The organism is Ruminococcus bromii, from assembly GCF_928721825.1.
Lineage (GTDB): Bacteria > Bacillota > Clostridia > Oscillospirales > Acutalibacteraceae > Ruminococcoides > Ruminococcoides bromii.
This window is the reverse complement of record NZ_CAKMVP010000003.1, coordinates 1-115,343: the sequence shown is the minus strand read 5'-3', so window position 1 is coordinate 115,343 and position 115,343 is coordinate 1. Positions and strand designations below refer to the sequence as shown.

Below are 115,343 nucleotides of genomic sequence, written 5' to 3'. Positions count from 1 at the left end.
TGACCCTCTGCTTGTAAGGCAGATGCTCTCCCAGCTGAGCTATGCTCCCACATTTTTATAATCGGAAAGCACTCCTGTTAAGAAGTGCTTTCCGTTTTGGAGGCGACACCCGGATTTGAACCGGGGCGTCAGAGTTTTGCAGACTCGTGCCTTACCACTTGGCTATGTCGCCGAACACTGAGCAATATCACTCAACAGGCATTATTTTATCACAGTAAAATCTATTTGTCAATACTGAATTTACATTTTAATAACAAAAATTAACGAAAAATTATCACATTGATATTTTATGCGTTAAAGCAAAAAAGTGACACAGCATTTTCTTTTTCAGTTTTGCACAAAACCCAAAGTCCTCAAAAAGACGGACTCTCTGAGGACTCGGGATTTTTGGGGTTATCATACTTTTTTCAAAAAAGAGAAGAAAACAATACAAGTACTATTCGCCCGACTTTTCAAATGCCGAGAGAATAAGCTTTACACCGTAAACTGCAAGGAGAACACCTATTATAAAGCCGATTGTTTGTGCGGCAAATACAAGGTGGAAAAATCCGTAGATACCGCCGATTATGACAAGTATACCGCAGAACAGCGGAATAAGCCATGCACCCGAAGATGCTGCGTTCTTAACCTTAAACGACATTGCAACGGACGAGATACCATCCACTACAAGCCAGCCTGAGAAAATGCAGAGAATGATAACATCAAACATAAGTCTTATGCCCGGCATAAACATAGCAAGAATTGAAATTACTGCCGCTGCAATGCCGACAACAAGACCGAGTGTTCCCATTATTGCTTCACTCTGTTCAGCCTTTGCCTTTTTGCGTTTTGCAAAGTAGTCAATCACGGAGCATATTCCCCATACTCCGAGAAGAATTGTCACTATCCAACCGGTATTAAGGAAGGTAAGTCCCGGATAGAACATACAATAAATCGCACCGATTATCGACAATATGCCGAAAATACAATTAAATACTTTCATAGTCACCTCATACTTTAGTTAGGGTTCAATAATATTGAAATACAGCGGGAATTCGGCAACGCTTGATGTAAGGGTTTTGATGATGTCACTGTTGCCCTCAACCTTTTCAATGCCGGCGTCCATAAGTTTCTGATTGTTCTGTGCAATGCCGAGAATACCTGCGCTCTTGGTTTTGATTGTTGCGTCAGCCTTATCGCTCCACTTTTCCTGTGAATAGATAAGCACACCGTGATTTATGCGAAGAAGATATTTTGCGTTTTTATCGGTCACTTCAAGATTGATTACAAGGTTCTGATCTTCAAGCTTCTTTTCGTCAAGACAGATTCCGAGATAATCCAACATTGTTTCGGTACTCATACCGAGAGCTGTTGCACCTGAACCTTCGGAATTCGGATAATTTTTTGTACCGTTACGAAGCTCATAAGCACCTGTAAGATAAGCGTTTCTCCATGCACCGCTTTCGGCCTGATAGCCGAGCTGTTCGAGTGCGTCTGCGCAAAGATAGCGGGCGTCTTTATTTTCGGGATCTGCATATACAAGTGTGTTTGTAATCTGTGCAACCCACTGATACTCTCCCTTGTCAAAGTCTTTTTTAGCCATTTCAAGAACCTTGTCTGTGTCGCCGAGATACTCTACAAGCTTCTTTGAATATTCTGTCGGTTCAAGCTCATCAAGATGTATCGGGTTTTCGTCATACCAACCCATATATTTCTGATAAACTGCTTTTACATTATGCTTGAGAGTTCCGTAATACTGGCGGGTGTACCAAACCTTGTTGAGTTCATCGGGGAGTTCAATCATGTTGGCAATTTCGGTTGATGTATAGCCCTGATTGATGTACATAAGTGTCTGTGAGAATATGTACTTATAGACAGAGGCTGTGTTTGCCATGTAGTCATTGATTACATCGTTGCCCCAATGAGGCCAGTTGTGCGCCTGGAAAACTACTTCGGCTTTGTCTCCGAAAAGCTCCTTTGCCTCCATAATGTACTGCGCCCACGCATTGCCGTCACGAACCTCTGCGCCACGGAGCGTATAGAGATTGTGCATTGTGCCGGAGCAGTTTTCTGCCATCCACAACGCCTTGTATTTTGGAATATAGGTATTCATCTCGGCAGGCGATTCTGTGTTGGGAGTAAGCTGGAACACCATTTCAACACCGTCAACCTTGATGGTTTCGGTAGCTTTCTTCACCTCATAAGACGGTGAAATGTATGTTGTTGTGCCGCTTGAAGGGGTAAGACCGATACCTACCGACAAACTGCCCTTACCGCCCTTATCAAGCAATGATCCGTACTGAAAGTTGGTTCTGCGTTTCATTGCGTTTCCTGCAAAAACATTTTCTTCCATAACAGCCTTTTCGTAGCCTTCGGGAACGATAATGAGCGTTTTGCCGGACTTAATCTGCTCGTCAAGCGGAAGTGATGAATCGGCAACATCCTTTTCGTCAATAAGTCCGCCGATACCGCCGTAGTGGTCAATGTGAGCGTGGCTTACAACAACAGCGGCAATATGCGCCTTGCCGAACTTTGATTCAAGAAGTTCAAGCGCCGCCTTTGCAGTTTCGGAGCTTGTTGTACAGTCAAAAACAATCCAGCCGTTGTCGCTCTTTACAAAGGTTACATTCGCAACATCATAACCTCTTACCTGATAAACACCGTCAACAACTTCAAAAAGTCCATAAAGCGAGTTAAGCTCCGTGTTTCTCCAAAGGCTCGGGTTTGCACTGTCGGGAGTTGACGAGTTTCTGATAAAATCATATGCCGACTGACTCCATGCAACAGTTCCGTTCTCGGTTTTGATTTCGAGTGTGTCAGGGGCAGTTATAAAGCCCTTTTTTGCAAATTCCTTTTCCTGTTCATCGGAAAAGTCAAGGGTCTTATACACCTGTGCGTTTTCGTCAGCCGTATATTTTGACGCGTCCTTTACATCGCTGTTGAATTTTGCGGATGTACTGCTGTCGCTCTGCTGACATCCGCAAAGTGCAGACGAGGCAATCAATGTTGCCGCCAAAGCAAGGCAAAGCCCTGTTTTCTTTTTGTTAATCATAGAATATTTCCTCCGTTTTTTAGCCGTTCATGATTTTTTGTTTAAGCTGAATTATAATAAATAATTGTCATTTAGTCCATACATTTGGCACAAAGTGAAAATTTTTGGCACGAAATGCAAATTAAAGTCACTATTTGCGATATTATGTGATACAATAAGAGTGATAATTATGCAGGAGGTACGGTATGAGGATTGCAATAGTTGATGATTGCGAAAATGAGCGAAATGAACTTTGCAAAAGACTTTCTCAAAGCTCATTTTCAAGGTCATATGATATTGGAATTTGCGGATACGGTAACGGAACGGATTTTCTGAATGAGGCAATGCAGAACAGATTTGACCTTGTTTTTATGGATATATATATGGAAAAGGAAAACGGAATTGATGCCGCCCAAAAGCTGAGAGAGTTTGACAGGGACTGTCTTCTTGTCTTTACCACCACATCAACCGACCATGCGCTTGATGGGTTTAGGGTTCGGGCATTGCATTATCTTGTAAAGCCGTACAGCGATGAAGAGCTTGATATGTTGCTTGACGAGATTTCGCAGAAAATTTCCGTTGAAGAAAAATACGTTGAAATTCCCTCCGCAAACGGCTCTTTGCGTGTAAAGCTTTGCGACATTTTGTATGCCGAGCATTTTAAGCACTGCATACATATTCATTGTACGGACAAATCCGAAAAGTCTGTGCGCAGTACATTTGCCGAATTTGTAAGGCTGTTTGATGACGGGGATAATTTCTTTGTGTGCAATCGAGGAATCATATTAAATCTTGAACACATCAGGGATATGAACGGCAATGAATTTGTTCTTGACAACGGTGAAAGAATCTCCATAAGTCGAAGTCTTGTAAAAAACGCAAAAAGCACCTTTGGCGAATATATTTTTGGCAGGAGGGATTTGCATTGACAAATGTTTTCTGTCCGATGATTGAACTCGGCGCAATAATACCGGGGACTGTTCTTGCATATTTCCCGATAAAAAAACATCTCAAGATATCAAGGCTCAGGCTGTTTCCAATATTGATTTCATCGCTTATATGCCTTTGCGCATTGTGCGGTTTTGTTTGTTACAGTCTTAAGCTTAAATCATTTGTGTTTGCAATACCGATAGTGCTTGCTCTTTCGGCAGCATACTGTTGTTCACTCAAAACATCCGTGTGGAAATCGGCGAGTGTGTTACTTGCTGTATGCGGAGTGTTTGCCTGCATTGCGAGCATTACACGGGCGGTTGATTCGATAACATTTCCGCAGAACACAACGCCGTGGTTTGAAATTAAATCGGCTGTGCTGTTCAATATTCTATGCTGGATGTTTGTAATTCTTGCATGGTATCCTGCAACACACGGTGTGAGTGAACTGCTCGATGATGAAAACATTGCCCAGACATGGTATGTATTCTGGATTTTACCGATAATATTCATCTTGCTCAACTTTTTTATAATTCCATGGAATCCTAACATTCTCCATACAGGAAGAATTATGCAGGGTTACATTGTTATCAGCGTATCACTTCTTGTGCTGTTGCTTATTTTCTATGCGCTGTTGTATTTTATAGCAAAAAGCCTGAACCGCAATAACAAGCTTGCTCAGGAAAATCAATTTTTAAATATGCAGAGGGCGCAGTATGACGCATTAAAAGGCGCTATTGAAGAAACCCGTCAGGCACGGCATGATATGCGACATCACTTTGCCGTACTTAATGCTCTTGCCGAGCAAAAGAACTGGGAAGAACTTGAAAAATACCTTTCGTCAGCGTCGCAGAATATTCCCGACACAGAGCTTGTACTCTGTAAAAACCACGCTGTTAATGCGATTATCGGGCATTATTATTCAAAATGCAAGGGCAACGGTATTCCGCTCAAACTTAAAATTGACATTCCCGAAAACTTGACAGTTTCGGAATCCGATATCTGCCTTGTAATCGCAAACTTGCTTGAAAATGCATTTGAGGCGAGCATGAAGCTTGACAGAAATAAACGGCGGATAAGTATGTATGCTCATCCTCATTCGGACAGCATTATTCTTGTTTCCGTGGAGAATGCTTTCAACGGCGATATTACCGAAAAAAACGGTATTTTCGGCTCATCAAAGCGAAACGGTGACGGAATCGGAACTCAGTCGGTATGCAGAATTGCCGAAAAAGACGGCGGTTATTGCAGATTTTCTCACGAAAACGGAATTTTTAAGGCGGATGTTATGTTACACAGTCAAAACTGAATTTAAACATTATTAAAGGGAAGAAACCATTTCGGCTTCTTCCCTATTTTTTTATTCCGTAATTTTATTTTCTTTTAGCGAATATTTTGTCACCGTGTTCCAATCTCGGCGGATTGAAATATCAGCGGTAAGGTTTGTGTTGTCATAAACAATCGACCATTGAGTATTGCTTGTTATGTCGTTCGGATTCGGTGCTTGAGATGCCGAAACAAGAGCCTCCCACGCTGTTTCTTTTGTATAGCTATTATTCTTTTCGAGAATATTGATCATCTTATCATACCGCTCTCTGCCGTGACCGTAAACTCCGTTTTTCTGATAAGGCTTTACAAAATTTTTGTACATCACAAAAAAGTTTGTAACGGCAGGCGATTTTGTAACAACAAGCTTTCGGTCATCGCTGTTGCAATCGTACTCAATAACACGACCGTCACCGCTTGCGTCGGTAACATAAAAGTGATAATCTCTTCCGCTTGAGGCGAACATATCGTATTTTTCAAAAAGTGTAACCGCCTCTTCGGTTGACGAAGCTCTGTCAAGTATAAGACGGATTGCAAGCGTTGTGGCGATAACGGGCTTTCCGCTTTGCTGACGGACGGGCTTGCTGTCAAGTGTGAGAACTGCAATTGACACGCCCTTTTCATTGATTCCGTCAAGGCTGATAAACGGTGAGAGCAAGGTTGCAAGCCTTGTTTCATCACTCAACTCGGGGTTGTTTGCACCTACATTATCAAGTGCCGCAAACGCAACCGACCTGTAGCCGTCCTTTGGCGAACAATATACAAGCATTGACGAGGTGTCGTTCTTAAAATCATAGTTTCGCCCCATCATTACGCTGTCGGGATTTTTCATTGTAAAGGCACTGCACCCGAAATTCGGCATTATAAGATTGACGGGATAATCGGGCAGAACCTCCTGCACAATTGCACCGAGAGCCGACTCATCATCAAAAATTCCTCTGTCAATGATTTTATCAATGCTGTAATCGTAGCATATATCCATTTTATAAAGGTTAAAATCGCTGTAATCGGTCAGCTTTTTAACAGAATCAAGCGTATGCTTTCTTGCGTCAATCATAATGTATTCTCCTTAAAACGGGGTGTTTTCAACGCAATAATAGCATAATATTTTTATTTTTTCAACAATTTTGAGTCAATTCGCAATAATTTTTTCATAAGAAAAATCGGAAAGACAGAATTTTTGATTTCTGTCCTTCCGACCTGTATTTTACATATTGAATTTTAAATTATTTGAGAAGATTATTGTCTGTAAAATAATCGATTCTCATAGAATGACGGACATCCTCAAGTGTTTTTGCGGCAGTTTCCTTTGCAACCTTACTGCCCTCTTTGAGAATATCGAGAACATCGGGAAGATGATTTTCCCATTCTTTTCTGCGTTCACGAATAGGACGAAGCTCCTCCTGCATAACATTGTTAAGGAATTTCTTAACCTTGACATCACCGAGTCCGCCACGCTGATAATGAGCCTTGAGTTCGTCAAGACAGCTGTAATCATTCCAAAATTCCGCAAAATACTCGTCACGGCAGAATGCGTCAAGATAGATAAACACGGGGTTGCCCTCAACCTTGCCGGGATCCTCAACACGAAGATGATTCGGGTCGGTAAACATTGACATAACCTTTTTCTTGATATCCTCGGGTTCTTCTGCAAGATAAATGCAGTTGCCGAGGGATTTGCTCATCTTTGCCTTGCCGTCAATACCGGGCAGTCGCAGACAAGCCTTGTTGCTCGGAAGAATAATCTGCGGTTCCGTAAGAGTTTCGCCGTAAACGGAATTGAACTTGTGAACAATCTCCTTGCATTGTTCAAGCATCGGAAGCTGATCCTCGCCGACAGGAACGGCAGTTGCACGGAATGCCGTGATATCAGCCGCCTGACTGATTGGATAACAGAAAAATCCCACAGGAATGCTTGCCTCAAAATTACGCATCTGAATTTCCGCCTTAACGGTGGGATTACGCTGAACACGAGACACGGTTACGAGGTTCATATAATAGAAAGTAAGCTCTGTAAGCTCGGGAATCATTGACTGAACAAAAATTGTTGACTTGTTCGGATCTATTCCGCAGGCAAGGTAGTCGAGCGCAACCTGCAAAATATTCTGTCTTACCTTTTCGGGATGCTCGGCATTGTCGGTAAGAGCCTGAGCGTCTGCAATCATAAGGTATATATCATCATATTCGCCCGAATTCTGGAGCTTTACTCACTCCTTGAGCGAACCTGCATAGTGACCGACATGAAGTCTGCCCGTAGGACGGTCACCTGTTAAAATTACTTTTTTCATAGGTTTCTCCTTTGTTTACCTTGATTCAAAGGCAAAATTCTTTTCTATGATTATATCACCATAAACAACAGCCGTCAACATTTGTAAAAAAGCTAAAAAGAAAAATATTCCATAATAATTCCCATATATTTTATGCTACAAAATTCGACAGAATGTTGCATAAGACACACGCAAAATTCATTTGACCGTTGAATTTTTTTAAATAAAAATATAATATTTTAAAAAAACGAGGGTAAAGAGTATGGAGTACAATTATCATAAAAATGCAGGACAGCTTGCATTCATAAAATTTGTAAAAGGTCTTGTGCATCTTCTTATTCGCCCTAAGGTTGAATGGAAGGACAAGAGCCTTAAAAAGAGCCTCAAGGGCAAGCCTGTTGTGTTTGTATGCAACCACACTCACCACTTTGACGGAGTTGTGATAAGCTCTGTACTCAGCAGATACAAGCCGTATATGCTTGTTAAAAAAAGCTGGTACGACAAAAGCGGAACAGGCTCGTTTATCCGAATTTGCCGCAGTATTCCCGTTGACTTTGACACCATGGACACAAACTGGTATGCACAAAGTGAGGGTGCGGTTGAAAACGGATATTCAATGCTTATCTTCCCCGAGGGCGGAATTGCAAGAGAGGGCAAAATGCTCCCGTTCAAGCCCGGTGCGGCATTGCTTGCGGCAAAAAAAGGTCTTGACATAATCCCGATTGCATCTTTGGGTGAGTATAAAATTCTTTTTGGAAAGAGGCAGAAAATTTTAATCGGCAATCCGATAAAATCCGAATGTCCCAAAAATGTTCGCTGCTCAAAATATGCAAAAGAAATTAGTGCCGAAGCCGAAAAGCAGGTCAAAAAGCTTTATCTTGAGCTTGAAGAAAAATACGGCAAAGGCAAGGTTTATTACAAAGAAGATTTTTCTTCGGAAAATTTATAATAAAATCAAAAAAATCAAAATTTTAAGTGAGGTAATTAAAATGAACAATGCTATTGCAGATCAGATTAAGGAAATGCTCGTAGAAAACCTTAGAATTCCCGAAAACATTCTTACATACGATTCAGAACTTTTCGGTGACGAAATCGGTCTTGACTCAATCGACTCAATCGAAATCGTTGCAGGCATCGACACACTTTTCGGTATTGATATGACAGGTGCAGACCGTGAGCACTTCCAATCAATCAGAGCACTTACAGAATATGTAGAAAGCAAGCAGGGTTAATATGGCTGACAAAAAGAGATGTGTTGTCACAGGACTCGGACTTATCTGCGGCGTCGGTGACAATGTAAAGGATTGCTGGGATGCCGTAACACTCGGTCACTCCGGCATTGATGAGGTTAAGTCGGTTGACACCTCAAACTGTTATGCACACAAGGGTGCAGAGGTTGACAAGGCATCGTCAGAGCTTTCTCCCGAAAACTATGACCGTTCTTCCCTTCTCTGTATTCATGCCGCAAACGAGGCTTTTGAAGATGCAAACATTGACGCATCCGAAAAGAACATCGGTGTTATTCTTGGCAGTTGTGTAGGCGGTGCGGCAAGCATTGACAAATATTACACAGATGAAATCAAGGGTGACGGCGGTAAAAAAGAAGATATTTTCAAAATGGGTGCTTCGGCAATTGCCAACAATGTTTCCGCTCATTTCGGACTTGAGGGCATTACCGCAAACATCGTCAACGCTTGTGCGGCAGGCACAATGAGCATCGGCTATGCCTGTGACCTTATCCGTGAGGGCAAGGGTGATGTGTTCATCGCAGGCGGTTCGGACAGCTTTTCTTCACTTGCATTCAGCGGTTTCCACGCTCTCCATGCGCTTGACGAAAACGCCTGTTCCCCGTTCAATCACAGCACAGGTATCACGCTCGGCGAGGGTTCGGGTATTCTTGTAATCGAAAGCTACGAACACGCTGTTGAACGAGGTGCAAAGATTTACTGTGAAATTCTCGGTTCGGGTGTAAGCAGTGACGCTTACCACATTACCGCTCCCCGTCCCGACGGTGAAGGTCAGATGAGTGCAATCAGAAGGGCTGTTGAAAGCTCTGCTCTTAGTTTTGACGATATCGACTACATAAACGCACACGGAACGGGTACTGCCAAAAATGACGAGGCTGAATTTCTTTCACTTCACACACTTTTTGACGGCAACAACCACCTTTCTGTCAGCTCAACAAAATCTATGACAGGTCATTGTCTCGGTGCGGCTGGCTCAATTGAGGCTGTATTTTCCGTAAAAGCAATAAAAGAAAACCTCGTTCCTCCTACAATCGGCTACTCCGATGAAGATTTGAAGGTGCTTTCCGAAAAGGCGGGCAACATTGACTTTATTCCGAATAAGAGCCATACAAAAGATGTTCACTATGCAATGTCAAACTCATTTGCATTCGGCGGCAACAACGCAAGCATCATTTTCTCGGACAACGAGCATGATATTCCCGACAACAGTAAAAATGAAAAAATTTACATTACGGGCATTTCAAAGCTTACAGGCACAAGGACTGACGAACACAGCCTTAACTGCAATCTTACCTCCGAAGATTATGACAAACACGGAATCAAGGTTGCATTTTACAGAAAGCTTGACCGTTTCAGCCAGCTCCAGCTTTTGAGCGGTATGGACGCACTTGCAGACGCTGACATTAAAATTGACAAGGACAACGAATATAAAACAGGTATTGTAATCGGCACGGCTGACGGCCCTATGACCGAAATTGTTGATTTCCAGAAAAAGGCAATCACAAGAGGTACCGAAAAGGGCAGTGCTTTTTCATTCCCGAATACGGTTTACAATGCCGCAGGCGGTTATCTGAGCATTTTCTCAGGTATCAAGGGCTACAACGCAACTGTTGCAAACGGCAATCAGGCAGGACTGCAGAGTATTTGCTATGCCGCTGATATTCTTGCAGACGGCAACGAAAGCGTTATGCTTGCCGCAGGTACCGATGAAAATACAAAGACAAACCTTGAACTCTATACAAAGGCCGAATTGCTTGAAAAACCGCTCGGTGAGGGCTCTGTAACTCTCGTTCTTGAAACAGAGGAAAGTGCAAACGGCAGAAATGCACGCAAGTATGCAGAAATTAAGGGTTATGCACAGGCTCACCGCCCTGTATCGTATGACAACTCAGAGGTTGACAGCAAGGCTGTTGTTGAGGTTATCGAAAAGGCTTGTGTGAATGCCGGCATTGAGGCAGACAATATCGACTTTGTATGCTGTGATGACAGGAAGATTATCAAGACGCTTATGCCATGCTATGATGTATCGCAGGAAATCGGCAATGCAAGAGCCGCAGCAAGCGCAATGACAGCGGCATATGCGGCTGAGCTTCTTTCTGACAGCGAAAAAAATTACGAATACGGACTTGCTCTTTCAATGGGTGCGGGCGGAACATACTCTGCCGTAATCCTGAAGAAAGCGTAAAAATCGGAGGTAAATATGAGCAAAACCGCTCTTGTAACAGGTTCATCAAGGGGCATTGGCAAGGCTTGCGCTTTAAAGCTTGCAGAGCTTGGATATGACATTGCCGTGAACTGCAATTCAAATTTAGAAATGGCTCAAAAGGCTGTTGACGAAATTACAGCACTCGGCAGAAAAGCCGTTGCCTACAAGGCAAACACGGCAGATATTGACGAAGTAAAGGATATGTTCCGCAGTATTCAGCAGGACTTCGGCGGAATTGATGTGCTTGTCAACAACGCAGGTGTGGTTGACGACGCTTACCTTTTGATGATTAAAGACGAGTCGCTTGAAAGAAGTCTTGACATTAATATCAAAGGATATTTCAATTGTGCAAGACAGGCATCGCTTAAAATGCTCCGCAAAAAGAGCGGAATCATCATCAACATTTCTTCCGTAAGCTCTGTTCTTGCAGTTGAAGGTCAGTCGGTTTACAGTGCAACAAAGGGTGCGGTAAACGCTATGACACACACGCTTGCAAAGGAACTTGCAAAGTACGGAATCAGAGTAAACGCAGTTGCACCCGGTTTTATCGAAACCGAAATGATGAACGGCATTCCCGAAGAATTGCAGAAAAAGTATCTTGAGGCTATTCCCGAAAAGAGATTCGGCACAGTTCAGGATGTCGCAAATGTAGTTGGACAGCTTTGCAGTGACGATTTTTCATATATGACAGGTCAGGTGCTTGTGCTTGACGGAGGACTCAGCTTATGATGAATCTGCTTGAAATTAATCAGAGAATAAAACAAAGACCACCCTTTCAGATGATTGAGAGGGTGACCGAGCTTGAGCCGAATGTTTCGGCAACAGGTATAAAAAATGTGTCGGTGAACGAGCCGTATTTTGCAGGCCATTTTCCCGACACACCGATTATGCCGGGAGTATTGCTCATTGAATCTGCGGCACAGCTTTGCAGTCTTGTATTTGCTCCCGAAAGCGTTGAGGAGGACAAGTTATATGTTCTTCTCAAGGTTAAGGATTTCAAAATGCTCCGCCCCGTTATTCCGGGTGACACGCTTATTATCAGCGTAAATGTTACAATGTCAACAAAGTCGGCATTTGAATTTGCGTGTGTCATCAAGGTTGACGGTGAAGTGAGGGCAAAAGGAAGTCTTTTGTTTACCACAATGGATAAAAATTCGGTTTACAAGCCGTCACAGGAGTGATTATGAAGGTTCTCGTATTAAACGGTAGTCCAAAGGGCGAAAAAAGCAATACTCTCAACATTACAAAAGCATTTCTTGACGGCTTTTCAGCAGATACGGAAGTTGAATATATCACAGTTAAAAAGGAAACAATCAAGCCGTGTATGGGTTGCTTTTCGTGTTGGAGCAGAACACCCGGCAAATGTGTTATAAAGGACGATATGCAGAAAATCTACGAAAAAATTAATTCTGCCGATATTATCATTGAGAGCTTTCCGCTCTACTTTTTCGGTATGCCGTCACAGATGAAAGCATTAACCGACAGATGTCTGCCGTATATGCTCCCCTATTCGGGAAATGTTGCCGAGGACAAAGAAGCCTCTTTCCATGAACTGCGTGATGAAACAATGCACGAAAAGAGGCTTTTGGTTATTACAACTTGCGGATATGTGAGCGCCGAACCGATGTATCCAGCACTTACAAAACAGCTTGATTTGATTTGCGGTAACGGCAATTACACAATGATAAAATGCCCCGAGGGCGAGCTTTTTATTGCAGAAAAAGCTGAAAGGCAGAGAAAGGCATACCTTGATTCAATCACGGAGGCAGGCAGGGAATTCTGCGAAAACCGCTGCCTTTGCGATGAAACAATGAAAAAAATTTCAAAGCCTATTCTCTCCCCCAAAGGATTCGAGGCTATTACTAAGGCTCATTGGAAAATGAGTTAATCAGCTTTTCGGGCGAACATATTCGGACAATGCTCCGAGAACGAACTCGTTGACAGCGTCTGCAAGCTTTTCGGAGCTTTCTGCACAGCCGTCATTGAACCAACGGACATAAACCGAGATGAATCCCGAAACGACAAATTCAACAAGGTATTTGAGTTTAGTTTCATTTTTAAAATTAAGCACAGGTCTTATTGAAACCTCGATAAATCTTTTCAAAAGCTCAACAGAGCGGCCCGAGCCGAACACCTCGGGAGAATTTTTCAGAATTTTATTTATCTGTTCTTTATTTTCAACAATAGAAAGGCCGATAAAATTCAGCTGATTTACAAGATTGTTGCCGTCACGGTCGGATTTTTTCGCATGGCTGATAACATCGTTGATCATATCGTAATTGATATCATCGACAACATCCTGAACCGTGTTGTAGTGACGGTAAAAGGTTTTGCGGTTAATCATCGCCTTTTCTGCAAGCTCAGTCACCGTGATTTTGGAAACATTTTTTTCGGCAAGCAAATCAATCAGCGAATTTTTTATATTGGTTCTTGTTTTTACAATGCGAAGGTCAGTCACATTAGCGTCCATACTATCACCCCATAAAACAGTTTGATTATAGCACCAAAAATTTTTTGAGTCAACGGAGGTCCTTATGACAGGTCTGATAATTGAAGGCGGAGCAAGGCGAGGAATTTTTACCGCCGGTATAACCGACTGTCTGCTTGAAAACAAAATACACTTTGACTATGTTGCAGGAGTTTCAGCGGGAGCTGAAGTCGCTCTTGATTTTACCGCAAAACAGGAAGGTCGTTCCCGCAGGGTTATTATGCCCCACAGAACAGGTGATTTTTCGGTTCTCGGTTTTCTTTCAATGGATCTTGACAATATGATTTACAGATTTCCTTATCAGGACTATCCGTTCGATTTTGATACATTTTTTGCGTCAGATACAAACTGCGAATTTGTGGCAACCGACTGCGTAACAGGCAAGGCAAAATATTTTTCCGAGAACAAAAGCGAACAGCGATTGCTTGACTCCGTAAGAGCGTCCTGCACAGTTCCTATTCTCTATCAGATAAGCGAATTTGAGGGCGGAAAGTATGTTGACGGCAGTATTGCCGACGCTGTTCCCTTTGACCGTGCGTTTGAACAGGGCTGTTCCCGTGTGCTTGTGCTTTTGACAAAGCCCGAAAATGAGCCTTGCACGGACTATCGCAAGTTTGAATTTTTAATCAACAAAAAATACAAGGACTATCCGAACCTCATCAACGCTCTTATGACGAGATTTGACCGCTATAATGAGCAATGCACAAGAATGAAACAGCTTGAGGAGGACGGCAGACTTATGGTACTCCGCCCGTCACACAAGTATGTAAAATCATTTGAAATGAACACGGATGTGCTTGACGAGGCATATAACGCCGGCAAAAATCTTGCAAAAGAAAGGCTTGCCGAAATTGAAGATTTCCTCAATGTTCTCGAAAAGACATAATCAAAACAACAAGTTACATTAATATATCTTCCCAAAAAGCAAGGTGCAATTTCGTGCCTTGCTTTCTTTTTATATGTAATTTCAACAAGTAAAAAGTGTTCAATATGTGACTTATTCCAATTAAATAACAATAGTATTGTATAATGTCAAAAAATATGGTATATTCAGCATATATTTTAAAACACGGAGATTTATATGAAGAAGCAACTAATGATTTTTGACTTTGTGTGTTTTGGAATCGGAGCAATTTTTTTGACTTTTGTCGCCATACTTCAAAATTGCGGTATAAACATTACCAATGGAAGTGTAATCGGAATTGTCATAACAGTGCTTTTGTTTATTCTGATATTACTTAGCACAGCTAATGTATTCGGTTTTGACTGTACCGTTTCAAACATAACTTTTTTAAGACCATTATTATTGATCATTGCGTTATACATCTTTTATTGTATGCCGTTTATGGGCTTTTTCGGGAAGTCGGGAAATGTGTGGAACAATATAATGATTGCATTCTTAGGTATTATGGCATCAAGATTTTTCTTTTATATTTCAAAATCAGCAATGGCTGAAAAAATGGTAAAATCATCCTTTGTTTACACTGAAGGTGCTGAAATGTTTTCAAAAGCAGAATTGTTCTTTAAATACTTTTCGTTTTTTATCGTTGTAATTACCGTAGCAATAATAATACTTAACATGACCACAAATGATATAGATATAACAAAAATATTTTTCTGACAAACACGGAGCAGAAATTAAAATCTGCTCCGTTAATTTTTTATTTCAAAAAACAATTCAATTGACAACCAAATCATTATGCAGTATGATTGTATTGACAGATAAACTTGGCTTTAGGTCAAGAGCTTTTAGAATGTTTCGGAGTGATTTTATGTACACAATCGGTCAGGTATCTCAGATGTGCGGTATTCCTGTTTCAACCCTGCGTTACTACGACAAAGAGGGACTTTTTCCGCATATGGAGAGGGTGTCGGGTATCCGCAGATTTTCCGACAGAGAGCTTGAAACACTCCGCATAATTGACTGTCTCAAAAAATCGGGACTTGAAATCAGGGAAATAAGAAAATTTATGCAATGGTGCGCCGAGGGCAGTTCGTCCTATCCGCAAAGGCGAGAGCTTTTTGAAAATCAGAAAAAAACCGTAGAAAAGGAAATTGAGCATCTTCAAAAGACGCTTGATATGCTCCGCTTTAAGTGCTGGTACTACGATACTGCCATTGCTGACGGCAACGAGGACAGAATCAATGAAATGCTCCCGAACAATCTTCCCGAGGATATTCAAAAGCTGTATGACCATGCCCACAGCGATGACGAAGATTAATTTTGATAATTTGTAAATTCACAGAATTTCGCTCTCCAAACGGAGGGCGTTTTATTTTGTGCTATTTTATTTTGTCCCGAAATATTTTATGTAGCTTTCAATGTTGCAGTTGATTTCTTCAAAAATTTTTCGCACCCCGTCAATTCTTAAATTTTCATGATAAACCTTTGCTCTGCCCTCTCTGTCAATTTCAATCAGCAAAATATTCTCACCGTCAACCTCAGCATAAACATTGCACGATAACTCCGGATATTTCACCTAACCACCTCGGTAATTTATATGAGGATACATTATGTAATTTAACTTGTAATCGCTTTTGCGATGTGTTATACTCGGGTTAGAAACTGAAAGAGGCAGAGTTATGGTAAGAGAAATTGTACATGATCCTATGTTTTTACAGAGAAAGTCGGAGGACGCAACACAGGCAGATTTGCAGACGGCACAGGATTTGCTTGACACACTCAGGGCAAATTTTGACCGTTGTGTGGGCATGGCAGCTAACATGATAGGCGTTGCAAAAAAGATAATCGCAGTCAATGACAACGGAAAATATCTTGTTATGTTCAATCCCGAAATCATTAGCAAATTCGGTGAATTTGAAACCGAGGAGGGCTGTCTTTCGCTTGACGGCGAACGCAAAACAGTTCGTTACAAAACGATAAAAGTAAAATATTTCAACGAAAATTTCAAGCAGATAAAACGCAGTTTTTCAGACTTTACCGCACAGATTATTCAACATGAAATTGACCATTGCAACGGGATTCTGATTTAAAGTTAATACAAATCCTTCTCTCCCCGACAGTCACACGGTACAATGTGTGGCTGTCGGGTTTTATTTTGCACATTTATTTTGTACAAAAGTTTTACTGTAATTTATTCATTGCAACTAATTTCACCGTCAATCTGAACCTTTTTTGGATTATTGTTTTGTAAAAATCGCACGAAATTGCATGGCAGATTATTTTGCAATTGCAGTTTGAATTATATTGTGCTATAATATTAATACAATAGAAACACACGAAAATTTTAATTAATCAAAAGGCGGTGAGATTATGAAAAGCAATAAAGCTCTCAAGTACACAGGAATTATACAAGGTGTACTCATTGCAACTCTGTTACTGCTTGCCATTTCGATTCAAGTGGTATTTATGTATAACACATACTATTGTGAAGATTATACTTTTGATTTTCTTAGAAATATGGGTATTGGTTATTGGGATTTACGGAATAATTCTTCAGCGTTTTTCCTCATAAATTCCATTGCGGAAACCATAGCTTATTTTTTAGGTTTGATGCGTCTTTATGTTCTTAAAATAATTTTTCAGATTATTGCCGCTGCAGCGTTAACCTTGCCTGTTATTTTAGGCTATCTGTCAATATTCCGCAAAAACATAGTTGCAAACGGATTGATTATTGCAGGATCAGCATTGACTTTGTTATCCGCATGTTGGAGTCTTTTCTCTACCCTATTTGAACTTGCCCGTGGATTTGGCGAATTTACTTTGGTTCAAGTAGTTTTAATAATTGTGATACTGATAAAAATAGGATTGATTGCCGTTTCAATACTGCGAATAAAACAGATTAAAAAATCAAATCAGTTACAGTAAATAACGAAGCGGTGATTTTATGAAAACAAATAAAATGCTTAAAGTTACAGGAATTATACAAGGTGTACTCATTGCAACTCTGTTACTGCTTGCCATTTGGATTCAAGTGACATTTTTGTATAACACATACTATTGTGAAGATTCTTCTTTTTGGGCAATCCACGGCGACTACCCGATCCTATTCATTTTCAACACTCTTTTTACAACCTTTGCATCTTTCTCAAGCTTGTCAGGAAATTATGTTTTATATGTTATTTTTGAAATTATGGATATTGCATCGTTGGTATTGCCCGTATATCTCGTTTACAAATCCATACGCAGTAAAAGCACGATGGCAAACGGATTGATTATTATATCATCTGCTGTTACTTTTATGATTATGGTTGCTTACGGAGCTTATACCCTTCTTGAAATAATTCGCGGTGCTGAAACATTCAATATTTACAGCATAATTTTCATCTTCATAATGTTGATAAAAGTTACTCTGTGCATTGTTTCACCGCTCAGAATAAGGGCAATTAACAACGCAGTCGAATAGTATTACATATAAACAAGACAGTTTACGGCTGTCTTGTTTTGTTATTTATTAAAAATCCTTCATTGTGTAACCCTTTCCCTACAAAATCTACGGGGATAGTTGCTGTGAACATTGACATATATTGCTGATTTAATATCCCAAATTTAATATTGCTAATTTGGAATTATAATGGTATAATTCGTGTAGATATTGCGGAGGTGTTGTCGTGAAAAAATTTGTATCGTTTTTGCTTGCTCTTATGATGATTTTCTGGAGCAGTACCCTTGCTTTTGCAACTAACAAAACAGACACACAAAATAGCTCCACCTCCGATGAATCGGACGGCGGTTCAATGCCTACGGATTTTGCGATAATTCTTCTGCTTATCGCTGGCGGTACGGCAGTCGCAAGCTTTAAACGCCACAGAAATGACCGTGACGATTACGATGAACCCGATGATGACACGGAAGAAGAAATTTGATTTTACATTATTAAAAACAACAAAGCCGACAGATTATGATTGCATCTGTCGGCTTGCTTAATTTTAATTAAATTATTGTTGAACCTCAAGAAGTTTTTTGTTCACTCTGTTTGTAACATCAAGATAATATGCAAGGTCAGCCGATGAAAGTTCGTCCTCATCAATTTTTGAAACCTTGTCCATATATGTGTTGTACTGACTCAAAAGTTCGGTATATTCGGAAAGCATTGTTACATCATTTGCATCATAGCTTTTCATAAAGTCAACATACTTATTCATAAACTCTTCGTACTCGTCCATCATCTCTTTGAATGAGGGAGTAACAGTATCACTGTCCGACTTTTCTTCTTTTGAACTTTCCTTTTTAGAGCTTTCTTCTTTTTTGCTTTCCTGCTTTTTGGAACTCTGCTCTTTCTTTGAAGACTCTTTATTGCTTGACTCATCATCAGGTGCATAAACACTGACATTCATAGTATTGTCGTCTTCAAATATAAGCGTAACTTTGTAACCATCCCTGTTTTTGGCCATATAACCTGTGTCGTCCTCCAAACAATCAATGCTAAATCCCTTATCTTTACATTTGTTAATGTATTTTGAAAAATCGGACTTTGAAGTTTTTGCAATAACTGCCAAAAAGCTATCTGATGAATCCCACATAATCTCTCCTGTCTTAGAGATAGGAACAGGAATAAAACTTCCGAGGCCATCCGAAGGCCACTCAATAGTTCCATAGGTTGTGGGCTCTTTTTCTTCTGAGGTGTCAGAACTTTCGACAACACTGTTATCATTGTTCTTGCTTTCTCCGCAGCCTGACAATGACACAGACATAAGTATTGCAAGCGACATTGCCGCAGCGGCAAATAATTTTTTCTTTTTCATAGTTTTACTCTCCTTAAAATATTTATAATAAAAAACTAAATCAATAGGCAAACACTACAAACGGGATTATTAAAATTAAACCTACTAAGGTAAGAATTGTCGGAAGCGATTGTGTCGGGGATTTTATAACTCCCTTTCTGAACAAAACAGATGAGACAAAAAGAATAGTTTGCAATGCGGAAATTATTGCGTCAATTAAAAGTCTTGAAGAATATCTGAGTTGTGAAAATTCGCCCATTGCAATTATTCCGCATATTATCGCACCGATTATTGCAACAACACCGAAGCCGCTTTTTCTGTACGCTTCGTCAGCTTTTTTCTTTTCGGCTTTGCGTTCTTTTTCGTCCTCTCTTTCCCACTTTTTATATTCCATTTCTTTGTAAGTATCATTTCTGATGCGTTCAACCTCAACTGCATCACCATAGACAATAACCTCACTTGAACCGCAGTACGGACAATGCAAAGTTTTATTACTGCTGTCGGCTGTCATCACACCGCCGCATTCCTTGCATTTCAGCTGAACTCGCTCGGTTTTGTCATTATTTGTAATCTTTGCACCGCAGTTTTTACAAAAAGAAGAACTGTCCTCAATTTTCTCGCCGCAATTACTACAAAACACAACATATCACCCTCAGTAATAATTTGTATTTATTATAGCATACTATCCTTTTAAAAGCAATACTATCTTTAATAATTTATTTATTTTTATCCTTTTAAAAGATAATATTTACTTGGTGATAAACAATGCTAAACCTTAAAGAAATAGGTAACAGAATTAAAAAATACAGAAAGCAAAAAGGGTTCACACAGGCACAGCTTGCGGAAATTATCGACATTTCAACAATTCATATGTCACACCTTGAAACAGGCTCTGTTGCAATGTCGCTTGAATGTATGATAAAAATATGCGACACACTTGAAATTTCGCCTGATGATTTGCTGATTGGTGAATTTGAACTTAACAATAACGCCACAATAAAACAGCTTGCAGAAATAACCAAAAATCTTTCTTCGGACGAAAACAAACTGCTGATAGATTTTGCACTTTTGCTTGAAAAAAACAAACCTAACAGAAATTAAAAAAGCCGACAGAACACATTGCTGTATCTGTCGGCTTATTATTATGCTTAAAAACTAATTCATATTATTGTTTAATTTGTTTGAAGAATTTATTATTTCTCTGATTTCATTTTCGGCTTGTCTGACTTCTTCTAAAAATGCTCTTGATGAAACACGCAACGCACCGTTGCCCAGAATTATCATCTGTTCGAGTGCGTCGGATGTTACGACACGCACCTTGTTGGTTTTGGCAAGCTTGTGAGAGGTTTTCTCAATAAACATATCGGCGGTTTCTGCCTCTTTGGTATATACAATGCTGATATTATTCACGGTTTCAACCTCTCTGTGTTCGCCCTTTACCTTGTACGCATCAAACACGAGAATAAGGTTACACTTGCTGTAGCCCTGATAGTTGCAGAGAATGTTTATCAGAGCGTGCCTTGCACCGTCAAGACTTCTTTCGGAAAGCTCTTTGAGGTGTTCCCACGCAAAAATAACATTGTAGCCGTCAACAAGCAGATACTCCGTGCCGTCATACACGGGGGATTTTTTATACTTTTCAGCCGCCTTGTCAATTGACGAAACCGCCTTGACATGACGCTTTTCGGGAGCGTGTTTTCTGCGTGTCACAGGGCCGTAGGTCTGTTCAAAAATCTGCATAAGCTCCTTGTCGAGAGCAAAAATATCGTCCTGAGTTTTGCACTTTGCAAAAGCGTTTTCGCTGTTTGTGCCGATTCCATCGTCTTTCGGAGCATCGAGAATACTCGGCAAATGCATATGCTCGCCGACCTCATTCCACGGCACATTGTAGCCTGCTCCGTGAGAACAGAACACAGAACCGCATGGATTGTCAACATCGGCATCGCAATCGTAGCCGATTTGTGCAATAACTTCATCACTGTTGTGACACGGCTCATAGCCTTTAAGACTGCACGAAAGTCTGCCTCTGCCGTGAGTGTACTGCATAACTTCTTTTGTATAGTTGCCCATTTCGGACACGGGTGCAGTACCTGTGAGAACGGAATTTTCTCCCTTGGCTTCCGGAGAATTGAAAGTACCGCTCATCCGCTGAATATCTGACATTGCCCGTCCCACATTTTCGTTAGGCACTTCAAGCGTAAAATCATAAACAGGCTCAAGCAGAATGCTCTTTGCACAACGCAGTCCCTGTCTTACGGCACGGTAGGTTGCCTGTCTGAAATCTCCGCCCTCGGTATGCTTTGCGTGAGCTTTTCCCGAAACAAGCGTGATTTCAATATCTGTAATCGGCGAGCCTGTCAGCACACCGAGATGTGTTTTTTCGCAGAGGTGAGTAAGAATCAACCTTTGCCAGTTGCGGTCGAGCAAGTCCTCTTTGCAACGGGAATTAATTGTAATTCCGCTGCCACGCTTTGCAGGTTTCAAAAGGAGGTGAACCTCTGCATAGTGTCTTAACGGCTCAAAATGACCGACACCCTCAACCGTGTTTTCGATAGTTTCTTTATAGATTATACTGCCTGTGCTGAACGATACATTCATACCGAAACGCTCTTTTATTATGCACTTCAGCACCTCAAGCTGAATTTCACCCATAAGTCGGATGTGGATTTCACCGAGTCTGCTGTTCCACACAACATTTAGCTGAGGGTCTTCGTTTTCAAGCGTTTTCAGCTTTGTGAGAGCCGTGTGGGCGTCTGTCCCGTCCTCTAACTCAACCTTATAAGTCAGAACAGGTTCGAGTACGGGAACTCCGGAATTTTTCTCAACACCCAAGCCGTCACCCGATGAAGTGAATGTTATTCCCGTAACCGCACAAACGGTTCCTGCAACAGCCTCCTCAACGGCTGTGAATTTCTCGCCCGAATAAATTCTTATTCTGTTTACCTTTTCGGCATTGGTATTTTTTTCGCTTTGGAGAATTTCACGCACTTTAAGACTTCCGCCGGTAATTTTCATAAATGTAAGGCGGTTGCCCTGATTGTCCTCTGCAATTTTATAGACCTTTGCACCGAACTCAGCACCGTAAGAGGGCATAACCGTGTATTCGTCAAGCAGATTCAAAAATGCCTTTACACCGTCAAGTTTGAGTGCCGAACCGAACATACAAGGAAAGATTTTGCGTTCCTTAATCGCATCTGTTATGTCAGACTTTTCAACGGCATCTGTTTCATAATATTTTTCAAGAATTTTTTCATCACATACGGCAACACTTTCACGAAAGCCGTCGGAGTTCGGATAGCTAAAATCAACGCAGTTTTCGTCAAGCCCTGTACGCAGCTGTGCCATAACGGAAAGCTTGTCCGCACCGTCAAGATCCATTTTGTTGACGAAGATAAAACACGGCACATTGTACTTTTTGAGCAGTTTCCAAAGTGTGCAGGTGTGACTCTGAACACCGTCAGTTCCGCTGATTACAAGAATTGCGTAGTCAAGCACCTGAAGTGTACGCTCTGCCTCTGCAGAAAAATCAACATGACCCGGGGTGTCAAGCAGAGTAAATTCCGTGTTGTTGTACTTCATAACCGCCTGTTTTGAAAAAATTGTGATTCCGCGGTCACGCTCAAGCGAAAAAGTGTCAAGAAACGAATCCCTGTGGTCAACCCGTCCAAGCCTTGTTATGCTGCCTGAGGAATACATAAGCGCCTCTGAAAGCGTAGTTTTTCCCGAATCGACATGAGCCAGAATACCGACTGCAATTTTTTTCATTTTATCACCACACCAGAAAATTCATACACTGTATTGTACCATACAGAAATTTTTTTGTAAATCAAAACAGACCGCCTGATTTATCGCAATCGAGCGGTCATATTTTTCTGCATATTTCTTTTAAAGAATTGTTTCCATACCGATTTTTTGAACCTTAAAACCGATACGCTCGTAAAATTTCATTGCATTATCATTGCCTGCCCACACATTGAGCGTAACATTATAGCAGCCGCTGTTCTTTGCAAAATCAATAACATAATTATACAGCTTTGTGCCGATATGCGTTCCCCTTGAATCCTCGTCTACGCACAAATCGTCAATGTACAGGGTTTTTATATCCGTGACCGATTTATTTTCAAGGTCTTGCTTAAAAATGCAGAAAGCATATCCTTTTACTTTTCCGTTAATTTCTGCAACAAAAATCGGCTTTTGCTCATCAACAATTATTCGCTCAAGCTCTTCATCGGTATATTTCTTCTCGCCGACTGTAAAAAGGTCGGGGCGGATATCGCTGTGAACCTTGTGAACCTCAAAAAGGAGCCTGTCAATCTGCGGTATGTCTGCAAATTTTGCCCGTCTTATTGTTACTTCACACATAATTTCATCTTCCAATCATATAAAAAGTACCTTATGCAATTTCGTTTTGCCGAAATCTTTAACATCTATTTTACCACATAAAAAAATCAATGTAAACAAAGTAAAAAGGCTTGCGGCAAAAATCGACCGCAAACCTTTTCGGAAGTAAGTATGAACGAAAGTAATTATCAGTTTTATGTGGTTATATAAGGTTCTTGTAAAGCTCTGCAATTTCTTCAACACTTGCAGAACAAATCTGTTGGTTTTATTGTACACTCATATACCTAAAATATCAAGGACTATTTTAACATTTTTGTGTCTTTCGCTGTCATTTGCATTAAAAACTTGTACTTTGCAAAAAGAATGGTATAATATAGTCAGAATAAAATTTACATAACCAAGGAGTTGACATATATGTATGAAGAAATTTATGCTCAGGCAAAACAGGCTTGTAATGAGCTTTGCGATGTTGCCAAGCTTAAAGAGGGCAGTATTGTTGTAATCGGCTGTTCTTCAAGCGAGGTTGCAGGCGGAACTATCGGACACAATTCAAGTCTTGAAACCGCTCAGGCTGTTTTCAAGGGTATTTACGAAGTGCTTTGTGAAAGAAAAATTTACCTTGCCGCACAATGCTGTGAACACCTCAACCGTGCAATAATCGTTGAGCGTGAGGCTGTTCCGAACGCTGAAATCGTGAATGTTGTTCCTCAGCCAAAGGCAGGCGGTTCGTTTGCCACAACTGCGTACAGAACCTTCAAAGATCCCGTTGCGCTTGAAGAAATCAAGGCTGACGCAGGTCTTGACATTGGCGGAACACTTATCGGTATGCACCTTAAAAGAGTTGCCGTGCCGGTAAGACTCGGTATTGACCGTATCGGACAGGCAATTCTGCTTGCGGCAAGAACCCGTCCTAAATTCATCGGCGGTTGCCGTGCCGTATATGATGACAGGCTTTAATTTAATACAACTTTTTACAAGCGTCAGTTTTACGGCTGCCGCTTGTTTTTTATGCTGTTTTTTTAAAATTTCAACATATTACCGCCCGTTCCATAAATTTGCGACATACAATATCAAAGAAAAGTTTGCATTTTTCACTAACTGTGGTATAATTTAATGAGATTATTTTTATCTGGAGGTACTATGAGCGGTATAATTGTTTCTGTTATTGTTCCCTTTCTTGAAAGCAATAACAAGTTAATAGATACTCTGTCTTCAATTTCCGACCAAAAAAATATTAGTCAGGATAATATTGAAGTGCTTATTGTTGACGCTACCGAAAATACTGCAAGCAAAGGTACAATTGCAAATATGCCGATGTGCAAGGTAATTCATGCGAAAGCGGTTGAATGCTTTGCCGATGCCTGCAACCTTGCCGCGTCAAAAGCAGTCGGCAGATATATTACCGTGTGTAATTGCGGCGACACATTCAGCAATAATTATTTTGAAGACTGTGTAAAGATATTTGACAAAAAAGCCGAAATTCCGTTCGTTGCAGGTCACAGATTTTGTGTGAACCCTGTTTTCAGAGAAAAGAAGGAATTCAGACTTAACAAAGGTCACATTGAATCTGGCATTGTCAGCCTTTTTGACAATCCCAACCTCATCAACCTTGAGCTTACGGGTACATTTTATAAAGCTGAAATTTTCAAATCTTACAAAATGAACAACAAGCTCAAATACGAAAGTGCCGACGATTTTGCACTCAGGATTCAGCTTGATTATCCCGAATATGTGTATCTTGATGAGATTGAATTTGACTACTTTATGCCTGTAAGCGACGATTTTATGTACTATGTTCCCACAAACTATAAGGATTGGTACACGGATTCGCTTAACAACTTTTTGAAGCCTCTCATAAATGACAGCAAGGACAAGAGCGGCAAGATTCCTGCATTTATCCAGTTCTATATTGTTTTCAACATTTCAACAAAGTTTCTTGCAAATATGAATAACCGTAACAAGCATAATATGAACGATGAGGAGCTTGCGGTATTCCTTGAAACGGCAAGAGAATGTTTCAATTTTGCAAATGACGGTTTTGTTCTCAACAAAGACAAATACCGTTCTCTCGGCTACAGTGAAGAAGCTGCCGAGATGTTCTATATGATAAAGCACAACTGTAGTTTTAAGAATATGCCATTTGAATATTCCGAGGGCAAAAAAGAGGTCTATCTCAACTGCAATAATGTTTTTGTTTCAAAGCTCACAGATCAAAGAGTCGGTATGCATGTTATGGACTACCGTAACGGCAGACTCGTTATTGACGGCTCGTTCAGACAGGTTTTTGATCTTGATGATTTTGAGCTTTATGTTCAGTTTAACGACAAAAGACAGATTCTTACAAACACGGATCGCTACTCCTTAACAAAATACTTCGGTATCAGTGCTTACAAAAAATTTACATTTCACCTTGAGCTTGAGCTTGACCCGGAAAATCCGCAGCAGACTGTGGCATTCTTTGCAAGATACAAGGATTCAATTATTCCGCTCAAGCTTTCATTCCTGCACCATTGGTCTAAGTTTACAATCAAGCCAAAGAACTCCTACTGGAGATTCAACAAGTATGTTGCCTATATTGACAATTCAAGCACAATTGTAATCTGCCACGCATCTGCTATGGATACATTCAAGAGAGAACTCAAATTCCTCCCCTATGTTTTCAAGGAGAGTAAACGCAGCTTCATTACAAGAATTCAGTATTGGCTTACAAGACCTTTCTTCAAGAACAAGAAAATTTGGCTCATGTACGATAAGCTGTACAAGGGCGGCGACAGCTGTGAGTATCTTTACAGATATTGTGCAAACAAAAAGGACGGCATTTCAAGATACTACATCATTGACAAGAACACCTCCGACTATAAGCGACTTAAGGCTGACGGACTCAAGCCTGTCAAGAACCGTTCTTTCAAACACAAAATGCTGTTCTTGAATACAGATATTGCGCTCATAACAAATTCAAATGTATTCCCGTTCAACGGCTACAGTATGGACCGTTCAAGATTCATCAGGGGCTTGTGCAACTTCCCGTCAATGTGCCTACAGCACGGACTTTCGGTTCAAAAGTGTGCAATGGCTCAGCAGAGAATTGTTGACAACACACAGATGTACTTCCTTGCGTCAAAGTATGAGTACAAAAACCTGAGCAATCATGTTTACAACTATCAGGATTTTGACATTCTCAAAATGACAGGCATCGGCAGATATGACGGACTTATCAATAACGATAAAAAGCAGATTCTCCTCTCGCCCACATGGCGTATGTACAACGCAATGCCTGTAACAACAAGTGAGGGCGAACAAAGAGCCTACAATCCCGAATTCAAGCACACAACCTACTACAAAATCTATAACGACCTTATCAACAATAAAAAGTTGATTGACACGGCAAAGCGTACAGGCTACAAGATTAAGTATGTTCTTCACCCGATTTTGAGTTCACAGGTCAACGATTTTATCCCCGACCCGTATGTTGAGGTTGTTTCATCGGTTGGTGATTTCAACTACGAAACAGCCTTTCAGGAATCAAGCCTTATGGTAACGGACTATTCGGGCGTTCAGTTTGACTTTGCTTATATGAAGAAACCGCTTGTATATTTTCATCCGTCACAGCTTCCCGCACACTATGATGACGGCGGATTCTTCTATGATACAATGGGATTCGGTGAAATCTGTACCGAAAGCGATCAGCTGGTTGACCTGCTCTGCGAATATATGGAAAACGGCTGTAAAATGAAACCTAAGTATGTTGAAAGAGTTGAAGATTTTTATCAGTTTGACGATCATAACAACTGTGAAAGAATTTACAACGAAATCATCAAGTATCAGCAACAGGTTAATAAAGACAAATTAAAATAACATTTAAGCGGTCGGCTTTTGAGTTGGCCGCTTTGTTTTGCTCTTATTCGTCAAAGACGATATATCTTTTTCATCTTTTGAACATATGTACAAATTTTGTATATATTGTTTAAAAAAGACTCGTTTTTCTTTTGAAATACTACACTGCATAAATTGTTACCGTAATCAAATTGTGATATAATTGATACTTGGATTAACATTGCGTATTTAGCAAAAATTGTTATAAAAGGCAAAATTCTGTCAGAAACCGACAGGTCAAAATGCCCTGTATTTCAGGATTTCCTTTTACGGAGGTTTAAAAAATGAGCAAGACCAAACGACAGTCCGGCATTGAATTGCTGAGAATTATTGTGATGATGCAGATAATTTTTCTGCACGCTTATCAGTACGGATTACTTCATAATGCTTCAAAGGCTGCAGGCGATATTGACGGTACATTGGTAACATTTGTATGGTCGTTCTGCAGAGCGCCTGTTGATGTGTTTATTATGATAAGCGGATATTTTATGATAACATCGCAGTTTGATATAAAAAAGACCATACGGCGCAGCGGAAAAATCTACGGTGCAATGATTTTTTACTCGATTGTGCTTTCGATAATTTTCTTCATAAGCGATCCGTCACTCATAAATATAAATTCCGTTATAAGTGCGTTCACTCCGCTAATGTCACGAACTTGGTATTTTCTGAGCAATTATTTGATTATTCTTCTGCTCAGCCCGTTCCTCAACAAAATGCTTGCGTCACTCTCAAAAAAACATTACCTCTACTTTATGGGAATTGTTTTTGTGGTAGTAAGCCTATGGTCAACGCTTGCGGAAATTGACGGAGTAAGTAACGTTATCAGCGTCAACAAAGTACTTGATCCTTATATGGGCAAGAGTCTTGGCGGATTCCTTTTGATGTACATAATCGGCGGTTATCTGAGGTTGTTTGTAAAGCAACAACCGCTTGAGAAAAGAAAACTTAATTTCAAATATCTCGGCATTTTCGCCGCTCTTTGTGTGTCGGACTTTGTGCTGGCTTCTGTTTTTCCGCAGTACAAGCCGGCATTCGGTATGTTCAACAACCCGCTTGTCCTCGCCGAATCGGCAATGCTGATTCTCTTTTTCAGAGATTTCAATTTCAGCTCAAAATTTGTCAATACAGTAGCCGGCACAACACTCGGTGTATACGCTATCCACGAAAATCCGTATGTTCGTGATTGTCTGTGGCATGTTGCAAACTTCAGCAATAAGCACCTCTATGACACCCTGATTTATATTCCGATTGTAATTATAACAGTCATTTTAATATTCGCAGGTTGCAGCATAATCGAGCTTTTAAGACTTAAACTCTTCGAATTTGTCGGCAATAAAATCAACGCCCGCAAAACGGTAACATCAGTCACCCCCAATCAAAAGGCGAAATAAAAAAGGCACAGAACAATGTTCTGCACCACGGACTTGCGTGCGCGCATAAAGCTTTGAATAATCCAGCCGAAAAAACGGCGGCAAATACGGTAAAATTGAAACAAGCCTGTCAAAAAACAGGCTTGCAACAACCGCCGGATGGGCAGTCAATAAATTTAATCAGTTCTTTTTTGGAACAAACATTTTTGCTATATCAGTCTTTTCTTTTTGAGAAGGCTGATTTTTTATTGCAGAATTTATTTTACAGATTCATTTCCGAAAGCTCTTTTGCGGTTGCGTCAACGAGCTTTTCACACTTTTTTGTGTTTTCGCCGATCATTCCGCCAACGCTGAAAAGCCCGCCTGTGATTGAATCCAATGCCGCATTTTTAGCTACATTGTCCATACCCGCCTGAGTGGACTTTTGAATTGAGAATTTCTGTGTTTCCTTGCCGAAACCACTTTTCATAATCCACACCTGATTTTGACTGTCAAGTGCGGGAAATGTTATTACGGTAGCCATTCCATGCTTTGTAAGCGAGGGAACTCCTGCCGAAAAATTCTTATCCTTAATTGCCTCATACAGGCTTTCAATCGAATAAGTATTCTTTGTTTTAATATTTTTTACTTTTACACCAAATGCCACAGTGAATACCTCTCAATCAGTTATTACCCCAAACATTGCCGTCCTTGTCCGTAAACTTGCCTGTGAGAACCATAATAAAGTCAACAAGCCAACCGATTCCGAATACACCGCAGGTCAAAAGCCAGATGATACCTGTTCCGATTTTGCCTGTCATAAATCTGTGAACACCGAGTTCACCGAGGAAAAATGTGATTAATACTGCCGCTGTTTTGCTCATTTGTAAGCACTCCTTTAAATTTTATTTGTGTAAGTACACTATACAGAATAAAAATTATAAATGCAACAATTTGGCAGCAAGGTCAGTTTTTCGGCAAAAAAGTCATAAAATCACAAAGGACATTGCCAAATGACAATGCCCTCTGCGAATGAGTTAAAATGAATAAACTTGTTATCTGTTTTGAATTGCAATTTTTCTGTATGTATCAAACTTAACCCACTTTGCAAAAAAGTCTGCATCGTTGATATTGTCAAGTTTTGAGTACTCGGAAAGGAACTGCTGAATTTTTTCGTTGCTGTCGGCGAGAACCTCAAAGCCTCTGCCGTTTACAACAGGAACACCGCCGTAGCTGTACTCCGATGTCAGAACGATATCGGTAATCTTGCGGTCACGAACCTTTACGGCAACGCTGTCACGAAGAACTATAATATCAAAGCTGTCGGGATACTTATAGCTTTCGCCCTCAACAGGGATTGTGTCCCCTTTTGTATAGGTTTCCTTAACAGGCTGATATTTGAGAACATTAAGGCTTGAAGTGTCGTAGAAAAACTCTTCAAAAATGTCACCTCTTGCCTCAAGTGAGCCGAGTACGAATGACGCCTTTTTTGCATCATCGGCTTTTTCTTCAACCGAATCAACAACACCGCAGGCTGATGTCATATTTGACACACGGTCAATCAAAATAAGCTCACCGAGTGTTTTATGCTTTGAGAAAAGGTCAACCGCAATCGGCTCCGCAAGCAGAATTGTGCAGACTGCGATTCCGTTCTTTGTGAGTGAATCGGCAGGAATATGCTCGCCTGTGTTCACATCAACAGCGTACTTGATTTCTGAAACGATACCCGAAATAGTCTTTGTGCCGAGCTTTACAAGGTAATCCTTGCCGGCTGTAAGCTGTTCGTCATCCATCCAGAGAATTGACGCTGTAAGCTCCTGATAAGACGCAAGATTTGTGTCCTTTGTAATTACACAACCACGGGATACATCAACTTCCTTGTCAAGTGTGATTGTAACGGGCTGTCCCTTGAAAGCAGTTTTAACATCCTTATCTGTCATAAGGATCTGCTTTATATGAGCCTTTTCATTGCTCTGGAGTGTTGCGATTTCATCGCCTACGCTGATACTGCCCGACTCAATCTGTCCCTGAAAGCCTCTGAATGTGTGGTCGGGACGGCAAACTCGCTGAACAGGAAGATAGAATCCTTCTTCCTCCTCCGAGGAATCAACATCAACAGTTTCGAGATACTGAAGGAGCGGAACACCGTTGTACCACGGAATGTTTTCGGACTTTACGGTAACATTGTCGCCCTCTGTTGCGGAAAGCGGAATGATGTAGATATCGTCAAGTAAAAGCTCGTTTTTTAGTTCTTCAATCTGCTTTACGATTTCGTCAAAGCGTGACTTGCTGTACTTTACCAAATCCATCTTATTAACGGCAAAGACAAAATGTCTTATACCCATAAGCTTACAGATTCTTGCGTGCCGTCTTGTCTGAACAAGAACGCCCTGTGATGCGTCAATGAGAATAACTGCGAGGTCTGCAAAAGATGCGCCTACAGCCATGTTTCTTGTATATTCCTCGTGACCTGGTGTGTCAGCAACGATAAAACTGCGGTTGTCGGTTGTGAAGTAGCGATAAGCAACATCAATTGTGATGCCCTGCTCACGCTCAGCCATAAGACCATCAAGCAAAAGCGAATAGTCGATGTCACCGCTGCGACTGCCGACCTTACTGTCAAGCTCAAGAGCCTTTTCCTGATCGGCATAAATAAGCTTTGCGTCATAAAGTATGTGACCTATGAGTGTTGATTTACCGTCATCAACACTGCCGCAGGTAATAAATTTAAGTAAACCTTTCATCAGAAGTAACCCTCCCTTTTTCTGCGTTCCATACTGCCCTGTGCCTCGTTGTCAATTACTCTGGAGGTACGCTCCGAAGAAACGGAGCTGAGGGTTTCGTCAATAATTTCATCAAGAGTTGTTGCAGTTGACTCTATGCCGCCTGTAAGAGGATAACAGCCGAGTGTTCTGAAACGAACCGATTTCAATTCGGGTACTTCGCCCTCTTTGAGCGGAAAACGATCGTCATCAACCATAATAATGTTGCCGTCACGGTAAACAACAGGTCTTTTTGCCGCAAAGTAAAGCGGAACGATGTCAATTTTTTCCCTTTGAATGTACTGCCATATATCCTTTTCTGTCCAGTTGGAAATCGGGAACACACGAATGCTTTCACCCTTATTGATTTTTGTGTTGTAAAGCTTCCACATCTCTGGGCGCTGGTTCTTAGGATCCCATGCCTGTGCTTTATTTCTGAAAGAGAAAATTCTTTCCTTGGCTCTTGACTTTTCTTCATCTCGTCTGCCGCCGCCAAATGCCGCAGTAAAGCCGTATTTGTTGAGAGCCTGTTTGAGAGCCTGTGTTTTCATAATATCTGTGTAAGCCGCACCGTGATCAAACGGGTTGATGCCTTTTTTAACACCTTCTTCATTGGTGTAAACGAGCATTTCAATTCCGAGCTTTTTTGCTGTGTCGTCACGGAATTTTATCATATCCTTGAACTTCCATGTTGTGTCAATGTGGAGGAACGGGAACGGCGGTTTTTCGGGATAAAACGCCTTCATTGCAAGGTGGAGCATAACCGAGCTGTCCTTGCCTATTGAGTAGAGCATAACAGGCTTTTCGCACTCTGCCGCAACTTCTCTGATTATGTATATAGCTTCTGCTTCAAGCTCATCTAAATGTGAAAGCTGACTCATACCTTATCTCCTTTTCACGGAAATACTTACAAAGTGTTTCCTTAGTATTTGTTTGATTCTTTTTGATTTATATCAATCTTAATGACCTCGCCATGCGGTTTTTCAATTAACCACGAGAGGATATCTCCGTTCTTTTCGGTGTGAACCTTACTGCCCATACCGCCGATATCAGAACCGAGGAAAAAGCTGATTGCATATGCGGGACATTCTTTTATGCAGGAGGTGCAGCCCCAGCAATCCTTGGGATATTTGATGTACGCTTTGCCGTTTTCGTCAGTCTTGATAAGACTTCCGGGGCAGACATTGCGACACTTTTTGCAGCCTATGCACTTGGACTTGTCAATTACTATGCTCATACTTTTCACCTCCCGTTACAAGGTCACGAATAATAATTTTTATCTCGCCGTTTTCAAGACGAGAATTAACATACTTGTTAAAGTTCCTGTCGTCCTTTTCGGGATAGTCAAGGTTTTCGGCAAAGCTGTGCCAGCGTGTTTCCTTTCTCGCTCTGAGGTGAGCAATTACGCTTTTGCAGACCGTAAGCCTTTCTTTAAGCTCGCAGATATACATTAGCTCCTGAAAATCTTCTGCATAGAGGTCATCTGTGAGCGTTTCAAGCTGTCTGATTTTGCAGTCGGCAATGTCAAGCTGTTTTTCGTTGAAACGGTAGTTTGTTTTTATACCGCCTGCGTAGCTGTCCATAACCGTCTGCATTGCCTCTTCAAGCTGTTCCGTGGTGTAGAGTGAATGGCGGTCTGTGAGATATTTCTCGGTTTCCCTGAGGTGATAATTTATATCTTCATCGCTGATTTTCCCAAAGCTTTCTTTGCTGTCAATATACTTAACTGCCGAAAGTCCTGCAATTTCACCCTCTGCAAGAGCACCCGTAACATACTTCTGCGGACAACCGCCTGCAACATCACCGCCTGCAAAAAGTCCTTCAATTGTGGTTGCACGGTCTGTGTCAACCCAGTAACCGCTTGCCGTGTGACCGCCTACGATATACGGCTCTGTTCCCTCAATTTCAACATTCTGCCGTGAAGGATTTCTTCCGCTTTCAATCCACTTGATTGTCTGCGAAGGTGCCATATTGAGATAGGCTTTTAAAAGTGATTCGTCCTGCTCGGCTGTGATTCCCTCTGTTCTGAGGTAGCAGGGGCCTCTGCCCTCCTGATTTTCATTTACCGTACCGTAAACTCTTTCGGAAGTTGTAAGTCCGTACTTTGTTTCATAAACCTCGCCGAGTGAATTTATCTGCTTTGCACCTACACCCTGTGCAAGTGTTCCCGTGGGAGCGATTGTGTCCTTGCATCTGAGTGCGATAAAACGCATTTCAAAGGTTGTCATCTCTGCACCGGCTCTGATTCCCATTGCGTAGCCTGCACCTGTATTAAAGGGCGGATACCACATCTTATGGCGGGAAAATCCGGGGTTGTTCGGCTTGTAAAGTCCTGCCGCACCGCCTGTGGCAATTATGACAGCCTTTGCTTCAATTGTGTAGAAAATTCCGCTTTCAATGCCGAATCCGAATGCACCGTTGATTTTGTTGTCCTTTACCGAGTAATCAAAAATATTGACACGGTTGAGAACCGTTACATTCTTTGCCTTTTCGACTGCGTCCGCAAGAATCGGCTTTATGTTTTCACCGTTGATTTTAAGGTTTCGGTTGCCTCGTGTAACATACTTTCCGTTCTCGTCCTTCAAAATTATAAGACCGAGCTTTTCAAGTCTGTCGGTTACTTCGTTGAGCTTTTCGGACATGGTAAGGAGCAAATCCTCTCTGACAATCCCGTCGGCGTCCTTTTTAGCGTAGTCAACATAGTCCTGCGGTTTTCTGCCCTCAACAATGTATGCGTTAAGAGCGTTTACACCTGCGGCAAGACAACCGCTTCTTTTGATGTGTGCTTTTTCACAGATAAGAACCTTTTTGTCCGAATTTTCGGAAATGGTCAGAGCCGCATAACAGCCTGCCGTTCCACCGCCTATAATGAGGACATCGGTGCTTATTTTTTCTGTTTTCATAGGATTTCACTCCCTTGCCGTTATTGTTTTTCGTCAAGATATTTTTCTGCCGAAATCACACAGTTTGCACCGTCCGACACGGCTGTAACAACCTGACGAAGTGCTTTTGTTCTGATGTCACCGCCTGCAAAAATACCGTCTGCGGAGGTTTTTCCGCTTTCATCGGCAATAATGTAACCGTCCTTGTCGGTTTTGACAAGATTTGCAAGAGGTTTTGTATCGGGAACACTTCCGACTGCAACGAAAACACCGTTGCAATCAAGCTGTTTTTCTTCTCCGTTTTGTAAAAGCGTGACCGAAGTCACCTTTGTATCTCCGTTAATTTCAGATACCGTTGCATTTGTAAGAGCTTCAATATTTTCCGTGGCAAACACCCTGTTCTGCAAGGCTCTGCCTGCTCTGAAGGAATCCCTTCTGTGAACGAGATAAACCTTTTTGCAGAATCTTGAAAGCAGAAGTGCGTCACCCAAAGCAGTGTCACCGCCGCCTGTTACCACGGTAATTTTATCCTTATAGAAAGCCGCATCACACACCGCACAATAAGAAACTCCGTTACCCGAAAATTCCTTTTCGCCTTTTACACCAAGCTTTCTGCGCTGTGTTCCTGCCGCATAGATTACGGTTTTTGTTTCAAGACTTTCACCGCCGTCAATGTTTACGGAGAAGCTACCGTTAACTCTTTCAACCTCGGTAACCTCTCCCTCAACAAATTCAGCACCGAGTTTTTCGGCGTGAGTTCTGAACTTTTCTCCGAGGTCAAAGCCCGTTTCACCGTAAAGTCCGGGGTAATTATCTACTCTCTCGCTCTCGGCAATCTGTCCCGTACCCATAAATTCTTTTTCAACCACAACCGCTTTAAGGTTTTCACGCTGTGCATAAATTGCGGCTGAAAGTCCTGCGGGACCGCTGCCGATAATCACGATGTCGTACATAATCTCCCTCCTTTACTCTATAACAAGCTCTTCCTTTTCTGCTGTATCTCCCGTAATTTTGAATGAATTGAGAACGGGATTTTCTCTGTCCATAAGTGAAAGAATCATATAGCTTGCCTTGCTGTCAAAGGCAAGTCTTTTGTCCTCTTCAGACGGTCTTGACGGCGATTCGGGATGTGAATGCCAGTTGCCGAGAGGAACAAATCCGTTCTTTCTCATATCTTTGATTGCCTCAAGCTGTTCCTTTGGATCAAGCGAAAAATGTTCGTTTGAGTGGTCGATATTTGTAAGGAGATAAACCCTTTTAATCTCCTTGTCACCGCCCTCAACCGTTCCTGCAATAAGACCGCAAGCCTCATCGGGAAGCTCCTTTACAGCGTGAGCAAGTATTTTTTCAAAGTCGCTTTTTGTAAGTTTTATCATAAATGAACACCGTCACATTCTGCCTGTTCGTAGTCGATAAGCTCTGTGATTGTCGGGTGGTCACCGCAGACTGCACAATTGTGTGTGTCACTCGGAAGTTTTACCTTGCGAAATTCCATTTTGAGTGCGTCATATGTAAGAAGATAGCCCGTGAGCAACTCGCCCTGACCGATGATGTACTTGATTGCTTCCATTGCCTGTAAGCTGCCGATTACACCACCCATTGCACCGATAACACCTGCCTGCTTACAGGTTGGAACTGCGTCCTTTGGCGGAGGGTTCTTGAATACACAACGGTAACAAGGGCCTTCACCCGGCACATAGGTCATAAGCTGACCTTTAAATCTGATAATTCCGGCGTGTGAGAAAGGCTTTTTAGCCATTACACAGGCATCGTTGATAAGGAACTTTGCCGGAAAGTTATCCGTACCGTCAATGATGAAGTCATACTCCTTTACAAGGTCAAGAATGTTTTCGCTTGTAACAAATGTGTGGTATGTCTTTACGGTAACATCGGGGTTGATAGCCTCCATTGTTTCCTTCGCCGACTCAACCTTCGGCTTGCCGATATCCTGTGTTGAGTGGATAATCTGTCTTTGAAGATTTGAGAGGTCAACCTCGTCTGCATCTGCAATTCCTATTGTTCCTACACCTGCGGCGGCAAGATACATTGCGGCAGGAGCACCGAGTCCGCCTGCACCGATAATGAGAACCTTTGCGTTAAGGAGCTTTTTCTGTCCCTTTGCGCCGACCTCTTTAAGAATAATGTGTCTTGAATATCTTTCAAGCTGTTCGTTTGAAAATGCCATTACTGACCGCCTCCCATAAAGTAAAGGAACTCTACAACATCGCCGTCCTTTAAGGTTGTTTCTTCAAATGTACCGCTCTTAACAAATTCGTCATTGATTGTAACGGTTACATACTCGGGTGTTTCAACATTCTCGTCAATAATGAGCTGTGCTACCGTAAGATTGTCTGCAACTTCCTTTTTGTTTCCTGCAACTGTGATTGTCATAACGATTACTCCTTAATAAGTTTTTCTGTCACTTCGATTATTTCTGATTTTTTGACCGCACCTCTGAGTCTTTCTTTCTCTTCACCGTTTTTGAAGAAAATGAGTGTGGGTGCCGCCTGTACCTCATATTCCGATGCAAGCTCGGAATCAAAATTAACATTTATCTTTGCAATTTTCAGCTTGCCCTCATACTCTTTTTCAAGCTCAAAGAGTACGGGTGAAAGTCTTTTGCAAGGGATACAGCTGTCGGAATAAAAATCCGCAAGCACGAGTGTATCGGCTGAAAGAACTTCGCTCTGAAAATTGTCTTTGCTTACTCTCTGCGGCATTTAATCACCAACCTTTTCAACAATCAGGTCATATGTGCCGTCCTCGTTGTCAATGAGCTTGAGAATTTTGTGTCCCTCTTCCTTGATACTTCTCGGAACATTCTGAACAGGCTCGCCGTCATTCATTTTGATTGAAAGGATCTGACCTTCGTCAAGTTCTTCAAGGGCAACCTTTGCCTTTACAAAAGTTGTCGGGCATACCACATCGGTAATATCTACTGTATCGTCAATTACAAAATCAGCCATTGTAAACCTCCAAAATTCTCTGTTCAAATTTTTCTCTGCCTACTCTGTCGATTGTAAACTTAAAGCGTTCGCTCGGCTTTGCGTTTTCTGCAAAGAAGTTAAGAGCGGCATCACAGATTTCCATAAGTTTTTCTTTATTTTCGATAAACGGAATAATTGTTTCACCCTTGTTGATTGAGTTGCCGAAAAGTCCGCCGAATGAAACAATGTAGCCGTGAATTGTGTCCCACGCATCTGTCGGGCAAGCCTTGAAGCATCTGCCGCAGTAGTTACACTTTGAATTGTCAACGGAAATTTTTCCGTCCTCAAGAGTGATTGCACCCTGACGGCAGGCCTTTACGCAGACTCCGCAGCCGATACAAGCGTCCTCTTTCCATGAAACCTTGATTCCGCCCTTGATACCGACATCGTTTTCCTCAGCTTTAAGGCAGTTGTTCTGACAGCCTGTTATGCCGAACTTGAACTTGTGCGGGAGTTCCTTTGCAAAATATCTGTCGTCAAGCTCCTTTGCAAGAGCGTATGTATCAATACAACCGCTGGGACAGATTGCCTCACCCTGACAGGCTGTAATTGTTCTTACTCTCGGACCGCAAACGCCCGGCTCAACATCGCCCTCGGCAAGTGCGTCCTTAACTGCCTCAACATCATCAAGCTTTACAAAAGGAATTTCAACACTTTGTCTTGATGTGAGGTGAACATAACCGTCACCGTAGTTTTCCGAAACCTCGGCAATTTTCGCAAGCTGTTTAGCTGTGAGGTTGCCGCCTACAACTCTGAGCCTGAGCGAAAAATTATTTTTCTGTTTTTGACGCATAAAGCCGCCCTTTTTAAGCGTAGCATAATCAACTGCCATTTCTCTTACTCCTCCGATTCATTCACATTTATACTGTCTACAGCCTGTTTGAAGTCAGACTTTAAATCCTCAATATCCTCAATGCCGACGCTGATTCTTATTGTATCATCAAACACGCCTGCGTTTCTTTTTTGTTCTTCTGTTCCGTGAGCGTAAATTGTGCTTGACGGATGAATTACAAGTGTTCTTGTGTCGCCTATGTTTGTTGCATTTGTTGCATACTTCAAATTGTTGATAAGCTTAAATGCTCTTTCTTTACTTCCTGCCCTGATTGTGAGGATTGCACCGCCTTTTCCCTTCAACAACTTTTGACAAAGGCTGTAATAAGGAGAAGCTTCAAGAGCCGGATAGTTGACTTCGATACCGTCTTGTGTTTCAAAGAACTTTGCAAGCTCAAGAGCGTTGTAACAAAGACGCTCCATACGAAGTCCGAGTGTTTCAAGTCCGACAGAGTTCATAAAAGCATTAAACGGTGCAAGACAACAGCCTATGTTTCGCCAGATACCGTTTCTCAGCTTTGCAACATATGCAAGCCGACCGAATTTTTTGTACTCTGCAATACCTTTGTATCTTTCCGTATTCCATTCAAAATTGCCGCTGTCAACGATTATTCCGCTGATTGAATTTCCGCCGCCGTTAATGTACTTTGACGAGGAATGAACAACGATGTCCGCACCGTGTTCAAACGGCTGAATAAGATACGGAGTTGCCGTTGTGCTGTCGATAATGAGGGGAACACCGTGTGAATGAACAAGCTCTGATACAGCGTCAAGATCGGCAATTTCAAGTCCGGGATTGCCGATAAGCTCGGCAAAGACTGCTTTTGTTTTTTCGTTTATGAGCGGTTCAATCTCCTCGGCTGTCACCTTGTTAACATATCGTGTAACAATTCCGAAAGGCTCAAGATCTCCAAACAAATCAATTGTTCCGCCAAAAAGACCTGCGCTTGCGATTACCTCGTCACCTGATTCAAGAATGTTCAGGAGTGCCATCGTAACGGCTGCCATACCTGACGAACACGCAACCGCACCGACACCGTTTTCAATGGAAGCAATTCTGTTCTCAAAAGATGTTACCGTGGGATTGCCTATTCGAGAGTAGGCGTAGCCGGGAGCTCTGTTGTTGAACACCTTTTCAAGCTGTTCGGCAGAGCTGTGCGAAAATGCACTGACCTGATAAATGGGAGTTAAGGTTGAGCCAAAAACCTTTTCACCGTTAAAACCCTTGTGAAGTAATGCGGTGTTAAACTCCATAATATCACCAACCCCTTAATTTCATACAATCAACCCTTTTGTGTAAGACCGTCATAAGAATTTGTCTGACGGCTTCGATTGATACAGGTAGATTATACTCCATTAATCATAGTATTTCAATAGGTTTAATAAGATTTTACCTCTTGCACAATTTTTCTTTAAAATTTGCCGTAATTCCATTATTTCCTACAATGCATATTTGTTTAGTAGGTATTGATTTTTAAATTAAAAACTGTTACCATTATTATATACTCTTTCAGCAAACAAAACGCACGGAAAGGAGATGCTAAAATTGAAGATTTCAACAAAGGTGGAATTCGGAATCATCGCTGTTATTGACATTGCGTCACACTCACTAAACGGCAATGCGGTAACAACTCCCGAAATTGCCAAACGGCAAAATATATCTAAAAAGTATCTTGAACAGATTCTCTCATCACTCAGCTCGGCAGGACTTGTGCGAGGTCAAAAGGGTTCAAACGGCGGTTATGTTATTACAAAAGGCCTTAAAGAGATTACATTCAAGGACATCATAAACGCACTTGACGCAAATGTTCTGAGCAATGTTTATTTTAACACTCGGGGCGATGATGATGTTATGATAAGACTTATCGACAACAGTCTTTGGTCGAAGATGTCGTCATATCTTCAGGAATATGCCGAAAGCATTACACTTGCACAGCTTTGCGATGAGTATATCAAAAACAATGAAATTGAACACAACATTCCGATGTACTACATCTGATAGATTACAAACAAAAAGCCACCGATTTTTATGTCGGTGGCTTTTCTTGTTTTTATCGGATTTTATTTAAAGCTTTCAATAACCTGACAGGTTTTTTCAATGTCATCATCCGTGTGCGCAAATGAAACAAACATCGCCTCAAACTGTGACGGTGCGGCATAGATTCCGTTTTCAAGCAGACGATTGTAATACTCGGCATATCTCTTTGTGTCAGCTGTGGTTGCCGTGTCATAATCAACAACCTTTTTGTCGGTAAAAAATGCCGTCATAATCGAACCCACACGGTTCACATTAAGTCCTGCGTTCTTCATTGCATTTTCAATCTTTGCAGACTTGCGTTCAAGCTCGGGATATATCGAATCTTTATTTTTTTCAAGAATTTTAAGCGTTGCAATGCCTGCACTTACCGCTACCGGATTTCCCGAAAGTGTGCCTGCCTGATAAACAGAACCGAGAGGAGCAACACACTCCATAATCTCTTTTCGCCCTCCGTAAACCGCAAGCGGCATTCCGCCGCCGACAATTTTTCCGAGGGTTGTAAGGTCGGGTTTTACTCCGTAAAGCTTTTGAGCACCGCCGAGCGAAAGTCTGAAGCCTGTGATTACTTCATCAAAAATAAGAAGTGAACCATGCTTTTCAGTGATTTCACGCAGGAATTTTAAAAATCCTTTTTTGGGCGGAACAACACCCATATTTGCGGCACAAGGCTCAACGATTACACAGGCAATTTCATCACCGCAGTTATCAAAAAGCTGTTGCACGGATTCTTCATCATTATACTTTGCAAGGAGAGTTGTGTCTGTGTAGCCTTTCGGCACACCTGCGCTGTTCGGAATTGAGTTTGTCAGAAGTCCCGAACCGCCCTTTACAAGCAGGCCGTCAGAATGGCCGTGGTAACAGCCCTCGAATTTTACGATTTTATCCCTTTTTGTAAAGCCTCTTGCGACACGGATTGCGCTCATAACCGCCTCTGTGCCTGAATTTACAAGTCGGAGCATTTCAATTGACGGCATATTTTCGCGGATAAGCTCGGCAAGTTCAATTTCTCCGCTGTGGCACGCACCGAATGTAAGTCCGTTCTGACAGGCAGAAGTCACGGCTTTGATAACATCGGGCTGTTTGTGACCGAGGATATTCGGTCCCCATGAGCAGATATAGTCGATAAACTCGTTTCCGTCAACATCATAAATTTTTGAACCCTCTGCACGGTCGATAAAAAGCGGATTTCTTCCGACCGAACGACACGCACGGACAGGACTGTTCACACCGCCGGGCATAAAGTCAAGCGCCTGTGCGTATAGCTTTTCGCTTTGAGTTGTATTCATAAAAGCACTTCCCTATTTGTAAAATTCGTCAATCCATTTTGCAACATCAAGTGCGTGGTATGTGATTATGATATCCGCACCCGCCCTCTTGATTGCAATCATATTTTCGCACACAATTTTCTTTTCGTCAATCCAGCCTTTTTCGGCAGCCGCCTTGACCATTGCATATTCACCGCTTACATTATAGGCAACAAGCGGAAGGTCAAAGCGTTCGCTTGCGGCTTTTACGATATCAAGATATGCAAGTGCAGGCTTGACCATAACCATATCCGCACCCTCGTCAATATCATCTGCAATTTCACGCAGAGCCTCTTTGCCGTTTGCGTAATCCATCTGATAGCTTTTTCTGTCGCCAAATTCGGGGGCAGATTCTGCGGCGTCACGGAACGGTGAATAGTAGCCTGAGGCAAATTTTGCACTGTATGACATAATCGGAGTGTTGATAAGTCCGTTTTCGTCAAGTGCGTTTCTGATTGCAGACACTCTGCCGTCCATCATATCCGAAGGAGCAATGATATCCGCACCTGCTTTTGCAAGGCTGACAGCCATTTTAGAGAGGAGCGGAAGTGTTTCGTCATTGAGAATTTCGTGACCGCAAACAACACCGCAATGACCGTGACTTGTGTATTCACAAAGACAGACATCGGCAATAATAAGGAGTGACGGATAATTTTTCTTTATGTATCTGATTGCGTTCTGAGTTACACCGTTATCGTCATAGGCTGATGTTGCAAGCTCGTCTTTATGCTTTGGAATTCCGAAAATAAGAAGTCCTGCAATGCCGCTGTTTTCAATTTCTTTAAGAATCTCATCTGCTCTGTCAAGCGAATATTGGTAGACATTCGGCATTGAATCAACAGGCTTTTTAATATTTTCAACCTCTGCAATGAAAATCGGGTAAATCAAATCGCCCTTGTCAACTCTTGTTTCACGAACAAGACTGCGAATCTGCTCGCCTGCTCTTAATCTTCTGAATCTTCTCATATATTTATCCTTCTTTCAAAGTTACTTCCTTGATTATAGTTTTCAAAATTCCGTCTGTGTCCTTCGTTTTTGCAATCCTGAACGAATTTACGCCGTGACTTTCAAGTGCCTCGGCGGTAATTTCACCTATGCAGACAACGGAAGTTCTGTCGGAAATAATTGCTCCGCCGTCAAAAAATGTGTTCACACCCGACGCACTCGCAAAAGTGATGAAGTCGGTATCAACAACGGAATTGTCCTGTTTTTTCTCAAGCTGAATGTCATAGGTTTTGACATCGTCAAAATCAATGTTGTTATCAGCCAAAATCCGAGTGAGTTCGGGCGAACCGTTTTCGGCGCGCAGAATCAATACTTTTTCGCCGCTTTTCACCGTTTTTGCAAGCAAAATTCCAAGTTCACGGGTTGTGTAGACATTCGGAATACAGTCGGCAAAAATTCCGTACTTTTCAAGTACAGCTGCTGTTCCCGAACCAATCACCGCAAACTTGACATTTGCAAAACTGCGGATATCCTTTTTCAGCTTACGCAGTCGGCTCATAAAAATTTCTGCACCGTTCATACTTGTAAGCACCACATAATCGTAGCCGTCAATACCGTTTATTGCATTGTCAAAAACTTCGTTGTCATGATATTCAATCACCTTTAAAAGGTCATGCCTTTTGACCTCCGCACCCGAAAGCGTGAGCATTTTGCCGAGCTTGTCAGAGAGCTTTCTCGTACCTGTAACAGTAACCGAAACATTTTTGAGCGGTCTTGTAATTGTGGGGGCAAAGTCAAATTTTGCGGTTTCGCCAACCACTATAACGGCAGGCGGAACAACCTCTGCTGATTTAACATTTTCGCAGATTGTCGAGAGAGTTCCCCTCACGGTCTGATTTTTTGCACAAGCGCCGTTTGACACAACTGCAACGGGAGTATCCTCCGATTTACCGTTACGAATGAGATTTTCCGCAATGTCGGGGAGGTTTCTCAATCCCATAAGAAAGACAAGCGTTCCGTCGGTTTCGGCACATTTCTTTATATTTTCGGGCAGGGTGTCCTGTGCCGTATGTCCCGTGATTATATGAACACTTCGGCTCAGATTTCTGTGTGTAACAGGGATTCCCGCAAGTTCGGGAACGGCAACCGAGGATGAAATTCCGGGTACAATATCAAACGGAATATCGGCACTTTTGAGAGCTTCAATTTCCTCTCCGCCTCTGCCGAACACGAACGGATCGCCGCCTTTAAGACGGACAACTGTTTTGCCCTCTCTCGCCTTTTCAACAAGGATTTCGTTAATATTTTCCTGCTTTTCGCTGTGTCTGCCCGAACGCTTCCCAACGCAGATTTTTTCAGCCGTTTCGGGTGCAAAACCGAGCAATGACACATCTATAAGGCTGTCGTAAACAAGCACATCGCAATGTCTGATATACTCCGCACCACGCATTGTTATCAGGTCAAAATCGCCGCATCCCGCACCGACAATATACACTCTTCCGTTACTCAATTTCGCTCACCAGCCTTTTTGCAAGTTTGATTCTGTTTGAAATTTCATCTGTTCCGCTGACTGTTTTTTTACAGTCGGCAGACAGAGAAAGCGTTATTCTGTCGTTTTCAACCTTTGAAATTGCACCGACGGGAGTTGAACAATCGGCATTGAGGCTGTGCAAAACCTGTCTTTCGGTTTCAAACGAAAGCATTGTATTTTTGTCGCTGATTTCAGCGAGCATTTTGGAAACCTCGCTGTTTTTTCTGCTTTCAATCGCAACTATTCCCTGACACGGTGCAGGGAGAAATTCATCGGTATCAAACGGAGTTACTGTGTAATCCTCACCGTTGCAAAGGTCAAGTCTTTCAAGTCCTGCCTTTGCAAGCACAAGAGCATCGTACTCACCGTTCAACAGCTTTTTAAGTCGGGTGTCAACATTGCCCCTTACATCCTTGAATTTTGCATTAGGATAGATTTTCTCCGCAAAAAGCTTTCGCCTTAAACTGCCTGTTCCGATGACAAAACCGTCCTTTGTTTCAAAATTGTTGCGTGTAACAAAAACATCGCCATAACTGCCCCTTGGCAACACGGCGGAAATTTCAAGTCCGTCTGCAATTTTTGTCGGCAAGTCCTTTGCACTGTGAACGGCAACATCTATTCCTCCGCTCAAAAGTGACATTTCAAGTTCCTTGATGAACACACCTTTTCCGCCCAAAGCTGCAAGCGGTTTGTCAAGGGTTTTGTCGCCTGTTGTCGAAATGTAAACCGTTTCAATTTCAACATTCGGAAAACGGTTTTTCAGCGTTTTTATTAACATTTCGGTTTGTGCAAGGGCAAGCCTGCTTTTTCTTGTTCCGATTTTTATCGTCATTGTTCGTATTCCTCAATCAAATTTTCAACAGTTTTTTCATCGGGTTCAAGTCCCGAAAGGCAAAGCGAAAGAAGCTGTTCAAAAATCTTCCTTCTGTCATCTTCCATTTCAACCTTCTCCTTAATTATCGGGCGATATTTCCACAAAACCTCGGTTGTGTTTTCGTTCATACTTTCAAGGATTCCCACAAAAAGCTCTTTAAGATATTTTGCGTAAATCGGACTTTTGCCCGATGTTGTAATTCCTGCCGTTATGCCGTTTTTGCTTGCAATTGCAGGAAAAATAAATCCGCATTTTTCCTTATCGTCAACTGTGTTGACAAGAATATTTTTCTCGTTGCAAAGCTGAAAAATTCTGCCGTTGAGCGTTTCATCATCGGTTGCGCTGATAACGCAAAACGCACCGTCAAGGTCGCTGTCACAAAATCTGCGGTCAATGATTTTCACATTCAAAGCCTTGATTTCATCGCAGATTTTCGGGGCAACAACGGTTATGTCCGGCGAAAACGGCATCAGCTTTTCAATCTTTCTGAGTGCAACCGTACCGCCGCCGACTACAAGTATTTTTTTGTTTTCAATGTCAATATAAAACGGGAAGTATGCCATTAGTTATTCTCTCCGCACTTTCTGTAGATTTCAAGAATTCTTGCAAATTCTTCTGCCGAAACATCGGATTTCAGCTTATAAATGAATTTTTCCGAAAAATCTGACGGCATTGCGTTTTTCACAGACTGCATACACGGCAAAAATTCGTGAAAGGCAAGGTCTTTTTTGAGAACTTCAATTTCCTCAAAAATTATTTCTTTTGCACTTTCAACGCTGTCGAGTTTGAGAGCATTGTTCTCGTTTGCAAGCTGTTTTATGCAGTCAATGTTAATGAGCCTTACTCCGCTTATTTTAGGAATATTTTCATCAATGTCGGGCGGTACGGCAAGGTCAATAAACAGCCTTGATTTTTCGGTTTTTATATTCTTTTTTAAATCATAATATGTAACCGTGTAATGCGGTCCGCTTGTGGCACTGATTACGCAGTCTGCAAAGTCAAACGCTTTGTATCTTTCGTCATAATCAATCACATTCGCACCCGTATTTTCAAAAACAGTTTCTGCTTTATGTTTTCGTGAAGTCACGGTAACGCTTATACCTTTGTGCGACAAGAGATTTTTCACAACGGTTGAGCCGACCTTGCCTGTTGCACCGATTACAAGAACATTCAGCTCACCGTCTTTGAATTTTGCCGCCTCGTTTGACGCAAGAGTTGCAACGGAAACCGATGTTTTTGAAATGGCGGTTTCGGTCTTGATTTTTTTTGCACAGGCAACAGCCGCCTGAACGCACATATTAAGCTCATAGGCAACCGTGCCGTTATCCTTTGCAAAGGCGTAGGCTCGCTTTAGCTGACCGAGTATTTCATCTTCACCGATAACCATTGATTCAATTCCGCCTGCCACCCTGAAAAGATGGAGCAAAGCCCTGTCACCGTAGAAAAGACAGATGTACTTTTTTAGTTCGTCAAAATCAATTCCCGAAAAATCCGAAAGAACGGTTTCAACCGTTTTCACAGATGATTCGTCACCGCAAAAATAAACCTCGGTTCTGTTGCAGGTGCAGAGAATCAAACACTCGCTGATATTTTCAAAATAATAAAGTTCGTCAAGAAATGTCTTTTTTTGCTCATCGGGAAAGGCAAGCTTCTTTCTCACAACCACATTTGAAGTTTTGTGACTTACGCTCAGGCAGTACATAAAAAATTCGCTCCGTTACAAATAAAATCCGACAGTAAAATACACTTTTAAAGTTATTTTATTACTGCCGACAGCTATTGTCAATTAAAGTTAGTCAGTTATTTTACCACTAAACCTATCTGTTTGGTATGTTTTGATTATACTACATTCACTGTTCCATGTCAATAAATTTCGGGTTTTGCTTGACAAAAACAGTGATTACAATATAAACTATACAAAGATACCTCCCGTCAGCAAACAACGGGAGTTTTATTCCTATGTAAATACTTATTGTACCGATAGGAATACTAAATGATTTGAATATGTATTAAGGAGCGTTTTTATGCTTAATCAGTTTTCAAGAACACAGCTTTTGATTGGCAAAGAAGCTATGGACAGGCTTTCAAAAACAAGAGTTGCAATTTTCGGAATCGGCGGTGTAGGCGGATACACGGCGGAGGCTCTTGCAAGGAGCGGAGTCGGCGAGCTTGACCTTATTGACGACGACAAGGTGTGCCTTACAAACATCAATCGCCAGATTTTTGCAACAAGAAAAACAGTAGGCAAATACAAGGTTGATGTTGCAGAGGAAAGACTCAAGGACATCAATCCCGACATAGTCATCAACAAACACCAGACCTTCTACACTCCCGAAACCTCGGAAAAATTCGACTTTTCAAAATACGACTATGTAGTTGACGCAATTGACACGGTAACAGGCAAAATTGAGCTTGTTATGCAAGCCGACAAAGCCAAGACGCCTATCATCTGTTCAATGGGAGCAGGCAACAAGCTTGATCCTACAGCATTTGAGGTTGCCGACATTTACAAAACCTCGGTCTGTCCTCTTGCAAGGGTTATGAGACACGAACTCAAAAAGAGAGGCATCAAAAAGCTGAAGGTTGTTTATTCAAAGGAAAAGCCTATCACACCCGTTGACGATATGGCAATCAGCTGTAAAACAAATTGCATATGCCCTCCCGGGACTGAAAGAAAATGCACCCAACGCAGACAGGTTCCCGGCAGCACCGCATTTGTTCCGTCGGTTGCAGGTCTTATCATAGCCGGCGAAGTTATCAAGGATTTGATTAAGTAAACTAATATAGTTGTCTTTTCATTTTAATTTGCTATTGTTAAAAATTGCAATTTATAGTATAATTATCCTAATAACTATTTAGAGGTTGCAAAATGAACAGATATATAATTATTGCAGGAGTTAACGGAACAGGAAAATCAAGTCTGCGTGGTGTTCTTGAAGGACAGGAAGTTTTGCTTGGTCATATAATTGATGCTGATGCTATTGCAAAAATAAACAATTACGATAACATAAAGGCGGGTAAAAAAGCAGTTGAAGAAATAAAATACTGTCTTGATAACAATATTTCTTTCACACAGGAAACCACTCTTTCAGGACACAGAACCGAGAAAACAATTCAGCAGGCACGAAAACAGGGCTACTATGTTATTATGTACTATGTAGGTCTTAACTCAAAAGAAGAAAGTCTTGCAAGAATTGAAAACAGGGTACGGAAAGGCGGTCATGATATTCCGAAAAATGATGTGTGCAGAAGATTTGATAACCGCTTCGATTCTTTAAAAAGAATTGTTCCGCTGTGTGATGAAGTAATTTTTTATGATAATGAAAACGGATTTATTAAAGTTGCCGAAATAAAAAACAACAAATTCAATTATTCAAACGGTTACAGACCTAAATGGATTACAGAATTTGAAAATAAACTGAAATTAGGCTAAGGAAAAGCAAAGCACCGGGAGAAATTGCCCTCGGTGCTTTGCTTGTTTTTATAGGATTTTTTACAGTTGATATCGTGATTAAACAGATTAGATGATAACCGATTCTTCCTGAAGTGATTTGTTACGGAGGATCTGAACCTCATCGCCTTTGGTAATGAAAAGCCGATAAAGAAATACATTGACCTTTTCTCCGACGGTAATCGGAGTTTCGTCAAGTCCTCTGTACGCATAAACCGTGCCTCCGTCACATTTTACGGCAATTTCGATATTGTCACCTCTGAATGAAGTCTTTATAACCTCGCCGACGGATACAGACGCTTTTTGTGCGGTTGTTTCGCTGAGCTTTGTCACCTTTACAAATTCGGGACGGATAACTGCACGGTCAACATTATCGACAACATCAAAGGTCTTGAACTTTGTATAATCGTCAAGCGTAGTAGTCTGACCGAAAAATGATGCAGAAAATGCTGTATCGGGATGCTGATAAATATCAATCGGCGAGCCTATCTGCTCAATTCTGCCCTTGTTTGTAATTATAATTTCATCGGCAACCTCAATAGCCTCGCTCTGATCGTGGGTTACAAATATACTTGTAACGCCGAGTCTTTCAATCATATCTTTAAGCCATGAGCGAAGCTCCTGCCTAACCTTTGCGTCAATTGCGGCAAATGGTTCGTCAAGCAGAAGAAGATTCGGGTTTGGCGCAAGCGCTCTTGCAAATGCAACACGCTGTTTTTGACCGCCCGAAAGCTGGCTTGGATAACGCTTTTCAAGACCTTCAAGACCGATAAGCTTTACAAGCTCGTTTACTCTTTCCTTGATAAATTTCTTGCTCTTTTTCTGAATTTTCAGACCGAAAGCAATGTTATCGAAAACTGTCATATATCTGAAAAGAGCGTAGTTTTGGAATACAAAGCCTATGCCTCTTTTGCTTGCGGGAATATCGTTGACAACCTTTCCGTCAATTACAATTTCGCCGCTGTCGGGATTTTCAAGTCCTGCAATCATACGAAGAATTGTTGTTTTGCCGCTGCCCGAAGGACCGAGAAGTCCGATAAGCTTACCCTTTTCAATACCAAAGTTTACATTGTCGGATGCCTTGTAGTCACCGAAAGTTTTATTTATATTTTTAAGCTCAACATACATTACGCATCCTTCTTTCCTTTGTATTCAACCACACTTCTGATAACCAAAATCGCAATCGCCATAAGCACAAGTATTGATGAAACTGCAAATGCGGGAACATACTTGAACTCATTGAACAAAATTTCAACAAGGAGAGGAAGTGTGTTTGTTTTTCCTCTTAAATGTCCCGAAATTACCGAAACTGCACCAAATTCACCCATTGCTCTTGCGGCACAGAGTACAACTCCGTAAAGGAATGCCCATTTTATGTGCGGAAATGTTATTTTTCTGAAAATTGTCGTGCCTTTTGCACCCATAAGTGCGGCGGCTTCTTCCTCATCCGTACCCTCGGATTCAAGCACGGGAATAAGCTCCCTTGAGATAAACGGGAATGTTACAAATACGGTTGCAAGGATAATTCCCGGAACGGCAAAGATAACCTTGATTCCAAGTTCGCTTAAAAGCGGATATATCGGGCTTTGTCTGCCGAATGTGAGTACAAATATAAGACCTGCGATTATGGGCGAAACCGTTACGGGGAGGTCGATGAGTGTTGTAAGAAGTTTTTTGCCCTTGAATCTGAACTTTGTAATTGACCAGGCGGCAAAAATTCCGAATACCGTATTGAACAGTACCGCAAACACGGTTGCCTCAACAGTAAGCACAATTGCCTTTACCGTGTAATCATCGCTGACAGCCTGCCAGAACACCTCTGCACCGCTTTTGAAAGCCTCGCAGATTACCGTAACCAAAGGAAGAACGAGCATTACGAATACAAATAAAAGTGCAATGCCTATGAGTATGTACTTTACAACCTTTGAACGCTTTGTTTCTTCGTACATTTTATCTTCCCCCTTTCAGAATTTTTGCATTTCTGTGCTGAACCATATTTACAAGGAACAGAATCAAAAAAGATGCGGCAAGCATTACAAGTGCGATTGCCGTTGCACTTTTGTAGTCATATTCCTGCAGCTCCGACATAATGATAAGCGGAGTGATTTCTGTTTCAAACGGCTTGTTGCCTGCAATGAAAACAACCGAACCGTACTCACCAAGACATCTTCCGAATGCAAGACCAAAGCCTGTGAGAACCGAGGGAAGAATTTCGGGAAGAATAATTTTTCTGAAAATTCTGAATCTGCCGGCACCCATAACTCCTGCCGCCTCTTCATAAACAGGATCAAGCTTTTCAAGAACAGGCTGAACTGCTCTTGTTACAAAAGGTATTCCCACAAATACAAGTGCAACCGTAATACCAACTCTTGTGTAGGCAATGCTTATGCCGAACTTTGCAAAAAATCCACCAATAAGACCTGTGTCGGCAGTCAGAGAAGTAAGTGCAATGCCTGCAACCGCTGTCGGAAGTGCAAACGGAAGTTCAATCATACCGTCAAGAATTCTTTTGCCCGGGAATTTGTAACGAACAAGCACCCACGCAAGAATTACACCCATAACGGCATTGATGAGAGATGCAATAAATGCAGTTATAAAGCTAACCTTGTAGCTTGCAAGCACTCTTTCACGGGTGATTGCCTCCCAAAATTCAGAGGGGCTCATCTGTGCCGTATAAATAACGAGAGCGGCAAGAGGAATCAGCACAACAAGGCTTAATAATGTAATTGTTACACCCAAAGAAAGACCGAAGCCCGGGATTACTCTTTTTGCTTTTTTTGACTTTTTTGCCTGAACCATTATCACACCTGTTTCCCCTGTAAAATATCATCCGACATCAGACAAAATTGCCTATAAACTGCCTGATATCATTTTTTAATCGGTTTTATTTTTTCTCGTAAATCTTATCGAAGATACCGCCGTCTGCAAAGTGCTTTTTCTGAGTCTCGTCCCAACCGCCGAAATCGTTGATTGTTACAAGATTAATGTTGAGGTCGAACACATCGGAGTATTCCTTCAAAATTTCCTTATTATAAGGGCGGTAATAGTTATCGCCTGCAATACGCTGAGCCTCATCGCTGTAAAGATAACTTAAATACTCTGTTGCAACCTTTCGAGTGCCTCTTTGGTCAACCACTTCGTCAACAACGGCAACAGACGGCTGTGCAAGAATGCTGACGCTCGGAGTAACGATTTCGTACTCATCGGGATTGTCCTTGATAGAAAGGTACGCCTCATTCTCCCAAGCAAGAAGAACATCGCCCTGTCCGTTTTCTACAAATGAAGTTGTAGCACCTCTTGCGCCTGAGTCAAGCACAAGCACATTTTGATAAAGCTTTTTAATGAAATCTTCAATTTTTGCCTCATCACCGTTATATTTCTTGTCTGCATATGCCCAAGCGGCAAGGTAGTTCCATCTTGCACCGCCCGAAGTTTTCGGGTTTGGAGTGATAACGCCCACACCGTCTTTTGCAACATCGTCCCAATCCCTGATATTTTTCGGATTACCTTTGCGAACAAGGAATACAATTGTTGATGTGTATGGTGAAGAGTCATTGTCAAACTCATTTACCCAACCGTCCTCAATCAGACCTGCGTCACGAATTGCATTTACATCATATTCAAGTGCGAGTGTTACAACATCCGCCTCAAGACCGTTTGCAACCTCAAGAGTCTGTTTGCCCGAACCGCCGTGTGACTGGGTAACTTCAACATCCTGTCCTGTTTCTTCTTTCCAATGCTTTGCGAAAATCTTATTATATGATTCATAAAGCTCTCGTGTAGGATCATATGAAACATTTGTTAATGTTACTTTTGAATCGTTTGTTGTATCTTTATTACCGCATCCTGTAAAGGCAACCGCTGACGCACCCAATACTGAAACTGCCAATACTGCCGATAATACTTTTGTTCTTAAATTTTTCATTTTGATTACCTCACTTTAAATTAATTTGATTTTAGATTCTGACAGGCAATTACATACAACAGTACGACTTGCCCCCAAATGAGGTACACATTCGTATTTTCTTCAGATTGTAAATGTTTTTCATAAGCGTCACCTTTTGGATTTTTGAGGTTATTTTGTTACCCTACAATTCCTATCAATTTACTATGTGTTTCTTTGAGAACTATTTTATACTGTACAGGGTGAAAAGTCAAGGTAAAATTTTCACACATCCAACACTTTAGCAAATTGCAACAATACACAAGCAATATTTTTCGCAAAAATAGTAATAAAATCGAAAAAACAGACATAAAATAACGGATAGGTATTTTCAAATGAAATATGCCTATCCTAAAAAAGAAATATTTTTTTGCGTAAATCTATTGACAAATCTATATAAAAAAGGTATAGTAGTATTAAATCAATAATGATTATTATTTTATTCAAAAATTAAATACACAAAGGCGTATTGATTATTTTAAATTTCAAAAATTAATTTAACGGAGGAAATATTATGGCTAAAACAACAAAGTATTCGGGAACACAGACAGAAAAGAACCTTGAGGCTGCTTTTGCAGGTGAATCGCAGGCTCGTAACAAATACACATATTTTGCATCTGTTGCCAAAAAGCAGGGCTTTGAGCAGATTGCAGACCTTTTCTTAAAAACGGCAGACAACGAGAAAGAACACGCAAAAATGTGGTTCAAGGAGCTTAACGGAATCGGCGACACAGCCGAAAATCTTCTTGCCGCTGCCGAGGGCGAAAACTACGAGTGGACAGATATGTACGAAGATTTCGCTAAAACTGCCGAGGAAGAAGGCTTTACAGAGCTTGCACACAAGTTCCGCCTTGTTGCCGCAATTGAAAAGCACCACGAAGAAAGATACCGTGCATTACTCCGCAATGTTGAAGCTGCAGAAGTTTTCAAAAGGAGCGAAATCAAGGTTTGGGAATGCCGTAACTGCGGTCACATTGTTGTAGGCAAAGAGGCTCCCGAGGTTTGCCCCGTCTGCAACCACCCACAGAGCTATTTTGAAATCCACGCAGAAAACTACTAATTCTGATTTAATCAAATATATAAAGGAAACTCCACCGCATTTCACGGTGGAGTTTTGTGTTTAGTATCAAATTAAATTCAAAAAAACTTACTCTTCTTCTGGATATTTCATACCCCAGCTTTTGCGGATGTCGGTCATGATTTTCATAACATCCTTTGTGTAGTCAAGGTGCATAAGAGCCGTGTCGCCCTCTATCGCCTTTTCCATATCTTCAACCTCATAAAGCAAAGCGTCCTTTGTCTGACCTGCCGAGATTGTTTCACAATGGCCGTCAGCCGTGTATGTAATCTTTGCCTCCATGCCTCTGGGATATTCAAAGATTTCAACATAACCCTTGTCAAACGAGATTGTGCCACGCTTTGGCTGTTTTGCGTGAAGCGAAAGAATGACAGTTGCCATTTCCTCCTCTTTATTCTTTAAAAGAATACTCGCTTGTTCGTCAACGCCTGTTTCGGCATATTTAACCTGCGACAACACATCGTTTGGGCATGAGCTCATAAACATACGAACAAACGAAAGTGCATACACGCCGATGTCAAGCATTGCACCGCCTGCAAGGTTGCGGTTGAAAAATCGGTTGTTCATATTGTACTCTTTGTAACTGCCGAAATTCATCTGAATAAGCCTAAGCTCGCCAAGGTCACCTGAATTTACCTTTTCAAGAAGTGCCTTGTAAATCGGCATATGGAAAATTGTCATTGCCTCTGCAAGCACAACATGGTTTTTCTCTGCAAGAGAGATTGCCTCGTCAAGTTCATCTGAATTAAGCGTTATCGACTTTTCGCACAAAACATGCTTTCCTGCCGCAAGAGCCTTGCGAAGATATTTTATATGCGTGTTGTGCGGTGTGGAAATGTAAATTATGTCAACATTTTCGTCTTTAAACAGCTCGTCAATATCGTTGTAAACCTTTTCAATACCGTACTTTTCGGCAAATGCAACCGCCTTTTCATGGGTACGGTTTGCAACGGAATAAAGTTTCTGTCCTCTGCTTTTGAGTGCGGTTGCAAGCTCATTTGCGATAACTCCGCAACCGAGTGTTGCCCAGTTGTAGTTTTTCATAAAAACACCTCCGTATATTTTTCGAGAAAAGTTTAACACACGGAAATGCGTCTGTCAACGGTATTAGATGGCTTTTCTCGTATCTGCCCCGTACTTTTTCATAATCTTGCGAAGTTCGTTATTTTCGCTTTTTGAAAGGCTAAAATACATAAATCCGTGCTTAACAGTTTCATCACCGTCACACGCAGGCATATATGTATTACAGCCTATTCTTATTGATGCCTTTTCGGAAAAACCGCAAGACGGTGAATCAAAATATGCGGATTTGCCCTCAAACATTTTCTTCACGGTTTCGGCATCTTCGGCAGACATCTTGGCGTCAACCTTGTCGCAGTACTCAACATCAAAATACACGGTAGGCTCACACGCATAGAAACTGATTTTCGGCACGGCAAATACTGCGGCGGCAACGCATAAAACAACTGCAACCACAATTACAGCAATCTTTTTCTTCATAACATTCACTCCTTTTCGCTTATCCCTTTAAACATATATTATATTAAGATTGTATCATTATAATTTAATCGGCATATACATCAATTTTAAAATCATTTATTTGTAGGTTAAAAAATTTTTCGTCAATGCTTACAAGAGAGCAATTTTACTTTTGTTGAAGAGGCACAAATTGCATACAAATTCAAAGCCTTGCTTATTGAGAAAAATCGGTCTGAAAATATGCAGAAAAGCAGTTTTTACCATATTATAAAGGCATAAAAAGAAGAATTTTGACGAGATAGTTATTGTAACTAAAATTGTGAGCAAAGTAAACTTTATGTTTATAAGGTATTTTGCTTGTTTATTTCAGGCAACAGGATTACAATAATTGTGGAAAATGGAAAAGAATGGTATTGTTTACAAAGATTATGTGATTGAAGAGGTTAGAAATTAATGGGAAAAGTCAAAAAAATGCCCTCACTTGCGTTTGCAAGTCTGTTTAAAAGAAACAAAGGTCAGAATACCGTAAAAGAAAAGCGACGGCGCTCACACCAGATAAATATGCTGGAAGGTCCGCTCGGAAAAAAAATTCTTCTTTTCACACTTCCGCTTGCAGGATCCAGTATTCTTCAACAGCTTTTCAACTCAACCGATGTTGCAGTGGTCGGCAGATTTTCAAGCAGTCAGGCACTTGCCGCAGTCGGAAGCAACGCTCCGCTCATCAATATGCTTGTGCTGTTATTCACGGGACTTTCGGTCGGCGCAAATGTTTTGATTGCACGATATATCGGTCAAAATGACCGTAAAAAGGTTTCGGAAGCTGTTCACACGGTAATAACACTTTCACTTATATGCGGATTTCTTCTTCTGATACTCGGTCAGGTTATTGCAGCACCGCTGTTAAGGCTGATGAACACACCGGATGATGTAATTGACCTTGCGGCAACATACCTGAGAATTTACTTTATGGGCATGCCGTTTGTAATGCTCTACAACTTTGGTTCGGCAATTTTGAGAAGTGTAGGCGACACAAGCCGTCCGCTCTACTGTCTTGTAATTTCAGGTATTGTAAATGTTCTTTTGAACCTCTTCTTTGTAATCGTCTGCGATATGAGCGTTGCAGGAGTCGGCATTGCAACAGTAATTGCCGACGGCATAAGCGCCGGACTTGTTATGATGTTCCTCATCAGAAACGAAGACGAGTCAATCAGAGTCAATCCAAAAAAACTTTCATTCAAGAAAGAACATCTCATTATGATTTTGAAAATCGGTGCTCCTGCAGGTATTCAGGGTATGGTTTTCTCAATTTCAAATGTATTCATTCAGACAGCCATAAACGGCTTCGGTTCACAGGCGGTTGCAGGCTCATCGGCTGAACTCAACTTTGAGTACATTACATTCTATATAGTAAGTGCGTTCAGCCAGGCAGCCGTTACATTCACAAGTCAGAACTACGGCGCACTTCAGTTTGACAGATGCAAAAAGGTGTTTAGGCTTTGTATGCTTTTCAGCTGTATTTTCACAGGCTGTGTGAGCGTTATATTCATGCTCGGAAGCGGATTTTTCATCACCTTCTTCACAACCGACCCCACCGTTATCAAGTACGCAATCATCAGAATGGCGATTGTTATGCTCCTTGAGCTTATGACAGGTTCATACGAAATCAGCGGCGGTGCGCTCAGAGGAATCGGACATTCACTCCTCCCTGCAATCCTCACAATCTTCGGTTCTGTTGTGTTCAGAATCATCTGGCTCTTCACGGTATTCAAGGCATACCATACCTACGATATGCTCCTTATGGTTTACCCCGTTTCATGGCTTATCACAGGCACATCCGTTTTGATTGCCTACTTCATCATCAGAAAAAGAGAATTCAAAAAGGTAAGCGCCGCTTTTGAAATTTAAAATCAAATAGGTTTTTATGGCTGACATCGGCATTGGTGTCAGCTGTTTTTGTTTAGAAGAGGCTCTAAAATTAAAAAAATAATAAAAAGCAATTATTTCGTACTTTTTGTGCGGAATAATTGTTTTTTTGCTGTGTTTTATGTTATAATCCAATTATAAACATACGGAGGTGCGACAATGACTAAACGGACTGTTGCCAACAATTTTTTATACTACATTTTTTGCGGATTCAGCGGTGCGGTTACTTCGCTGATAGTATGGCTGTTTCTAAAACTTATGGGCTTGGGAATCGGTCTTGTGTGGGATGCAATTCCGTCAAATTTTGATTTCAAATTTTATCCGATTATCGTCTGTACGGCGGGCGGACTTATTCTCGGAATATGGCAAAAGCTGACAAATGCCGTTCCCGATGAACTTGACGAGGTTATGAAAAAGGTAAAAAAAGATAAATTTTACCCGTATAACAAGGTGCTTTTGCTCTGCATTTCGGCACTTTTGCCCCTTGTTTTCGGCGGAAGTCTCGGTCCCGAGGCAGGCTTGACAGGCGTTATCGTCGGACTTTGCTACTGGGCAGGAAGTCATATGAAAGACGCTAAAAGTAAAATTCCCGAACTAATGCAAATCGGCATAAGCGCAACCCTGAGTGCGGTATTCTACGCACCGCTTTTCGGTCTTGCATCGGTCAATGAAGAAAGGCTTGACAGCGAAGAAAAGCCTACCGATATCCGTTCAACAAAGCTTATTTCAAACATCATTGCCGTACTTTTTGCGGCGGGAACTCTGTTTTTGCTTAACTCGATTTTCGGCGGAAGTATGGGACTTCCACGACTCGGGGGTTATAACATTACAAATTTTGAGCGTTTGTGGGGAATTCCCCTCGCACTTTTGGGCGCTGTATGCGGTTTTCTGTTTATCATATCTTCAAAGATTTTCGGAAAATTTTTCGCACTCATTCAGGGCAAACTCGGCATTATTATCAGCACAACTCTCGGCGGAATTATCCTCGGTGTTATGGGTACATACCTCCCCCTCACAATGTTTTCGGGCGAAGAAAGCATTACCGTTGTCAAGGAAAGCTTTGCCGAATTTGCACCGTGTATTCTTATTATCAGCGGTGTGCTTAAACTTGTTCTCACAAACATCTGCATAAAGTCGGGTTGGAAAGGCGGTCACTTCTTCCCCGTCATCTTCTGCGGAGTGAGCATTGGCTACGGTGTTGCTATGCTCGGCGGACTTGACACGGCATTCTGTGCGGCAGTCGTAACGGCAGGACTTCTCGGTGTCACAATGAAAAAACCGCTTGCCGTAACAATGCTCCTTTTGCTCTGCTTTGACGCAAGAGTTATTCCGTGGATTTTGCTCGCCGCATTCCTCGGAAGCATTATTCCGACTAAAATTTTCGGCAATAATAAAAAGAAAGCTAAGTAAGCATATAAAAAACCGCCTTTTTCAAGGCTGTTTAAAAACGCAACCGCAAGGGAACCCGTGGTTTCTTGAAGCAACTGTACTTTTCAGGTTAAAATCAAACTGTAATTTAACTTTGAAAGGTGAGTAAAACTTATGAACAAAAAGCCGAACTACTTAAAAAGGTACATTATCAGCTCATACGCTTTGATATGGTTTTTGATTATTTTTGTTGCAGGAACGGCAAGTATGATATTTCACGCACCGCCTGTTGTGATGTGGATTGTCCGAAATCTGCTTGCGTGGTCGCCTACAATTTTGCTTTTATTCGGCTGGAAATTTTTCAGACCAACCGAAAGCAGAATAACTTTCATCAAAAGATGTTTTTCGGAAAAAATTAAAATTTTCCCCTTACTGCTATCTTTCTTTTTGACTTTTGGCATAAGCATTTTATCATTGTTCATTTTTTCGATATTTGACGGAAAGCCGATGATGTCTTATATCAATTTCGGAACAACTGCGTTGCCGCTGAGCATATTTTTATCGTTCACCTCAGGACCTACAGGCGAAGAACTTGGGTGGCGAGGCTTTATGCGTGAAGAATTTAACAGCAGATACTCATTTGTAAAATCGTCAATTTGTCAGGGACTTGTTTGGTGTTTTTGGCACACACTTTTGTGGATAGTTGATTCAGAATTTACTGATTTGAGGGCTATTCCCTACATCATTTCAAACATTGTCGTTATCACATCAATCACCGTTCTGATGAACATTTTTCTTGAAAGGCACAACAATCTGATTTACTCTGTGCTTTTGCATTTTGGGTTTAACATAATTTATGTATTTCTCAATGCCGATATAATGTTCTTTGTGATACTGACAATCCTCTATTTAATCATTACTCCGCTTGCCGTGTTGTTCAGAAATAAGACTAAAATCCGCAACCAACGCTAACATTTCGGTTAAATTCAGTTGATAGACACGATCAAATTTTTAATGTAAAATTTGTAGGAAATTATTTTTTAATATGGTGAAAATTAGTTTTTCGCTTCAAAACAGTAAAAGAAAATAATATATACAACTTATTTTAGGAGGATAAATATGCTTACACATATTGGAACAGACACTATAGAAACAGAAAGATTGATACTCCGCAAATTTAAAATTTCAGACGACGAGGCTATGTTAAAATATTGGATTGCCGATGAAAAAATTCAATCTCTGTATTCCGAACCTGTTTACACCACAAAAGCAGAAGTTGATGAACTTCTCGAAAAATATATCAATTTGTATCAAAAAAATGATTACTACCGTTGGGCAATCATAGAAAAAAATTCAGGTGAATGTATAGGTCAGATAGCATATTTTCTTGTTGACAGCAAAAATAATTTTGCCGAAATAGAATATTGCATAGGCTCTGATTTTCAATGCAAAGGATATGCTACCGAAGCAACGAAAGCAATTATACAATATGGATTTGATAAAATTAATCTGCACAAGGTACAGATTTGTACAAAGACAATAAATAAACCTTCAAAGCGTGTTATAGAAAAATGCGGTTTTACATATGAAGGAACATTGCGTGATTACTTTTATATGGACGGAGAATATGTAGGTCGATTGTATTTTTCCATGTTAAAAAGTGAATTTGAATCAAAACAAAATTAAACAGGAACATTTATCTACACAAAAACCTCCCTGCAATCGAATTTTGCCTTGCAGGGAGGTTGTATTATTCTTATATGGAATTTTATTTTACTTGCGGATAATTATTGCTTTGCCGTTGCAATGGACCTTTCCGTTTGAAACTGTAACTGTTTCACCGCTGATTTCGTTTTTATAATCGCCGTCGGGAAGGTCAACTTTTACATCTGCCGACTTTGATTTAAGGCTGAAAATACCGACTTTTTTGCTCTTGTTGTTGTCACGCTCAAGAATTGCAATATCGTTTTCATCGTCTGCATCGGCCTTGAAATAATCGTCATCATCAAGAACGGTTTTCTTGATTGTATCGAGCTTTGCAAAAAGGTTGCTCAAATCAATGCCTGTGTTGCGTGGGAAAACATCCTTGTCAAAAAGGCTTGGAGTTTCGTCACAACCGAACTCCTGACCTGCATATATGAGGGTTGAACCCTTCAAGAAATACAGAAAAGCTGTGTAATTTTCAAGGTCGCTCCTGTTCTTTACATAATGGCAGATTCGTGGCTGATCGTGGTTTTCAAGGCAACGCATTTTATCGTAATTCTGCGGATAAATTGCCTCCTGATAATTGAACATATCCATATAATTTGAAAGTGTGGTTTCGCCCTTCAAATATTTGTCGAAAACCTCACGGATATCGTAGTCATATTCCATATCAAAAGCGTCAAAAAGCTCATAGTCGCTTGCGGCATAAATTCCGCTCTTGCGAGAGAAGACATTGAAAGAGCTGTGTACGCTTTCGGCAAGCCAAATGCAGTCGGGATTTACCTTTGCAACAGCCTCTCTCGCCTGTTTCCAAAATTCAACGGGAACGAATGATGCAACATCACAACGGAAGCCGTCAACAATCTTCGCCCACATAACGAGTGAATCAATCTGATACTGCCATAATTCTTTGTTAGAATAATCAAGATCGATTATGTCGCTCCAATCACCGACTTTGTTGCCAAAATTGCCGTCCGGCTTTCTGTAGAAAAATTCGGGATGTTCAACCGAAAGATTTGAATCGGGCGAAGTGTGGTTATAGACAACATCAATGATGCACTTCATGCCCTTTGCGTGAATTTTTTCAACAAGGCTCTTGAAATCGTCCATTGTGCCGTACTCGGGATTTGTTGTGCGATAGTCCTTGTTTGCATAAGGACAGCCGAGAGAGCCTTTTTTATTCTTGACGCCAATCGGATGAATCGGCATAAACCAAATGATGTCCGTGCCGAGTGACTTTATTCTGTCAAGATCCTCTGCAACGGCATTAAATGTGCCGTCATTTGTGTGGTTACGGACATAAATCGAATAAATAACCTTGTTCCTCAAGCTGATTTCAGTATTTTTTGCCATTTAAAACATCTCCTTATGTATTTTTCCACGGTCTGTTTTTACCGTTCCAACCTCGTTCTGCCCAGTAATTTTTATCGGCTTCATTCCAACCGCTTTTCTGAATCATTCTCATAATAAAGAAAAAGCCTTTTGTTTTTAACCCTGCCTTAACTTTGCCGTTATTTTTCTTTACCTTATTGGCAATTGAGGTAGTCTTTTTGTCAATTTTCTTTTTGAGTTCATCGGTGACGCCTGAATAATTTGTTGCACGAACATTGACACCGTAACGATAAGTTTTTGGAACGCCCCAAAAGAACATACTGTCGGCGATATCCTTGTTGGCAGATTTTGTACCCAAACCTGCGGCTGTCGAAATTACAACCGCCTGCTTTGTGAACATTTTCTGTTCGGGACGGTGAACCATCCAACGATAACCGTAATGATCAAGAAATGCTTTCATTGAGCCTGTGCAATGATAAACATACACGGGCGTTGTGAAGATGAGTACATCAGCCTCGTCCATAGCCTCGGTAATCTTTTTCAGTCGCTCATAATGCGGACAAAGTGTTTCGGATTTTAGGAAACACTGCGTACAACCTACGCAAAAATCGCCGAAATCTCTCGGAAGAAAAAATTCCGTAACCTCGCCGCCTAATTTATCGGCAACCTGCTTGCCAATATGATAGGTTGAGCCTTTATGGTTCTGACCGTTTATTACTGCAATTTTCATTTTATGTCACCAAATTCATCAATTTCAAGTCAATTTTAGCACAACAAAGCAATATTGTCCATATGATTTTTATGCCTTTTAAGAGCATTTTTATGCGGATTTTTTATTAAAAAAACAGCTCCCTGAAAGCAGGGAGCTGCAGTAAGTACAAATGAGTTTTCAAACAAATCAGAAGTCGATTTCTGTATCGTAGTAGCAAGCCTTGAGAAGTTTTTCCATTTCTTCCTGATTTGGCTGGCGTGGGTTAGAACCTGTGCAAGCATCGGCAATTGCGTTCTTGGCAACTTCGGGGAGCTTTTCGAGGAATTCTTTTTCGTCGATAATGCTCTCGTCAGCCTTAACACCGCCCGGGCCGTAGTTCTTAATGCCCTGCGGAATGTTGAGCTGATCGTTCATTGAACGGAGTTCAGCGATGAGTGCGTCAACAAGTTCTTCTGTTGTTTCGCCCTTGAGGTTGATGAACTTAGCAATCTTAGCATAACGCTCAGCTGCAACAGGATCTTTTGAGTTATACTTGATAACCTTAGGAAGATACATAGCGTTTGCACAGCCGTGAATAATGTGACCGCCTGTGAAAGCCGCACCTGTCTTGTGAGCCATTGAGTGAACGATACCGAGCAGAGCATTTGAGAATGCCATACCTGCAAGGCACTGTGCATCGTGCATTTTATCACGGCAAGCCATGTCGCCCTCATAAGACTTCTTGAGGTTGTCGTGAATCATCTCAATTGCATGGAGTGCAAGCGGATCTGTGTACTCACAGTTGAGAGTTGAAACATAAGCCTCAATTGCGTGAGTCATAGCGTCCATACCTGTGTGAGCAGTAAGTTTAGCCGGCATTGTTTCGGCAAGTGCAGGATCAACGATAGCAACATCAGGTGTGATATTAAAGTCAGCAAGCGGATATTTGATACCCTTTGCATAGTCTGTGATAACTGAGAAAGCCGTAACCTCTGTTGCAGTACCCGATGTTGACGGGATAGCACAGAATTTAGCCTTTGTACGAAGTGTCGGGAAACTGAACGGAGTAATGATTTCCTCAAAAGTTGTGTTGGGATACTCATAGAATACCCACATAGCCTTTGCGGCATCAATCGGAGAACCGCCGCCCATTGCAACAATCCAGTCGGGTTCAAATTCACGCATAACAGCGGCGCCCTTCATAACTGTTTCAACAGACGGGTCAGGCTCTACGCCCTCGATAAGCTTAACCTCCATACCTGCTTCTTTAAGATAGTCAACAGCCTTGTCAAGAAAACCGAAACGCTTCATTGAACCGCCGCCGACAACTACAACAGCCTTTTTGCCGGATAAATTTTTAAGACTTGAGAGAGCATCCTTGCCATGATAGAGATCTCTCGGTAAAGTAAATCTGTACATTATAATTACCTCCTGAAAGGATATTTTGTCAACTTCTCCTTGACTACCGTAATTATAACACCGAAGTTTTATAAAGTAAATACCTTTTTTGAAAATAATGTGTGTTTATTTTGTGAAATTTTCACTATAGTTCTTTATTGGAATTTATATTAAGAAATATGCTCAGTTACAGCCCGTAAATGTTGTCATCTCCCTTGGCATATTTCTTAACAGCCTCCATAAAAAGCTTTGCGGCAGGATTTGAAATATTCTTTTCCCATGCCATAACATAGGCTATGCTTGTGTCCGCATCATCAATAAGGTATGAATCGGTGTATTCGTCAGAAGTGTATGCGGCAACCGAGGTTGGTATGACAGACACGCCGATTCCCGATGACGATGACACATATATGGAAACAAGATCGTCAAATGAATTTTCAATTTTCGGGGTTATGTGAAATGTACGGAACAAATCCATAATTTCCATATACACAATCGGAGCAACAGATTCCGAAAGTACCAGAATACTTTCGTCAGCCAATTCGGAAAGCTTAATGCTTTTTCTTCCGCTGAATTTTGAATTTTTCGCTGTTACAACGGACAAAGTTTCATTATGTGTAATGATTGATTCAATACCTGAGCTTTCGGGAACCATATCTCTCGGCATAAAGCAGAAGTCGTATTCACCGCCTGTGATTGCAAGTGTGCGGTCAGCCTCGTCAAGCTGTCGCACATCAATCGTGATTCCCGGATATTTTTCCGCAAAGTCGGCAATACATTTTGTCGGGAACGAAAGCGAGGTAACATCACAGCCGAGCGTAATTTTACCCTGACCTCCGTCATGCATCTGCTTGATAACTGTTTTTGCTTTCTTTAAAGTTTCAACAATTTCAATCGCATAGGGCAAAAGCGCCTTGCCCTCGCTTGTTATGATAACATCACGGTGAGAGCGTGTAAAAAGCTGAACCCCAAACTCCTTTTCAAGGTCGCTTACATATCTGCTGACGGTTGACTGAGAAACATAGTTCCGCCTTGCCGCCTCTGAAAAATTGAGCGTCTGAGCCACAGTTATAAAGCAATTGAGCTGATTTATATCCATAATAACCTCCGTTTTGACAATTTCCCGCAGTATTTTGTCGGTTTTTTTCAATATTATGCAAAACTGTAAATTTAAGACTGCCAAATCGTCATTTTTGCATAATCAACGGTATTGAATAATTTTTCCATATTTGGTACAATTCAAGTATAGCATAATAATATGCAAAATGTAAATAACTTATTTTAAAACAAGGAGCTTAACGAATGAAGAAAATAGTTGTAACCGGTATGGGTGCGGTAACACCTGTCGGCATCGGTGTTGAAAACTACTGGAATAATATCACCGCAGGTGCATCGGGCATTGACACAATTAAGACTTTTGATCCGTCTGAACTCGCTGTTCAGATTGCCGGCGAAGTAAAGGACTTTAATCCGTCCGACTATCTTCCAAAGGATTTAATCAGAAAAACAGATCCATTTATGCAATACGCTTATATTGCGGCTGAAGAAGCCATGAAACAGAGCGGAATCAAGATTGAACCCGAAAGAACAGGTATTGTTATGGGTACTGCAATGGCAGGTATTGCAACAATCGCATATACTCAGGAGGCACTCACAGGCGCATCACACAAAAAGGTAGGTCCTCGTTTTATTCCAAAAATTCTCGGAAACATTGCCGCCGCAAATATCGCAATCGACTACAATATTCAGGGACCGAGCTTTACGGTAAGCACAGCTTGTTCGTCAGGCGGTGACGCAATCAACACAGCTTGTATGTGTATGCAGAGCGGCAAGGCTGATATTATGCTCGCAGTAGGAGCAGAGTCCGTTCTCTGTCCTCTTGTAATTTATTCGCTTGCCAACGCAAAAGCTCTTTCAAGAAGAAACGATTCGCCAAGCACTGCAAGCCGTCCGTTTGATGTTACCCGTGACGGTTTTGTAATAGGTGAAGGCGGCGGTGCGCTCGTTCTTGAAACAGAGGAACACGCTCTTGCAAGAGGTGCGAAGATTTATGCCGAAATCAGAGGTTGCGGCAACACAGATGACGCTTACCATGTAACTGCTCCGCATCCCGAAGGACGAGGTGCAATCGCTTGTATGAAACAGGCAATTGCAGAAGCAGGAATCAATCCTTCCGACATCGGCTACATCAATGCTCACGGTACTGCAACAAACAAGGGTGACACAGTTGAAACATCTTCAATCAAGAAGGTTTTCGGCAGCACTCTCCCCTATGTAAGCTCAACAAAGGGCGCAACAGGTCATATGATGGGCGCAGGCGGTATTACAGAAACAATTACCTGTGTCAAGGCTATTGAAACAGGCACAGTTCCGCCTACAATCAATCTCAACGAGGTTGATCCCGAATGTGCCGGCATTGACTTTGTTGCAAATACCGCAAAGAAAGCCGAAATCAACTTTGCCATGTCAAACGCATTCGGATTCGGCGGTCAGAACTCAAGTATTATCGTAGGCAAATACGGCAAATAATCTGCCGACAAAACAACATACAAGCAACACACATATGTGTGTATAAAATAATGTACACCCATACATAATAGGACAGGGGGATATTATGAATTTAACATATGATTCACAGATGTTCAGAGAAACATTTGAAAGTGAATTTACATGGCTTAACGGCTTTATGAGAAATGTAAGACGCTTTTCGGATAAACCCGCGGCAATTGACTCTCAAAGCGGCAGAATATGGAGCTACAAAGAGCTTAATGCCGATGCAAACAGATTTGCAAACGCTATGAAAAAAGACGGCGTCAAGAAAAACGACATCGTGTTTATGCAGCTTTACAACTCACCGCAGTTTTTGTTCGGCTACATTGCGCCGCAGAAACTCGGTGCAATCTCAAATCCCGCTAACTTTAACCTATCACCGGGCGAAACCGCAGAAATTATGGGACACAACAAGCCTGTTGTTTATGTTTATGATGCAGACATTATGCAAACAGCCGTACAGGCTCTTGAAATCTGCGAGCATAAGCCAAAATTGATTCTCTGCGTTAATAATTCCAAAAAGGAAGTAACTCTTCCCGAAGGACACATTTTCTTTGACGATTACATCAAGGACAGCAGTGACGAAAATCCGCCTGTTGACTATGCGCCGCATATTTATGACGAGGTTTTAAGACTTCAGACCTCGGGTACAACAGGCACTCCAAAGGGTGTTCCGCTTAACGCAATCAACGAAGTTCTTTCGGCTCACGATGTAATTATGCACTTTCCGCTCTCACCCGTTGACATTACGATGAATATGACGCCGTGGTTTCACCGTGGCGGTATTCATTCCGGCGGTCCCACACCTACTCTCTATGCAGGTGCGTGTCTTGTGATTATGAGAACATTCAACCCGAGGAGCTGTATGGACTTTATCGAAAGATACGGAATTACATTTATCACAGGTGTCCCGTCAACTCTTGAAATGCTTGCAGCCCGACAGGAAAAGCATCCGAAAGACCTTTCTTCGCTCAAGGGCATTGTTACAATGGGCAGTCCGCTTGAAAAAGCCGCTTGCATCCGCTATCAGGAGCTTCTCTCCCCCAACATTTTCAACGGCTACGGCACAACGGAATCTTTCTGGAATACATTTCTTCGTCCGTATGACCTTCCTGAAATGGCAGGTTCAGCAGGCAGATCATGCACAGATGATGAGGTAAGACTTGTAAATGTTTATGACGACAGAAAAGCAGAGCCCGATGACACAGTCCCCTGCGATAACAAAACAGAGGGAGAAATCATCATCAAATGTCCGAACAAAACTACCTACTGCTATGTAAATAACGAAAAGGCTACAAAAGACAAGTTCTACAAGGGTTGGATGTACACAGGCGACATCGGCACTTGGAACAGCGAGCAGTTTGTTACAGTTGCAGGCAGAAAAGATGATATGATTATCAGCAAGGGCGAAAATATTTATCCTGCAAGAATTGAGGAAATTCTCAACTCACACCCGAAGGTTCAGGAATGTATCGTAACAGGTGTTCCCGATTCAACAAGAGGCGAGTGCGTTGCGGCATATGTAATCAAGGCCGACGAAAGTCTTACGGTTGCCGAGCTTATCAATTTCTGCGACAGCTCACCGAATATTTCAAAATATCAGGCTCCGAGATATTACCGCTTTGTCAATGATCTTCCGCAAACCGCTACAGGCAAGAAACAGCATTTTGTAATAAAAAAACAGGCAGCAGAGGACCTTAAAAACGGTTTGTTGCTTAAAAAATAATTACGGATTTTCCGTATATATGTAATGGAGAAAATATGACCGAAAATTTATACAAATCAAAGGTTTCGTACTACGAAACAGACTGTATGAACATTGTTCATCACTCAAATTTTATCAGATATTTTGAAGATGCAAGAATTCAGTATATGCACGACATCGGTTGTGATGTTGCCGAAATGCAATCAAAAGGATTATATATTCCAAATGTTGACGCATATGCCCGTTACAAAAAGCCGCTTAAATTCGGCGATGAGTATTCCGTTGAAGTAAGCCTTGTATTTTTTACGGGTTCAAGAATGATTTTTGACTATAAAATCTTCAACAATAAAAACGGAGAACTTTCTGCAACAGGCAGAACAACACACTGTTTTGCAACTCCCGAGCTAAAACCGATAAGCATAAAGCATTCAAATCCCGATTATTACAACAGACTTCGTGACAATACTGTCAGCCCGGAAGATATTACAATAAGAAGATAAACAATTTTACAAGCAAAAAGTGCGTACCGAAATTCGGTACGCACTTTTTTGATATAGGAAAATAGGAAAATATCAGTCGTCAAAGTTGGGAGTCTGAATTGCATCGTAGCCTGTTTCTCCCGTACGGATTTTAACCGCCTGTTTAAGATAGTAGGTAAAAATTTTACCGTCACCCGGGTTGCCCGTAAAGGCTGTTTTTCTGATTGCCTCAATTGTTTTTTTCTCCCATTCTTCGGAAGAAACAACAATTTCAAACTTGATTTTCGGCAAAACCTGAACATCAACCTTCTGTCCTCTTACATACTCGGACATACCACGCTGAATTCCGCAGCCGACAACCTGATACGCTGTAATTCCGTTTACGCCGATATCCGTGAGAGCCTTTTTGACATCTACAAACATTTCTTCACGAACAACGGCCTCTATTTTTATAAGCTGAATATCGTTATTGTTTTCCATACTTTAAAACCTCCGTTAGTTGTCAAGACCGTTAAATGACGGATAAGCAGATTCACCGTGCTGTGAAACATCAAGTCCCATAAGCTCATCTCTGAGGTCAACCCTGATTTTGCCTGTAAGAAGTCTTGTGAAGCCGTAGCAGATGAGTGTTCCGACAACCGCAATTACAATTGTGATGCCGATACCTGCCGCCTGAGCACCGAACTGTGCAAACTCGCCGTACACAAGGCCGTTACCTGCACTGCTGTTGATTGCCGTGCATGAGAACACACCTGTGAGAAGTCCGCCCCAGATACCGCCTGTACCATGACAGCTGAATGCGTCAAGCGCATCGTCAAAGCCGAATTTTTTCTTGCCGTATGAAATCATAATATAGCAAACTGGGCTTGTTGTCAAACCGATAATAACTGCCGCCCACATCGGAACAAAGCCGGCACCGGGCGTGATACCTACAAGACCTGCAACCATACCCGTGCTTGCGCCGATAAGCGTAGGCTTTTTGTTCTTGACAACATCGCAGAGCATCCACGAGAGCATTGCGGCTGCGGCTGAAACACCTGTCGTCATAAATGCGTGAGCCGCAAGACCGTCGGCGGCAAGTGCAGAACCCGCATTAAAGCCGAACCAACCGAACATAAGGAGCGACGCACCGAGTACAACTGTCGGGATATTGTGAATTCTGTAAATTGAATGTTCATAATCGTGACGCTTGCCGAGGAGTATGCAGAGTACAAGTGCCGAAACACCCGAGCTGATATGTACAACATCGCCGCCTGCAAAGTCGAGAGCACCGATACCGTCTGCACCTAAAAGTCCTCCCTGTCCCCATACCATATGGGCGAGCGGATAATAAACTATAAGCGACCAGAAAATTGTGAAAACAAAAATTGACTTAAACTTCATTCTGCCTGCAACCGCACCCGTGATAAGAGCAGGAGTGATTACGGCAAACATCATCTGGAACGCTGAGAATACCATATTCGGAATTGACGCGTCATCCGTGTAGCCCTCCGTGAGCGAAACGCCCTCAAGACCGAGCCAGCGGAAATCACCGATAAAAGCATTTCCCGAAGGAGCGAACGAAAGCGAATAACCGAAAAGCACCCACATAACAATTCCTATGCCAATGATAAAAATTGAGGTCATCATTGTGTTTACAACATTTTTCTTTCGTACAAGACCGCCGTAGAACATTGCAAGACCCGGAGTCATTACAAATACGAAAGCCGCACAAAGCAGCACAAAGCCTATATTTCCTGAATCCATTTTTAACCTCCACATAAACCGTTTTTGCCGAAGCAAAAAAAATAAAGCTCACAATGTTTTTGTCCGATTTTGCAAGTTTTAAAAACTTTGTTGCAAAATCAGAAGAAACCAAAGTGAACTTCCTTGTCCTTTTTATATTCAGTTTTCCGAAAACTTCGTAAGGCCTTTGCCTTACTGTCTTGAATTATAAAGCCTCATCAACCGATTGTCAATACTTTTTTGAATATTTTTTAAAGTTTTTTGCTGTTTTTTAAATTACAGTTTACAATAACAGGTCAAAAGTCTATGCCGCGGCACAAATTTCATTTTTGCAAGTTTATTTAATTTTCTTGCAAATTATTTTTTTGATTACAGAATATTCTTTGTAGCGTTCGCCAATCGGTTTGGTTACAAAGCCAAACCGACTTAATATAAATTATTTGTTTAAGATAATTATGATATAAAAATACAATTGCGATTTATTCATTTCGTGTTTGCACACGAAATGATTGGCGAACACAGTTCGCCGCTACATTAAATTGTGCAAACAGCTACTATACTACGCTCGGGCATAATATGTTTTTTATATTGCAAACCATCTTCCCGACCGCAATTTTCCATTTTCAATTTTCAATTTTTCATTTAATGAACCTATCTACACGAATCAGGTACGGCGGCTCGCCGTACTGGCGGATAATATCGTCCCTACAAAATAAAAACTACGGTCAACATAGCCCTGTCAACCGTAGTTAAAATCAAGATATTTTATTTTGCAAAATCGGAAGCTCTGCTTTCACGGATGATATTAACCTTAATCTGTCCGGGATATTCAAGCTCTTCTTCGATTTTCTTGCAGATCTCTCTTGCAAGCGGAATCATACGCTCATCATTGACAATCTCAGGCTTAACCATAACTCTAACCTCACGGCCTGCCTGAATTGCAAAGGTACGCTCAACACCGTCAAAAGAAGAAGCAACCTCTTCAAGCTTCTGGAGTCGCTTAATGTAGTTTTCAACATTTTCTCTTCTTGCGCCCGGTCTTGCGGCTGAAATAGCGTCTGCCGCCTGTACAAGGCAGGCAACAATTGTTCTCGCCTCAACATCACCGTGGTGAGCGTGGATAGCGTGAATAACAGCGTCGCTTTCCTTATACTTTTTGGCAATGTCAACACCGATTTGAATATGTGTTCCCTCAACCTCATGGTCAATGGATTTACCGATATCATGCAAAAGACCTGCACGCTTGGCGATTGTAGGATCAAGACCAAGCTCGCTTGCCATCATACCTGCGAGATATGAAACCTCAAGAGAGTGATCAAGAACATTCTGACCGTAACTGGTACGGTAACGAAGTCTGCCGAGAAGCTTAACAATTTCGGGATGAACATTGTGCACACCCGCATCAAGCACAGCTCTCTCACCTGTACGCTTGATTTCGGATTCAACCTCTCGTCTTGCCTTTTCAACCATCTCCTCAATTCTTGCGGGATGGATTCTTCCGTCTGCAATGAGCTTTTCAAGTGCAATTCTTGCAACCTCTCTTCTGACAGGCTCAAAGCATGAAAGCGTGATGGCCTCGGGTGTATCGTCAATAATAAGATCAACACCCGTAAGAGTTTCAATGGTTCTGATGTTGCGGCCCTCACGACCGATGATTCTGCCCTTCATCTCATCGTTTGGAAGAGGAACAACCGAAATTGTTGCCTCCGAAACCTGTTCTGCGGCAAGTCGCTGAATTGCAAGCGAAATAATATTTCTTGCCTTGTCGTCTGCTTCCTCCTTGAGCTGTTCGGTGTATTCCATAATCTTAACCGACTTCTCGTGAGCAAGCTCATTTTCAAGCTGTGAAAGCAAATAGCTTTTAGCCTGTTCTGCCGTGTAGCCCGAAATTTTTTCAAGCATTTCAAACTGGCTCTTTTTCAAGGTTTCAACTTCTTCGAGTTTTGCATCAGCATCACGAAGCTTTTTGTTGACTTTTTCTTCCTTGCGTTCCATATTGTCGAGCTTTCTGTCAAGAGTTTCTTCCTTCTGCTGGATTCTTCTCTCCTGACGCTGAACTTCCTTGCGTCGGTCGGAAATTTCTTTTTCGCTCTCATTTCTGAAACGATGAACCTCGTCTTTACCCTCAAGGACTACTTCCTTTTTCCTTGCTTCGGCTGTTTTAATTGCATCAGCCACAATCTTCTTTGCCTCTTCCTCAGCACTACCGATTTCCTTTTCGGCAGTGTTTTTACGGATGGCAATTCCAAGGAAAACACCTGCACCCGCACCGACAACAATTGCGGCGATAATGCAGATAATACTTATCCATAACGGCAATTCGGACACCTCCTTAGTTTGATTTTTTCAAGTATTTCACAGTTCCCAATCAATTAGACTTTAAAGGTGCCGTTAAAAAGATATTCAATTTTCATTTTTATTTTCTAAATATTTTTTTACATATTTATATGCACAGTCAAAAAAACACCGTAATGACCGTTTTCAACATTTCAGGCAACTGAAACATTATAAAAATTATAAAAAATATCTATATATAACGGCTCTTTTAAAGAGTCTGATTAAAAAAGTTGCAAAAGCCAAAAACTGTACTTTTGCACTGTACTTTTGCCAAAATCCGCAACAGCGGATAATATAATTTTATAATAGAATCACCAAATTGTCAAGAATAAGCGAGGTATTTTTGCAGATAATTAGTTGTGGCAGGTGAAAAAATTACATTTCTTTGAACGGAGCGGCTCAAATTTGCCTTAAAAACGCAAAATCAGACCGTGTTTTTTACCGTATTTGTAAAAAACTCAAAAATTTTTCGTTAAATTTTTGTCAAGCTATTGAAGAAATGAAAAAAATGTAATATAATAGAAGCACCTTAGAATTTTAGGAGGAATTTTTTTATGTCAGTAAAAGTTGCAATTAACGGTTTCGGCCGTATCGGTCGTCTTGCTTTCAGACAGATGTTCGGTGCTGAGGGTTATGAAGTAGTAGCTATCAACGATCTTACAGATCCTGCTATGCTCGCAAACCTTCTTAAGTATGATACAGCACAGGGCGGCTACTGCGGTAAGATCGGTGAAAACCTTCACACTGTAGAAGCAGGCGAAGGCTCAATCATCGTTGACGGCAAAGAGATTACAATCTACGCTAAGCCAAACGCTGCTGAGCTTCCTTGGGGCGAGCTCGGTGTTGATGTAGTTCTCGAGTGCACAGGTTTCTATACATCAAAGGCTAAGAGCCAGGCTCACATTGATGCCGGCGCTAAGAAGGTTGTTATTTCTGCTCCTGCAGGCAACGACCTTAAGACAATCGTTTACAGCGTAAACGAAAAGACTCTTACAGCTGACGATACAATCATTTCAGCTGCTTCATGTACAACAAACTGCCTCGCTCCTATGGCTGACACACTTAACAAGTATGCAGAAATCCAGAGCGGTATCATGTCAACAATCCACGCTTACACAGGCGATCAGATGATTCTTGACGGTCCTCACAGAAAGGGCGACAAGAGAAGAGCAAGAGCAGGTGCTGCTAACATCGTTCCTAACTCAACAGGTGCTGCAAAGGCTATCGGTCTTGTAATTCCTGAGCTTAACGGCAAGCTCATCGGTTCTGCACAGCGTGTTCCTGTTCCTACAGGTTCAACAACAATTCTTACAGCTGTTGTTAAGGGTTCAGATGTAACAGTTGAAGGCATCAACGCTGCTATGAAGGCTGCTGCTTCTGAGTCATTCGGTTACAACGAAGATCCGATCGTTTCTTCAGATGTAATCGGTATGAAATTCGGTTCACTCTTCGATTCTACACAGACAATGGTATCAAAGATTGCTGATGATCTTTATGAGGTTCAGGTTGTTTCTTGGTACGACAACGAGAACTCATACACAAGCCAGATGGTAAGAACAATTAAGTACTTCGCTGAGCTTGGCTAATCTGAATTTACAGATTATTCTTTGGGCTGTCCAAAACGGACAGCCCTTTTTGTTTTGCTTTTGTAAAGAATTTCGGGTTTTTATTCTTTATTCGTAAAATTATGCTTTAAAATGTAACATTCAGTCGCAGTTTATAAAATATACACGAAAAATTAGTTTTAAATTTTTTGAATTTGCTTGAAATTGACATATATTTTTGGTATTATATAAGTGTGAGCAAATAATCAAAATCAGAAGGTATTTAACAAGGAGCAGTTCTTATGAATTACAGCTTTAACGAGGCAAGACCGGCACTTGAAGTTTTTCATACCGGAGATTCCGTGTACGCATACAATCTTTTGGGTGCACACCTCGTGAACTGGAACGGCAGAAACGGTTGTGTGTTCCGAGTATGGGCACCAACCGCAAGGAGCGTTTCGGTTGCAGGCGAATTTAATAATTGGGACAATAACGCAACCTATATGTACGACATCGGCTACGGTGTTTGGGAGGTGTTTGTCGAAGGGGTCGAGGAATTTTGCGCATACAAGTACTGTATTGAAAGCGAATACGGCGACAGGCTTATGAAAGCAGATCCGTATGCTTTTCATGCTCAAACCCGTCCCGGTCAGGCATCCCTTGTGTATGACATTGAAAATTATTCGTGGAATGACGGCGAATGGTTAAACAAACGCAAAGAAAACAACATTTCATCTTCACCGATGAATATTTATGAAATACACGCAGGCTCATGGAGAAAATATCCCGATGGCAACTTCTTTAATTATCAAAAGCTTGCCGATGAGCTTATCCCCTATCTCAAGGAGATGCACTACACTCATATTCAGCTTATGCCTATTATGGAATATCCGTATGACGGTAGCTGGGGCTATCAGGCAACAGGCTACTATGCCCCAACCTCAAGATTCGGCACGCCGTCCGACTTTATGACATTTGTTGACAGGCTTCACTGTGATGGTATCGGAGTAATTCTCGACTGGGTTCCGTCAAATTTTCCGACGGACGATTTCGGTCTTGCAAAATTTGACGGCTCTCCTCTCTATGAAAGCAATGACCCAAAAACGAGCAAGCGTGACTCGTGGGGAACCTGCCTTTTCAACTACGCAAGATTTGAGGTTACAAGTTTTCTTGTTTCATGCGCAATGTTTTGGCTTGACAAATACCACATTGACGGCTTGAGAATCGGCGCACTCTCCTCTATGCTCTACCTTGACTACGGTAAATCCGAGGGAGAATGGGAGCCGAACAAATTCGGCGGAAAAGAAAATCTTGACGCTGTTGATTTTGTAAAAAGACTCAACACGGCTGTCCATATGTACCACCCCGATGTTATGATGTTTGCCGAGGAAAACACCTCGTGGCCAAAGCTTACTCATAAAATAGAGGACGGCGGACTTGGATTTGATTTCAAGTGGAATATGGGTTGGATGAACGATATGCTTCACTATATGTCGCTCAATTCAATGTGGCGACCGTTCAACCACGACAGCCTTACTTTCAGCTTTTATTATGCTTTTTCAGAAAAATTTCTTCTGCCGATTTCACACGATGAGGTTTCTCACGGCAAAGGTGCGCTGATAAAGCAGATGCCCGGAAAGTACGATGAACAATTTGCAGGCGTAAGAGCGTTTATAACATATATGTACGCTCATCCCGGCAAAAAACTCGTGTTTATGGGAACTGAAATCGGTCAGTTTGACGAGTGGAATTTCAATGAGGCAATTCAATGGGATTTGCTTGAATTTGAAAAACATAAAAAGCTCAGAACATTTTTTAAGGAGCTCAACAAATTTTATCTTGACTGCAAGCCGCTCTATGAGCTTGATGCTGTCTGGAAAGGCTTTGACTGGATTCACCATGACGACTACACAAACAGCGTTATTGCATTCAAGCGCACCGACAAAAACGGTGATGAGATTGTTTCGGTATGCAACTTTCAGCCCATCAGGCGTGACGAATATTGCATCGGCGTTCCGAAATTCGGTCTTTATGACGAGGTTTTTAACTCTGATGAGGAGCGTTTCGGCGGCAGCGGTGTTGTAAACGGAAAGAACATTAAAACCGAGTCAATGAAAATTCACGGCTTTGATCAGGGACTTTCACTCACTCTTCCCCCACTCAGCGTAATCTATCTGAGGTGTACAAAAGAACTTGAACCCGATAAAGTTCAGAAATAAAATTGATATTTTCAGTCACAAGACTGTAATTATATTTAAGCTAAAAAAGATACTAAAATAAATATCGGAGGTATTTTAAGATGTTTCCAAAAAAGGAAGTAGTGGCTATGCTGCTTGCCGGCGGTCAAGGCTCTCGTCTTGGCGTGCTTACCCGAAAGCTTGCTAAGCCTGCCGTACCGTTTGGCGGCAAATATCGTATTATTGATTTCCCGTTATCTAACTGTGTAAATTCAGGCATTGACGCTGTGGGTATTCTTACGCAGTACCAGCCTCTTGTTCTTAACGAATACATAGGAAACGGACAGCCGTGGGATCTTGACAGTATGCACTCGGGTGTAAACTGTTTGAGTCCTTATCAGGCTGTTGACGGTGCAGACTGGTACTCAGGCACAGCCAACGCTATTTATCAAAATATCAACTACATTGAGCGTTATAATCCTGAATATGTGGTTATTCTTTCGGGCGACCATATTTACAAAATGGACTACAACAAGATGCTTGATTATCACAAGGAAAAGAATGCCGCTTGTACAATTGCGGTAATTGATGTTCCGCTTGAGGAAGCCTCAAGATTCGGCATTCTCAACACAAACGAGGACGGTTCAATCTACGAATTTGAGGAAAAGCCTGCTCATCCGAAAAGCACAAATGCGTCAATGGGCATCTATATTTTCAGCTGGAAGGAGCTTAGAAAGTATCTTACTGAGGATGAACTCAAAGAGGGTTCAAGCCATGATTTCGGCAAGGATGTCCTTCCTGCCATGCTTGACGCAGGCGAGCGTATGTTTGCCTATCCTTTTGAGGGCTATTGGAAGGATGTTGGAACAATCGACAGCCTTTGGGAGGCTAATATGGATCTTCTCGATCCAAAGGTTACTCTCGACCTCAAGGATATCTACTCAAGAAACCCGATGATGCCGCCGCACTATGTTTCAAACGAGGCGTCAATCCAAAATTCGCTCGTTGCCGACGGATGCAATGTTTACGGCAGCCTTGAGTTCTCAATTCTCTTTGCAGGTGTTACAATCGGTAAAAACGCAACAATCAACTCTTCAATCATTATGCCAGGTGCTGTAATTGAAGACGGCGCAGATGTTCAGTTTGCAATTATTGCAGAAAATACTGTTGTCGGCAAAAATGCAAAGGTCGGACAGAAACCTGAAGAAACGGAAAATCTTGACGATTGGGGAATTACTGTTGTCGGTGCAAATACCGTTATCAAAGAAAACACCGTTATCAAAGCAAAAACTATGATAGACAGCGACACGGAGGTGGACGGCAATGAGAAGTAACAATGTACTCGGTTTCATCTTTGCGGCAACACTTGACGACAAAATTCCGGAGCTTGCATCTTCAAGAACAACTGCAAGCATTCCGATCGGCGGTAAATACAGAATTATCGACTTTGACCTTTCGAATATGTCAAACTCAGGTATCAGCAATGTAGGCATTGTTGCAAAAAGCAACTTTCAGTCACTTATGGATCATGTAGGTTCAGGCAGTGCCTATGACCTTTCAAAGAGAAGAAGCAACCTTTCAATTCTTCCTCCGTATGACGGCAAGGCTTTTTCAAGCTTTGTTGAAACAATCTACAATATGCACGGATATATTGAGCATTGCCGTGAGGAATATGTTCTTATCTCGCAGGGTAATGTAATTACTAATATTGATTACACAGATGTTTTTGACTTCCACTCAAAGAAGAAGGCAGACATTACACTTATATATAAGAATCATGCAATTCCGCAGGGCTATGACAGACCGATTACCCTTGATGTAGATGATGACGGCAAGGTAAATCAGATTTTTGTAAAGCCCGGTGTTGTTGACAAAGAGGCATTCAACCACGCATACGGCTCTATTCTCATCAAGAAAGACCTTCTTATGAGTGAAATCAGAAACGCCATCAGCGTTAATCAGCTTGATGTAAAGCGACTTCTTCAGAGCAGTCTGGGCAAATACAGTATTTATGCTTATGAAAATAAGGGTTACTGTGCAACAATCAGCTCAATCAACGATTACTTTGAGTTCAATATGGATCTTATGAAAAAAGAAGTGAGGGATGAGCTTTTCAATCCGCAAAGACCTATCTATACAAAGGTAAGAGATGACGCTCCGTCACGCTACGGACTTACAAGCAATGTGAAAAATTCAATCATTGCACAGGGTTGTGTTATCAACGGTGAGGTTGAGAACTGCGTTATTTCAAAGGGTGTTTATGTCGGCGAAGGCGCAAAGCTTTCTAACTGTATTGTAATGCAGGACACAAAAATAGGTTGCAATACCAACCTTAACTATGTTATCATAGATAAGGATGTTACCATCAAGGACGGTCGTTCACTTATGGGATATGATTCGTACCCCATTTATATTGCTAAAAAATCCGTTGTATAAAGTTTGTTTAAACAAGGAGGTAATCTTACAATGAGAATTTTATACTGTGCTTCAGAGGCTAATCCGTTTTGCGGAAGCGGCGGACTTGCCGATGTAGCAGGAAGTCTTCCGCACACACTTTGCAGAAAAGGTCAGGATTGCAGAATTGTTGTTCCGCTTTACGGCACAATTCCGCAGGAACTTAAAAACTCCATGAACTTCATCACAAACTTTACCGTGCCGGTTGCATGGCGTCATCAGTATTGCGGTTTGTTCTGGGCAAGATGGAATGACTGTACATACTATTTTATTGATAACGAATATTATTTCAAGAGAGGCACTCTCTACGGTCATTATGACGACGCTGAAAGATTCGCTTTCTTCTCCCGTGCAATTCTTGAAATGCTCCCTTACATTGATTTCCATCCCGACATCATTCACTGCAATGACTGGCAGACAGCTCTTGTTCCTGTTTACTACTATCTGTTCTATTCACACAGACCATGGTACTATAACATTAAGAGTCTGTTCACAATCCACAATATCCAGTATCAGGGTGAATACGGCTGGGAAGTTAACACAGAGTGTGTCGGCATTCCTGCATCCGAAACAAAGATTCTTGAAATGAACGGCAAACTCAATATGATGAAGGGTGCTATCGAAACAGCTACCCGTGTTTCAACGGTTTCTCCAAGCTATGCGGCTGAAATTAGAGACCCGTGGTTCAGTTGGGGACTTCATGACGAACTCAATCTTCGTCATTACAAGCTTTGCGGTATCAAGAACGGTATTGACACAGAAAGCTACAATCCCGAAACAGACTATCAGCTTTATCGCAACTATTCAAAGGACGATATGAGCGGCAAGGGCGAATGTAAGCGTGCTTTGCAGGAGCGTTTGTGTCTTGAACAGCGCTGGGATGTTCCGCTGGTCGGTATGGTAACAAGACTTGTTGCACACAAGGGACTTGACCTTGTGAGAATGGGTCTTGAGGAGCTTATGAACACAGAAAATATGCAGTTTGTAATTCTCGGTTCAGGCGACAAGGAGTACGAGGACTACTTCAACTATATGCAGGCGAAGTATCCGGGCAGACTTTGCTTCTGTCACGGCTTTGTTCCCGAACTTGCAAGAAAAATTTACTCGGGTGCAGATATTTTCCTTATGCCGTCTGCTCAGGAGCCTTGCGGTCTTGCACAGATGATTGCACTCCGTTACGGCACAATTCCTGTTGTTCGTGAGGTTGGCGGTCTTAAAGACTCTGTTTTCGACAGTGCCGACAACTACGGTAACGGCTTTACATTCAAAAACTATGAATGTGCAGATATGCAGCTTGCCGTAAGAAGAGCATTGTGGGGCATTCAGGACGATCAGGGCTGGCATCAGCTTATGTGGCGTGCTATGATGAGCGATAACAGTTGGGATCGTTCGGCTCAGGACTACATCAATCTCTACAACGATACCCTCAAGTGGGCATAATCATATAATTTAAAATTTCGGTGTATAAAATAAAAGTCGGAAAGCAGATGTCAAATTTGCTTTCCGACTTTTGGTTTATTTGAAATAGCAATCTCGTAGGGGCGGATGATATACGCCACAATGCAAACAAAAAAGGTTGGAAACTACTGCGGGGAGCAGTCGATTTCCAACCTTAAAGTTTTGCATTAGTTTTTCATCAGGTTCTCTTTATTGCGTGCGGAACACGAATTTTACCTGCAAGCTTACCAAGAGCAAACACAAGAATAATCTCGGGAATGCACTTAACGGCAACACTGATGAATCTTGCTGTAAGATAAACTGTGTACGGTGTTGAACCGCCGCCGTAGAGTGTGTAAAGCCAAAAAGCCGTAAGGAATGTTTCAACGCAGAGCATATTTGTAAACCATGCAAGAACAACTCTGAGCGGAGTTACATTGTTCTTATAAAGAAACATACCGTAGATAAAACCTGTAATAAAGCCGTTGATTGTAAAGCCGGGAAAATATGCGCCTGTCGGGGCAATGATAAATGAAAGAATATCTCCCAAAGCACCGACAATTGCGGCAGGAATCGGTCCGAACATTACGCCTGTTACGGCTATGGGAAGGAACGCTGCGCTGAGCTTTACATTGTTTCCGAAAAACGGAAGTGTGCTGTTTGCAAAAAATCCGAGAACAATACGAAGTGCAAGCAGCATTGCAATTGCCGCAAGAGCGTAGATACTCTTCATTTCAAGCAAAGAGCTTTGAATTTTTTTGAGTTGTGACATATTTTTTACCTCCTGAATCTCTGTTGTTGCTTCAGGAAGAAAAAAGCGGACAGATTGCTCTGCCCGCTGAATTATATGTCCCAAAGTAACAGCGGGATGCGAAATCTGTACCGCAGGATAAACCTTTCGTTCTTGCGGCAACTCCCCGTCCGCAAAACACTTCACGCACAAATTTCTACTCTGTGATAGATGCCTTTCGACACCGTATGTTATTATACGCCTGAATTTGTTGTTTGTCAACCAAAAAATTAATTTCGGGTTTACTGAACCGTTGCTTTTTTCTTCTTTGTAAGAAGGGCATCGAGGCTGTTGATAAGTCTTGAAAGCGGCTTGTAGATTATGAAAACAACTACCGAAATGATGAGTCCCTTAATGATATTGAATGGACCTACGCAGTACAGGCAGAATGTAAATGTGCCGTCAATTGCAGGGAAAATTGCCTGTCCCATTTTGATAATTTCTGTAAGCGGCATAAATGACGAGTAGAGCGGAACAAGCACGAATGTGTTGAGAACCACACCGATTGCCGCCATTGCAACCGTACCTGTAAGCATTCCGACAATCGCACCGACTCTTGTTTTTTTGTACTTGTAGATGAAACCTGCCGGCAGAATAAACGAGCAGCCGATGAGAAAGTTTGCAAGCTCCCCTACTCCGCCTGTACTTGTGCCTTTAATAAGAAACTTAACGAGAATTTTTACAAATTCAATTACTGCACCGGCAATCGGACCCATGCTGAATGTTCCGACAAGAACGGGAACTTCGGAAAAATCGAACTCATAGAATGAAGGTGCGATGAATCCGAGAGGAAATTCAAAGAACATAAGAACTGCCGAAAGTGCCGCAAGCATTGCGGTTACGGCAAGCTTTGTTGTCTTTGCCGTGTTGTCTGAATTAATTGTTTTTGCTTTTGATTTTGTCATTACGACCACTCCTGAAAAATTATTTCGAGTTGTCGGGAAAAGAAAAATCCCGCTACAAATGTAACGGGATTGCGTACCAAAATAAAACAGACGAACCGCCTGTTCTGCCGCATCTTCTCGTATCCGGACTATAACCGTCGGTGTCTGAATTTCACAGACTCGGCAGGCTTTCACCTGTTCGTGGACTTTAACCACCGGTGGAGAATTTCACTCCGCCCCGAAGACAACTGTTGATTATATTATATGCCGATTTTCGGATTTGTCAATATCTCTTCAGGGTTTTGAGATATTTTTTCGTTTCATCGTCAATTCTGAAACTTTCAACGCATTTCCGAATCATTTTATTAAAGGTTGCGTTATCAAGCGAATTTGACTTTATGTACCGCATAGTCTGTTCTCTGCACTTTGCAAGTGCTGTTGCAACAAGCCATGCCCTTGCCATGCTCACATAATAATGCGGATTTTTCGCATTGTCACAACATTCAAGCACCGTGTCTATGTACTCATCTTCAAGATAATAGTCAAGCATCAGCACAAGACCTGCACGAATTATCCACGGATTGTCGCTTTTGGTGTATTCACAAACATGAGGGAAAAATTCTGATTTATACTTTTTGGTTTCTTTGAGATTTGCACAAAAGCCGTCACAAACCGCCCAGCTGTCTATACGCTGTACAAAATCATCGCTGTACATCGAAAATTCTTCATAGCTTTCGGTTTTGAGCAAACCGATTACAATACCACGTATTGTTTTTTCTTCATAAGAATTATCGGTTGTCTGCTCTAAAAAACTGCGTCCGTTGCCCTTAGAAATTTCCTTGCCGAGCTTTCGCATAACAGGCATTCTTACTCCGATAAAAAAGTCCTTGTCATTGTCGGGAATCAATGAGGAATGAAAGCTTCTGTACTTTTCATCGGCATATGAACGAAGTTCCTCTACAAAATCATCATAGTCATTTTTAGTCCAATTATCTCTTACAAGCTCCATAATGCACCGTTATTTTTGCTTATTCTTTCTTTTGCTGTCATAAATTTCACACGGTGAGTTCAAATCAAGATATGCAATATCGTGGTGTGGCACTCTGTCCTCAACCGGCGGAAGCTGCATATAATCACCGAAAACCATTCTGAGATACTCGTCATAGCCCGACATACACGGCATTTTTATGCCCTCAAATGTGACATAATCAACGCCCGAATAAATGTGTTTCGGATACTCAATTTTCATCCAATGAGGGCCCGAACAAAGCTCCGTTACACACTTGTTTTTATCAAGCCTGTACTTAATCATATGCTTTTCGGCAGTTCTCCAAATCTTTTCTCGGAGCTTTTTTCCTCTGAAAATTGAAAGCAAAGCCTTACTGCCTGCCCCCACAATTCCGCCGTGCTTTTCGGGAACAACCTGAGCCAAAAACAGCGAATAAAGCATTGTCCACACATACTGCATTTTGCGTGCAAAACGGCTGTCGGGACAAACATCAAGCGGAAATACATCAAGCACAAGTCCGTGCGGAATATCAACCTCGGTCTGATTTGTCTTGACCATAGTGTAATTTGTGTCGGTTACGGTCATAAAAATATTGCCCGTGAACATATCGCTGTCGGTTTTGAGAAGTCGAAATCTTCCGTCTGCGCCCTGTTCATGCCAAAGCTTGTACAGCTTTTCGTAGTCCTCTCGTGGCAGCATAACATCAACATCATCATCCCACGGAACAAATCCGCCGTTTCTGAGCGCACCGATTAACGCACCACCGATAAGATAGAATGTGAGATTGTTCTTTTCGCAAAAGTCCCTGAAATACACGAGCATATCAAGCTGTTTAAGCTGTAATTCACGCAAAAGTTCGGGGGTAAGTTCTACTTTTTCAGTCATAAGTATCTCCGTAAATATCAAATACGGGCGGAGATTATCCGCCCAAAAAATTATTTGTATGAATGACCGGGAAGTGTGTTTTCCCTGATTTTTCTTTTTACCTTTTCAATGTGTTCTTTCGCACCGCTGTTTTTGATTTTCTTCCGCCATGACGGAATCTGAATCAAACCAACAATTGTGCCTATTCCGTAGGCAACATGGAGCAACGGGAAAATGAACGGCAAAAACACAAACTGAGGCTGAACATTTTTCATTGTGCAACATCCGACAGCGTTTACAATATCAAACATTCCGTAGATTATCAAAAGAATGTACAAAAAAAGCGGAAGTCCGAGAAGTGCAAGCACGGAACAGCCGAGAAGTGCCATTACAAAAAGAAACGGTGCAAAGTGAAAGTATGAAAGACAACCGGGACATTCCGAGAGTGTAAGTCCTATCCACCGTCCGTTTGAATACTTCTGCCTTATCATTCCATGAAGGTCATTTCGTGAATGCTGATACGAAATAATATCGGGGCAACAGCACATCTTGTAGCCCGCCATTCTAATGCGGTAGTGAAATTCATTATCCTCGGTTCTGCCGAGATTTTCGTTAAAACCGCCGACCTTTGCAATAACCTCTCTGCGGTAAGCCGCATGAAAAAGGCTGTCAAGATATTCCTTTTGCGCAAGCGGCCGTCTGTATGACGCAACCGAACTGCCGAAGAGAGAATCCTCAGCCGCAAGCAAGGTGAGCTTCCAGCTTGAAACATTTGATGTAATGTTAGGTCTGCCGCCGCCTACTACATTTTCGCCCTGCTTTATGTTATAAACATTTCGTGAAACAAAGTTTCTCGGAATTCTTGCATGGGCATCAACTCTGATGATTATATCGCCCTTTGCGGTCATCAGAGCGGCATTCCATGAGGTTGCCTGATTACGCTTTACGCATTGAACAACAGATACATTCCAAAAGCCGTAGTCGGCATCTCTGAATTTTTCCATTTTTTCCTTAGTATCATCGGTTGACATACTGTCAACAAAAACCACTTCAATTTTATCGTGCGGATAATCCTGAAGTGCAATATCTCTGAAAAGTCCGCTGAGCGCGTTTGACTCGTTATAAGCTATCATACAAAGTGAAACTAACATATAATATCCTTGCTCCCTTCAAGCTCTAACAGCCATTTTGCAGACATTGCAGAGGCTGTCAGAAAATAAGGCACGGCATAAAGTGCAGGAACAACAAAAAAGCACAGAGCCGCCCACCCGATGAAACCGACAAACAGTTTTACGGTTGACATAAAATTCTTTATTGAGAATGCCATCATTCTCGGAAGATAAACCCCAAGAGGCAAATTTTCGTTAAAGCCGTAAGCCAAAAAGGTGTAATGGACAAATATAATATAGCAAACCACCGTGAATAAAGCACTGACAATCCATGCCGCAACGAGCAGAACCGCCATAACAGCCGTGAGTGACGGTGAGTTTTCAACTATCTGCGTTGAAACTGAGTTAAGGTAATTAAAAACATTAGCAAAACCGCTTATGATAAAAAACAATCCGAGCGAAATAACATCAAGAATAATTGATTTAAAAAATCTTTTCGGCTTTTTATAGTAGTAAAACACATCAAGCGGACTGCACTCTCTGCCCCTGACTACATTGCACACAGTTCTGTAGACTCCGTTGACAAGCGGTAAAATTACAACTACAAAGGCAAACAAAATAAGTCCGAAAACCGTCATAAGGATTCTCTGTGACTGACTCGGATTTTTTACGCCATACATTCCCGAAGCTGACATTGCAAGGCTGAAAGCGAACAGCCCTGTCAAAAATGCAAGCAGGGTCACCATAATTTGTGAAATAACTACCGACCGGTTTCCCTCAAGAACCGCTTTTGCCTGTTTTCTAACAGTTTTTTCAGTATTCATTAGCATTCCCTTTTCATCTGAATTTGTTCATAACAAAACGCATTATTCTCCGTCGGTAAACATTCTGTACATTGCCTCAAGGCAAATCTGAGCGTGTTTAAAAAAGTTCTCCTTATCCATACTTTCGTCTGCATTGTGCATACGAACATCGTCATTTTTGAAGGCAGGACCGAATGCAACACCGTGACCGCCGAGCATTCTTGCGTAAGTTCCGCCGCCTGTTGAATAAAGCTCAGCCTTTTCGCCTGTTACGCTTTCGTAAGCGTCCGAGAGCAGCTTTACAAGCTTGCTGTCCTTATCGGCATAAAGCGGTTCTTCGTGATTGAGAACAGTAACCTTGAGGTCGCTGATTTTTGCAACCTTTTTAAACTGTTTGAGAACTCTGTTTACGCTAACGGTAACGGGATAACGGATATCAAACACAGCCTTTGCGGTCTGTCCCTCAATATTCACGCTGCTGAGGTTTACGGTGAGCGAGCCCGAAACAGCGTCGCTCATTTTAAGACCGAGTGATCTGCCGTTTGTTTCCTTGTTGATTGCGTAGTCAATAAATGAACAGATTGAACCTGTTTCTCTTGTTGTGTAAACATTTGAGATAAGGTCAACAAGTGCCGCTGCGGCATTGTAGCCCTTGTCCGGTTCACACGCATGAGCCGCTTTGCCACGGCTGATTATCATAAGACCGTCAATAGTGTAATTAAATTCAAAATCACCGTCACTTGCGTCTGCAAGGCGCATGAGAGTCTGCTCGTCATAGTCTGACGAATCAAGCATTACATACGCTCTGTCGGGAACTGCATTAACTGCTCTGCCTGCATGGAACTGGCTGAGTGTTGTTGCATTATTTAAAAGTGTGCTGACTTCAAGCTGAAGAATACCCTTTTCGGCAAAACAGATGCCGTAGTCGCTGTCGGGAGTGAACGCCATGTCGGGAAGTGGATTTTTCTTGAAATAGTTTTCCATATCCTCCATACCCGTTTCTTCACCCGTGCCGTAAATAGCACGCAGAGTGTTCACGCCATTTACACCACTGTCCTTGATTGCTTTCAAACAATAGAGCGTAACAAGAGCCGCACCCTTGTCGTCTGCAATTCCTCTGCCGTAAAGTCTGCCGTCCTTTTCGGTAAGCGCATACGGCGGAACGCTCCAGCTGTTTCCCGCAGGAACAACATCAAGGTGAGTAAGCACACCGCAAAGCTTTCCGCTGTCACCAAGTGTAATGTGGCAACTCTTGTCGGTTGTTTTCTCCCCTGTCAGTCCGAAATTTTCTGCTCTTTTAAGAATAAAATTCAAGGCTTTGTCACACTCGTCATTCTTTTCGCCGTCAACCGATTCAAAGGAAAGGAGTGTGTCAAGATCCTTTAAAAGCTCGTCTTTATAGTCAAGTATTTTGTTTCCGAACATAATAAATACCTCCGTACTTATACGCTGATTATATCTGTATCAGTTTTTATTTTTTCTTTTTATTTTTTTAACCGTCAGGATAACTGCGCCGTACACCAAAAATGCACCGAGTGCGCAAAGGCTGATTTTTACACCTGTTGAAAATCCGGGGGTTTCGTATGTAAACACAATGTCGCACTTCTCACCCTTTGGAATCTTAACAGCCATAAAGCCGTAGTCAACCTTTTCAACATCAACAGCCTTACCGTTTACGGTTGCGGTAAAACCATCGCTGTAAGGAACGCTGAAAAACAGCAAATTGTCGTCACCCTTTGTATTGTCATACTCTGCCCTAAAACCGTTGTCAGTATATTCAAAAGACGAACAGCTGTTATATGCCCTCTGAGCGCAGACTTTTTTGTAGTCGGAATTATCATAGCTGAAGGTTTCCGTAATGCTGTCGTAGTATTCGGGATGCTTGCCGTACAACAGCTTGTATTTTTTGTCGCTGTATCCTGTAATCGAGGAATATTTTTTCATTAAATCGCGAGGAAGAATCATTGCATAGAGCAAAGCCTCTGATTTGTGAGCCGACGGAACAAAGTCAAACTCCTCTTCGGCAATAAATTTATCAAAGGTGTATCCCATTGGGATGTAACGCTCATTGCGGTAAATATCAAAACGGTTCTGCGTTCTCAGATACTTCCAACCCGGCATTCTTGTGTTGCCGTCCTCATCAATGAATGAATTTGTGCTTCCCGACTTGCCGTCGCCGCGGTAGTCAAAAAGATATTTGCAGCTCAAAAACGGGCGAAGTCCGTACACATCAAGGTCAGGTCTTGACGCAACATCTCTTGTGATTCCGAGTGCGTCATAAAACTGCATTATAGATGTTGAAACGGAACTTTGAAAGCAGTTTATGCTCTGAATCTGCCAGAACATTGCCGTATTGTCAACGCATTCATAAAAATCACTGCGGACATTGTCAATATCTGCAATTGTTATACCGTCACGCCTGTTTATGATATCTTCCTTAATAGTCTTTGTACTGCTGCTTGAGAAATAGCCCGTGGCAATTATAAAATATGAGGTAAAAAGCGAAACGCTGAGAATGCCGACTGTAAGCATAACAGTGAATCTCTTTTTGTTTCGTCTGAATTTTTTGATTATGAGAACGAACGCAAGCAGACTTAACAAAGCCATAAGAACATAAAGCCAATAGCGTTCAAATGTTGCCTGAGTGCCGACAACCGTATTTTGAATATCGCCGCTCTCCTCATCCGTATAGCTCACAGGCATAAGGCCTATCAGCAGAGTTGCGCCTACCGTAATTCCCGCCGACCAACGGATTGCCCTGTTCCAATCGGTTTTTCTGTTTTCAAATGCCTTGATTGTTGCAAGAACAAGCATAAGCACGCCCATATAGAACCATCTTGCGTAGTAAATTGAGCTGTTCATCATTTGGAACATACTGTTCAGAACAGGCACACACGCAAAGACCGCAAGCACCGCCAGAAGCTTTTTGAGCCAGCTTTTTCGGCAAACCTGAAAATATGCGATGACTCCTGTCATTCCGACAAGCGGAAGCCACGCGGCAACAGAAGCCCATTTGCAGTTTGAACCGGGCGTGAACACAGGGAAAGCAGGCATATCTGCAGGAAAAAATAAGCTTAAAATTATAAGCCAGTACTTTTGCGGCTGACTGTACACAAGCGAATCCCAACCGTTCGGAAGCTCCGAAAGTCTTGGGTTGCCCATAAGCCCAAGAACTGACGGCAACAATATAAATGCCGTTGCAACAAAACCTATTATAACCTCAAGTGCAAGCAAAAGAAAATTTTTAACTTTAAATTTGTAGGTTTTGGTAAGCGTAATCATAAGAAAATAGATGATTACGAACAGAACCTGTCCCACAAAGAAGTAATAGTTCACAACACAGGCGGAGAATACCGCAAGAGCAAACACCGTTCTTTTTCCGTCATAGATGAATGCGTCAAGTGCCGCAAGCAAGAGCGGAAACATTATCATCGGCTCGTGAAAATGGAAAAAGAACACATTGTAGATTGAAAATCCCGAAAATGCGTAAAGCAGTCCGCCTACAAGAGCGAAATTCCTGTCAGTCACATATCTTTTAAGATAAAGGTATGCAGAAAGTGACGCACAGCCGAATTTCAAAATCAGCAACGGTCCGATAAGATACGGCACTGCCTCGCTTGAAAACGGAATCGTCAGCCAAAAGAACGGACTGCCGAGAAGATAAAAGCTGAAGCTTGAGAGCATATCCGTTCCGAGGTCAACATTGTGCATCCAACCGAGATTGCCGCCGCGAACGGTATCGTGTACAAGCTGATAGAACGGAATTTCCTGAACATTGAAATCGCCGTAATAATAGAAAACACCGCCCCCCATTATGATAAACGGAAGAAAAAGTGCAGTTGCCGTTATAATTGATATAAGAAACACACGCAGACCAAAAAGTTTTTGTGTGGGATATTTTTGCAAAATTCTGCTCGGCATAAAATCCTCCACGGAGCAAAAAGCAGAAAAAATCTTATTTTTTCGATAATTTCTTTACTTTTAAATTATGAATAGTATAATCAATGATGTAAATGTCTTTCACCGTCATTTATTCAAAAGACACCTGCATAATAGATTTAAATCGGAGCAACGCTCTGCTTTGCTTACAAGGAGCAGAGGATACTCACACTCACACTACATTATAACATAGTACAATACAAATTGCACTAATTTTTAGCAAAAAACAGGAGAAACTACAGATGAATATTTCACATTTTTACGCAATGCTTTCAAGAATGCGGTACATCAACCGCTGGGGGCTTATGAACAACACAAGAAACGAGAATCTCAGTGAGCACAGTCTTGATGTTGCAGTGATTGCACATTGCCTTGTTTTGATTCACAACAAGCGTTTCGGCGGCAGTCTTAACGCCGAAAGAGCCGCATTGCTCGCACTTTTTCACGATGCAACCGAAATCATAACGGGCGATATGCCGACTCCCGTAAAATACTTTAATCCCGAAATCAAAAATGCCTACAAAGAAATTGAAGCGAATGCAGGCGACAGGCTTGTATCAATGCTCCCCGATGATTTTAAGGATGATATGGACGAAATCATCAAAATGAACGGTGCAGGCGACAGCGAACTTAAAAAATTTGTAAAAGCGGCGGACAAGTTTTCCGCACTCATAAAATGTATTGAAGAAATAAAAATGGGCAACAGCGAGTTTTCAAAGGCAAAAGAGGCAACCGAAAACTCAATTCACAATATGAATATGCCTGAAAACGAAGTGTTTGAAAAAGAGTTTCTGCCGTCCTTTTATTTGTCGCTTGATGAACAGGATTGATATAAACTGACAAAATTTTTAGCGTTATTCCGACAGAAATTTCACTAAAACTTCACTAAAAGACAGACTTTAATTCTAATTTAGCATTAAAAGAAATTCTCATATGGTATAATAAGCTATACTTATGTATTGTGTGCTTTTTACCCGATTGGAGGAGTAATATGCCAAATTACGAAAAAAACAGTCAGAAAAGCAATTTTGTTGACATAAGCTCAAACAAGCAGATCAAAAAATTATATAATAAAAAAGGCAGACTCAAAAGGATTCTTTGCCTTGTGTTTTCAATGATTTTTCTGATTTGCGGCGGCGGAATGCTTTACTACTATTCGTTCCTTGATACTCTCAACTTCAAGGATCTTGACGACACAAACACCAACAACACAGCAGCTACCAACTCATCGGTTGCACCGCTTGAGGGCGACACAACAAACCTTTCGCTTTCAGAGGGAGAGCTTCTGCAGAACTCCAAGGAGCTTAATGTTATGCTCTTTGGCGAAGACAATTCAAACGGCGATAAACACGGCAGAAGTGATACAATGATCATGATGACCATTGATAACAACCACAAAAAGCTTAAACTGACATCATTCCAGCGTGACACCTATGTTTATATTCCGGGTTACGGATATGACAAGCTCAACTCATCTTATAACTACGGCGGAGCAAAGCTTTCAATTCAGACAATTGAAGCAAACTTCGGCATCAAGGTTGACCGTTATGCGGTTGTTGACTTTGACAGCTTTAAGAAGATTATCGACACCCTCGGCGGTGTTGATATGGAAGTTACTCAGGACGAAATTGACTACATCAACTATCAGATGTACAAAAACAACCAGTCTGAAACAAGAACGACTATCACAGACGCACCTGGTACTGTTCATCTCAACGGTCAGGAGGCTCTTTGGTATGCTCGAAACAGAGGTCTTACAAAGGGCGAGGACGGCAACGAAATCGGTCTTGACGGTGACGACTGGGACAGAACCTCAAGACAGAGAAAGCTTCTTGAAACTCTGTTCACAAGTATGAAGAGTGCGGACCTCGGTCAGATTGTTTCAATTGTAAGCTCTGTCGGTCCTCTTGTAACAACAAACCTCAAGAAGGACGAAATCACAGCACTTGTTTCTCACGCTCTCACCTATCTTTCTTATGATGTTAAACAGTATTATGTTCCCGAAGAGGGTCTTTGGTACTACGATGATAAAACAAAAACATGGGACGGTAGAATCACATCAACAATTAAGATTTCAGACCTTGACGAACAGAGAAAGAAGTTTGCAAGCTTCGTTTTTGAAGAATTGTTCACAGGCGGCACTTCTTCAAAAGAAACAACTTCCGCATCAAATTAAATATGAAACAAAATGCAGACAGCCAATAATCGGCTGTCTGTTTTTTTTTACGGCTAACCGCCGGCAGCGTGTCGCTGCGCCCTGTTCGTGAAGACAGGTTAATTAAATGAAAAATTGAAAATGTAAAATGGAAAATTGCGGTCGTGAAGACAGTTTGTTTAAATACAAAACATATTATGCCCGAGCGTAGCATTGCGGTTTTCTGTACAAACCGAGTCGTAAGGGCGGATATTATCCGCCTGCCCTAACGGATTTTTTTGTTCAATAAATATGTTTTGATATGATGAAAATTCCGCTGCAATATAACAACCGCATTGCACATAAAACAAAAATGCATCAGAACCTTACTTGGAATCTGATGCATTTTATTTGTTTGATTATTATTCTATTTTGGTATAATAAATACTCAAAAACATCTGATAAAATTCTGCCTCGCTGACATTGAATTCTGCGTACTTTGACCCCATTTTAACCTGACCGGGAACAGACAGCATATCAATTCCGTTCATACCGCCAAGCACAGCCTGCTGAGCAAGATATGTTACCTTTGACGGATTAAGATTTGTACACGAATACGGAGCGGAAGCGTTGAACAAATCAAGCGGTGTGGTCAAATCCTTCTTTGTCTGCTGAATAACCGTATTCATAAAAGACTGAATATAAACCTTCTGCCTCTGCATACGCATATTGTTTGAATCAACCTTGCTTGTGTCACGGGTTCGCACAAAGCTTTCAGCCTGCTGTCCGACAAGGTGATAGCTTTGACCCTCAACAAAATCGCCGATAGTTTCGGGGGATACAACATCAACCCCGCCTATGCTGTCATTAAGCGCCGCTATACCGTCAAGGTCAAGCGAGAAGTATATGTTAATCGGAATGTTATAGAACAGCCTCTGAACTGAATTTACGGTATTTTCACAGCTTGATTCCTTACCGTCACCGTATGCATATGAAAGACAAATCTGCTGTTTTTCCGTTCCTGCATACGCACCGCCTGCGGAATACATTGTGACATCAACCATCGCATCTCTGGAAATGTTAAAAAGGGTGATTTTACCGTTTGAAGTGTCGATTGACACAAGCATCAGCACATCCGCCTGACCGCCGCTCGCCTTGACTTTGCTGTTGTTGTTCTCGTCAAGGTTACGCTTATCTATGCCCATACAAAGAACATTTGTCACCTTATCGTTAAACTTGTAGGTTTCGCCGTTGTAGATAACATACTTACCGTTCTCCTCGGTTTCAATGCCCTGTGGGGCGGTAACATGAATATCCGTATTAAACAGCTCGTTTCCGCCCTGATAAATCAAATACGCAACCGTGCCTACGGCAAGTATAACTAATCCAAGTAATGTACAGCCGATTGACAAAAGCACCTTTTTCCAGGTTTTCATCTTTCGATGCTTTGAATGGTGATGATGCGACTTTGATCTATGCTTTTTATAGTGATTTGTGGTGTTACTCTTCACGACAATGCTGTCGGAATCAACTCCGTACACATCTGTATATACTTTTTTCTTTTTCTTTATTAACTTGCTGTCCTTGAAAATATAACCTTCTATATCCAACCTTGAAGGATCGCTTACATGCTCCTTGCTGTTCTTTCCTCTTTTCGATTCAAGAATTTCCGGTGTATTCGGATCAAGCTTTGCGCCGTTAATATTTTCAGTTACAGTTTCGGTTGAACTTTCATTTTGTTGGCTCATCTTTTTTAAGCACTCCCTGAACAAGATACCTTCCGTCGCCGCTGTTCAAACATGTGCTTAATACAAGAATTTTATCATCGGTAGTAAGCTCCATATTTCTTTTGTTTACAGAAACAGAATGCGGATTTTCTATCATATCAAGATAATCCGAAAAAACTTTATCGTCTGAAAAATCAAATGAATTCATAATGTGGCGGTCATCATATTCAAATGCAGACACAATCTCATAGGTTAGTTTTCTGTCGGGTGTATAGACATAAATATACTTGTTCTTATTAAAAAAGTCAGTATCATAAAAGCGGTGAAGCGTTGCAAACATCGAGCCGTTCGCCATATTGTGTCCGTACAAAACCGTTACCCTGTCGGAATAATCACGCTTATTGCATATCTGCGAATAAATACTGCCCGAAAAACTGTAGTTCTTGTAAATATCATGGTCAAGGTACAGGTTATCGTCAAGATGGCTTTGCAAAACAGGATAATTGATATTTGTGTTGGGAATATAGACCCAAGAATAAATATCGCTGTTCTGCTGTTGAAGCGACTTGAAATCAATCGGGTTATCCGCCTTTTTCACATTGATTGACGGTGAAGTCACTTCTGTTGCAGATTCTGCGGCGGAAGTAGTTTCGTTTCCTATGTTTGACGCATATGAACCGGCAACATTTTCAAGACTTTTTCGCTCATTGCTTTCATTGAGATTTTTTATGACTATATAAGCCAGCGTGCCGATGATAACAGCGACAAGCAATATAATCAAAGCTATAAGAAATTTGTTCCTTTTTCTGCTCATATTAAAAACTCCTAATCGGTAATATTTTATCATTATAATGCTAAAAAGTCAATCAATCATCACTGTTTCGTATAATTTTATTACTATTTTAAACATATATTATCGCTGCGGAACAAGCAATTGACTGTTTACGCTCGGCTGTTTAATTAAAAAAAGAGGCTTCCTTTTGAGAAGCCTCCTGATTTTTTAATACAATTGGAATTACTTGCTCTTTACAAGCTTGAATACAGCTGCACTGCAAGCCGCAAGTGAAAGAACAAGAACAACATACGGAACAACATCGCTCGCGCCTGTCTTTGGTGAAGTTGTTGAATCATCTTTCTTTGCCGTAGCTGTAGCAACAGGACCTGTTGTGCCGCCGCTGCTTGCCTTACGGTAATAAGGAGTACAAACAAGGTCACCTGAAATAATAATATTCATATTAGCATCTGTATACTTGCTATCGGTTCTGAAAGGACCGCCCGAAATTTCCCAGTGGTCAAAAGCATAGCCGTCATATGGAAGCGGCTCAATAAATACATGCTGTTCGCCCTTTTCATCAATACCTGTTGTGAACTTATAATCACCGTCACCGCCCTCTGTCGGAATAATCTCTACCTTGTATTTAAATGTACTCGGCTGAGGACTTACTGCAGCAAATGCGGGAACTGCCGACAATAACATCATCATAACTGCAAATAACACAGCAATTGTCTTTTTCATCACATAATCCTCCTAATTTAACCCATTCTAACTTTGGGATATGATACTATTCAAAATTTATACCTAATTATAGCACATATTCATTTATTTGTAAAGTCTAAAGGAACAAAAATATTTTTTAAATACAACCAAAAATATGGGCTGTTTCTTGTTGAAAGTGCAAAAAACCCTGTTTTTTTATACAAAAAGCTATTGCATATAAGGTTGCGTAAATGTATAATAAGATGTAGTAATTTCAAATTACCGAAAGGAAAGCTATTATGAATATTTCATCAATACAGGAACAGATTCTCAGACTTAAAAAGGAAAAGGATGTCTGTATTCTTGCCCACAGCTATCAGGCGCATGAAATTCTTGAAATTGCAGATTACACAGGCGACAGCTACAAGCTGAGTGTTGACGCAAGCAAAGCCGAAAACAAGAACATTCTTATGTGCGGTGTAAGATTTATGGCTGAAACCTGCAAAATTCTTTCGCCTGAAAAAACCGTTTACCTTGCACAGCCTGTTGCCGGCTGCAGTATGGCAGACCAGATGGACAAACAGCTTATTTCTCAGGTTAAGAAAATGTATCCCGATTACACAGTTGTTGCATACATCAACACTACGGCAGAACTCAAAACTATTTGCGATGTATGCGTAACAAGCTCATCGGCTGTTAAAATAGTAAACAATCTTGACAATAAGAACATTCTCTTTATCCCTGACTGCAACCTCGGCGACTATGTTGCAAAACAGTGTCCCGACAAGAACATCAAGCTTCTCAACGGAGGTTGTCCGATTCATGCCTGCGTAAATGTTGAGGATGTTAAAAAGGCTAAGGAGCTTCATCCGAACGCACTCGTTCTTGTTCATCCCGAATGCACTCCCGAAGTTGTTGCTATGGCTGATTATGTCGGCTCAACATCGGGCATAATGAATTATGCAAAGAAATCCGATGCAAAGGAATTCATTATCGGTACAGAAATCAGCATTGCCGAACATTTGCAGTATGAATGTCCCGACAAGAATTTCTACGGTCTTACATTAAAGCTCATCTGCCCGAATATGAAATCAACAACACTTGTTGATGTTTACAACTGCCTTAACGGCAACGGCGGAGAGGAAATCAAGCTTGACGATCAGACTATCACAGACGCAAGAAAGTGCATTGACGAAATGATCAGACTCGGCTGATAAATTACTTATGAACGCAAATCTGTTCGGGAGGAATAAATGACTAACAAAGCATTGATTGCAATGAGCGGAGGAGTTGACAGCTCGGTTGCCGCATTTCTTACCAAGGATATGGGATATGACGCAACGGGCATTACCCTCAAGCTCTTTGATAACGAAGATATCGGTGAAAAGCGAGAAAAAACCTGTTGTTCTCTTGATGACATTGATGATGCAAGGAGAGTTTGCCTCAAGCTCGGCATTCCCTACTATGTCTATAACTTCAAGGACAGCTTTAAGGAAAATGTAATCGACCGCTTTATCAGAGCCTATGAAAACGGTACAACACCGAATCCCTGCATTGACTGCAACCGCTTTATCAAATTTGAAAAGCTCATTCGCCGTGCAGAAGAGCTTGACTTTGACTGCGTTGTCACGGGGCATTACTCAACAATTGAGTATGACAAGGGTGCAGACCGCTATTTGCTGAAAAAATCGGTTGACATCACAAAAGACCAAAGCTATGTGCTGTACTGTCTTACACAAAGACAGCTTGCAAAAACACTTCTTCCTCTTGGCACATATACAAAGGAAAAGGTGCGTGAAATTGCAAATGAGCTTGGTTTGATAAACGCACGAAAACACGACAGTCAGGACATTTGCTTTGTTCCCGACGGGGACTACGCAAAATTCATTGAACAGTACACGGGCAGAACTTATCCTAACGGTAATTTTGTTGATACCAACGGTCATATTCTTGGTGAACACAAGGGAATTATCCGTTACACCGTAGGTCAGCGAAAAGGTCTTGGACTTGCACTCCCCCACCCTATGTATGTTAAGGAAAAGAATCTTGACACCAACGAGGTTATTCTCTGCGATAACAACGAGCTTTTCTCAAAGGAGCTTTATGCAACGGACATAAACCTCATCACCTGTGACAAAATCGACAAACCGATTAAAGTCAAGGCGAGAGTTCGTTACAGCCAGCCCGAAAAGGATGCAATCGTTGAACAGATTGACGATAACACCCTGCACATTGTCTTTGACGAACCGCAAAGAGCAATCTCAAAAGGTCAGGCAGCAGTCCTCTATGACGGTGAATATGTAGTGGGCGGCGGAACGATTTTGTAAAAATTTATAAATATTCTCAATAAATATCAGTCGCAAGGCCGCCAATCGAGTCGATTGTAAAATCGGTTTGACCTTATACAAATTATTTATTCGTTGTTAGGCTGTTTTCTTGCAGCCTCTTTCTTTACGGTCGGCTTCAAATCCCTTCGGATTCTTGGCAAACCAAAACTAAAAGCACCCATGAAGGGTGTCATACTTTCTTCCGGCACAGCTTCTGCCCGAAGTACTTTGTACAGACCTAAACCTCTCACCTCGCCTGTTGCGTCCTGTGCATAGCTATACCTCCATAAACGCTCCTCCCTAAAAATGCCCCACAGTGGCATTTTCTTTACGGTCGGCTTCAAATCCCTTCGGATTCTTGGCAAACCAAAACTAAAAGCACCCATGAAGGGTGCTTTTAGTTTTGGCCTGCCCGAAGGGATTTGAACCCCCATTCTCCGGAATCGGAATCCGTTGCGTTATCCAATTGCGCCACGGGCAGATGTATGCGGCAGGATATTTTGCCTGCCGCTTTTTCTTTTTTAATTCGCTTAATCTTTTATCTGAAAATCAACCGCAAAACTGCTGTGCAACAGTATTTAGCTTATATTATGCGATTATTATACAATAATTTTTTACTTTAAGCAAGGGAAATTTGTCACTTCTCCCGACTGTAAGTCATTCTGCCATACTTTCGAGTTCTTCCCAGATTTCGTACTGCTCCTCCTGCTGTTTTTGCAAATCCTCGAGCCGTTTTGAAAGCTCCATAAGTTTTTCATAATCTGCGGCAACTTCCTCACTTGAGAGAAGTTCCTGCGTTTTGGCAATTTCTTCGTCAAGTCGCTCAATTTCAGCCTCTGCCTTTTTCAGCTTAGTCTGTCTTTTGCGTTCTTCGCTCTGCTTCTGCTTTTGTAAAAAATAATCATTCTGCGGCTTTTCTTTTTTATCTTTCTTATTCTCAGTCGGAACAGCATCCGATTTTTCGGCTGTTGTGCGTTCGAGATAATAATCGTAATTACCGAGATACTCCTTTACCCCATTATTTGTAAGGAGTAAAATTCTGTCGGCAATTTTATTTATAAAATAACGGTCATGGCTGACAATCAGCATTGTGCCGCTGTAGTCAAGCAAAGTTTTTTCAAGTTCTTCCCTTGACGATGCGTCAAGGTGGTTTGTCGGCTCATCTAGGAGCAAAAAGTTACTGCCCTTTAGCATCAGTTTCAATAGAGAAACTCTCGCCCTCTCGCCGCCGCTCATTTTTGAAAGCGGTTTAAACACCTCATCACCTTTGAACAGGAATGACGCAAGTGCACTTCTGACTTCGGTCTGCGTCATATTCGGAAAGGTGTCCCACACCTCATCAAGTGCGGTTTTTGACAGATCAAGATTCTGCTGCATCTGATCAAAGTAACCGATTTCAACATTTGCGCCGTAGTCATATTCTCCGCTGTTCATAGGAGTTTTGCCCGTTAAAATTCTGAACAGCGTTGTTTTACCGCAACCGTTGCCGCCGATGATGAACACTCTCTCGCCTTTTCTGATATGTATATCAACATTTTTGAAAAGCTGTTTGTCGTCAAAAGACTTGGCAAGATTTTTGCAGATTAAAACATCGTTACCGCTTTCACATCTCGGCTCAAAATGCATACGCATTGTTTCAAGCTCACTTTCGGGGGCAACAAGCTGATCTTTGATTCTGTCAGCCTCTTTCTGCTTACTTGCGGCTGTGATAAAGTTGTGAGCCTGTCCCCAGCGTTTTTGCTGTTCAACAATGCCCTCAATACGCTTTATCTCCTTTAAGTCGTGTTCGTATTTATTTTTGAGCGACTCATTCACCGATTCTTTTTTCTTGACAAATTCCGAATAAGAGCCGGTATAAACCATAGCGCGGTTGTGTTCAAGTTCAATCGTCTTATTGGTTACGTTATCAAGGAAATAACGGTCATGGCTGATGATAATCATTGCGCCCTTGAAATCTCTCAAAAAGCCTTCAAGCCATGCGATTGCGTCAATGTCAAGGTGGTTTGTCGGCTCGTCAAGGAGGAGCATATTGCTCTGCGACAGCAACAGCTTTGCAAGGCAGAGCTTTGAACGCTGACCGCCGCTTAAATTGCCGACAGGCATTGTAAAGTCATTTTCGGAAAATCCGAGTCCTAAAAGTGCGGAACGGGTTCTGCTTTTATAGGTCAGACCGCCTGCTCTTTCAAACTGTTCAATGAGCATTGTCTGCCTTTCAACAAGCTCGTCAAGGTTTCCCGACTTGTTGTCAATCTGATGTGCAAGTGCGGAAATTTCTGTTTCCATATCCGAAAGATAATCGAACACGGAAAGCAGCTCGTGATACACATCTGCCCTCGGATTGTTGCAGGCATGCTGTTCCATATATCCCGGACGGACATTTTTTGAAAAGGTAACAGTTCCCGAAACAGGGCTGATTTCTCCGTTGAGTATCTTGAAGAGAGTTGTTTTACCGACTCCGTTAGCTCCGATAAAGCCCACCTTATCTCTTTCTTCAACATCAAACGAAACATCTGTAAAAAGGTTTCGTTCGATAAAAGTCATTGTAAGATTTCTTACTGATAATGCCGGCAAAACATACACTCCCTTTCAAATTCGTTACCCACTATTGTACATTAAAATCGACAAAAGAGCAATACAAAATTGAAAATATGCCACAGGTTTACAAGGGCATAGGACACAATTCCGACCGTTAAAAGCATTTCAGCCGTTTTGCTCCTGCCGATTTCGGCAAGCTTGTAAATCAATGCACAACCCAGAACAAGCACAAGCGGCAAAATTCCCTTGATTAACAATGTCAGCCAGAAGTTCTCAAGCACAGGCTGCATAACGGGATTTGCTTCGACAAAATGTCCGCTGCCGATAAGTGCCTCTGTGCAAATCCAGTCAACAATGTTAAGAAAATAGAGTAAGCCGAGTTTGTAATAAAACGAACGGCTTTCGTGACCTTTTTCATTGACAATATTATTGACATCAGTTTCATTTGCCGATTTAAGATTAAACACAACGGTTTTTTCAAGTCCGGCTTTTTCTGTCATACACAACACCTCAACGGTATTTTTCCCGCAGAGAATGTTTATATTCACACAAAAAAAGAGCCTCCCTGAGGAAGCTCATAATGAAAACGAATTATTCAAAGTTAATGTCGCCCTCATATTTCTTTTTGAAAAGCTCAAATACCTTGTTAAGAGTATCTTCATCGTCAATGCTTACATACTCCTCTGTTTCTTCGTCAATCTGATTAATCTGAAGAATAACAACCTCGTCTGCATCTTCGTCATTTTCGATGAGAATAATGTACTCTGTACCCTCAAACTCGATTACATCAAGAAATTCAAATTCAACTTCCTGACCGTTTTCGTCTTCAAGAGTGATGAGCATACCCTGATCTTCTTCGTTCATAATCTCGTTTTTTGTATCTGCCATAGCGTATTCCTTTCCGAATGCGTTTAACGCCTCATAAAATAAATTAAGTTTAGTATAACCCAAAACATCGGCAAAATCAACACTTTATTGATATTTTACATTAAAAAGCAGAACCCAAAAACAGCTGCGATTACTCGCAGCTGTTTTTGGGTTTAGAAGTTTTGAAATCAACATGAAAACTGTAGATATTTAAGTTAGTGTTTTCAGAATTAACCTACTTTGGCGTTACCTGTGTCGCCGAACATATTAAGTCTGAAAAGCTTGCTCTCGTCGTTCTTGTTTTCGCAAATAATACTTGCTTCTGCAATCTTGCCGCCTTCGATAAGTCTTGTAAGACCGACAAGCTGGCAAAGCTTGCTGCGGAGATTGAGTCTGTCGCCTTCGCTTGTAACGAGATATACATTGCCCTCGCAGGTATCGAGCACGGCGAGGAATTTGGTTACATCAACATTGTGTAAACTAAGAATTGGTGTCATAAAATTTCCTCCATTCAATTCTTTAAAAATATAAAGTTTTGTTTTCGTGCGCCATTTACCATTTGGCAAAATCATGATCAATTTATCGACTATGTGATAATTCAATTTTACTCGAGTAAGGCTAATTGGAAATCAGCCGATAGTCAAGCGGACTATTTACTTGACAATTATTATTATAGTCAAAGATTCGGAAAAGTCAACAATTTCAGCAATTAAATTTTGTTCACAAATTCATTTCAATGTCAGTTATGCACAATTGACAGTTGCAAATTTTGTACAATATGCTTTGTATTTGCTTTTTAGGAAATATACTTTTAACGCAATCATAACATTTGATTGTATAAATTCAACAACTTGTTTCTTTTTCGGCATTATATAACTGCTGTTTTTTACAAACTTAATTTATCAGGCATATTGAGATTTTGCTCATTTTAAGTTATAATCTATCATATAAAGCCTGTTTTCAAAAGTAAGGACAGGGATTTCGTCCATTTAATATGTCGATAAAAGCAATCATACAAATAAGAAAGGAATCATAAAATGCTTAACGATTTTTACAAACAGTTCAAAAGCGGAACAGACATACGGGGAGTTGCAAGCGAGGGCGTTGAGGGACAAAGTGTAAACCTTACCGACGATGTTGTTGCCGATATGGCAGACGGCTTTGTGCTTTGGCTTTCTAAAAAGGTTTCAAAAAAGCCGAGCGAGCTTAAAATTTCCGTCGGCCGTGACAGCCGTATTTCGGGACCGCATATAATGAAAATCACAACCGAGCGTTTTAAGCGCTGCGGTGCAGAAGTTCTCTGCTGTCAGCTTGCATCAACTCCGTCAATGTTTATGACAACCGTTGACCTCGGATGTGACGGTGCTCTTCAAATTACCGCAAGTCACCACCCGTTCAACAGAAACGGTCTTAAATTTTTTACCCGTGAGGGCGGTCTTGAGGGCAGTGACATTGAAGAAATTCTTCTCTACGCACAAAACGGCGAACATCCCGAAGAAAGCAACGGCGGAAATATTACGGATGTTGACTATATGAGCGACTACGCAAAGGGACTTTGCGAAAAGATTAAAAAAGAAGTTAATGCAGAAGATTACGAGCATCCGCTCAAGGGCTTTAAGATTGTTGTTGACGCAGGCAACGGTGCAGGCGGATTTTATGCCGACAAGGTGCTTTCCGTTCTCGGAGCAGACACAACAGGCAGCCGTTATCTTGAACCTGACGGAATGTTCCCGAATCATGTGCCGAATCCCGAGGCTAAAGAGGCAATGGATTCAATCTGTGAGGCTGTCAGAGAATCGGGCGCAGACCTCGGCGTAATCTTTGATACGGATGTTGACCGTGGCGGTGCTGTTGACAGCAAGGGCAATGAAATCAACCGAAACAGACTTGTAGCCGTTGCGGCGGCAATTGCTCTTGAGGGCAATGACGGCGGTATGATTGTTACAGACTCAATCACATCAAGCGGTCTTAAACAGTTTATTGAAAATGACCTCGGCGGAAAGCATTACCGCTATCGCAGAGGCTATAAGAATGTTATCGACAAGGCTCTTGAGCTCAACGCTCAGGGCATCAACTGTCCGCTTGCAATTGAAACATCGGGTCATGCCGCAATGCGTGAAAACTACTTTCTTGATGACGGCGCGTATCTCTGCACAAAAATTATTATCAAGGCTGCTCAGATGAGAAAAGAGGGCAAGGAGCTTGACGAGCTTACCGCCTCACTCAAAGAACCGCTTGAAAGCACAGAAATCAGATACAAAATTCTTGAAAAAGATTTCAGAGCCTGCGGTGAAAAAATTATTGCCGACCTTACAAAGTATGCCGAGGAGCAGGACGGCTGGTGCGTTGCCGATGATAACCGTGAGGGCATCAGAGTTTCATTTGACAGGGATAACGGTGACGGCTGGTTCTTGCTCAGACTTTCGGTACACGATCCGATTATGCCTCTCAATGTTGAAAGTGACAGCGAGGGCGGTGTAAAAATCATCTGCGACAAGCTTGGTGAATTTTTAAAGACTACAACAGGTCTTGACCTCTGATATTGGGATATTTTGCGTTTTTATTGATTTTTATTGTCGCAACTACGGGTTGCAACCGAGAGTTGCGACAATGGAACCCGAAATGTATTGTTTTTTTGGGCAGGCAACCGATATAATTTTCTCACAAGGTAAAACCCTAAAGCAATATTTGAGGAGGAAATTTTATGAACATTGAAACTGCCAACAGACTTTTGCAGTACAGAAAAAAGATGAATCTAAGTCAGGAGGAGCTTGCCGCAAGAATAGGTGTAAGCCGTCAGGCTGTGTCAAAATGGGAGCGTGCAGAGGCATCGCCCGACACGGATAATCTTATTCTTCTTGCCGATATCTACGGTGTTTCGCTTGATGAATTGCTTAAAGGTGAAAAAGAAACCGAAAGCGAAACACAGTCGGAAGAACCCGAAAATAATGCCGACAGCGACACAACATACAAAAAATCAGACAAGGTTTCGTTCAAACACGGAATCCATGTTGACTCAAAGGACGGTGATTCTGTTCACCTTAATTTCAGGGACGGAATCCATGTTAAAGATAAAGACGGTACAAAGGTTGATGTCGGCTGGAACGGAATCCATGTTGAGGAAAACGGCAAAACAAAAGTCTATACAGACGAAAGCGGAAATGTTATGTATGATGAAAGCATTGAAGAGCATAAACATTCAAAGTCGCACCGCTTTTGGAAGCACTTTCCGTTTTGGTTGATTGCCGTTATCGGATTCCTCGTTTGGGGATTCAGCGGAGTATTGTTCGGTTGGGTACTCAGCTGGGTATGCTTTCTGACAATTCCTCTCTATTACACACTTGTTGATGCAATCTACAAACGCAAGCCGAGTCATTTTGCTTATCCCCTGCTTGTCGTTATTGTGTATATGTTTTTCGGATTTCTCGACATCTGCGGCGGTTGGTCATTTGGTTGGATTGCATTTTTAACAATTCCGATTTATTATGAAATCTGCAAGCTTTTCAAAAGCGAAAGAAAAAGTTCTGACGATTAAAACTGAATTAAATACATACAAAAACACGGCAGTTTTTTATCAACTGCCGTGTTTGATTTTGCTGTAAACTATGTCCTTGTATAAAGTGTAAACCATGTTGTTGACATAGTATTCGCCCATAGATTGTGCAAACAGATAATTGTACAAATAAAATTTTACGGAATCATGACTGTGTCTGTTGTGTCGAGCTGAGAAGTTCTCATTGCGGGCTTGCAGAGTTCAATCTGCCTGCCGTCTTTGATAAAGAGCGGAACTTCATTGAGAGCAACCTCAATATAATGAGTACCCTTGCTCATTTTTTCTGTTGTAACGCTTGTACCGCTGAGTTTTACAAAAGTCATGTTCTCGGGGAGATAAACATATCTTCCGCCTACATTCTGCTCATATACAGGGCAAATCATGCACTCGTCACCGAGCATAAGCTGTGTTTCACATTCACGGGCAATTTTATCATCGGGATAATCAAACGAGAGCGGTCTGAAAATCATATCATTTTCTTCGCTTGCCTTTTTGAATGTTCTGTAAAGGTACGGAATAAGTCTGTAACGAACCTCAACAATATCCTTGAAATCATCGCTGTTTTCAAAGCTGTAGCACTCCTGATTTCTTGTGCCGAGAGCGGCATGGTTACGCATAAGCGGAGTAAACACACCGAGTGCAAGGAAACGAAGAACAAGGTCACGGGTTGCGTTTTCGTTAAAGCCTCCGAGATCTGCACCGCAGTACAGAAAGCCACACATATTTGCCGACGGGAGCATTTTTAGGTCAAGAAGAATATGTGACCACCAAGAGTGGTTATCACCGAACCAGATACCGCTTGAACGGTGAGCGCCTACATATGACGCACGGGAGAACATAAGAATTTTTTCTTTGCCGAACTCCTCCGCAAAATATTCGCCGGCGGCCTTTGTCATATTAGCACCGTAAATATTGTGAACCTGATCATGGCAAACCTGTTTGCCGTCAACTGTGTGGTAAATGCTTGAATAATCCTCGGGACTGTTTGAAAGACCTGCGAATGTGTCCTTGAGTTCAAAGAATTTTGAAAGGTCAAGGTTCTGCCCTTTGAGAGAAGCCGCCTTGTCAAGTGCTTTGTTAAGTCCTTTTACCGAATAGAAAATTGCAGGCTCGTTCATATCGTTCCAGAAACCGTCAATTCCCATATCTGTGAGAATTTTATATTTTGAGCCGAACCACTTTCTTACATCCGGACGGAGAAAATCGGGAAAGCCAACGATACCGGGCCATACACCGCCCTCAAAATCCGTGCCATCCTCGTTTTTGCAGAAGTATCCGTTCTTTCTGCCATCTTCATAGATATCGTAGCCGTTCTCTTTTTTTACGCCTGCGTCAATAATCGGAATGAGGTGGATTCCTTCCTCCCTTTTCTTTGAAACATAGTCCTTGAAATTCGGAAATTTTTCATCATCAACAGTAAAGTCCTTGTAACGCTCCATATAGTCGATGTCGAGATATACGCAGTCAAGCGGAATCCCTGCCTTGTTGTAACCGTCAACAACAGCGTCAACAGCTTCGGCATTGTGATAGCTCCAACGGCTCTGCTGATAGCCGAATGCCCAGAACGGCGGAACATAGCTTGTGCCGATTGATTTTCTGAACTCTTTTACGATTTCAAGCGGCTTTGTGCCGTCAATGTAATATATATCAAAATCCGTGCCGTCAATTGTGATAACGGTTTTGTTTGCGGTTGTGTAGCCGATGTCCCAACGGATTTTTGACGGGAAGTCGATAAAAATGCCAAAAGTTTTTGAACCGCTGAGCATAAGAAAATTGTGAGCGGCATAGAGGGATGACTTTGTTTCGGTGTGGAACGGGTCATCACTGCAAAAGCTGTTATACACCCAACCACGCTTGTTGATTCCTCTCGGAGCTTCGCCGAGACCGTAGACGATGTCGCTGTCTGCCATATCAAATTCAAAGACAAAATTTCCGTTCTCAAACTTGCCGCCGAGCGGAAATTCCGCAATAGGCAGAGCGTTAAATTTTTCAACAACAGCCTGCGTATCAATCGGGTTGCCCGATGTAAACTTTTTAATCATTTAAGCACTTCCTTCTTATAAAAATTTTCCGATTTTTCAAAGCGTTCTGCAAAATCTTGCCGACACACACTTACAATTTTAGTATAACATTATTTTTGATTATTGCAATGTGAAATTTATTTTTGTATTATTTTATTTTTGTGCATTAAAAAAGCACCTTTGCGAATCTGTAAAGGTGCAAATTTTATTCTTTTACGCTTTATCAGTCAAAAATATCATTCTTGCTTTCAGACTTTCCGTCTTGGTAAATCTTGAGGTTTCCCGTATCATCACACACACCGAGAAAAACATCTTTGAGCCGTTTGCGGTTGTTGTCAAGCTGTTTTTTGAGCCATTCAAGATTATAGCCCGATTCGGCAAGATTTTTCTCGAGAATTTTTCCGTCCGTAATAACCACGGACTCGGGTCTGGTTTGGTGAACAATGATTTTTAAATCATCCGGAGTTGCAGGGCGCTTTTTGTCCTTTGGCAGAACCGACAAATCGCCGTTCTGTTCAAGAAAAACCGTTTCGACATCATCAAGGCTGAAATATCCCTTTTCACGCATTCGTGTAAGAAATTCGTTTATATCAATTTTTGCAACCGAAAAATTCTTTTTGTACAACTTTCCTCTGTCGAAAATCACAATAGACTTGCCTGTTAAAAATCTTCGTAACATTGTTGATTTTTGCGAAAGCCACGAACAAAGCATAACAATTATTACATAAACAATGAGTGCCGCAAGACACGCCCAAAAGTCTGACATTTCGGCTGTTGCCATCTCCGCTGCGATTGAACCGATTGTGATTCCGTTGATGTAGTCAAAAAGATTAAGGCTTGACATCTGCTTGTTGCCGATGAACTTTGACAGCAAGAACAATACTGTAATTGAAACGGGCGCCGTTATTAATGCACGCAAAAAGTCCATAATATCCCTCCGATAGGGTTATTATGGACTTTAAATTATTTTTTATTCCGCAAAATTACCAAGGCTTAACTGTGCCTGTGATTTCCGAAACGCTCATGATTCCGTTTTTGTCGAGCCATTCGTTCATACCGTCGGCAATCTTAATAGGCGCATACGGATCCGTAAAAAGGACTGTACCGATTTGAAGTGCAGTTGCGCCTGCCATCATCATCTCGATTGCATCCTGCCAGCTTGAGATACCGCCCATACCGATAATCGGAATTTTAACTGCGTTTGCAACCTGCCAAACCATTCTTACTGCAACAGGGAAAATTGCAGGGCCGCTCATTCCGCCTGTGTTGTTGCGGATAATCGGTCTGCGTGAGTTGATGTCGATACGCATACCTGTGAGCGTGTTAATCATTGAAATTGCGTCTGCACCGTTTGCCTCTGCCGACTGTGCGATTGATGCAATGTCGGTAACATTTGGGCTGAGCTTTACGATAAGCGGTTTTTTGCAATACTTTTTGACAGCCGCAGTAATTGCACCTACGGATTCACAGCTTGTTCCGAACTGCACTCCGCCGCTCTTGACATTCGGGCATGAGATGTTGAGCTCAATCATATCGACATCGGTTTCGCTGAGTTTTTCAGCCATTGCACAATAATCTTCGGGAGTGTTGCCGGCAATGTTTGCAATGATAACCGTATTCTGCTTTTTGAGCCACGGCAAATCCTCATTGATAAAAACATCAACACCGGGGTTTTGAAGTCCTACTGCATTCAAAATGCCGGAAGGAGTTTCGGCTACTCTCGGAACAGGATTGCCGTCACGGCGGGTAAGTGTGATACCCTTGCATGAAATACCGCCGAGCTTTTCAAGGGGATAAAGCTCTGAATATTCCATACCGAAACCGAATGTTCCCGATGCGGCAATGAGAGGATTGTTAAATTCCACTCCGCAAACTTTTACAGATAAATCAGCCATTGAAAACTACCTCCTCAGCATTAAATACGGGGCCGTTTTTGCAGACATGCTGCATAATTTCTTCACCGTTTTTTCTTACCTTTACTGCGCACACAAGGCATGCGCCCATTCCGCAAGCCATTCTCTCCTCAAGAGAAATCTGACACGGCTTACCTGCCTCTTTGCAAACATCGGCAATAGCCTTGAGCATCGGGGTAGGACCGCATGCACAAACCTCGTCAACCTCTGAGATTTTTTCTTTGAGAACATCTGTTACAAAGCCGTGGATTCCCGCACTTCCGTCATCTGTTGTCAGCACAAGTTCTGCACCGGCTTTCTTGAAATCATCCTGAAGAATAATAAGATCTTTGTTTCTGAAGCCTGTGATAACAAGCGGATTTTCACACTGCTTTGCTGTGTAGAGCATCGGAGGAACTCCTATACCGCCGCCGATAAGGCAATAACGCTTGCCCTTTTCAATCTTAAAGCCGTTGCCGAGAGGAGCGAGAATGTCAACACTTTCGCCCTTTTTCATCTCGGACATAATTTTTGTTCCCTCACCCTTTACCTGGTAAACAAGGCGGAGAACACCGTTTTCGCTGTCACAAACCGAAATAGGTCTGCGCAGAGTTTTTGAAGGCACATAAACATGGGCAAACTGTCCGCACTTTGCAAGCGGAGCAAGCTCGTCATTTTTTACCCTCATATCAAAAATGCCGTCTGCAATCTGTTCGTTTGACAAAAGTTCAAACTTCTGAACATCATACTTTTTCATAATATCATTCCTTTGGTTAGCTTTATTTATATAAAATCAATTTTCAATCGGAGTGTCCCTGCACTGCGGACAAAAGTGAACATCTCATCACATCGCCGTTAATCAACATATTCAAGTTCAGCAGTCAGCACACCTAACTCATCCTTGCGATAAACATAACAGCTTTCCGCAAGCCTTGGTGAATAACCGTTAATCTCATTAGCCTCTGAAATCCAGTTATAAAGATAACCGTCATTCATCATCCTGTCATACATATAATTGAAATCGGTGTTCTTATCAACAACAATGCTGAAATATTCATCCCCGTTTTTTGCAGCATTTGCAACAGCTCGGCTTACATCATCGGCATTATCAGGATCTGAAACAGTCGGGTACTTATAGTTAAAATAGTTGTACTTTTCAGCCGTACACTTTGGAACATAAAAATTACACCATGTAGCAACGCTCAAATAAGTTTGTGAATTAAGCTCGGAATACTTATATGACAGCTTATGATCCTTGAACATAAGGTCATCGGTTAGGTTAAAATAGTCGTTTTCCGCATAATTATTTTCGCCGTCGGTATCATTCCATGTAACATCAATTTGGTACCAATCGCCGCCGATTTTTACACCGTTCCATGCGTGATTGTCTGAATCGGCTGTTCCCGAAAGTAATACGCAGTCAATATTCGCCTTGTTGCACAAAAGCTGAAAGGCTCTTGCGTAACCCTCACACACGGCTTTACCGTCAACCAAGGCGCCGTAGGCATCGTTTTCATTGCCCTGAACATCATCGTTTTCAGCCGCTGCATCGTCATACTTGCAGTTATCAATTATATAGTTGTTAATGTATTCTTCTCTTTCAAAATCATTGCCCGAGGGCAAATTCTTCAAAACAGAAGCAACGGCAATATTGAATTTTTTCTTGGCGGCTATAAGCTTATCATTTTGAACAGTATAATCAAGCTTTACGCTTGTTGTGTCACCATACGGAACAAAAAGACTTGACCCCTTGAGCCAAAAAGTTTCGGGGTGGTCGTTTTTGTATGCCTCAACAGCCTGTGTAATCTGATAATCGGAAAGCGAGCCTGTTGTTGTAATGTTTGGTGCATACACGGTATCAACACTCTTTGCGATTCTCATATACAGTTCTTTTACATAATCATCGGTAAGCGTCTCGTAGGCATAATCGGTTTTTACATCTGCATAATCCTTGTCGTTTTCAACATCTTGTGCACTCGGAGTTGTAACGGATTTTTCTATGATAGAGCTTCTCTTTGGTTCACTGCTTTCGGAATCATCCGTCAACGAACATGAACAGCCGAAAAATGCAACCGCACAGGTTATTAAACAAACTAAGGCAGTTTTATATATTTTCAAAGAATCATCTCAATTTTATTTTAAACTATTTATTCCATATACGGAATACGGCAGCAGTCAAAACTGACTGTCGCCGTATGGATTTGTCATGTTCTATTTTACTTTATTTTCGCCTTGCAGTCAATGCAAATTTGAGCATTAAACTACTTTCCCGTAACATGGGTATCACCGAAAGCCTCGGCATAAACATTATTGTCGAGAATCATTCTTGAAACGGTAAAGAGGTTGTTGCATCTGTTATTGAGTTCGTCAATATCATCCTTGCCCTTTGCACCCTTGAAAGCGGTGTATTCGCCTGTTGACGCATTGTATTTTCCGCTCTGGGAAATCCAGCTTCTGTCGGCAAACACAACGAACGGTTCTTTGTTTCCGAAAACATCCGTACCTGCCAACATTCTGCTGTCATATTCAAGACCGAGCATATTTGAAAGCGTGGGCAGAATATCAAGGCTTGAACAGTATGTGTTAACCTTGACGGGCTTTTTCATTGAACCGCTCCACAACAGCCATGCATTTTTGTACTGTTCAAAGGTTGTGTCAACCTTGTGCCCCGCAAGTTCGGACACACCGTCAAATTCATCAAGCGAATACGGATAATGGTCGTCCGTAAGGCAAATAAGGGTGTTGTCAAGCCTGCCTGCTTTTTCAAGTCTTGCAAGAAGATATTCCATTGCCTTGTCAAGCTCAATGTTTGCGGCAAGATAGCCCTTGACCTCATCGCTGTATTTCAGGTCTTTTACAAGGTCTGCGTTGCGTTCGCTCATGGTGTTGTATGAATATCCGCCGTGACCGCTGACCGTCATATAATAAACGCTGAAGCTGTCGGAATTTATGTAATCGTCAACAGTTTTCTGCATCATCTTGAGGTCGGAATTCGGCCACACATTTTCACCGAGGTCAAGACCTTTTCCGATTGCAGAGTAGTCATAGCCGATATTTGTAAGGTACTTGTCCCTGTCATAGTAATCATAGGTGTGATTGTGGTAAGCGTTAACTGTTTTGCAACCGAGTTTTCTGCTCTGCTCACCGAGAGTGAACGGAAAACTTACATTATTTTCGGCTGACTTTGAAAAGCTCCACACACCGGATTTTGGAATCAAGCCTGTAAGATTTGCATATTCACCGTCAGTTGTGCTTACACCCCACGCAGGCGAATAGTAATTTTCAAATTGAAATCCCTCGTTATACATTTTACAGAGCGTCGGAGTCAGATCCTTGTCAATTGCATACTGCGAAAAGCTTTCGGCTGTAATGAAAATTATGTTGTAGCCCTTGAACATACCCGTGTATTCGTTGGTATAGCTCGGTTCTTCGCTGTCAAAATATTCATAAAGCGACTTTAACTCAGCATTATTTGTACTCTTTGCAAGCTTTGAAAAATCAGCACTCATAATCTGAGCTTTCTGCTCTGTTTTTGTAATTTCATCGGCAGTCGATTCTTTATTTTTCGGCTTGCTGTTTGTGCGTATATTCGCTTTGTAACCGAACATAAGGCGGCTGATGTCAAGCCTTTGCATTGTGTAAAGTCCGTAGCGTTCACACACGGCAACCTGTTGCAATTCACCGTAATAAAGATTGTAGTTGCTCTTTGTGTCGGAAGACTCGCGGTCTATGCCTACCGCAAGGACAGTTCCAATCTGAAAAACTACCGCAATCGAAAGCACAATCAGCTTACCTTTTAACTTTACCTTTGAAAAGTCAAACAGCTTTCCGCCGAAAATTATAAAGAAAGCAAGCGGAACAAAAAGTAAAATGACAAAAACAATTCTGCTTGTTATCGCAGTCATAATCATATCAATTGAATTGAATGCCTGCCCTGCACCGCCGTTTGTAACGCTGCTTACAACAACCATTGTGCCGAAAACATTATAGTATATCATCTGCACACCGTACCATATCGTCAGCACAGCCGTGAGTACGGTTGCAATCCCTCTGTTTACCCCTCTGCGTTTTGAAAAAGAACACAACAAAACAAGTACCGCCGAAAGCACGATTGTGAACAGGAATGTGAAAGTAAAACCGCCGAGCACATCAAACCCCGACGCAATTTTAAGGTCGGTTTCAAGCCATAAAACCAAGAGCGGAAAGTACGCAAAAAATGCGATTTTCTTTGCAAATCCGTGATTTCTCTTTGGCTTTCTGTAATAGTCAAAGTTTGAACTTCCGACTTTTACGGCAGGCTGTCCCACATAGTGATTTCTTCTTGAAGATCCGCTGTTTGTACCGTCTGAATATGTCATTTAATTCTCCTTTCTTTTTCAATGCAGTTATTAAGTAGATTATAAAGCGAAAACGCCGCCATTGCAATGACAAATTTCACCAAAATTCGCCCTATATGACACATTCGGACTTTTTATATATTGAAACAGTTGACCTTTTGTAGTATAATTATAGTTTGATGAGAGGCTTATGTGAAAAGCTATGCAAATTGCGGTTTTGAACAAGGCTTCTTAATTTATGTATTATTATGAAAAGGAAGATTTTTATGGCAAAGAAACAGTTTAAATCAGAGTCAAAAAGACTTCTCGACCTTATGATTAACTCAATTTATACTCACAAAGAAATTTTTCTTCGTGAGATTATTTCAAATGCAAGCGACGCTATCGACAAGCTTTGCTTCATTTCTCTTACCGATGACAAGGTCGGTCTTGACAGAGGCGATTTCAAAATCGTTTTAAAGCCCGACAAAGAAAGCCGTACTCTTACAATCACGGATAACGGTATCGGCATGAACAAGGATGACCTTGAAAACAACCTCGGCACAATCGCATCCTCAGGCTCACTCAAATTCAAGCAGAGCATGGAAGAAAAGCAGGACGACATTGACATTATCGGTCAGTTCGGTGTCGGTTTCTACTCGGCATTTATGGTTGCAAAGAAGATTACCGTAAACACAAAGAAATATGGTGAGGATACGGCATATTGCTGGCAGTCAAGCGGTGCAGACGGCTACACAATCAGCGAGATTGAAAAGGAAAATGCCGGCACAGAGATTATTCTTGAAATCAAGGATAACACAGACGATGAAAACTATGACGAATTCCTTGAGCAGTACAGAATACAGGGACTTGTCAAGAAGTATTCCGACTACATCCGCTACCCGATTGTTATGGATATGACAAAGAGCAGAGTTAAGGAAGAAACCAAGGACAGCGACAAGCCCGAATATGAGGATTACACGGAAACCGTAACACTCAACAGCATGATTCCTCTTTGGCAGAGAAGAAAGAAAGATGTTACTCAGGAAGAATACGACAAGTTCTACAGCGAAAAATTTATGGCTATGGACAAGCCGCTTAAAACTATCGTAACTTCTGTTGAGGGTGTTGTAACCTACAAGGCATTGCTCTTTATTCCGTCTGTTGCTCCTTATGACTACTACACAAAGGAATACAAAAAGGGACTTCAGCTTTATTCAAGCGGTGTGCTTATTATGGATAACTGCGAAGAGCTTTTGCCCGAGCACTTCCGTTTTGTAAAGGGTATTGTTGACAGCGCAGACCTTTCGCTCAACATTTCAAGAGAAATGCTCCAGCATGACCGTCACCTCATTACAATTGCTCAGAACATTGAAAAGAAGATTAAAAACGAGCTTACTTCAATGCTTCAGAATGACCGTGAGAATTACGAAAAATTCTTCACTGCATTCGGCAGACAGCTTAAATACGGTGTTGTTTCGGACTACGGTATGCACAAGGAAGAACTTCAGGACCTTATTATGTTCTATTCTTCAAGCGAGAAAAAGCTTGTTACGCTTTCGGAATATGTTGACAGAATGAAAGAAGACCAGAAGTTCATCTACTTTGCAACAGGCGAAAATGCCGCTGCAATCGACACACTTCCGCAGACAGAGCTTATCCGTTCAAAGGGTTACGAAATTCTTTACTGTACAGAGGAGATTGACGAGTTTACTCTACAGTCACTCATGACATATAAGGAAAAGAAATTCTGTTCGGCAATGAACGATGACCTCGGCATTGAAACCGAGGAAAATAAAGAGGATGAAGAAAACAAGGACGCACTTCTTACATTTGTTAAGGAAACACTCGGTGACAAGGTTGCAGAGGTTACCGCATCAAAGAAACTTGTTTCACATCCTGTTTGCCTTACGGCAAAGGGCGGCATTTCATTTGAAATGGAAAAGTATTTCAACTCAGTTCAGCCTGACGCAAATATGAAGGCTCAGCGTGTGCTTGAGCTTAACCTTTCTCACCCTGCCGTTAAGAAGATGGAAGAATTTATCAAGAGCGATGTTGACAGAGCAAAAAAGTATGCCGAAGTTCTCTACAGTCAGGCGCTTCTAATTGCAGGACTTCCGCTTGAAAATCCGTCCGAATACACAGACCTTGTCTGCTCAATTATGTAAATTTACCGATTTCCGCAATTCAGTAAGGGCGCTCATTGGGCGCCCGCAGGAGCATTGTACGCTCCTTTACATAAATCACACATACATTCTCACATTTCATGCCCGATTTCCGACCAAAACGGAAATCGGGTGTTTTGTTTTTGCAGAAAATTCCGCAAAATCTTTTGCAATAATATTGATATAATTTTTGCGTTGTGATACACTGATTTCAGTAAAAGTTTTTTCGGAGGCGGATTTGATGAAACATTACGATGAAAAGCAAATGCAGGAAAATATTCTCTATCTTGAGGCACTTTCGGAGCAGTATCCGAACATTCAGTCGGCGGCAGCAGAGATGATTAATCTTCACGCAATCCTTGATTTGCCGAAAGGTACCGAACATTTTCTTTCCGATATTCACGGTGAGCACGAGGCATTCAGACATATTCTCAACAACGCATCGGGTTCAATCAGAGAAAAGATTGACGACCTTTTTTCAAATACTCTCACCTCCGAACAGCGTGCCGAGCTTGCAACGCTGATTTATTATCCAAAGGAAAAACTCAGTGTTTACAAAAGCGAAATAACTGACATTGAAGAATGGTACAGATTAACACTCATAAGATTGCTTGCAATCTGCCGACACATTTCTTCCAAATACACACGAAGCAAGGTTCGTAAAACTCTGCCAAAGCATTATGCCTATATCATTGAGGAGCTTATGTTCGGTGATTCAGGCAAAAAAGACCGTGAAACCTACCACGAAAATATTCTGCACACAATTATTGAGGCAGGACAAGCCGATGTTTTCATACTCTCGCTTTGTGACACGATAAAAAGACTTATTGTTGACAAGCTCCACATTGTCGGCGATATTTTTGACAGAGGCGCAAGACCTGACATTGTGCTTGACGACCTTATGATGCACCACGGTGTTGACATTCAGTGGGGCAATCACGATATTCTTTGGATGGGTGCGGCATCGGGCAGTATGGCTTGCATTGCCGCTGCGCTTAACAACGCATTTTCATACGGCAATCTTGACACAATCGAGGTCGGCTACGGAATAAGTCTGCGTGACCTCTCGCTTTTTGCAAAGGATGTTTACGGCGGCGGAAATGTTGAACGCTTTATGCCGAAAGGTCCTTTTGCGGATTCGCCCTACACCTCAAACGATCCGTTGCTTGTTGCCGATATGCACAAGGCGATTGCCGTTATTCTCTTTAAGCTTGAAGGTCAGCTTGTCAGCCGCAATCCTAACTTTAATATGAGCGACAGGCGATTGCTTGACAAAA

The 115,343-nt window shown here is 41.7% G+C and carries 107 protein-coding genes, 3 tRNA genes, 1 pseudogene and 2 riboswitches (1 of these 113 running past the window's edge); of the genes and pseudogenes, 43 read left to right on the top strand and 68 right to left on the bottom strand.

Features of this window, described 5'->3' with window-relative positions; genetic code table 11:
- The 4 genes from QDI94_RS00830 to QDI94_RS00815 all read right to left on the bottom strand — a co-directional run.
- Positions 1-49 (bottom strand) — tRNA-Val (locus QDI94_RS00830) (it extends 27 nt beyond the left edge of the window).
- 48 nt (positions 50-97) lie between these two features.
- A tRNA-Cys gene (locus QDI94_RS00825) sits at positions 98-172 on the bottom strand.
- Positions 173-436: 264 nt separating this feature from the next.
- Complete coding sequence (locus QDI94_RS00820; protein ID WP_278475626.1) at positions 437-982, bottom strand: HdeD family acid-resistance protein; 546 nt, start codon at positions 980-982, stop codon at positions 437-439.
- 18 nt (positions 983-1,000) lie between these two features.
- On the bottom strand, positions 1,001-3,031 hold the full coding sequence (locus tag QDI94_RS00815; RefSeq protein ID WP_278475627.1) for an alkyl/aryl-sulfatase: 2,031 nt from the start codon (positions 3,029-3,031) through the stop codon (positions 1,001-1,003).
- A gap of 185 nt (positions 3,032-3,216) precedes the next feature.
- On the opposite strand from QDI94_RS00815, the gene QDI94_RS00810 reads away from it, so the two are divergent.
- Both QDI94_RS00810 and QDI94_RS00805 read left to right on the top strand, forming a co-directional pair.
- Positions 3,217-3,939 (top strand): LytR/AlgR family response regulator transcription factor, encoded by a 723-nt coding sequence (locus tag QDI94_RS00810; RefSeq protein ID WP_278475628.1) that lies wholly within the window; start codon positions 3,217-3,219, stop codon positions 3,937-3,939.
- Entirely contained in the window at positions 3,936-5,249 is a 1,314-nt protein-coding gene (locus QDI94_RS00805) for a sensor histidine kinase (RefSeq protein WP_278475629.1), read from the top strand. The genes QDI94_RS00810 and QDI94_RS00805 overlap by 4 nt, the downstream gene beginning before the upstream one ends.
- A gap of 51 nt (positions 5,250-5,300) precedes the next feature.
- Here QDI94_RS00805 and QDI94_RS00800 read toward each other — a convergent pair whose 3' ends face one another.
- Positions 5,301-6,323: a carcinine hydrolase/isopenicillin-N N-acyltransferase family protein gene (locus QDI94_RS00800; RefSeq protein WP_278866443.1), complete on the bottom strand. Its 1,023-nt coding sequence runs from the start codon at positions 6,321-6,323 to the stop codon at positions 5,301-5,303.
- Between the two features lie 169 nt (positions 6,324-6,492).
- Positions 6,493-7,554, bottom strand: a pseudogene (gene trpS / locus QDI94_RS00795) (tryptophan--tRNA ligase).
- Positions 7,555-7,795: 241 nt separating this feature from the next.
- On the opposite strand from trpS, the gene QDI94_RS00790 reads away from it, so the two are divergent.
- Genes QDI94_RS00790 through QDI94_RS00765 form a run of 6 tightly spaced genes read left to right on the top strand, consistent with a single transcriptional unit; the run spans position 7,796 to position 12,874 of the window.
- Positions 7,796-8,482, top strand: a complete 687-nt coding sequence (locus QDI94_RS00790) for a lysophospholipid acyltransferase family protein (protein WP_117881884.1) — start codon at positions 7,796-7,798, stop codon at positions 8,480-8,482.
- 40 nt (positions 8,483-8,522) lie between these two features.
- The gene (locus tag QDI94_RS00785) at positions 8,523-8,765 is read left to right on the top strand and encodes an acyl carrier protein (RefSeq protein ID WP_021883662.1); all 243 of its coding nucleotides are present in this window, start codon (positions 8,523-8,525) and stop codon (positions 8,763-8,765) included.
- Position 8,766: 1 nt separating this feature from the next.
- Positions 8,767-10,965: a beta-ketoacyl-[acyl-carrier-protein] synthase family protein gene (locus tag QDI94_RS00780; protein WP_278866440.1), complete on the top strand. Its 2,199-nt coding sequence runs from the start codon at positions 8,767-8,769 to the stop codon at positions 10,963-10,965.
- Positions 10,966-10,980: 15 nt separating this feature from the next.
- Positions 10,981-11,715 carry an SDR family NAD(P)-dependent oxidoreductase gene (locus QDI94_RS00775; RefSeq protein ID WP_117519843.1) on the top strand — a complete coding sequence of 245 codons (735 nt, stop codon included), beginning with the start codon at positions 10,981-10,983 and terminating at the stop codon, positions 11,713-11,715.
- Positions 11,712-12,167 (top strand): 3-hydroxyacyl-ACP dehydratase FabZ, encoded by a 456-nt coding sequence (gene fabZ / locus QDI94_RS00770; protein WP_278866437.1) that lies wholly within the window; start codon positions 11,712-11,714, stop codon positions 12,165-12,167. The genes QDI94_RS00775 and fabZ overlap by 4 nt, the downstream gene beginning before the upstream one ends.
- Before the next feature lie 2 nt (positions 12,168-12,169).
- Positions 12,170-12,874, top strand: coding sequence for a flavodoxin family protein (locus tag QDI94_RS00765; RefSeq protein ID WP_278866435.1), 705 nt, complete (start codon positions 12,170-12,172; stop codon positions 12,872-12,874).
- Here the strand turns inward: QDI94_RS00765 and QDI94_RS00760 are convergent, their stop codons facing one another.
- On the bottom strand, positions 12,875-13,456 hold the full coding sequence (locus tag QDI94_RS00760; protein WP_278866433.1) for a TetR/AcrR family transcriptional regulator: 582 nt from the start codon (positions 13,454-13,456) through the stop codon (positions 12,875-12,877).
- Positions 13,457-13,520: 64 nt separating this feature from the next.
- Between QDI94_RS00760 and QDI94_RS00755 the strand changes: the two genes are divergently transcribed.
- From QDI94_RS00755 to QDI94_RS00745, 3 genes are all read left to right on the top strand, one after another.
- Entirely contained in the window at positions 13,521-14,360 is an 840-nt protein-coding gene (locus QDI94_RS00755) for a patatin-like phospholipase family protein (RefSeq protein WP_278866432.1), read from the top strand.
- Positions 14,361-14,555: 195 nt separating this feature from the next.
- Positions 14,556-15,095 carry a hypothetical protein gene (locus tag QDI94_RS00750; RefSeq protein ID WP_278866431.1) on the top strand — a complete coding sequence of 180 codons (540 nt, stop codon included), beginning with the start codon at positions 14,556-14,558 and terminating at the stop codon, positions 15,093-15,095.
- 151 nt (positions 15,096-15,246) lie between these two features.
- Positions 15,247-15,696, top strand: a complete 450-nt coding sequence (locus QDI94_RS00745; protein WP_278868682.1) for a MerR family transcriptional regulator — start codon at positions 15,247-15,249, stop codon at positions 15,694-15,696.
- A gap of 66 nt (positions 15,697-15,762) precedes the next feature.
- On the opposite strand, the gene QDI94_RS00740 is transcribed toward QDI94_RS00745, so the two are convergent.
- On the bottom strand, positions 15,763-15,954 hold the full coding sequence (locus QDI94_RS00740) for a hypothetical protein (protein ID WP_278866429.1): 192 nt from the start codon (positions 15,952-15,954) through the stop codon (positions 15,763-15,765).
- A gap of 103 nt (positions 15,955-16,057) precedes the next feature.
- On the opposite strand from QDI94_RS00740, the gene QDI94_RS00735 reads away from it, so the two are divergent.
- The 4 genes from QDI94_RS00735 to QDI94_RS00720 all read left to right on the top strand — a co-directional run bounded on the left by QDI94_RS00735 (position 16,058) and on the right by QDI94_RS00720 (position 18,301).
- Entirely contained in the window at positions 16,058-16,468 is a 411-nt protein-coding gene (locus QDI94_RS00735; protein ID WP_101029407.1) for a peptide deformylase, read from the top strand.
- Positions 16,469-16,748: 280 nt separating this feature from the next.
- Positions 16,749-17,303 carry a hypothetical protein gene (locus tag QDI94_RS00730; protein ID WP_278866427.1) on the top strand — a complete coding sequence of 185 codons (555 nt, stop codon included), beginning with the start codon at positions 16,749-16,751 and terminating at the stop codon, positions 17,301-17,303.
- A gap of 19 nt (positions 17,304-17,322) precedes the next feature.
- Positions 17,323-17,841 (top strand): hypothetical protein, encoded by a 519-nt coding sequence (locus tag QDI94_RS00725; protein ID WP_278866425.1) that lies wholly within the window; start codon positions 17,323-17,325, stop codon positions 17,839-17,841.
- A gap of 205 nt (positions 17,842-18,046) precedes the next feature.
- Positions 18,047-18,301, top strand: coding sequence for a hypothetical protein (locus QDI94_RS00720; protein ID WP_278866424.1), 255 nt, complete (start codon positions 18,047-18,049; stop codon positions 18,299-18,301).
- A 72-nt stretch (positions 18,302-18,373) separates the two neighbouring features.
- Here QDI94_RS00720 and QDI94_RS00715 read toward each other — a convergent pair whose 3' ends face one another.
- Positions 18,374-19,180 carry a DUF6591 domain-containing protein gene (locus QDI94_RS00715; RefSeq protein WP_101029411.1) on the bottom strand — a complete coding sequence of 269 codons (807 nt, stop codon included), beginning with the start codon at positions 19,178-19,180 and terminating at the stop codon, positions 18,374-18,376.
- Positions 19,181-19,220: 40 nt separating this feature from the next.
- A complete protein-coding gene (locus QDI94_RS00710) occupies positions 19,221-19,799 on the bottom strand; it encodes a zinc ribbon domain-containing protein (protein WP_101029412.1) in 579 nt (192 codons plus the stop codon).
- A gap of 125 nt (positions 19,800-19,924) precedes the next feature.
- Between QDI94_RS00710 and QDI94_RS00705 the strand changes: the two genes are divergently transcribed.
- Positions 19,925-20,260, top strand: a complete 336-nt coding sequence (locus QDI94_RS00705; protein ID WP_278866422.1) for a helix-turn-helix domain-containing protein — start codon at positions 19,925-19,927, stop codon at positions 20,258-20,260.
- 54 nt (positions 20,261-20,314) lie between these two features.
- On the opposite strand, the gene QDI94_RS00700 is transcribed toward QDI94_RS00705, so the two are convergent.
- Both QDI94_RS00700 and QDI94_RS00695 read right to left on the bottom strand, forming a co-directional pair.
- Positions 20,315-22,924: a translation factor GTPase family protein gene (locus QDI94_RS00700; protein ID WP_278866421.1), complete on the bottom strand. Its 2,610-nt coding sequence runs from the start codon at positions 22,922-22,924 to the stop codon at positions 20,315-20,317.
- 120 nt (positions 22,925-23,044) lie between these two features.
- The gene (locus QDI94_RS00695; RefSeq protein ID WP_278866419.1) at positions 23,045-23,521 is read right to left on the bottom strand and encodes a GNAT family N-acetyltransferase; all 477 of its coding nucleotides are present in this window, start codon (positions 23,519-23,521) and stop codon (positions 23,045-23,047) included.
- A 393-nt stretch (positions 23,522-23,914) separates the two neighbouring features.
- Between QDI94_RS00695 and QDI94_RS00690 the strand changes: the two genes are divergently transcribed.
- From QDI94_RS00690 to QDI94_RS00680, 3 genes are all read left to right on the top strand, one after another.
- Complete coding sequence (locus QDI94_RS00690) at positions 23,915-24,457, top strand: TIGR01440 family protein (RefSeq protein ID WP_278866417.1); 543 nt, start codon at positions 23,915-23,917, stop codon at positions 24,455-24,457.
- A 183-nt stretch (positions 24,458-24,640) separates the two neighbouring features.
- Positions 24,641-27,355, top strand: coding sequence for a CDP-glycerol glycerophosphotransferase family protein (locus QDI94_RS00685; protein ID WP_278866415.1), 2,715 nt, complete (start codon positions 24,641-24,643; stop codon positions 27,353-27,355).
- A 302-nt stretch (positions 27,356-27,657) separates the two neighbouring features.
- Positions 27,658-28,767, top strand: coding sequence for an acyltransferase (locus tag QDI94_RS00680; protein WP_278866413.1), 1,110 nt, complete (start codon positions 27,658-27,660; stop codon positions 28,765-28,767).
- Positions 28,768-29,008: 241 nt separating this feature from the next.
- On the opposite strand, the gene QDI94_RS00675 is transcribed toward QDI94_RS00680, so the two are convergent.
- The 14 genes from QDI94_RS00675 to QDI94_RS00610 form a co-directional block, all read right to left on the bottom strand.
- Positions 29,009-29,392, bottom strand: a complete 384-nt coding sequence (locus tag QDI94_RS00675) for a hypothetical protein (protein WP_278418564.1) — start codon at positions 29,390-29,392, stop codon at positions 29,009-29,011.
- A gap of 16 nt (positions 29,393-29,408) precedes the next feature.
- Positions 29,409-29,609, bottom strand: coding sequence for a TM2 domain-containing protein (locus tag QDI94_RS00670; RefSeq protein ID WP_101029420.1), 201 nt, complete (start codon positions 29,607-29,609; stop codon positions 29,409-29,411).
- A 171-nt stretch (positions 29,610-29,780) separates the two neighbouring features.
- Positions 29,781-31,469, bottom strand: a complete 1,689-nt coding sequence (locus QDI94_RS00665) for a sulfate adenylyltransferase subunit 1 (RefSeq protein WP_278866411.1) — start codon at positions 31,467-31,469, stop codon at positions 29,781-29,783.
- The gene (gene cysD / locus QDI94_RS00660) at positions 31,469-32,368 is read right to left on the bottom strand and encodes a sulfate adenylyltransferase subunit CysD (RefSeq protein ID WP_015523494.1); all 900 of its coding nucleotides are present in this window, start codon (positions 32,366-32,368) and stop codon (positions 31,469-31,471) included. Before cysD ends, QDI94_RS00665 begins: the two co-directional genes overlap by 1 nt.
- A gap of 41 nt (positions 32,369-32,409) precedes the next feature.
- Positions 32,410-32,724 (bottom strand): 4Fe-4S dicluster domain-containing protein, encoded by a 315-nt coding sequence (locus QDI94_RS00655; RefSeq protein ID WP_021883710.1) that lies wholly within the window; start codon positions 32,722-32,724, stop codon positions 32,410-32,412.
- Entirely contained in the window at positions 32,708-34,390 is a 1,683-nt protein-coding gene (locus QDI94_RS00650; RefSeq protein ID WP_278866408.1) for an adenylyl-sulfate reductase subunit alpha, read from the bottom strand. The genes QDI94_RS00655 and QDI94_RS00650 overlap by 17 nt, the downstream gene beginning before the upstream one ends.
- A 20-nt stretch (positions 34,391-34,410) precedes the next feature.
- Entirely contained in the window at positions 34,411-35,322 is a 912-nt protein-coding gene (trxB, locus tag QDI94_RS00645; RefSeq protein WP_278866407.1) for a thioredoxin-disulfide reductase, read from the bottom strand.
- Positions 35,323-35,334: 12 nt separating this feature from the next.
- Positions 35,335-35,745 carry a M67 family metallopeptidase gene (locus tag QDI94_RS00640; RefSeq protein ID WP_117846862.1) on the bottom strand — a complete coding sequence of 137 codons (411 nt, stop codon included), beginning with the start codon at positions 35,743-35,745 and terminating at the stop codon, positions 35,335-35,337.
- Positions 35,742-36,554, bottom strand: a complete 813-nt coding sequence (gene thiF, locus QDI94_RS00635) for a thiazole biosynthesis adenylyltransferase ThiF (RefSeq protein WP_015523489.1) — start codon at positions 36,552-36,554, stop codon at positions 35,742-35,744. The genes QDI94_RS00640 and thiF overlap by 4 nt, the downstream gene beginning before the upstream one ends.
- Complete coding sequence (thiS, locus tag QDI94_RS00630; RefSeq protein WP_015523488.1) at positions 36,554-36,760, bottom strand: sulfur carrier protein ThiS; 207 nt, start codon at positions 36,758-36,760, stop codon at positions 36,554-36,556. The genes thiF and thiS overlap by 1 nt, the downstream gene beginning before the upstream one ends.
- Before the next feature lie 5 nt (positions 36,761-36,765).
- Complete coding sequence (gene trxA, locus QDI94_RS00625) at positions 36,766-37,089, bottom strand: thioredoxin (RefSeq protein WP_278866406.1); 324 nt, start codon at positions 37,087-37,089, stop codon at positions 36,766-36,768.
- A complete protein-coding gene (locus QDI94_RS00620) occupies positions 37,090-37,335 on the bottom strand; it encodes a sulfurtransferase TusA family protein (RefSeq protein ID WP_015523486.1) in 246 nt (81 codons plus the stop codon). It abuts the gene before it with no gap.
- Positions 37,328-38,188, bottom strand: coding sequence for a 4Fe-4S binding protein (locus QDI94_RS00615; RefSeq protein WP_101029430.1), 861 nt, complete (start codon positions 38,186-38,188; stop codon positions 37,328-37,330). The genes QDI94_RS00620 and QDI94_RS00615 overlap by 8 nt, the downstream gene beginning before the upstream one ends.
- A 5-nt stretch (positions 38,189-38,193) precedes the next feature.
- Entirely contained in the window at positions 38,194-39,441 is a 1,248-nt protein-coding gene (locus QDI94_RS00610) for an O-acetylhomoserine aminocarboxypropyltransferase/cysteine synthase family protein (RefSeq protein WP_278866405.1), read from the bottom strand.
- 292 nt (positions 39,442-39,733) lie between these two features.
- Here QDI94_RS00610 and QDI94_RS00605 point away from each other — a divergent pair, with 292 nt between their 5' ends.
- A complete protein-coding gene (locus QDI94_RS00605) occupies positions 39,734-40,186 on the top strand; it encodes an RrF2 family transcriptional regulator (protein WP_278866404.1) in 453 nt (150 codons plus the stop codon).
- 62 nt (positions 40,187-40,248) lie between these two features.
- On the opposite strand, the gene hemL is transcribed toward QDI94_RS00605, so the two are convergent.
- From hemL to hemA, 6 genes are read right to left on the bottom strand one after another with little or no spacing between them, the layout of a single operon-like run.
- Positions 40,249-41,511 (bottom strand): glutamate-1-semialdehyde 2,1-aminomutase, encoded by a 1,263-nt coding sequence (gene hemL, locus QDI94_RS00600; protein WP_278866403.1) that lies wholly within the window; start codon positions 41,509-41,511, stop codon positions 40,249-40,251.
- A gap of 12 nt (positions 41,512-41,523) precedes the next feature.
- A complete protein-coding gene (gene hemB / locus QDI94_RS00595) occupies positions 41,524-42,495 on the bottom strand; it encodes a porphobilinogen synthase (RefSeq protein ID WP_278866402.1) in 972 nt (323 codons plus the stop codon).
- A 4-nt stretch (positions 42,496-42,499) separates the two neighbouring features.
- Positions 42,500-43,984 (bottom strand): uroporphyrinogen-III C-methyltransferase, encoded by a 1,485-nt coding sequence (gene cobA / locus QDI94_RS00590; protein ID WP_278866401.1) that lies wholly within the window; start codon positions 43,982-43,984, stop codon positions 42,500-42,502.
- Positions 43,977-44,837: a hydroxymethylbilane synthase gene (gene hemC / locus QDI94_RS00585; protein ID WP_278866400.1), complete on the bottom strand. Its 861-nt coding sequence runs from the start codon at positions 44,835-44,837 to the stop codon at positions 43,977-43,979. The genes cobA and hemC overlap by 8 nt, the downstream gene beginning before the upstream one ends.
- Positions 44,834-45,442, bottom strand: a complete 609-nt coding sequence (locus QDI94_RS00580) for a precorrin-2 dehydrogenase/sirohydrochlorin ferrochelatase family protein (RefSeq protein ID WP_278866399.1) — start codon at positions 45,440-45,442, stop codon at positions 44,834-44,836. The genes hemC and QDI94_RS00580 overlap by 4 nt, the downstream gene beginning before the upstream one ends.
- Positions 45,442-46,581, bottom strand: coding sequence for a glutamyl-tRNA reductase (hemA, locus tag QDI94_RS00575; protein ID WP_278866398.1), 1,140 nt, complete (start codon positions 46,579-46,581; stop codon positions 45,442-45,444). The genes QDI94_RS00580 and hemA overlap by 1 nt, the downstream gene beginning before the upstream one ends.
- A 322-nt stretch (positions 46,582-46,903) precedes the next feature.
- Between hemA and QDI94_RS00570 the strand changes: the two genes are divergently transcribed.
- Positions 46,904-47,656: a tRNA threonylcarbamoyladenosine dehydratase gene (locus QDI94_RS00570; RefSeq protein ID WP_278866397.1), complete on the top strand. Its 753-nt coding sequence runs from the start codon at positions 46,904-46,906 to the stop codon at positions 47,654-47,656.
- Positions 47,657-47,748: 92 nt separating this feature from the next.
- Positions 47,749-48,312: a zeta toxin family protein gene (locus QDI94_RS00565; protein WP_278866396.1), complete on the top strand. Its 564-nt coding sequence runs from the start codon at positions 47,749-47,751 to the stop codon at positions 48,310-48,312.
- A gap of 87 nt (positions 48,313-48,399) precedes the next feature.
- Here QDI94_RS00565 and QDI94_RS00560 read toward each other — a convergent pair whose 3' ends face one another.
- From QDI94_RS00560 to QDI94_RS00545, 4 genes are all read right to left on the bottom strand, one after another.
- The gene (locus QDI94_RS00560; protein WP_278866394.1) at positions 48,400-49,458 is read right to left on the bottom strand and encodes a sulfate/molybdate ABC transporter ATP-binding protein; all 1,059 of its coding nucleotides are present in this window, start codon (positions 49,456-49,458) and stop codon (positions 48,400-48,402) included.
- Complete coding sequence (gene cysW, locus QDI94_RS00555; protein WP_278866392.1) at positions 49,458-50,279, bottom strand: sulfate ABC transporter permease subunit CysW; 822 nt, start codon at positions 50,277-50,279, stop codon at positions 49,458-49,460. The genes QDI94_RS00560 and cysW overlap by 1 nt, the downstream gene beginning before the upstream one ends.
- 1 nt (position 50,280) lies before the next feature.
- Positions 50,281-51,129: a sulfate ABC transporter permease subunit CysT gene (gene cysT, locus QDI94_RS00550; RefSeq protein ID WP_117522720.1), complete on the bottom strand. Its 849-nt coding sequence runs from the start codon at positions 51,127-51,129 to the stop codon at positions 50,281-50,283.
- Between the two features lie 85 nt (positions 51,130-51,214).
- The gene (locus QDI94_RS00545) at positions 51,215-52,255 is read right to left on the bottom strand and encodes a sulfate ABC transporter substrate-binding protein (RefSeq protein ID WP_278866391.1); all 1,041 of its coding nucleotides are present in this window, start codon (positions 52,253-52,255) and stop codon (positions 51,215-51,217) included.
- Between the two features lie 532 nt (positions 52,256-52,787).
- Between QDI94_RS00545 and rbr the strand changes: the two genes are divergently transcribed.
- Positions 52,788-53,333, top strand: a complete 546-nt coding sequence (gene rbr / locus QDI94_RS00540) for a rubrerythrin (RefSeq protein WP_278866390.1) — start codon at positions 52,788-52,790, stop codon at positions 53,331-53,333.
- 87 nt (positions 53,334-53,420) lie between these two features.
- Here rbr and QDI94_RS00535 read toward each other — a convergent pair whose 3' ends face one another.
- On the bottom strand, positions 53,421-54,395 hold the full coding sequence (locus tag QDI94_RS00535; RefSeq protein ID WP_278866389.1) for a Gfo/Idh/MocA family protein: 975 nt from the start codon (positions 54,393-54,395) through the stop codon (positions 53,421-53,423).
- 63 nt (positions 54,396-54,458) lie between these two features.
- Positions 54,459-54,851, bottom strand: a complete 393-nt coding sequence (locus QDI94_RS00530; protein ID WP_278419429.1) for a hypothetical protein — start codon at positions 54,849-54,851, stop codon at positions 54,459-54,461.
- A gap of 432 nt (positions 54,852-55,283) precedes the next feature.
- On the opposite strand from QDI94_RS00530, the gene QDI94_RS00525 reads away from it, so the two are divergent.
- The 4 genes from QDI94_RS00525 (at position 55,284) to QDI94_RS00510 (ending at position 59,807) form a co-directional block, all read left to right on the top strand.
- Entirely contained in the window at positions 55,284-56,735 is a 1,452-nt protein-coding gene (locus tag QDI94_RS00525) for an MATE family efflux transporter (protein ID WP_278866386.1), read from the top strand.
- A gap of 177 nt (positions 56,736-56,912) precedes the next feature.
- The gene (locus tag QDI94_RS00520; RefSeq protein ID WP_278866383.1) at positions 56,913-58,163 is read left to right on the top strand and encodes a chloride channel protein; all 1,251 of its coding nucleotides are present in this window, start codon (positions 56,913-56,915) and stop codon (positions 58,161-58,163) included.
- Between the two features lie 132 nt (positions 58,164-58,295).
- On the top strand, positions 58,296-59,093 hold the full coding sequence (locus QDI94_RS00515; RefSeq protein ID WP_278866382.1) for a CPBP family intramembrane glutamic endopeptidase: 798 nt from the start codon (positions 58,296-58,298) through the stop codon (positions 59,091-59,093).
- 147 nt (positions 59,094-59,240) lie between these two features.
- The gene (locus QDI94_RS00510; RefSeq protein WP_278866380.1) at positions 59,241-59,807 is read left to right on the top strand and encodes a GNAT family N-acetyltransferase; all 567 of its coding nucleotides are present in this window, start codon (positions 59,241-59,243) and stop codon (positions 59,805-59,807) included.
- 87 nt (positions 59,808-59,894) lie between these two features.
- Here QDI94_RS00510 and QDI94_RS00505 read toward each other — a convergent pair whose 3' ends face one another.
- The 4 genes from QDI94_RS00505 to QDI94_RS00490 all read right to left on the bottom strand — a co-directional run bounded on the left by QDI94_RS00505 (position 59,895) and on the right by QDI94_RS00490 (position 64,345).
- The gene (locus tag QDI94_RS00505; RefSeq protein WP_278866379.1) at positions 59,895-61,178 is read right to left on the bottom strand and encodes an alpha-amylase family glycosyl hydrolase; all 1,284 of its coding nucleotides are present in this window, start codon (positions 61,176-61,178) and stop codon (positions 59,895-59,897) included.
- Positions 61,179-61,191: 13 nt separating this feature from the next.
- Positions 61,192-61,887, bottom strand: a complete 696-nt coding sequence (locus QDI94_RS00500; RefSeq protein ID WP_278866378.1) for a flavodoxin family protein — start codon at positions 61,885-61,887, stop codon at positions 61,192-61,194.
- A 168-nt stretch (positions 61,888-62,055) separates the two neighbouring features.
- Positions 62,056-63,267: an iron-containing alcohol dehydrogenase gene (locus QDI94_RS00495; protein WP_101029450.1), complete on the bottom strand. Its 1,212-nt coding sequence runs from the start codon at positions 63,265-63,267 to the stop codon at positions 62,056-62,058.
- Positions 63,268-63,433: 166 nt separating this feature from the next.
- Positions 63,434-64,345, bottom strand: coding sequence for a LysR family transcriptional regulator (locus QDI94_RS00490; protein ID WP_101029451.1), 912 nt, complete (start codon positions 64,343-64,345; stop codon positions 63,434-63,436).
- Between the two features lie 203 nt (positions 64,346-64,548).
- Between QDI94_RS00490 and fabF the strand changes: the two genes are divergently transcribed.
- The 3 genes from fabF (at position 64,549) to QDI94_RS00475 (ending at position 68,001) form a co-directional block, all read left to right on the top strand.
- Entirely contained in the window at positions 64,549-65,775 is a 1,227-nt protein-coding gene (gene fabF / locus QDI94_RS00485) for a beta-ketoacyl-ACP synthase II (protein WP_117978915.1), read from the top strand.
- A gap of 85 nt (positions 65,776-65,860) precedes the next feature.
- Complete coding sequence (locus QDI94_RS00480; protein WP_278866374.1) at positions 65,861-67,522, top strand: class I adenylate-forming enzyme family protein; 1,662 nt, start codon at positions 65,861-65,863, stop codon at positions 67,520-67,522.
- Between the two features lie 35 nt (positions 67,523-67,557).
- A complete protein-coding gene (locus tag QDI94_RS00475) occupies positions 67,558-68,001 on the top strand; it encodes an acyl-CoA thioesterase (protein ID WP_278866372.1) in 444 nt (147 codons plus the stop codon).
- Positions 68,002-68,073: 72 nt separating this feature from the next.
- On the opposite strand, the gene QDI94_RS00470 is transcribed toward QDI94_RS00475, so the two are convergent.
- The 3 genes from QDI94_RS00470 to rny all read right to left on the bottom strand — a co-directional run bounded on the left by QDI94_RS00470 (position 68,074) and on the right by rny (position 72,033).
- Complete coding sequence (locus QDI94_RS00470; protein WP_101070607.1) at positions 68,074-68,460, bottom strand: P-II family nitrogen regulator; 387 nt, start codon at positions 68,458-68,460, stop codon at positions 68,074-68,076.
- Positions 68,461-68,475: 15 nt separating this feature from the next.
- Positions 68,476-69,726, bottom strand: coding sequence for an ammonium transporter (locus QDI94_RS00465; RefSeq protein ID WP_278866370.1), 1,251 nt, complete (start codon positions 69,724-69,726; stop codon positions 68,476-68,478).
- Positions 69,727-70,470: 744 nt separating this feature from the next.
- The gene (rny, locus tag QDI94_RS00460; protein WP_418547609.1) at positions 70,471-72,033 is read right to left on the bottom strand and encodes a ribonuclease Y; all 1,563 of its coding nucleotides are present in this window, start codon (positions 72,031-72,033) and stop codon (positions 70,471-70,473) included.
- A gap of 563 nt (positions 72,034-72,596) precedes the next feature.
- Between rny and gap the strand changes: the two genes are divergently transcribed.
- From gap to glgA, 5 genes are all read left to right on the top strand, one after another.
- On the top strand, positions 72,597-73,628 hold the full coding sequence (gene gap / locus QDI94_RS00455) for a type I glyceraldehyde-3-phosphate dehydrogenase (protein WP_021883744.1): 1,032 nt from the start codon (positions 72,597-72,599) through the stop codon (positions 73,626-73,628).
- 260 nt (positions 73,629-73,888) lie between these two features.
- Entirely contained in the window at positions 73,889-75,805 is a 1,917-nt protein-coding gene (glgB, locus tag QDI94_RS00450) for a 1,4-alpha-glucan branching protein GlgB (protein WP_278866369.1), read from the top strand.
- Positions 75,806-75,885: 80 nt separating this feature from the next.
- Positions 75,886-77,097 (top strand): glucose-1-phosphate adenylyltransferase, encoded by a 1,212-nt coding sequence (locus QDI94_RS00445; RefSeq protein WP_101029457.1) that lies wholly within the window; start codon positions 75,886-75,888, stop codon positions 77,095-77,097.
- Positions 77,087-78,199 carry a glucose-1-phosphate adenylyltransferase subunit GlgD gene (gene glgD, locus QDI94_RS00440; protein ID WP_101029458.1) on the top strand — a complete coding sequence of 371 codons (1,113 nt, stop codon included), beginning with the start codon at positions 77,087-77,089 and terminating at the stop codon, positions 78,197-78,199. Before QDI94_RS00445 ends, glgD begins: the two co-directional genes overlap by 11 nt.
- 30 nt (positions 78,200-78,229) lie before the next feature.
- Positions 78,230-79,657 (top strand): glycogen synthase GlgA, encoded by a 1,428-nt coding sequence (glgA, locus tag QDI94_RS00435; RefSeq protein WP_278866367.1) that lies wholly within the window; start codon positions 78,230-78,232, stop codon positions 79,655-79,657.
- A gap of 196 nt (positions 79,658-79,853) precedes the next feature.
- Here glgA and QDI94_RS00430 read toward each other — a convergent pair whose 3' ends face one another.
- From QDI94_RS00430 to QDI94_RS00395, 8 genes are all read right to left on the bottom strand, one after another.
- Positions 79,854-80,426, bottom strand: coding sequence for a folate family ECF transporter S component (locus QDI94_RS00430; protein WP_021883749.1), 573 nt, complete (start codon positions 80,424-80,426; stop codon positions 79,854-79,856).
- 87 nt (positions 80,427-80,513) lie between these two features.
- Positions 80,514-80,611: riboswitch (THF riboswitch) on the bottom strand.
- 75 nt (positions 80,612-80,686) lie between these two features.
- Positions 80,687-81,349, bottom strand: a complete 663-nt coding sequence (locus QDI94_RS00425) for an ECF transporter S component (RefSeq protein ID WP_015523450.1) — start codon at positions 81,347-81,349, stop codon at positions 80,687-80,689.
- Positions 81,350-81,456: 107 nt separating this feature from the next.
- Positions 81,457-81,578, bottom strand: a riboswitch (FMN riboswitch).
- Between the two features lie 33 nt (positions 81,579-81,611).
- Positions 81,612-82,337, bottom strand: a complete 726-nt coding sequence (locus QDI94_RS00420; protein ID WP_278866365.1) for a DNA alkylation repair protein — start codon at positions 82,335-82,337, stop codon at positions 81,612-81,614.
- A gap of 9 nt (positions 82,338-82,346) precedes the next feature.
- Positions 82,347-83,222: a LicD family protein gene (locus QDI94_RS00415; RefSeq protein WP_015523448.1), complete on the bottom strand. Its 876-nt coding sequence runs from the start codon at positions 83,220-83,222 to the stop codon at positions 82,347-82,349.
- Positions 83,223-83,272: 50 nt separating this feature from the next.
- A complete protein-coding gene (locus QDI94_RS00410; protein WP_101029464.1) occupies positions 83,273-84,352 on the bottom strand; it encodes a glycosyltransferase family 2 protein in 1,080 nt (359 codons plus the stop codon).
- Positions 84,346-85,134, bottom strand: coding sequence for a hypothetical protein (locus QDI94_RS00405; protein WP_278866364.1), 789 nt, complete (start codon positions 85,132-85,134; stop codon positions 84,346-84,348). Before QDI94_RS00405 ends, QDI94_RS00410 begins: the two co-directional genes overlap by 7 nt.
- A 42-nt stretch (positions 85,135-85,176) precedes the next feature.
- A complete protein-coding gene (locus tag QDI94_RS00400) occupies positions 85,177-86,538 on the bottom strand; it encodes a Sapep family Mn(2+)-dependent dipeptidase (RefSeq protein WP_278866363.1) in 1,362 nt (453 codons plus the stop codon).
- A gap of 39 nt (positions 86,539-86,577) precedes the next feature.
- Complete coding sequence (locus QDI94_RS00395; RefSeq protein ID WP_278866362.1) at positions 86,578-89,034, bottom strand: YfhO family protein; 2,457 nt, start codon at positions 89,032-89,034, stop codon at positions 86,578-86,580.
- A 260-nt stretch (positions 89,035-89,294) separates the two neighbouring features.
- Between QDI94_RS00395 and yfbR the strand changes: the two genes are divergently transcribed.
- Both yfbR and QDI94_RS00385 read left to right on the top strand, forming a co-directional pair.
- On the top strand, positions 89,295-89,882 hold the full coding sequence (yfbR, locus tag QDI94_RS00390) for a 5'-deoxynucleotidase (RefSeq protein WP_101029468.1): 588 nt from the start codon (positions 89,295-89,297) through the stop codon (positions 89,880-89,882).
- Between the two features lie 161 nt (positions 89,883-90,043).
- Complete coding sequence (locus QDI94_RS00385; RefSeq protein WP_278866361.1) at positions 90,044-91,228, top strand: LCP family protein; 1,185 nt, start codon at positions 90,044-90,046, stop codon at positions 91,226-91,228.
- A gap of 380 nt (positions 91,229-91,608) precedes the next feature.
- Here QDI94_RS00385 and QDI94_RS00380 read toward each other — a convergent pair whose 3' ends face one another.
- The 3 genes from QDI94_RS00380 to QDI94_RS00370 all read right to left on the bottom strand — a co-directional run bounded on the left by QDI94_RS00380 (position 91,609) and on the right by QDI94_RS00370 (position 94,429).
- Positions 91,609-92,934 carry an LCP family protein gene (locus QDI94_RS00380; RefSeq protein ID WP_278866360.1) on the bottom strand — a complete coding sequence of 442 codons (1,326 nt, stop codon included), beginning with the start codon at positions 92,932-92,934 and terminating at the stop codon, positions 91,609-91,611.
- Entirely contained in the window at positions 92,918-93,727 is an 810-nt protein-coding gene (srtB, locus tag QDI94_RS00375; RefSeq protein ID WP_278866359.1) for a class B sortase, read from the bottom strand. The genes QDI94_RS00380 and srtB overlap by 17 nt, the downstream gene beginning before the upstream one ends.
- A 201-nt stretch (positions 93,728-93,928) precedes the next feature.
- Complete coding sequence (locus QDI94_RS00370) at positions 93,929-94,429, bottom strand: hypothetical protein (protein WP_278866358.1); 501 nt, start codon at positions 94,427-94,429, stop codon at positions 93,929-93,931.
- Between the two features lie 260 nt (positions 94,430-94,689).
- Here QDI94_RS00370 and nadA point away from each other — a divergent pair, with 260 nt between their 5' ends.
- Both nadA and mnmA read left to right on the top strand, forming a co-directional pair.
- Positions 94,690-95,604, top strand: coding sequence for a quinolinate synthase NadA (gene nadA, locus QDI94_RS00365; RefSeq protein WP_278866356.1), 915 nt, complete (start codon positions 94,690-94,692; stop codon positions 95,602-95,604).
- A gap of 39 nt (positions 95,605-95,643) precedes the next feature.
- Positions 95,644-96,717 carry a tRNA 2-thiouridine(34) synthase MnmA gene (gene mnmA / locus QDI94_RS00360; protein WP_278866355.1) on the top strand — a complete coding sequence of 358 codons (1,074 nt, stop codon included), beginning with the start codon at positions 95,644-95,646 and terminating at the stop codon, positions 96,715-96,717.
- Between the two features lie 86 nt (positions 96,718-96,803).
- Here mnmA and QDI94_RS00355 read toward each other — a convergent pair whose 3' ends face one another.
- The 6 genes from QDI94_RS00355 to QDI94_RS00330 form a co-directional block, all read right to left on the bottom strand.
- Positions 96,804-97,061 (bottom strand): hypothetical protein, encoded by a 258-nt coding sequence (locus QDI94_RS00355; RefSeq protein ID WP_278866354.1) that lies wholly within the window; start codon positions 97,059-97,061, stop codon positions 96,804-96,806.
- Between the two features lie 60 nt (positions 97,062-97,121).
- Positions 97,122-97,198, bottom strand: a tRNA-Arg gene (locus QDI94_RS00350).
- Between the two features lie 176 nt (positions 97,199-97,374).
- Complete coding sequence (locus tag QDI94_RS00345; RefSeq protein ID WP_278866353.1) at positions 97,375-99,288, bottom strand: ABC-F family ATP-binding cassette domain-containing protein; 1,914 nt, start codon at positions 99,286-99,288, stop codon at positions 97,375-97,377.
- Between the two features lie 41 nt (positions 99,289-99,329).
- Positions 99,330-99,752: a DUF5658 family protein gene (locus tag QDI94_RS00340; RefSeq protein WP_278866352.1), complete on the bottom strand. Its 423-nt coding sequence runs from the start codon at positions 99,750-99,752 to the stop codon at positions 99,330-99,332.
- Positions 99,753-99,843: 91 nt separating this feature from the next.
- Positions 99,844-100,140 (bottom strand): DUF1292 domain-containing protein, encoded by a 297-nt coding sequence (locus QDI94_RS00335; RefSeq protein WP_101028887.1) that lies wholly within the window; start codon positions 100,138-100,140, stop codon positions 99,844-99,846.
- Positions 100,141-100,349: 209 nt separating this feature from the next.
- Positions 100,350-100,616, bottom strand: coding sequence for a hypothetical protein (locus QDI94_RS00330; protein WP_101028886.1), 267 nt, complete (start codon positions 100,614-100,616; stop codon positions 100,350-100,352).
- A 540-nt stretch (positions 100,617-101,156) separates the two neighbouring features.
- Between QDI94_RS00330 and QDI94_RS00325 the strand changes: the two genes are divergently transcribed.
- Positions 101,157-102,659 (top strand): phosphohexomutase domain-containing protein, encoded by a 1,503-nt coding sequence (locus tag QDI94_RS00325; protein WP_101070882.1) that lies wholly within the window; start codon positions 101,157-101,159, stop codon positions 102,657-102,659.
- 164 nt (positions 102,660-102,823) lie between these two features.
- Positions 102,824-103,654, top strand: coding sequence for a helix-turn-helix domain-containing protein (locus tag QDI94_RS00320; RefSeq protein ID WP_278475104.1), 831 nt, complete (start codon positions 102,824-102,826; stop codon positions 103,652-103,654).
- Positions 103,655-103,809: 155 nt separating this feature from the next.
- Here QDI94_RS00320 and QDI94_RS00315 read toward each other — a convergent pair whose 3' ends face one another.
- The 6 genes from QDI94_RS00315 to QDI94_RS00290 form a co-directional block, all read right to left on the bottom strand.
- Positions 103,810-105,714: a glycoside hydrolase family 31 protein gene (locus tag QDI94_RS00315; RefSeq protein ID WP_278866351.1), complete on the bottom strand. Its 1,905-nt coding sequence runs from the start codon at positions 105,712-105,714 to the stop codon at positions 103,810-103,812.
- 202 nt (positions 105,715-105,916) lie between these two features.
- Positions 105,917-106,621, bottom strand: coding sequence for a DUF421 domain-containing protein (locus tag QDI94_RS00310; RefSeq protein WP_117951094.1), 705 nt, complete (start codon positions 106,619-106,621; stop codon positions 105,917-105,919).
- 55 nt (positions 106,622-106,676) lie between these two features.
- Positions 106,677-107,588: a dihydroorotate dehydrogenase gene (locus tag QDI94_RS00305; protein ID WP_278475112.1), complete on the bottom strand. Its 912-nt coding sequence runs from the start codon at positions 107,586-107,588 to the stop codon at positions 106,677-106,679.
- Complete coding sequence (locus QDI94_RS00300) at positions 107,581-108,342, bottom strand: dihydroorotate dehydrogenase electron transfer subunit (protein ID WP_015522572.1); 762 nt, start codon at positions 108,340-108,342, stop codon at positions 107,581-107,583. Before QDI94_RS00300 ends, QDI94_RS00305 begins: the two co-directional genes overlap by 8 nt.
- A 98-nt stretch (positions 108,343-108,440) precedes the next feature.
- On the bottom strand, positions 108,441-109,703 hold the full coding sequence (locus tag QDI94_RS00295; RefSeq protein ID WP_278866349.1) for a transglutaminase domain-containing protein: 1,263 nt from the start codon (positions 109,701-109,703) through the stop codon (positions 108,441-108,443).
- 143 nt (positions 109,704-109,846) lie between these two features.
- The gene (locus QDI94_RS00290) at positions 109,847-111,943 is read right to left on the bottom strand and encodes an LTA synthase family protein (RefSeq protein ID WP_278866348.1); all 2,097 of its coding nucleotides are present in this window, start codon (positions 111,941-111,943) and stop codon (positions 109,847-109,849) included.
- A gap of 245 nt (positions 111,944-112,188) precedes the next feature.
- Here QDI94_RS00290 and htpG point away from each other — a divergent pair, with 245 nt between their 5' ends.
- Together htpG and QDI94_RS00280 are read left to right on the top strand one after the other, a co-directional pair.
- A complete protein-coding gene (gene htpG, locus QDI94_RS00285) occupies positions 112,189-114,069 on the top strand; it encodes a molecular chaperone HtpG (RefSeq protein ID WP_118101928.1) in 1,881 nt (626 codons plus the stop codon).
- A 238-nt stretch (positions 114,070-114,307) separates the two neighbouring features.
- Positions 114,308-115,343, top strand: a 1,036-nt coding sequence (locus QDI94_RS00280; protein WP_278866347.1) for a fructose-bisphosphatase class III, incomplete at its 3' end; no start/stop codon positions are given.

What these genes read in the sequence shown, in the direction of transcription:
- QDI94_RS00820 (WP_278475626.1), bottom strand. Translation starts at nt 982, where the DNA reads ATGAAAGTATTTAATTGTATTTTCGGCATATTGTCGATAATCGGTGCG.
- QDI94_RS00815 (WP_278475627.1), bottom strand. Translation starts at nt 3,031, where the DNA reads ATGATTAACAAAAAGAAAACAGGGCTTTGCCTTGCTTTGGCGGCAACA.
- QDI94_RS00810 (WP_278475628.1), top strand. Translation starts at nt 3,217, where the DNA reads ATGAGGATTGCAATAGTTGATGATTGCGAAAATGAGCGAAATGAACTT.
- QDI94_RS00800 (WP_278866443.1), bottom strand. Translation starts at nt 6,323, where the DNA reads ATGATTGACGCAAGAAAGCATACGCTTGATTCTGTTAAAAAGCTGACC.
- QDI94_RS00790 (WP_117881884.1), top strand. Translation starts at nt 7,796, where the DNA reads ATGGAGTACAATTATCATAAAAATGCAGGACAGCTTGCATTCATAAAA.
- QDI94_RS00785 (WP_021883662.1), top strand. Translation starts at nt 8,523, where the DNA reads ATGAACAATGCTATTGCAGATCAGATTAAGGAAATGCTCGTAGAAAAC.
- QDI94_RS00780 (WP_278866440.1), top strand. Translation starts at nt 8,767, where the DNA reads ATGGCTGACAAAAAGAGATGTGTTGTCACAGGACTCGGACTTATCTGC.
- QDI94_RS00775 (WP_117519843.1), top strand. Translation starts at nt 10,981, where the DNA reads ATGAGCAAAACCGCTCTTGTAACAGGTTCATCAAGGGGCATTGGCAAG.
- fabZ (WP_278866437.1), top strand. Translation starts at nt 11,712, where the DNA reads ATGATGAATCTGCTTGAAATTAATCAGAGAATAAAACAAAGACCACCC.
- QDI94_RS00765 (WP_278866435.1), top strand. Translation starts at nt 12,170, where the DNA reads ATGAAGGTTCTCGTATTAAACGGTAGTCCAAAGGGCGAAAAAAGCAAT.
- QDI94_RS00760 (WP_278866433.1), bottom strand. Translation starts at nt 13,456, where the DNA reads ATGGACGCTAATGTGACTGACCTTCGCATTGTAAAAACAAGAACCAAT.
- QDI94_RS00755 (WP_278866432.1), top strand. Translation starts at nt 13,521, where the DNA reads ATGACAGGTCTGATAATTGAAGGCGGAGCAAGGCGAGGAATTTTTACC.
- QDI94_RS00750 (WP_278866431.1), top strand. Translation starts at nt 14,556, where the DNA reads ATGAAGAAGCAACTAATGATTTTTGACTTTGTGTGTTTTGGAATCGGA.
- QDI94_RS00745 (WP_278868682.1), top strand. Translation starts at nt 15,247, where the DNA reads ATGTACACAATCGGTCAGGTATCTCAGATGTGCGGTATTCCTGTTTCA.
- QDI94_RS00735 (WP_101029407.1), top strand. Translation starts at nt 16,058, where the DNA reads ATGGTAAGAGAAATTGTACATGATCCTATGTTTTTACAGAGAAAGTCG.
- QDI94_RS00730 (WP_278866427.1), top strand. Translation starts at nt 16,749, where the DNA reads ATGAAAAGCAATAAAGCTCTCAAGTACACAGGAATTATACAAGGTGTA.
- QDI94_RS00725 (WP_278866425.1), top strand. Translation starts at nt 17,323, where the DNA reads ATGAAAACAAATAAAATGCTTAAAGTTACAGGAATTATACAAGGTGTA.
- QDI94_RS00715 (WP_101029411.1), bottom strand. Translation starts at nt 19,180, where the DNA reads ATGAAAAAGAAAAAATTATTTGCCGCTGCGGCAATGTCGCTTGCAATA.
- QDI94_RS00705 (WP_278866422.1), top strand. Translation starts at nt 19,925, where the DNA reads ATGCTAAACCTTAAAGAAATAGGTAACAGAATTAAAAAATACAGAAAG.
- QDI94_RS00700 (WP_278866421.1), bottom strand. Translation starts at nt 22,924, where the DNA reads ATGAAAAAAATTGCAGTCGGTATTCTGGCTCATGTCGATTCGGGAAAA.
- QDI94_RS00695 (WP_278866419.1), bottom strand. Translation starts at nt 23,521, where the DNA reads ATGTGTGAAGTAACAATAAGACGGGCAAAATTTGCAGACATACCGCAG.
- QDI94_RS00690 (WP_278866417.1), top strand. Translation starts at nt 23,915, where the DNA reads ATGTATGAAGAAATTTATGCTCAGGCAAAACAGGCTTGTAATGAGCTT.
- QDI94_RS00685 (WP_278866415.1), top strand. Translation starts at nt 24,641, where the DNA reads ATGAGCGGTATAATTGTTTCTGTTATTGTTCCCTTTCTTGAAAGCAAT.
- QDI94_RS00680 (WP_278866413.1), top strand. Translation starts at nt 27,658, where the DNA reads ATGAGCAAGACCAAACGACAGTCCGGCATTGAATTGCTGAGAATTATT.
- QDI94_RS00670 (WP_101029420.1), bottom strand. Translation starts at nt 29,609, where the DNA reads ATGAGCAAAACAGCGGCAGTATTAATCACATTTTTCCTCGGTGAACTC.
- QDI94_RS00665 (WP_278866411.1), bottom strand. Translation starts at nt 31,469, where the DNA reads ATGAAAGGTTTACTTAAATTTATTACCTGCGGCAGTGTTGATGACGGT.
- cysD (WP_015523494.1), bottom strand. Translation starts at nt 32,368, where the DNA reads ATGAGTCAGCTTTCACATTTAGATGAGCTTGAAGCAGAAGCTATATAC.
- QDI94_RS00655 (WP_021883710.1), bottom strand. Translation starts at nt 32,724, where the DNA reads ATGAGCATAGTAATTGACAAGTCCAAGTGCATAGGCTGCAAAAAGTGT.
- QDI94_RS00650 (WP_278866408.1), bottom strand. Translation starts at nt 34,390, where the DNA reads ATGAAAACAGAAAAAATAAGCACCGATGTCCTCATTATAGGCGGTGGA.
- trxB (WP_278866407.1), bottom strand. Translation starts at nt 35,322, where the DNA reads ATGTACGACATCGTGATTATCGGCAGCGGTCCCGCAGGACTTTCAGCC.
- QDI94_RS00640 (WP_117846862.1), bottom strand. Translation starts at nt 35,745, where the DNA reads ATGATAAAACTTACAAAAAGCGACTTTGAAAAAATACTTGCTCACGCT.
- thiF (WP_015523489.1), bottom strand. Translation starts at nt 36,554, where the DNA reads ATGGCATTTTCAAACGAACAGCTTGAAAGATATTCAAGACACATTATT.
- thiS (WP_015523488.1), bottom strand. Translation starts at nt 36,760, where the DNA reads ATGACAATCACAGTTGCAGGAAACAAAAAGGAAGTTGCAGACAATCTT.
- trxA (WP_278866406.1), bottom strand. Translation starts at nt 37,089, where the DNA reads ATGCCGCAGAGAGTAAGCAAAGACAATTTTCAGAGCGAAGTTCTTTCA.
- QDI94_RS00620 (WP_015523486.1), bottom strand. Translation starts at nt 37,335, where the DNA reads ATGGCTGATTTTGTAATTGACGATACAGTAGATATTACCGATGTGGTA.
- QDI94_RS00615 (WP_101029430.1), bottom strand. Translation starts at nt 38,188, where the DNA reads ATGGCAGTTGATTATGCTACGCTTAAAAAGGGCGGCTTTATGCGTCAA.
- QDI94_RS00610 (WP_278866405.1), bottom strand. Translation starts at nt 39,441, where the DNA reads ATGGAGTTTAACACCGCATTACTTCACAAGGGTTTTAACGGTGAAAAG.
- hemL (WP_278866403.1), bottom strand. Translation starts at nt 41,511, where the DNA reads ATGAATACAACTCAAAGCGAAAAGCTATACGCACAGGCGCTTGACTTT.
- hemB (WP_278866402.1), bottom strand. Translation starts at nt 42,495, where the DNA reads ATGAGAAGATTCAGAAGATTAAGAGCAGGCGAGCAGATTCGCAGTCTT.
- hemC (WP_278866400.1), bottom strand. Translation starts at nt 44,837, where the DNA reads ATGACGATAAAAATCGGAACAAGAAAAAGCAGGCTTGCCCTTGCACAA.
- QDI94_RS00580 (WP_278866399.1), bottom strand. Translation starts at nt 45,442, where the DNA reads ATGGCATACTTCCCGTTTTATATTGACATTGAAAACAAAAAAATACTT.
- hemA (WP_278866398.1), bottom strand. Translation starts at nt 46,581, where the DNA reads ATGTACTGCCTGAGCGTAAGTCACAAAACTTCAAATGTGGTTGTGAGA.
- QDI94_RS00570 (WP_278866397.1), top strand. Translation starts at nt 46,904, where the DNA reads ATGCTTAATCAGTTTTCAAGAACACAGCTTTTGATTGGCAAAGAAGCT.
- QDI94_RS00565 (WP_278866396.1), top strand. Translation starts at nt 47,749, where the DNA reads ATGAACAGATATATAATTATTGCAGGAGTTAACGGAACAGGAAAATCA.
- QDI94_RS00560 (WP_278866394.1), bottom strand. Translation starts at nt 49,458, where the DNA reads ATGTATGTTGAGCTTAAAAATATAAATAAAACTTTCGGTGACTACAAG.
- cysW (WP_278866392.1), bottom strand. Translation starts at nt 50,279, where the DNA reads ATGTACGAAGAAACAAAGCGTTCAAAGGTTGTAAAGTACATACTCATA.
- cysT (WP_117522720.1), bottom strand. Translation starts at nt 51,129, where the DNA reads ATGGTTCAGGCAAAAAAGTCAAAAAAAGCAAAAAGAGTAATCCCGGGC.
- QDI94_RS00545 (WP_278866391.1), bottom strand. Translation starts at nt 52,255, where the DNA reads ATGAAAAATTTAAGAACAAAAGTATTATCGGCAGTATTGGCAGTTTCA.
- rbr (WP_278866390.1), top strand. Translation starts at nt 52,788, where the DNA reads ATGGCTAAAACAACAAAGTATTCGGGAACACAGACAGAAAAGAACCTT.
- QDI94_RS00535 (WP_278866389.1), bottom strand. Translation starts at nt 54,395, where the DNA reads ATGAAAAACTACAACTGGGCAACACTCGGTTGCGGAGTTATCGCAAAT.
- QDI94_RS00530 (WP_278419429.1), bottom strand. Translation starts at nt 54,851, where the DNA reads ATGAAGAAAAAGATTGCTGTAATTGTGGTTGCAGTTGTTTTATGCGTT.
- QDI94_RS00525 (WP_278866386.1), top strand. Translation starts at nt 55,284, where the DNA reads ATGGGAAAAGTCAAAAAAATGCCCTCACTTGCGTTTGCAAGTCTGTTT.
- QDI94_RS00520 (WP_278866383.1), top strand. Translation starts at nt 56,913, where the DNA reads ATGACTAAACGGACTGTTGCCAACAATTTTTTATACTACATTTTTTGC.
- QDI94_RS00515 (WP_278866382.1), top strand. Translation starts at nt 58,296, where the DNA reads ATGAACAAAAAGCCGAACTACTTAAAAAGGTACATTATCAGCTCATAC.
- QDI94_RS00510 (WP_278866380.1), top strand. Translation starts at nt 59,241, where the DNA reads ATGCTTACACATATTGGAACAGACACTATAGAAACAGAAAGATTGATA.
- QDI94_RS00505 (WP_278866379.1), bottom strand. Translation starts at nt 61,178, where the DNA reads ATGGCAAAAAATACTGAAATCAGCTTGAGGAACAAGGTTATTTATTCG.
- QDI94_RS00500 (WP_278866378.1), bottom strand. Translation starts at nt 61,887, where the DNA reads ATGAAAATTGCAGTAATAAACGGTCAGAACCATAAAGGCTCAACCTAT.
- QDI94_RS00495 (WP_101029450.1), bottom strand. Translation starts at nt 63,267, where the DNA reads ATGTACAGATTTACTTTACCGAGAGATCTCTATCATGGCAAGGATGCT.
- QDI94_RS00490 (WP_101029451.1), bottom strand. Translation starts at nt 64,345, where the DNA reads ATGGATATAAATCAGCTCAATTGCTTTATAACTGTGGCTCAGACGCTC.
- fabF (WP_117978915.1), top strand. Translation starts at nt 64,549, where the DNA reads ATGAAGAAAATAGTTGTAACCGGTATGGGTGCGGTAACACCTGTCGGC.
- QDI94_RS00480 (WP_278866374.1), top strand. Translation starts at nt 65,861, where the DNA reads ATGAATTTAACATATGATTCACAGATGTTCAGAGAAACATTTGAAAGT.
- QDI94_RS00475 (WP_278866372.1), top strand. Translation starts at nt 67,558, where the DNA reads ATGACCGAAAATTTATACAAATCAAAGGTTTCGTACTACGAAACAGAC.
- QDI94_RS00470 (WP_101070607.1), bottom strand. Translation starts at nt 68,460, where the DNA reads ATGGAAAACAATAACGATATTCAGCTTATAAAAATAGAGGCCGTTGTT.
- QDI94_RS00465 (WP_278866370.1), bottom strand. Translation starts at nt 69,726, where the DNA reads ATGGATTCAGGAAATATAGGCTTTGTGCTGCTTTGTGCGGCTTTCGTA.
- gap (WP_021883744.1), top strand. Translation starts at nt 72,597, where the DNA reads ATGTCAGTAAAAGTTGCAATTAACGGTTTCGGCCGTATCGGTCGTCTT.
- glgB (WP_278866369.1), top strand. Translation starts at nt 73,889, where the DNA reads ATGAATTACAGCTTTAACGAGGCAAGACCGGCACTTGAAGTTTTTCAT.
- QDI94_RS00445 (WP_101029457.1), top strand. Translation starts at nt 75,886, where the DNA reads ATGTTTCCAAAAAAGGAAGTAGTGGCTATGCTGCTTGCCGGCGGTCAA.
- glgD (WP_101029458.1), top strand. Translation starts at nt 77,087, where the DNA reads ATGAGAAGTAACAATGTACTCGGTTTCATCTTTGCGGCAACACTTGAC.
- glgA (WP_278866367.1), top strand. Translation starts at nt 78,230, where the DNA reads ATGAGAATTTTATACTGTGCTTCAGAGGCTAATCCGTTTTGCGGAAGC.
- QDI94_RS00430 (WP_021883749.1), bottom strand. Translation starts at nt 80,426, where the DNA reads ATGTCACAACTCAAAAAAATTCAAAGCTCTTTGCTTGAAATGAAGAGT.
- QDI94_RS00425 (WP_015523450.1), bottom strand. Translation starts at nt 81,349, where the DNA reads ATGACAAAATCAAAAGCAAAAACAATTAATTCAGACAACACGGCAAAG.
- QDI94_RS00420 (WP_278866365.1), bottom strand. Translation starts at nt 82,337, where the DNA reads ATGGAGCTTGTAAGAGATAATTGGACTAAAAATGACTATGATGATTTT.
- QDI94_RS00415 (WP_015523448.1), bottom strand. Translation starts at nt 83,222, where the DNA reads ATGACTGAAAAAGTAGAACTTACCCCCGAACTTTTGCGTGAATTACAG.
- QDI94_RS00410 (WP_101029464.1), bottom strand. Translation starts at nt 84,352, where the DNA reads ATGTTAGTTTCACTTTGTATGATAGCTTATAACGAGTCAAACGCGCTC.
- QDI94_RS00405 (WP_278866364.1), bottom strand. Translation starts at nt 85,134, where the DNA reads ATGAATACTGAAAAAACTGTTAGAAAACAGGCAAAAGCGGTTCTTGAG.
- QDI94_RS00400 (WP_278866363.1), bottom strand. Translation starts at nt 86,538, where the DNA reads ATGTTCGGAAACAAAATACTTGACTATAAAGACGAGCTTTTAAAGGAT.
- QDI94_RS00395 (WP_278866362.1), bottom strand. Translation starts at nt 89,034, where the DNA reads ATGCCGAGCAGAATTTTGCAAAAATATCCCACACAAAAACTTTTTGGT.
- yfbR (WP_101029468.1), top strand. Translation starts at nt 89,295, where the DNA reads ATGAATATTTCACATTTTTACGCAATGCTTTCAAGAATGCGGTACATC.
- QDI94_RS00385 (WP_278866361.1), top strand. Translation starts at nt 90,044, where the DNA reads ATGCCAAATTACGAAAAAAACAGTCAGAAAAGCAATTTTGTTGACATA.
- QDI94_RS00380 (WP_278866360.1), bottom strand. Translation starts at nt 92,934, where the DNA reads ATGAGCCAACAAAATGAAAGTTCAACCGAAACTGTAACTGAAAATATT.
- srtB (WP_278866359.1), bottom strand. Translation starts at nt 93,727, where the DNA reads ATGAGCAGAAAAAGGAACAAATTTCTTATAGCTTTGATTATATTGCTT.
- QDI94_RS00370 (WP_278866358.1), bottom strand. Translation starts at nt 94,429, where the DNA reads ATGAAAAAGACAATTGCTGTGTTATTTGCAGTTATGATGATGTTATTG.
- nadA (WP_278866356.1), top strand. Translation starts at nt 94,690, where the DNA reads ATGAATATTTCATCAATACAGGAACAGATTCTCAGACTTAAAAAGGAA.
- mnmA (WP_278866355.1), top strand. Translation starts at nt 95,644, where the DNA reads ATGACTAACAAAGCATTGATTGCAATGAGCGGAGGAGTTGACAGCTCG.
- QDI94_RS00340 (WP_278866352.1), bottom strand. Translation starts at nt 99,752, where the DNA reads ATGACAGAAAAAGCCGGACTTGAAAAAACCGTTGTGTTTAATCTTAAA.
- QDI94_RS00335 (WP_101028887.1), bottom strand. Translation starts at nt 100,140, where the DNA reads ATGGCAGATACAAAAAACGAGATTATGAACGAAGAAGATCAGGGTATG.
- QDI94_RS00330 (WP_101028886.1), bottom strand. Translation starts at nt 100,616, where the DNA reads ATGACACCAATTCTTAGTTTACACAATGTTGATGTAACCAAATTCCTC.
- QDI94_RS00325 (WP_101070882.1), top strand. Translation starts at nt 101,157, where the DNA reads ATGCTTAACGATTTTTACAAACAGTTCAAAAGCGGAACAGACATACGG.
- QDI94_RS00320 (WP_278475104.1), top strand. Translation starts at nt 102,824, where the DNA reads ATGAACATTGAAACTGCCAACAGACTTTTGCAGTACAGAAAAAAGATG.
- QDI94_RS00315 (WP_278866351.1), bottom strand. Translation starts at nt 105,714, where the DNA reads ATGATTAAAAAGTTTACATCGGGCAACCCGATTGATACGCAGGCTGTT.
- QDI94_RS00310 (WP_117951094.1), bottom strand. Translation starts at nt 106,621, where the DNA reads ATGGACTTTTTGCGTGCATTAATAACGGCGCCCGTTTCAATTACAGTA.
- QDI94_RS00305 (WP_278475112.1), bottom strand. Translation starts at nt 107,588, where the DNA reads ATGGCTGATTTATCTGTAAAAGTTTGCGGAGTGGAATTTAACAATCCT.
- QDI94_RS00300 (WP_015522572.1), bottom strand. Translation starts at nt 108,342, where the DNA reads ATGAAAAAGTATGATGTTCAGAAGTTTGAACTTTTGTCAAACGAACAG.
- QDI94_RS00290 (WP_278866348.1), bottom strand. Translation starts at nt 111,943, where the DNA reads ATGACATATTCAGACGGTACAAACAGCGGATCTTCAAGAAGAAATCAC.
- htpG (WP_118101928.1), top strand. Translation starts at nt 112,189, where the DNA reads ATGGCAAAGAAACAGTTTAAATCAGAGTCAAAAAGACTTCTCGACCTT.